Genomic DNA, 115,343 nt, shown 5'->3' with positions numbered 1-115,343 from the left:
GACGGATCCGGGTCCTGGTTGCGTTCGCCGCTTGCTGTACTCGCTTCGGCGTGTCGCGGGTTGTCGGTCGTCGAGCCGACACACGAATTGTGTATAGCAATATCTGATTTATCCACTACACAGCGGATCAGCACCGCCCGCTCTCGCCGCCGGCCCACTCGAGCCAATCGAACAATCGCTTCCGCAATCGGTCCTCGGCCGCCCGCGAGAAGCGATGGCCTTCGCCAGCGAACCGCTCGAGGAGGACGTCGGTCTCGAGTCGCCGAGCGGCCGCGAAGCTGTCGGCGGGATCGACGACGTCGTCGGCCCCGCCGTGGAAGATCGCGACCGGGACCGAGAGCGATTCGACGACGTCGTCGAAGGGGTAGCGATCCAGCGCCTCGAGAAACCGACGGTCGATCCGTTCGCCGGTCTCGAACTGCACCGCCCCATCGCGGTCGATGGTCGACCGATACTCGTCGAACGTATCGGTAGTCGTCACGGGCGCACGCGTCGCGACCGCCCGCACCCGGTCGTCCGTCGCAGCGGCGTGGACAGCCATTTTCCCGCCGAAACTCGAGCCAAAGAGGACGTACGAGTCCGGATCGAAGTACTCGATGACGGCACGGAGATCTGCCAGTCGAGCCTCGAGGGTGGCGTCGACGAACGCACCGTCGGACTCGCCACAGCCCCGGCAGTCGAACCGGACGGCGTTGTACCCCTCCCTGACGGCCCGCCGACACCGGCCCTCGTAGCTGCCGGACTTGTCGCTGCGGAGGCCGTGACAGAACACGATCCAGTCGTCCGAGTCGGCCTGGTGATGAACCGCGGCGACCTCGGGGGGCGACCCCGTCGCCGTCGCCGTTTCGATCGGGATCCTGTGTGATTCCGGCATCGTCCCGGACGACGGGCGGCAGCGTCTTGATCCCGACGCTCCCCGAGAGAAAGTGCGGGTGCCGACTCGAGCGCCCGAGCCCCGGCCGGCGAATCGTTTATCGCTCCCGACGGGGTTGGTCCGACTATGACCCGCACGACCTACCGGTGTCCGTGTGGTGCCCGCCTCGAGTTCAAACAGGACCTGCGGAAGGAACGCGGGACGCCGACGCCCAAGTGGAAATGCAAGGACTGTGGGACGCCGGTACCGGGGATGACGGCCGAGAAGATCCGGCACCAGCATCCGTCCTGAGTCGCGACTCGATCGATGCGTTCGTCTCGTGCCCCGGAGTATAAACCACATTCAGATATACGGATTCGGACGGTCCCGGTCGAGCGCGACTCGAGGATGACCCGGCGAGTCACGGATCGGATGCGTCGGTGGTGGCGAAGTGACACTTCGCGCGGCCCGGCCCGAGTCGGCGCTGGTCGGGGTCGGTTTCTGCACATTCCGGCTCGGCCATCGGACAGCGGTCCCGGAAGACACACCCGCTCGGCGGCTCGACCGGGCTCGGACGGGTGCCCTCGAGCGACGTGCCGGTCGAACTGTCTGGTTCGAGCGACGGAATCGCCTCGAGCAGTGCCGTCGTGTACGGATGTGTCGGCCGATCGAACACCCTGTCGGCGGGGCCGACCTCCATCAGTTCCCCGAGATACATCACTGCCACGCGGTCCGCGACGTGTTCGACGACGGTCAGGTCGTGAGAGATGAACAGATAGGCGAGATCGAGATCGGCCTGAAGGTCCGCGAGGACGTTGAGGAGGCGGGCTTGAACGGAGGCGTCGAGCGCGGAGACCGGCTCGTCGAGGACGACGAGCGAGGGGTCGAGTGCGATCGCACGCGCGATCGCGACGCGCTGGATCTGTCCGCCCGAGAGTTCGTGGGGGTAGCTCGTCGCCTGCTGTTCCGAGAGCCCGACGCGATCGAGCAACTCGCGGACGCGGTCCTTGCGACGAGGCCGGTTCCAGCCGACACTCCGGAGCGGTTCACCGATCGTTCGCTCGACCGTCAGTCGGGGGTTGAGACTCGAGTGCGGGTCCTGAAAGACGACGCCGACGTCGGTGAGGGTAGCGGCATCGCGGTCGGCGACGCTGCCGACCGGCGTCCCGTCGATTCGGACCGTCCCGGTCGTTGGCCTCTCGAGGCCGGTAATCAGCGATGCAAGCGTGGACTTGCCACAGCCGCTCTCGCCGACCAGCGCGAGCGTCTCTCCGGCCCGGATCTCGAGGTCGACCCCGTCGACGGCCCGGAGCGTGTCGTCGGCTCCGAAGAGGCGTTCGATCGGCCCGCTCGCGAGCGAGTAGTGTCTGGAAACACCCTCGAGTTCGACGATCGGGGACGGTCGGTCCGAGTCGCCGGGGGCCGATTCGGGAGCCGCGGTCGATTCGGATCTGGCACCGGGAACGCCCGTCCTCGAGGGCGGGGTATCCGACTCGGACCAGTTCGACTCGACGCAGGTGACGCTTCCGCGGTCGTCGGCGAGAGCAACGGTCGGGACCTCCTCGTCCCGACAGGCGGCAGTCGCGTACTCACACCGGGGGGCAAACGGACAGCCCGCCCGATCGGCGGTCGGTTCGGGAACCGATCCGTCGATCGTCGGGAGTCGGCTCTCCCGGTCGACGCGCTGGGGGAGACACTCGAGCAGCGCCTTCGTGTACGGGTGGCGAGGGTCCTCGAGGATGCGTTCGGTCGGGCCGGTTTCCATCACCTCGCCGGCGTACATCACGACGACGCGGTCGCAGATTTCGGCGACAACGCCCAGATCGTGCGTGATCAGCAGGATCGCCGTCCCGCGCTCGGCGTTGTACTGACGGAACCGCTCGAGGAGCTGTGCCTGCGTGGTCGCGTCGAGCGCGGTCGTCGGTTCGTCGGCGATCAACAGGTCCGGGTCGGATGCGAGCGCGATCGCGACGCCGGCCCGCTGGCGTTGTCCGCCGGAGAGTTCGTGGGGGTATGCGTCAACCCGGTCGGCCGGGCTGGCGATTCCGACCTGTTCCATGAGGTCGATCGCCCGTTCGCGGTACTCGCGCCACTCCGACCGGCTGCTAAACGGCGGGAGATGGAGGTACTCGAGCAGGCGCTGGGGACCGGGTTCCTCGTGGACCTTGATCGATTCGGCGATCTGCTCGCCGACGTCGAAAACGGGGTTCAGCGTCTCAGTCGGGTCCTGAAACACCATCGAGACGGTGTCTCCCCGGAGCCGGCGGAGTTGTCGGTCGGTCGCATCGGTCACAGCCACGTCGTCGAGGTGAATCGATCCCCGGACGATCTCGCCCGGGTCCTGTAGGCCGACGATCGAGCGTGCGGTCACGGATTTGCCGCTCCCGCTCTCGCCGACGAGGCCGACGATTTCGCCCTGGTCGACGGTCATCGAGACGCCCTCAACTGCGCGGACGGGGCCATTGCGAGTCTGAAACTGCGTGTGGAGGTTGTCGATCGAAAGCAACGTGGAATCCATCGATTGTCCAGTCATGTCGTGATCACGTCGGTTTCTCGAGGGGTGTATCGTGGTTCGGATCGAGGACGTCACGGAGCCCGTCACCGAGCAGGTTGAATCCAAGGACGGTGAGCATGATCGCTGCGCCCGGAGCGTTCGCGAGCCACCACGCCCCCCGGAGGTGGTGGCGGCCGGTCGAAAGCATCGTTCCCCATTCGGGCGTCGGTGGCTGTGCGCCGAGGCCGATAAACGAGAGACCGGCCGTTCCCAGTATCACCGTTCCGAGGTTCATCGTCGCGAGAACGATGATCGGGCCGATGGTGTTCGGGAGGAGATGACGGATGGCGATGCGATGCCGGGAGACGCCCATCAGCCGGGCCGCCTGGACGAACTCGCGTTCTTTCGTCGAAAGAACACTGCTGCGGACGAGACGGGCGTAGGACGCCCAGCCGACGACCGCGAGTGCGAGCATCACGTTTCGGAGGCTGGGGCCGAGAATGCCGGCGACCACGAGTGCGAGTACCAGCCCCGGGAACGCGAGTTGGACGTCGACGAGTCGCATCAGGAGTTCGTCGATCAGGCCGCCGGCATAGCCCGCGAGCAGGCCGATCGCCGTCCCGAGGACGAGCCTGATCACGGTGACGGCGACGGCGATACCGAGCGAGAGCCGGGCACCGTACAGAAGTCGCGAGAAGACGTCCCGTCCGAGCTGATCGGTTCCCATCGGATGGGCCAGCGTCGGTGGCTGTAACCGGTTCACGAGGTCCTGACTCGTCGGGTCGTAGGGTGCGATGACGGGACCGAACACGGCGGCGATCGTCAGGGTGGCGACGATCACCAGCCCGACAGCGTTGAGCGGGTTCGCAAAAAACGCCGCGGTCGCCCGGGACGTCCGAACCGCACGGTACCGTCGTCGAAGGCCCGCCACGAGGGCCTCGAAACGGCCGATCACGCCGTCTCACCCCCGAGCCGGACGCGGGGATCGAGATACCGGTACGTGAGATCGACGACCAGGTTCGTTACGACGAAGACGACCGCGGTAACGAGGGTGACCCCCTGTACGACCGGGTAGTTGCGTTCGAACACCGCATCGACGAGCAACGTACCAAGCCCCGGCCGCTGGAAGATTATCTCGACGACGACTGCGCCGTTCAGCAATGTCCCCAACTGGAGGCCGAGAACCGTTACGACCGGGACGAGCGCGTTTCGGAGCGCGTGTTTGTAGACGACGATCCGCTCACGGAGTCCCGTCGAGCGGGCGGTATCGACGTACGCTTCGTCGAGGACCTCGAGCATGGAACTCCGGACGAGTCGCGTGACGACGGCGGCCATGCCAGTACCCAGTGTGATCGCTGGCAACACGAGGTGGCCGACGCTGCCGGCACCGGCGACCGGGAAGACGCCGAGCGTCAGCGGGAACAGCAGGATCAGCAGGTACGCGAGCCAGAAGTTCGGCATCGAAACGCCGAGTAGTGCGCCCAGTTGGCTTGCATAGTCGATCGAGGAGCCTTGGTGGACGGCGCTGGCGACGCCAGCGGGGATCGAGATCACGAGCGCGACGACCATTGCGGCAAGGGCCAACTCGAGTGTCACCGGTAGCGCCTCCACGATCAGCGTCGAGACCGGCGTGTCGCTGTAGTACGACGTGCCGAGATCGCCCCGGCAGACGTCCAGCAGCCAGTTCAGGTACTGGACCGGGATCGGCTCGTTCAGGCCGTTTTCCGCCCGGAATGCCTCGATTTCGGCCGCAGAGGGCTGGCGGCCGAGCTGCTGGGAGAGAATGATCTCGGCCGGCTCGCCGGGCGTGAGAAATACCAGCCCGTACGTGACAAGCGAGACGCCGACCGTAACGGCAAGCGACGTCGTGAGTCGGGACGCGAGGTAATCGTAGGCAGTCATCGTCAGGCCGTTCGTGTCAGCTCGCTCCACTCGGCGAACTTCTCGATCGGAGGGAGTTCGAGTCCCTCGAGCGCGGCGTCGGCGGCGACGACGTACTCCTGGTAGAACAGCGGGACGACGACGGCCGCCGCCATGATTTTCCGCTGTGCCTCGATGTAGGCGTCGCGTTTCGCGGCCGGGTCACGCGCCTGATAGCCGGTCTCGATGAGGTCATCGACCTCGCCGCCGAGGTTGTACAGCCCGGTCCCCTCGGCCTCGTAGCGGTCCTTGTTGTCGACGCCCATCGTGTGGAAACTCTCCCACATGAGGTAGTCCGCGCCGGGGCTGTTCGATCCCGTACTCCCGATCTGGAGGTGGAATTCGCCGCGGTCCGTCAGGTCGTTTATCGCTGCGCGCTCGCGGACTTCGAGACTGACGTCGACGCCGATTTCTTCGAACGCCGACTGGAGGACTTGCCCGATCGTCCTGCCGTCGTCCATGTCGGTGTCGACGAGGCAGGTCAACTCCGTGCCGTCGTAGGCCGACTGATCGACGAGGTCACGCGCGGCGTCCCGATCGCGTTCGTAGGCCGGCAGTTCGTCCTCGTCGACCCAGTCGATGACCGTCGATATTGGGCCGCGGGCGGGCTCGCCGACTCCCTCGAGTACCGTCTCGACGAGTTCCGTCTGGGAGACCGCGTAGTTGAGCGCGCGCCGCAGGGCCAGGTCGTCGGTCGGCTCGCGATAGATGTTGAGCCAGACCGAAACCGCCCCCGCGGACTGCTGGGAGTCGACGCGAACGTCGTCGCGATCGCGAAACGACGAGAGACGACTTTTGGCTGGCATATAGATCAGATCGACCTCGCCGCTCTCGAGGAGATCGGTCCGAGTCGTCTCGTCTTCGGCCGCCCGGAACGTGAGTTCCGTCGGGGCCGGTTCGCCGCCCCAGTAGTCCGCGAACCGTTCGACGCGGACGTACTGCCCGCGCCGGATTTCCTCGAGGGTAAACGGCCCGGTACCGATGATCTCGCCCGCCTGCCGATCGGCTGCGGGCGGCTGGATGTCGATCATGTTGTGGGCGATCGTTCCGGGGAAGCCGGGGAACGGGTCCGTCGTCTCGAACGCGACGGTGTATTCGTCGCGTTTCGTGACGCTGCCCGGTTCGAGGTGGAGCCACCCGTAGACGAAGTCGCCGCGCTCGGAGAGGATGTTCTCCTCGAAGGTGTGGACGACGTCGTCGGCAGTCAGTTCCGCACCGTTGTGAAAGCGGACGCCCTTGCGGAGTTCGAACTCCCAGGTGGTGTCATCGGTAGCGGTCCAGTCGGTCGCGAGCCACGGTTTCGGTTGCATATCATCAGTGCCCCAGACCAGCGGCTCGATGACGCGTGTCCAATAGGGAGCCATGCCGCCCCAGTTGTCGTATCGACTGGTGTCGGTCGGATCCGCCGCCAGCCCGATCGTAAATGCGGTCTCGTCGGCCGTGTCGCCGGTTGCACACCCGGCAAGAGAGGCGAGTCCCCCACCGGCGATGCCGGCGAGTACCCGTCGACGTGACTCGTCCATCAGTGTCCCCTCACCGAACCTCGGGTTCGGGAGTTGTCGTTCGAGCGACGCCGTCGACACCGCCTCCCGCCGCGGAACGACCGGGCCGTCGCCGGTGTCGATACGTCACGGCCACCGTGGCCATCACTCCGCATCGATGTTTCGTTTCCAACCATTGTGAAACCTGAATTTCAGTACTGAAACTATACTTGTAAATATTCTGCTTCGATTTCGGTCCGACCGCCGAGCGAACCGAGAACTCGAGTACGTCGCTACACCGCGGCGAGCGCCTCTCGAGAGACGCGTTGCTGACCATACTGACCTGCACCTGTGTCGGGCAGTAGCAACGCTCGCGAGACCGGAACGGTGCTAGAGGGCCTCGTCGGGGAGTGAAACGGGTTCTGCGGCCTGTTTGACGGACTCGTAGCGCTGTTCGGCCCAGGTAAGGGCGGCGGGCGTGTCGGTAACGATGAGTCCAGCGATCCCTCGTTCGGTGAATCCCCATCGAGGGCGATGCCGAGCATTTCGCGTACAACGACGAAGCGGACGTCGCCGAAATCAAGACGGGCGAAAACACCCTCGTCAGAGCGCGACGTGACGATGGCGAAATCCGCGTCGAAAACCTCGTTCTCGGCGACGCGGTCACGACCGAGGCGCTGGAGACGCTGCAAGCCAGTGACGACTGGACCGAAGCCCTCGAGAACGGCGAGGTGGCGACGGTCGATACGGCCGACGCGGCCGCCCATCGCGACCTCGAGTCGGGAGTCTCGAGGGTGTTCGTTTCCGCGACGCTGGAAAGCGGTGCCGATACCCTTCTCATCGCCGAAATCGACGGGGCCGAACTGGAATCCGTGTACAGTCTGGCCGGACAGTCCGACGGGATCACCACGCAGGAATCGGCGATCGACTGCTGGGTGAACTGTATCACGTGGGGTACCTTCTGTGCGACCCCGTGTCAGGTGTGTGTCGCCGACCCGACTCGAGTCAGCTGTGCCCCCTGTGCGGTCTGTATCGGTGGTACCGCGGCCGGCTGTGCCGCCAAGTGTGGTATCGAACAGTTCTGGTAACTACCGAAGCGAGACGACGAATTCGCCCGAATCGATACTCAAAGCCCATTTTTCGAGCGACGGCGTAACGACCGATCGTTGGTACCGTTCCGATCGAGAGGCCCGAGACTGAGATTCATGGAATCGTATACTCCTCGAACGTCCTCACCGCTCGTCGGTAAGAGACCGCCGAGACCGCGATCGCGAGTGCGACCGTTCCGACGAGCGACAGCAGGCGAACGGTCGGTATCGAGACCCCGAGTCCCGTCGACAGCGGCACGTTCACAGGCGAGAGATACCCCGTGAGCGCCGGCAGGTAGACGAGCCCGACGAGTGTCATCACGACAGCAAGCTTGAGAAACGACCGTCGTCCGGTCTCCGAGTAGACGGTCGTGGCGACGAACGGGATCGGGACCGGGCGAAAGTCGCGATATGACACGTCCATGCCGATCGCTGCAGCGACGGTGACGCCACAGAGACAGAGGGGGACGGTCGCGAGGGCGGTCAAGATCACTTCGAGGCTGCCGAGGGGGCTTCCCACCCCGGCAACGGCGGTTATCGCTACCGTCACCGGCGCGCCGACCGCGGTTCCGGCAAGGACGGTCCCGCGGACGAACTGGCGGCTCGAGGCGGCGGAAAGCGTTAGGGGGAGCGCGGGATACTCGACGCTGAGTAACTCGAGTCCGAACGCAAGGCCCGTCCCGACGGCGAGGACGAACGCGAGGAGAATCGGTGTGGCCGCCAGTATCTCGCCGGCAGCGAGAAGCGGTAGATAGACGATCGGCAGGATGAGCAGCATGTATCCCGCCGTCAACAGGCCCCGGGGGACACGCCGTTCCTGAAGCCATCGCTTTCGGGCGACGGCAAGAACGGGCCGGGAAACCCAGCGACCGAACAGCCACCTCGCGCGTCCGGGTCCGAGAAGCGACCGCGAGCGGTGGACCGTTCCGGACCCGACCGGATCGGTATGCCAGATTCGGTCAGCGAGCCTGATCGCCACGGCTGTACAGAGCGGGAGTCCAACGCCGAACAGACAGAGCGCGCCGATAGGACGGCGGCCGACCGGCTCGGACCCCGTCAGTCCGAGTAGACCGAGATCAGCGATCCAGGTGATCGGAACGACCGGAAGCCACGAGACGAGACGGTCCAAACCGACGGCACCACTGGCCAGTACGAACCACACGGTCACGAGGGCCGCGAATCCCGCCGCGTACAGAAGCGTTCTGTATCGGCGGATTCGGGGCGATCGGAGGGCAGCGAGTTCCCGACCGAGGCTCAGCGTTACACCGACCAGCGCTGCGAGCGCGACGCCGCCGAAACCGGCGAGCAAGACGGTAATCAATCCTAACAGGGATTGGTGTCCGACAGCGAGCCCGGCCGCGAAACAGACGGCGGGCAGCGACAGCGGAACGGCGATCCCGGCGACGACCGTGCCGACGGTGCCGAGCGCGACCGTTCGAGTCGGAACGCTTGTAAGAAGCAACGCGGGTTCGATGCGCTCCATTACCGTCGACGTGCGTCGATCGAATACCCAAACCAGCGTGAGAAACCCCGAGACCGTGGCGACGTGTATCGTCTCGAGGGGGAGAGCGGCGGTTCCCTGCCGTAACGATCGGCCGACCTCGTACGCACCAACCCCGAAGAGTACGGCGGCCGAACCGAGTGCCACGACGAGGATCGTGCGCCACGCCGATGATCGACCGAGCCGCCGTCGGGCGCGCCGCCGCTCAATTCGTACGATTTGGAGAGCCTGACGCATTCGTACGGTGATCGATCGTGTCATTCACTACCCACTATCGAAAAATTATCAGCCAGTGTACTTAATTCTGGATATCGAGCCGGCCACCAAGGACGAGTGGGTAGGTCCCCGACGGTTGCGGACGGGCCGGATTCCGTCGCCGGCCCGCGCTCGCGTGTGATCGCAGTTTTTTCGACCGGTGTGGATTCGAAACACAGATTTAGGACCGTGGAACAGGAAGACACGAACCGATGACCACTGGCGTCACCCTCGAGAGTCGTGCCGACCGGCGGGATCGGTCTGGGCGACGGCGATCCGGGGCGAGAGACGCGGGCGTCGGGCGGGTGATCGCGCCGTGACCGGCGTCGCGATCACCGATGCGGTCGACACCTACATCCAGCGCAAGGCGGTGGGCGATCCCGACGGCTCCGGCGCGGGTGCTTACGCCTCCAACGCCGAGTCGATCCTGCGGCGGTGGGCCGAGTGGCTCGAGACCGACCACGGGATCCGATCGATCGACGCCCTTGCAGTCGATCACATGCGCGCCTACGCTGCGGAGCTTCGCCGCCGGACGGAGCGTGGACAGTACACCGCCTCGACCGCCGGCACCTACTACGCCGTGGTCCGGGCGTTCCTCTCGTGGTGCGTTCGCGGCGGCATCCTCGAGACCAACCCCGCCGCGACCGACCGGGCCGAGGCGGCGCTGCCGGCCGCCGACGCCCGGCCCACAAGCGACTCGTGGACGGCCGACCAGCGCCGCGAACTCGAGCGCCACGTCCGCGAGCGAGCGCTCGAATCGGGGACCCGGTCGACGAGCGAGCGCCGCACCCGCCTGCGCGAGTACGCGATGGTGGCGGTCCTCGCCCACTCGACGGTCCGGGGATCGGAGCTGTTCCGGGTCCCCGACGACGACCGCCGCACCGGCGCGACGTGGGATGACGTCGACTTCTACACGGGGACGATCCGCGTGCTTGGCAAGTCCCAGCGCCTCGAGGACGTCCCTCTCCCGGCCCGAGCGCGGACGCCGCTGCGTCGGTATCGGATCGTACTGGACCCGCCCGCGAACGACTGGCCGCTGTTCCCGACCGGCCACGCCCCGTCGATCGCCCGCCGCGTGCGGACGGTCCTCGCTGAGCGTGGCCACGACGAAGCAGAGATCGAGTCGCTGCTCGAGTCCGCGACGGCCCGGGAACTCGCCCGCGAGCGTGCGATCGCGCCGCCGGCGATCACCACCGAGGGGGCGCGGTCGGTCCTGCGCCGGCTCTGTGAGGCGGCCGGGCTCGAGGTCGACGGCGACTACTTGACGCCACGCGGGGTCCGCGGGGACCGGATCGACGACGACTACCGACAGGAGGCGACGGCCTCGAAGCCGACGCTGCGGGCCTCGGTGTTAGAGCAGTCGATCGCCGTCCCGCCGGAGGAGCCGCTGGTCGTCGATGCCGAGCCGGTCGAGGGCGAGGAGTCAAGCGATTCCGGCTGAGAAAGCGGTCGTCGAACGATCAGACGACGAGCAGCCAGAGGACCACCGTCAGGACGAGCGTCAGTAGGAGGACGGTCGTTCCGATGCTCGTTCGGAGGTGGATCGTCGACGGCCGGCCGCCGTCCGTCGGCTGCCGTTCCTCGACGTCGACCAGCGGGAGTCGCCGTGCGGCCGCGTCGACCGCGAGGACGGGATTGTTTCCGATCCAGTAGCAGCGCTTGACGCCGCCGACGACGGCTCGGTCGACGGCAGCGTAGATCTCGGTCACCGCGAGCATCGTCCATCGACTGACGTAGTAGGTTACGGGGTAGACGATCATCGCCGGATCCCCGAGATCGAGTTTCGAGAGGGGCTTGCGAACGACGACGAACGTGACCGCGGCGACGGCAGTCAGAATGCCCGCCGTCTGGAGGTGGCTCGTGCTGTAGGGATGCATGTGGCCTTCGTCGTTCGGGTAGGCGAACGTGAACTCACCGCCGCCGTGGGCGTGCAGCGTCGGCGCGAGGTCGGCCAGCCCTTCCCACCAGACCCCGAAGAGGACGCAGGCTGCGCCGAGGCCGAGCATCGCGACGGTCTGGCCGGGCTTGGCGTCGGGAACCGAGACGTCGCTCTCGCCGTGGAAAAAGACGTAGTACCCGAGCTTGATAAAGGAGAGTAGCGTGCCGATCGCGCCGAGCCAGAGCAGCCAGTACAGCGGCTCGGAGGCCTCGATTCCGTAGTAGTGGGGATCGGCTGCGTCGAAGAGCATCCCCTTGCTAACGTACCCGTTGAAGCCGGGAATCGCGGTGATCGAGAGCGCGCCGAGGCCGAACCCGATCGCGGTCAGGGGCATCTCGCGCCAGAGGCCGCCCAGCTCGTACAGATCCTCCTCGCCGGTCCGATAGATGACGACGCCGACGGCCATGAACAGCAAGCTCTTGAACAGGATATTGTTGAAGAGGTGACTCATCGCGCCAGCGACGGCAATTTCGCTCTCGATCATCCAGGCACCCATGCCGATCCCGGCGACGATGTAGCCGAGTTGGGCTTGGATGTGATAGGAGAGCAGCGCCCGCATATCGTGTTGGAGGAGCGCGAAGGTCGCGCCGTAGACGGACATCAGGCCGCCCATGTACGCGATGTAGATACCGAGGTCGCTCTCGGCACCGATCGGGAACGCCCGGTAGAGGACGAACGCGCTGGTCTTGGTCGTGTAGACCGAGAGGAACACCGAGGCGGCGATATGGGGCCGCGGGTAGGTGTCGGGCAGCCACGTGTGAACGCCGATGAAGGCGACGTTGACGCCCATTCCGAGTACCGCGAGCAGGGCCGGGATTCCGTCCGCGATCCCGGTCCCGTCGTAGATGAAGGTGCCCGTCTGGACGTAGTGGGCGGCGACTGCCAACATCACGAGGACGCCGCCGGTGCCGTGGAAGAGGGCGTACCGGAAGCCGGCCCGGACCGCGTCGCCGCCGTAGTGCCAGACCACGAGCGTGCTGGTCACGGCCATCAGCTCCCACATGAACAACAAGACGAGCCAGTCGCCGGCGAAGGCCGCGCCGACCGACGAGGCCACGTAGACGAGCGCGAACGCGACCAGCGTTGTACTGGCCTCGCTCGAGTAGGCATAGATGACGCTACAGACCCCGAGGAAGCCCAGCCCGAGCCCGACCATTCGGGAGAAGTCGTCGATGTAGTAGGGGACGACCTCGAACCCGAGGAAGGTCCCGGCCAGGTGCTGGCCTTCCGGCGCGACCAGCGAGATCGCGAGGACGGCCGCCAGACTGAGCGCGCCGACGGTGAAGCCGGCGATCCGGGGCAGGACGAGGACGAGCAGTGCCGCCGCGAAGATCAAAAGCGGCGGGTACGCAAGCGACAGGACTTCGAGTTCCATCAGTTGTTCACCTCCGTCATGAGTTCGTCAAAGGGGACGGTTCCGAGTTCCTCGAAGGGCATTCCGAAGACCTCCTCGGCGATCCGCGTCGCCAGCTCGAGGAAGACCGCGTAGTCGGGGCCGACTCCGAGGACGACCGCGCCCGTCGCGATGACGGCGATGGGCGCGAGCATGAGCCACGTGCTTTCGGTAAACGGCGAGCGGCGCTGCCAGACGTCGGCCGGCGGGCCGCCGGTGAGGTGGTCGTCGTGGTTGCCGTGGTGGTCGACGGCACTGACTTGCTCGCCCACGGGGACGTCGGCGTCGCTCGGGTACTCGTCGACGGCGTACTCGTAGTCGCCGTCGTCGGCTGCGGCGGCGCGTTCCGGCTCGGTCGTGTCCGCGTCGCCGGCAGGCGCATCGGCCTCGCCGTCGGTCGGCCGACCGCCGTCGGCGGCGACGTCGTCCGCCTCGGTGCGGTAGGACTGAACCAGCCCACCGGCCGGGAACTCGAGCAGCGGTTTGGCGTCGTGGCCGTCCTCGCTCTCGAAGAAGGCGGTGTAGACGACCGGCCAGAAGTAGCCGACGTTAAGCACCGCCGAGAGCAACAGTGCGCCGGCAAAGAGCCAGTAGCTGCCGCCGACGTCCGCGCTGCCGATCAACATGTAGAACTTGCTGACGAAGCCGGCGACCGGCGGGAGCCCGGCCATGCCGGCCGCACCGATCGTGAACGCTGCCATCGTCAGCGGCATCCGTTTGCCGATCCCGGCCATCTCGCTGATGTAGTCCGTGTGGGTCTCGACGTGGATCGCCCCGGCACAGAAGAACAGCGTCAACTTCGCGAACGCGTGGGCGGGGATGTGGAACAGGGCCCCGACCACGGTATAGGGGTGCAGCAAGGAGAGTCCGAGGACGATGTAGGAGAGCTGGGCCGTCGTCGAGTAGGCCAGCCGGCGCTTGAGGTGGTCTTTCCGCATCGCGATGATGCTGGCCGCAGTCAGCGTGAACGCGGCGACGATGGCGACGGGGATGTTGAGCCCGATTTCGCCGATTCCCGGCACATCGAGCGGGAGATCGTAAATCAGTCCCGGTCCGTAGACCTCGAGGATCACTCGAGCGATGCCGAACGCGCCGGATTTGACGACCGCGACGGCGTGGAGCAGCCCGGAGACGGGCGTCGGCGCGACCATCGCATCCGCGAGCCAGGAGTGAAGGGGCATCAGCGCGGCCTTGACGCCGAAGCCGGCGATCAGCAGGAAGAAGGCGGCCTGTGCGTAGACCGGCTCAGCCTGTGCCGCCGCGGCCAGCGCCTCCATTCCGCCGGCCTCGAAGGCCAGCGTCGGCTCGCCGACGAGGCTCGTCAGCCAGTAGATCATGACGGTGCCGGCGAGCAGGAAGACCCCGCCGCCGAAGAACGTGTAGGTGAGGTACTTCCGGCCGGCGATGCGGGCCTCACTGTCCTCGTTGTGGGCGACCAGCGGGTAGGTCACCAGCGACAGGAGTTCGTAGAAGACGAAGATCGTCACCAGGTTCGCGGCGAAGGCGATCCCGACCGCCGCCGAGAGGCTGGCGGCGAACGAGGCGAAAAAGCGAGTCTGGGAGTGTTCGTCGAGCCCGCGCATGTAGCCCGCCGCGTAGAACGACGTGAAGATCCACAGGAAGCTCGCGAGCAGGGCGAAGAAGATCCCCAGCGGGTCGGCCCGCAGGGCGAAGTCCAGTCCCGCGAGGAACTCGACGCCAGTCGAGTCGGCGAGGCTCCATCTGAAGACGGTCCCGTCCATGACGGCCGGCAGCATGCTCGCGACGATGGCGAACTTCGCGAGGGCGGCCAGGACGGACCACCCTTCACGGAGGTTCGGCCGGCGATGCGACGCAACGATCAGGACGATCGCGACCGCCGAGACGAGGACGGCCGCGAGCGGGCGAATGTCTGCGACCATCAGTTGAACACCTCCGTGAGGAACGGCTCGAGCAGGTCGGCGATCGTGCCGCCGGCGAAGCCGAGCGCGACGGCGACGACGGCGGCGACCACGACGACGGCGATCATGCCGATCGAGACGGGATCAGCCGCCCCCGCGCCGCGGATCGCGGCCGCGGCGTCGGTGTCGGCCGTTCCGCCGTCGGTCGCGGCCGGCCCCGGACGACTCGCGTCGGCGGGTGCCGACGGCGTGAAGTACATCTTCTCGAGCAGGCGAGCGGCGTAGGCGAGGGTGAGCATGGTGCTGAGGAAGATCACGGCTGCGACGGGCCAGAGCTGCGATTCGACGGCACCGACGGCGATGTACCACTTGCCGACGAAGCCGACGCCCGGCGGGACGCCGACCAGCGCCAGCAGGAGGACGGCCATGGAGCCGGCGACGAACGGCCGCCGTTTGGCGAGGCCGGCGTATTCGTCGACAGTGCGTGCGCCGTAGCTCGTCGCGACGAGCGCGGCCGCAAGGAAGAGGCCGGCTTTCAACACGCCGTGTCCGACGAGGTGGATGGCGGCACCGATCAGCGCGGTTTCGGACTCGCCGGCGATGACGACGCCGTAGGCGGCGATTACCAGTCCGAACTGCGAGACCGACGAGTAGGCGAGCATCCGCTTGACCTCGGTCTGGATCACCGCCAGAACGGTGCCGGCGAGGACGCTCACGCAACCGATCGTCAGGACGATCGGAGCCACGTTCGGCGTGCCCGCGAGGTACTCGACCCCGAGGACGGTGACGATGATGCGGCCGAACGCGTACGCGGAGGCCGTCGAGACGAGCGCCGCTATCAGCGGCGTCACTCCGTCGGGGGCCCGCTGGTAGGCGCTTGGCTGCCACGTGTGCAGCGGCCACTGGGCGACCTTGACGGCGAAGCCGACGATCATGAACGCGATCCCGGCCCGGATCAGGGTGGTGTTGGCCTCGGGGATGGCGCCGGCGAGTTCGACCATGTTGAGCGTCCCCGTCGCCATGAAAACGAACGCGACCCCGATCAGGTACATCGAGGCGGCGACGGTCCCCAGGATCAGGTACTTCAGGGCCGCGACCGCCGCCTCGGGGCCGTCGCCGCTGGCGACCAAGGCGTAGGTCGCGATGCTCGAGATCTCGAGGAAGACGAAGAGGTTGAACACGTCGCCGGTCAGCGAGATGCCCAGCAGACCGGCGACCAGCAGCAGGTAGGCGGTGTAGAACGTGTTCCCGCGCGGGCCGCCCCGGCGCGTGAACGCGAGGACGCCGGCGGCGACGGCGGTCACGAGCAGGACGATCAGCATCGAGAACTCGTCGGCGACGAGTTCGATCCCGTACTCGCGGGGGTAGCCCCCGAGCCGGTGGATCACGTTCCCGTCGGTGTAGACGGCGTTCGCGAGGGCGACGGCTCCGACGAACAGGCCGCTGGTCGTGGCCGCGGCGACGGACCAGCCGGCCCGGTCGAACCACAGCCCGAGCGCGATCGGCAGCGTCGCCGCCAGAATGGGGGCGGCGATCAACAGCGGCGGGAGCAGGTCGATGCTACTCATCGGCACGCACCTCCCGAAGGGTGTCCTCGCGGAGGGTGCCGTACTCCGAGTAGATCCGGATGATCAGCGCCAGCCCGACCGCGGTCAGTGCGATGCCGACGACGATGGCGGTCAGGACGATGACCTGCGGCAGCGGGCTCGCGACCATGACCTCGCCCGGCGTGCCCTCGTGAGGAACGATCGGTGCCGAGGCACCGTCGACGTCGATGTAGGCCATCGAGACGAAAAACAGGAAGATGGCCGTCTGAAACAGGTTCACCCCGATCAGCTTCTTCACGAGGTTCTCGCTGGCGATCACCATGTAGATCCCCAGTCCGAGCAGTACGAACGTCAGGACGTAGAGGTAGTGGCTCGTCAGCAGCTCAATCATCGTCGCTCACCTCCGGCTCGGCCGCGTCCGGCGCGTCGTCGTCGACGCCGCTGACGCCGCCGGTGCCGCTGGGCCGGTCGGACGTAAAGCCCGCTGCCATCGTGAAGAAGAGGCTGATGATGACCCCCGAGACGATCAGCGAGATGCCGCCGATCTCGACGGCCTCGAGCCCCCACTTGGGCTTGATATCGAAGACGGCCTTGAGCTTGTAAAACTCGAGGAACTCCCCGCCCAGCGCGATCATCCCCAGCCCGATCGCGCCGAAGATGACGACGCCGCCAGTGACGAGGCCGGTGATAACGGAGTTGCGGAGCCACTGGCGGGTCGGGTCGATCCCGAAGGCAAAGGCGAGCATGAGGACGGTGACGCCGACGATGGTCCCACCCTGGAACCCGCCGCCGGGGGCGTCGCCGCCGTGGAAGGTCATGAACAGCCCGTAGGTGAGGGTAAACGGTGCGATGATCTTGACGGCGGTCATGATCACCTGACTCTCGGTGTAGGTATCGTCGTAGTCGGTCATTCAGGCGAACACCTCTCGTTTCAGAACCAGCAGCGTCGAGACGCCGGCGGCGAAGACGACGACCGCCTCGCCGAAGGTGTCGAACCCACGGTAGGCGGCGAGGACGGCGGTGACGGCGTTCTCGACGCCGGTCTGGTGGTACGTCTCCGTGATGTAGTGTTGGGTTACGTCGGGGTTCGACCAGACGGGTGTCTCCGTGCTTCCGACCGCGTACATCTCCGGCAGGACCGCGGCACACAGCAGGAGGACGAACGCGCCGACGACGACGACCGCCGGGACGTGGATCCGCTCTCTGAGCCGGTCGGTCGTGGGTCGGGTCGTGCGCGCGATCGTCAGCAAGAGCAACAGCGTCGTGACGCCGGCACCGATCGCGGCCTCGGTCATCGCCACGTCCGGGGCAAGCAGGAACGTATAGATGATCGCCATCCCGAGGCTGTAGGCCCCGAAGACGATGATCGTGGATAACACGTCGCGAAACAGCGCCGTCGCCACCGCCGTCGCGAGGACGAACGCGACGAGCGAGTAGACGAAGAGGCTCATCGAGTCTCGCCCTCCGTTTCGGCGGTCGAATCGTCCGGTTCGCCCTCCTCGGCGAGGATCGGCTCGACGCCGGTCTCGGCCGCCGATCGCGCGATCGCGTGGGCGGCCGTCGGGTTCGTGATGAATACGAAAAACAGCAGCAAGACGGTATAGACCGCCGCGTGCTGCCAACCGAACGCCAGGGCGACGCCGGCCAGCGCAAAGCCCGCCCCGAGCGTGTCCGTCTGGGAGGCGGTGTGGGCCCGCGCGTAGATGTCCGGCAGTCGGAGGACGCCGATCGTCGAGACGAGCGTGAAGAACACGCCCAGTCCAAGCAGGGCGACGATCGCCCAGAACCGGACCGTCTCGAGGGTTACCTGCAGCGGGGTCGGTTCGATCACAGCACACCACCCCGCTCGACGGTGAACTTCGAGATGGCGACCGACATCAGGAAGTTCAGCAGGGCGTAGATCAACGCCACGTCGAGAAACCACCGCTGGTCGAGTCCCGCTGCCAGCAGGGCGAGGATGACGACCGTGTTCGTCCCGAGGACGTTGACCGCAAGCAGTCGGTCCTGCGTGGTCGGCCCGACGACCGCCCGGTAAAACATCGCGATCGCCAGCACGACGAACAGGCCGGCCGCGGCGAGGAAGACGTCCTCGAGCGGGACCGGCGTCACAGCTCGTCACCTCCGACGATCTCGGCGTCGTCGCGTTCGCGCGGCGAGGGGATCGCGGCCGACTCGCGGCCGTAGAAGACGAATCTGATCCCTCGCTCCAAGCCGCCGTCGAAGAGGTCCTCACGGGCGGCGGGAATCAGCGTATGGACCAGCAGCCGCTGGTCGGTGGCCCGGACGGTCAGCGTGCCCGGGGTGAGGGTGATGCTGTTTGCCAGTGCGGTCAGGGGTAGCCCGCTTCTGACTCGGGAGTCGACCTGCGTCAGCGTCGGCTCGATGGGCATCGACGGCCGGAGTATCACGGCCGAGACCGCGATGTTCGCCTTGACGATCTCCCAGAGTAGGTAAGGGATATAGAGGGCAAAGCGGACGACCCGGATCGGCGACTGGACACGGTCCAGCGGCACCGAAAACGTCACCCGCGCAAGCGAGATGGCGACGATGCCCGCGACCGCCGCGCCGGTAACCAGATCGAACCAGTAGGTGGGATCGCCCAGGACGAGATAGAAGCCGTAGGAGATCATGAACGTCGCGAACAGCCGGTCGAAGTCCTCGCTCCCCGTGAGTCGGCCGCGGCGGGTCGAGCGCTCGACCGGTGCCTCGTCGTAGGCCAGTCCGATCCGGTCGAGTTCCCGCTCGAGGGGCTGGAGGATGCGAGCGGTGACGCCGGGCTCGTATTCGGGATCGAGGACGACTCGGTCGAGGTCGTTCTCGGCGGCGTAGGCGTCGAAGATCTCCGCGTAGTCGCGGGGACCGAAGAGGTACTCGTCGGCGCCCAGCGTCGCCGTCTCGATCGTCACGTCGGCCTCGCCGGCGTCCTCCTCGACCCAGTTGCGTGCCCGCGACAGCAGGTCGTCGGCGTCCTCGTGCTGGCGCGCGCTCTCGGGGACGTCGTCGTCGTAGGGAAGGGCAACGACCAGGTGACACTCGAGCGAGTCGGCGCGCTCGAGGCCCGACTGGACGGCGTAACCGACCGTCTGTCGGACGGTCACCGTGTCCGACAGCGGGACGAGCAGGCGTTCAACCGCCACGGCCGTTCCCTCCGGGTGACCGTCGTTGGATATGCATGACTCTCGTTGGTCGAGTCAAGCGTCAGCCGTAGGAAAACGATTTCGTTATTCCCCAGCAGTCGCCCGATCCGTCGAATTCATTCGGATCGTTCGTGACGGTTCGAGTTCCGTTCGGTCGTACGGTCGACGATGGGGAAATACGGTGCCGGCGTCGGACGATCGGTAGTTTTACAATCGGAGTTTCAGTAGGGAAAACTGACTTGCATGACGACGACCGACACCGTCCACGATCGTATCGGGACCGCGCGTGACGACCTCACGACCGGACAACTGCTCGCCGTCTTCGCGTTCGTCGCGGCAGCGACGTTCGCCTTGCTGTTCCTGCAGGAGCCGTTGGCTCACGACGCGATGCATAACTTCCGGCACGCGGCCGGCGTCATCTGTCACTGATGCTCGCCGACTACCTCAAGCGGGGCGTCCTCGCCGGGGCGATCGCGGGGATCGCCTACGGAGCCTACGTGGCGCTGGTCGCGAACCCCCTCGTCGGCTACATGGAGACGCGCGCCGAGGGCGGCGACCACACCCACGCCGGTGAACACGCACACGAGGCGGGTGAACACGCTCAGGCCGCCGGCGAACACGCCCACACGGTCAGCGAGGCGACGACCGCCGCCGTCAGCATCGGCAGCGGCGTTCTCTGGGGGATCCTGCTCGGCGGCGCATTCGCGCTCGCCTTCTACTTCCTCGAGCCGGCGCTGCCCGGCCGCGGACGTGTCAAGGCCTACGTGTTGGCCGCGACCGGCTTCCTGACCGTCTCGGTCGCCCCGTGGCTGGTGCTGCCGCCGACGACGCCCGGGGCCGAACTGGCGTTCGACCCGACGCTGCGAAGCGCGATCTACGCCGGGATGATGGCCGTCGGGGCCGTCGTCGCCGCGGCGTCGGTCTATGGCTACGGTCGCCTGTCTCCCGAGAACCGGCCGCTTGGGGTCGGTGTGGCCGCGGTCCCGATCGTCGCGCTCGTCGCCGTCGCGACGGTGGCGGCACCGACGATCGTCGAGACCGGCGCGCTGTCGGCCGACCTGGTGACCGCGTTCCGCGGACTGACCGTCCTGAGTCAGGCCGCGCTCTGGGCGCTGGTGGCCGCCTGCTTCGGCTGGCTCCAGACGCGGGCCGGCGCGCAGCCGGCAGCCGAGCGCCACGACGACCTGCTGATGAGTCCATGAACGACCGGACCGAGCAACACACCGAACGGCTCGATGCCCACGTCTTCGTCTGTACGAACGACCGGGACGGCGAACACGCAAGCTGTGGTGCGGTCGGTGCCGACGAGACCGCCGCGGCGGTCAAGGAGTGGCTGCGCGAGCGAGATGCCTTCTGGACCGCCGTCTCGGTCAGCGAAACCTCGTGTCTCGGCCTCTGTAGCGAGGACGGGACCGCGATCACGATCCAGCCGCGAAACCGCTGGTACTCGGACGTCTCCCCCGAGGACGTCCCCACGTTGCTCGAGTCGGTCTTCGGGCCGGACGCCGAACGAGTCGGCGAGGCCTGAGCCGGTCCGCCATCCGGATTTCGCGGAACGACGCGACTGTCCTGCGGTAACACCGAAACTGCGACGGCCGCCCGAGTCGGGAACCGAAGATGGCCGGGCACGCAACCGTTTTATCCGTGGTTTGTGATAGCACGCCTAATGCTCACGTGGCCAGACGAAACCATCTACGAGGGGATCGCGACGGTCGCGGCCGAGCGGCCGGAACAGCGGGCCATCGTCTTCGAGGGCGAAACGTGGACGTACGACGACCTGCTCGCCGAGAGCCGCGCGCTCGCGGCCGGCCTCGCCGAACTGGGCGTCTCGGACGGCGATGTCGTCGCCGTCTGGCTCGGGAACCGCCCCGAGTGGATCGCCTGCCAACTGGCGACCTCGATGCTGGGCGCGGCGACCGTCGCGGTCAACACCCGCTACCGGAGCCACGAACTCGAGTACATGCTCGCCGACTCGAGTGCGTCGGTGCTGGTCACCGAGGACGCTCTGCTCGGGCGGGACTACCACGAGATGCTCGAAGCGGCGGTTCCCGAGATCACCGCGGGACCACCCGAGGCGTTCGATCCCGATTCGTTTCCGGCCCTCGAGGCGGTCGTCAGCCTCGAGTCGGCGGCCGAACGCCCGGCGCTGCGTGACTACGACGACGTGGTGGCGACGGGGCGAGCGCGGGGGAGCGACGACGTAGAGCCCGCGTCCGATCCCGCGGCCCCGGCGGCGATCTTCTACACGAGCGGGACCACGAGCGATCCGAAGGGTTGTCTCCAGTCGAGCCGGTCGCTGTTGAACCACTCCGCACACGTCGCGGATCACCTCGGCGTGGATGGGGGCGACGTCGGCGTCGCGACGCTGCCGTTCTGCGGGATCTGGGGCTACAACACGCTGTTCAGCGTTCTCGCGACCGGCGGCACGCTCGTCGCACAGACTCACTTCGACCCCGGTGAGACGATCCGGCTGGTCGACACGTACGACGCCACCTATCTCACCGGGCTGGGCGTGATGTTCGAACGGATGCTCGAGGCCGACGCCTTCGACGCCACGCGGGTCGAGACGATCGACAAAGGCGTGGTGGGGTTCATCAGCAAGGGGTTCGACGAGACGCTGTTCGAGCGCATCGAGTCGACGTTCGGCTTCCCGGTCGTCCAGCCCTACGGCCTCTCGGAGGCCAACAGCCAGCTCTTCGTCGGCGACCCGGTCGACCCCGCCGAGCGGCGCAAACGGGTCGGCGGCCCGCCGATCCATCCGGCGATCGACGCGAAAATCGTCGACCCCGAAACGCGCGCGGAACTGCCGGCCGGCGAGGAGGGCGAACTCGCGATCCGGGGCTACCCGCTGGCCGACGGCTACCTCGACAAGCCCGAGGCGACGGCCGCGGCCTTCGACGAAGCGGGATGGTTCTACACCGGCGACCTCGCTGAGATCGACGCCGACGGCTACGTCTACTACCGCTCGAGACTCGACGACGCCCTGCGGGTCCGGGGCTTTCTCGTCGCGCCCCGCGAGATCGGGGCCGCTGTCGAGGACCACCCCGCCGTCCGCGCCTGCGAGGTCGTCGGCGCGCCCCATCCGCGCCATGGCGAGGTCCCGGTCGCGTTCGTCGTCCCCGCCGATGGCGAGGTCCCGACCGACGACCTCGAGGCGTTCCTCGACGACCGCGTCGCCGACTACAAGGTGCCCGAGGCGGTCGAGGTCGTCGACGAGTTCCCGACGACCGAGGGGCCGAACGGGGAGAAGGTCCAGAAGACCGTCCTCCGGGACCGGGTCCGCGATCGGTTCGAGGCCTGACGTCGCGTTCTCACGGGCGAGGAGTGGGACGCCGCCTCGAGCGGTCGGATCGCCGTCCGAACCTCGCTGTCGGAAAGCGGATCGACGCGTCGGTGAGGAACAGATGCGGCCGTTACGGTCGGCGAGTGTGCCACCGAGCCACGGTATCACATAACGTTTTTCTTCCGACCGAGAGATCATCCCCCAATGGCCCGACTCCTCAGCGACGCGGTGGCACTGACGGAACGCCAGCAGTTGGTTCGGTCCAACATCCGGGAGATCTGCGCGGACTTCGACCGCGAGTACTGGCGTCGACGGGCCGACGAGGGGGCATACCCCAAGGAGTTCGTCGACGCGCTGGCGGATCACGGGTGGATGGGGATCCTGCTCCCCGAGGAGTACGGGGGTGCCGGGATGGGCACTCGAGAGACGGTCGTCATGATGGAGGAGATCGCCGCCAACGGGGGCGGGTTCAGTGCCGCACAGGCGGTCCACGGCGGCGTGTACAACTCCGTGCCGATCGTCGAATACGCCAGCGAGGAGATCAAAGACGACCTCCTCCCCGACGTCGCGGCCGGTGAGACGTCGATCCAGGCGTTCGGCCTCACGGAGCCCAACGCCGGCTCGGACTCGACGGCGATCGAGACGCGCGCGGAAAAAGACGGTGACCAATACGTCATCAACGGCCAGAAGATCTGGACCTCCCGCGTCGACGTCTCCGACTACATCGTCCTCGTCGCGCGGACGACGCCCCTCGCTGACGTCGACAAGCGCACCCGCGGCATCTCGATGTTTCTCGTCGACCTCGCGGACGCCCACGAGCAGGGCGCGCTCGAGATGGAGCCGATCCCCAAATCCGCGAGCGACTTCGTCCACTCGTTCGAACTCTGGTTCGACGACCTGCGAGTCCCGGAATCGAACCTGATCGGCGTCAAGGGCGACGGGTTCTATCAGGTGCTTGATGGCCTCAACGAGGAGCGGCTCGTCATCGCCGCCGAGTGTATCGGGCTGGGCCGGCTGGCGCTCGAGCGGGCCGTCGAGTACGCCACCGACCGCGAGGTGTTCGACCGCCCGATCGGCTCGAATCAGGCGATCCAGCACCCGCTGGCGGAGGCCTACGCGCGCCTGCAGGCGGCGAAGCAACTGACCTACAACGCGGCCGACCGGGCGGCCTCGGACGAGGAGGTGGATCTGGGCGCGTACGCGAACGCGGCGAAGTTCCTCGCGGCCGACGCGGCCTACGAGGCGGCCGACGCGGCGGTCCAGACCCACGGCGGGTTCGGCATCGCCACGGAGTACGACGTCGAGCGCTACTTCCGCGAGGCCCGACTGACCCGGCTGGTGCCGATCACCCAGCAGCTCGCACTGAACTACATCGGCGAGAACGTGCTGGGACTGCCCCGCTCGTACTGATCGACGATTGCGCTCTATCCAAGACAATGACCGACGACAGCGACACCGACGACGCGGACGAATCGACCGACAAACGCCTCGTCGAGGGCTGGCACGGCCGCTACTACGAGGACTTCGCGGTCGGCGACATCTACAAGCACCCCTTCGGCCGGACCGTCACCGAGACGGACAACGTCTGGCTGACCAACGTGACGATGAACGCCAACCCGATGCACTTCAACGAGGCCTACGCCCGAGAGACGGAGTTCGGCGAGCGCCTCGTCAACGGACTCGTCGTCATTGCGACGGCCGTCGGGATGAGCGTCGTCGACGTCTCGGTCAACGCGACGGCCAATCTCGGCTACGACGACGTCCGCCACCACAACCCCGTCTTCCACGGAGACACCCTCTTCGCCGAGAGCGAGGTCCGCTCGAAGCGCGAACTCGAGTCCCGCGACCACGTCGGCATCGTCGAGACCGAACTCCGGGCGTACAACCAGCACGACGACCTCGTCCTCTCGCTCGAGCGGACCCCGATGGTGCTGAAACGGGAACACGCCGAGCCCTCCGCGGCGGAGCCGCCGGGCTGGCCCGAAGGAATCGGCACGCAGCCGGAGGAGCTGTAGATGCTCGCGCTCGAGGATATCACGGTCGTCAGTCTGGAGAGCGGGATCAGCGCACCGCTGTGTACGCGGCTGCTGGGGGACTTCGGCGCGGAGGTGATCAAGGTCGAGCGCCCGGGCGTCGGCGACGTCAACCGCCACTGGGACACGGCCGTCTACGGCGACTCGTCGGCCCACGTCTGGGTCGACCGGAACAAGCTCAGTGTCGAGTTGAACCTGAAAGCCGACGAGGGCCGCGCGGTCTTTCACGAACTGGCCGCCGAGGCCGACGTGATCGTCCAGAACTACTCGCCGGGCGTGGTCGAACGGCTCGGCGTCGGCTACGAAGACGTGACCGAGTACAACGAGGACGCGATCTATCTCAACATCTCGGGCTACGGCCGCGACGGCCCCTACGAGGACCGCAAGGCCTACGACATGGTCATGCAGGGCGAAACCGGTCTCATTCCGATGAACGGCTCGCCCGACGCCCCGGCCAAGATCCCGCTGAGCATCTGTGACATCAACGCCGCGACCTACGGCACGATCTCGACGCTGCTCGCGCTCTTTCACCGCGAGCGCACCGGCGAGGGCCAGGAACTCGACGTCACGATGTTCGGCGGTATCCTCTCGTGGCTCGGCTACTTCCCCCACAAGTACTGGCACACCGACGAGATTCCCGAACGGATCGGGATGCGCCATCACCTGCTGACCCCCTACGGTCCCCACGAGACGGCCGACGACCGGGCCGTCAACTTCGCCATCCTCAGCGAGGCCCATTGGGAACTGCTCTGTACGGACGTCCTCGAGCGCCCCGACCTGCTCGAGGACGAGCGATTCGCGACCAACGAGCAACGCGTCGAAAACCGCGAGACCCTCGAGCCGCTGATCGAGGACCTGATCGCCGACCACCCCCGCGATTACTGGGCCGAACGGCTGGCCGAGGCGGGCATCCCGTGGGGCGACGTCAACCGACTCGACGAGGTCCTCGAGCATCCACAGACCGACCACCTCGATCTCGTCAAGGAGTTCGAGACCGCGGACGGCCCCGTCCCCTACGTCGATACCCCGATCGACTCGAGCGAACTCGAGTTCGCGGCCGAACCGATGCCCGACCTGGGCGAGGACACCGACGACGTCCTCGCGGCGCTGGGCTACTCGAGCGCGGAGATCGAGGAACTGCGCGACGCCGGCGCGATCTGAGCGGCGGCTGGCCGCGCCACGCCCGTGCTCGACGACCGGCCGCAAACCCGACGGATCGGGGCTACGGTTATAGTCCTCCTCGAGAGACGACACGACATGACGGACCCAGACGCGGACGGAGTCGCGGCCGACCTCGCGACGTTCGTGAGTTCGCTTGCCGCCGCCGACGTTCCCGAGGACGCGTTTCGACTCACCGAACGGGCGATCCTCGACACCGTCGGCGTGACCCTCGCGGGCGCGGACGCCGAGGCCGGCGGTATCGCTGCGGCCACGGCAAGCGACGGCCACGGCGAGACGACGGTTCTCGGTCGCGACGACCGACTGCCGCTTTCCGACGCCGTCTTCGTGAACGCGACCGCCGGCCACGCGCTCGACTTCGACGACGTCGCGCTGGCCGCGATGGACGGCCACCCCAGCGTACCGATGGTCGCCCCGCTGCTAGCGGTCGGCGAGCGCGAGGGCGCGAGCGGCCGGGACCTGCTGACGGCCTTCGTCGCCGGCTTCGAGACCCAACACTACCTCTCAGCTCCCATCAGCCCCGGACACTACGAGGGGGGCTGGCACGCCACCTCGACCATCGGCCTGTTCGGTGCCACGGCGGCGGTAGCGAACTTGCTCGATCTCTCGGCCGAACGGACCGCACACGCGCTCTCGATCGCCGCCTCGATGCCGGCCGGTCTGAAGCGCAACTTCGGCTCGACGACCAAGCCGGTCCACGCGGGCCAGGCCGCCCGCTCCGGGACGACCGCAGCCCTGCTCGCCGCCGAGGGCGCGACCGCTGATTCGACGGCGATCGACGGCGAGCGCGGCTTCTTCGACCTCTATCGCGGCGACGGCGAGCCCGACCTGGGGGCCCTGCCCGCCCTCGGCGACCGCTGGTCGATCCTCGAGGACGGCATCGACGTCAAGAAGTATCCGTGCTGTTACTACACCCACGCCGCCATCTACGCGGCGATCGGGCTCGCCGACGAGTACGACCTCGAACCCGACGCGATCGACGACGTGACCGTGACGGCCTCGCAGGGGGCGGCCGACGCCCTGGCCCACGACGACCCCGAGACGGGGCTCGAGGCGAAGTTCTCGATGCCGTACCTGATCGGGCGCGCGATCGCCCGCCGGGACGTCGGACTCGCCGCCTTCGACGCGGCCAATATCGACGAGCCGGCGGTCCAGACCGTCCGCAGGCGGGTCACGTTGACCGTCGACGACGAGCTGGCCTACGACTCCAACGCCGCCCGCGTCGCGGTGACGACCCGCGGCGGCGAGACGTACGAACGCACCCGAGAGCGGCCGCCGGGCACCCACGACGACCCGCTCTCGATGGACGAACTGCGCGAGAAGTTCCGGATGTGTGCCGACCGCGCGCCGGCTGCGGTCGCCACCGACGATACGCTGGCAGCGCTTTCGGACCTGCGATCGGTCGCGGACGTGAGCGATGTCCTCGAGTCGCTTTGATTGCGGACGGCCCCTCGAGCGACCGGGCGCGCCGCTTCGGGACGTTTACCTGTCGGCCGCCCCCACGTCCCGGCAATGACGCTGTACTCGCGGGTCCGCCCCCTCGCGTTCAAACTGCCGGCCGAGACGGCCCACGACCTGGGCAAACGGACGCTCCGGGCGGCCCAGTCGACGCGACCGACGCGGGCGGCGCTCTCGTATGCGTATCGGTACGACGATCCGGCCCTCGAGGTCGACCTGTTCGACGCCACGTTCCCGAACCCGGTCGGCGTCGCCGCCGGCTTCGACAAGAACGCCGAAGTGACCCACGCGCTCGCAGCGCTTGGCTTCGGTTTCGTCGAGATCGGTACCGTCACGCCGTATCCGCAGTCGGGCAACGACCGGCCCCGGCTCTTCCGCCTGCGCGAGGACGAGGGGATGATCAACCGGATGGGCTTCAACGGCCAGGGGATGGAACGGGTCAAATCGCGGCTCGAGGCAGACGGCACGCCCGGGATTCCGCTCGGCGTGAACGTCGGCAAAATGAACTCCTCGAGCGAGCGCGAGGCGATCGAGGACTACCGCCGGGTCTTCGACCGGCTCTCGCCCTTTGCCGACTACGTCGTGGTCAACGTCTCCTGTCCGAACACGCCCGACGAGTTCGACGAGGGATCGCCCGAGCATCTGCGGGCGATCTTCGAGACCCTCGAGGCCGAGAACGGCCGCGATGTCCCGATACTGGTGAAGATCGGCCCCGACGAGCCCGAGGAGTCGATCTTCGATCTCGTCGACATCGTTCAGGAGTTCGGCCTCGACGGCATCGTCGCGACCAACACCTCGACGAGCCGCGAGGGACTCGAGTCGCCCCGGCAGGAGGAGTGGGGCGGGCTCAGCGGCAAGCCGATCACGGACCGCTCGACGGCCGTCATTCGGTCGCTCGCCGAGTACACCGACGGCGATCTGCCGATCGTCGGCGTCGGCGGCGTCGATTCCGCCGAGAGCGCCTACGAAAAGATCCGGGCCGGTGCCTCCCTGGTTCAGTTGTATACCGGGTTCGTCTACCAGGGACCGTCGACCGCGACGCGGATCAACCGGGGCCTGGCCGCGTTGCTCGAGCGCGACGGCTTCTCGTCGGTCGAGGACGCGGTCGGTGCGGACCTCGAGTAAGGGAGAGTCAGTCGGCGGGTTCGGGGTCGTCGATCGCGTCGTCGAGCCCGTGGAGTTCGGCCGGTCCGACGGCTTCGTCGGCCCGCGCTTCGTCGATTTCTCGGCGGTCGGAGCCCTCCCGTTGTGTCTCGACGACCGGCTCGGCGTCGCCGTCGGTCACGGAGAGATACAGCGACCGAAGCTGTTCCGTCTTGTCCGTACCTTCCGTTTCGTCGCCTGCGTCCGTCTGAGAGTCTGAATCGGTCATAGCGGGGTCCCTGTCGGCATCGGAAGGCCGAAACGGGAATATAAACAGGTTGCTACTTTCAGGCACTGAGAATTGTCACGGGAAACGGCCAATTCGACTTCGACGATCGTCGAGGGACAGAGGACGCCGCCTCACTCAGGTATCGACGTCGACACGGGTGCCGTACCCCGACTCACCGACGACGTTGCCGTCCTCGGCGACGATCTCGCCGCGGACGACCGTCGCGACCGCTTTCCCGGTGAAGGACTCGCCGATAAACGGCGTGACGCAGTTTTTGGAGTGGAGTTCGTCGGCGTCCTCGAGCGTCCATTCCCGGTCGGGATCGACGATCGTGAAGTCGGCGTCGGTGCCGACCTGCAGCGACCCCTTCCGGGGGTACATCCCCCAGATCTGAGCGGGCCGGGTCGAGTGGCGGCGGACCCACTCCTCCATCGTGAGTCGGCCCTGATCGACGAACGTGAGCATGACCGGGATTTCGGTCTCGAGGCCGACGAAGCCCGAGATCGCCTCCCACGTATTGCCGAACGGATCGTCGACCTTCTTCTCCTCGGGGGTATGGGGCGCGTGGTCGGTCGCGATGGAGTCGATCGCGCCGTCGTCGATCCCAACCCGCCAGAGTTGCTCGCGTTCCGCGGCGTTTCGGATCGGCGGCTGGATGCGGGCCGGGTTGCCCTTCTCGCGCATCACTTCCTCGGTGAACCAGAGGTAGTGGGGCGTCGTCTCCGCGGTGACGTCGACGCCGCGCTCTTTGCCGCGGGCGACGGCTTCGGCGGCCGAGCCGGAGGAGACGTGGAACATGTGAATCTTCGCGCCGGTCTCCTCGGCGAAGGTAATCATCCGCTCGACGGCCTCGCGTTCGGCGATCACGGGCCGGGAGTGGGAGTGATCGATCGGCTCGTTTCGGCCCTCGGCCTGGAACTTCTCGGTGTAGTGGTCGATGATCTCGCCGTTCTCCTCGTGAAAGCCCAGGCGCTTGCCGGTCTCCTGGATCTTCTCCATCGCCTCTATGATCTCGCCGTCGTTCGGCGGCGGGACGTCCCCGACCGTCGAGCCGAGGAAGATCTTGAACCCGAGCGCGCCGGCCTCGTCGATGTCGGGGATGAGATCGAGGTTTTCCGACGTGACGACCGCGTAGCTCTGGAAGTCGACGTGAGCCGAGGCCTCGCCGCGTTCGAACTTCAACTCGAGGTGGTCGGGTCGGTCGATGACCGGGTCCGTATTGGGCATCCCGACGACGGTCGTCACGCCGCCGGCGGCCGCGGCCCGCGTCGCGGACTCCCAGTCTTCCTTGTACTCGAGGCCGGGCTCGCGGTTGTGGATGTGGCCGTCGACGATACCCGGCACGAGGACGTTGCCCTCGGCGTCGAGGACGCGGTCGGCGTCGGGGAGCCGGTCGCTTCGCCCGACGGCGACGATCTCTCCGTCCTCGACGGCGACGCCCGCGTCGGGCGTCCGCCCGGCGGGCGTGACGACGGTACAGTTGCGCACGACGAGATCGACGGTCATTGCCCGGGGGTTGCCGAGGGCGGCGCATATAGCTTCCCCAAACGGGTCGTCGAGTCGGAGCGACTGAGCGGTCGAGTTAGCGGTTTTCGTCCCGGGCGTCGTCGGGCAGTTCCTCGAGCGCCTGTTCGGCGTCCCGGCATCGCCTGTGCTGGGGCGAGACGATCGCCTCGCCCGACCCCTCGATGCGCTCTTCGGGGTCGTCGACGGCGATCCACTCGCGGAGCCGCGACAGGGCAGTTCGGAGCATACCCGAACCGAGGTACCTGTTGGCCAAAAGTGTATCCCATCCGTCACTTCTTCTGCCGGAAACCGCGCTGTGTCTCCGCTCGAGTGCCGGCAGATCGTCCACGGAAACTATCGATCGGGTCCCGTAAGCACTGCCTTCCGCTCGAGCGGTCGCCGAATCGGCAGGGGTACGAGCGCGATACTAAACAGCGAGGATCCGGTCGCTTCAGGGGATGGACTCCCCAGCGATCCGCGACAGCACGGTACTCGTGACCGGCGGTGCCGGCTTCATCGGCAGCCACCTCGTCGACGCTCTGGTGCCACACAACGAGGTACGAGTCCTCGACGACTTCTCGACCGGCGATCCGGCCCACCTGCCCGACGACGCGACGGTGATCGTGGGCGACGTGGGGGATCCGATCGCCCTACAGGAGGCCGCCCGCGGCGTCGACGTCATCTTCCACCACGCCGCCGTCGTTAGCGTCACCCAGAGCGTCGATAACCCCCGACAGAGCAACCGGACGAACCTCGAGGCCGGACTGCTGGTCTTAGAGCAGGCTCGCCAGGAGGACGCGCGGGTCGTCGTCGCCTCGAGCGCCGCGGTGTACGGCCACCCAGCGGAGTTGCCCGTCTCGGAGGCGGCACCGACCGATCCGACTTCTCCCTATGGCGTCCAGAAACTCGCGCTCGACGAGTACGCCCGCCTCTACGCGGAGTTGTACGACCTCCCGACCGTCGCCCTGCGGTACTTCAACGTCTACGGGCCGCGCCAGCGGGGTCCCTACAGCGGCGTCATTTCGACGTTCCTCGAGCAGGCCCGCGCCGACGAGCCGATTACGATCGAGGGCGACGGCCAGCAGAGCCGCGATTTCGTCCACGTCAGCGACATCGTTCGCGCGAACCTGCGAGCGGCTGTAACCGACGCCGTCGGCGAGGCCTACAATATCGGCACGGGCGAGCGGACGACGATCCGGGAACTCGCCGAAACCGTTCGGGACGCCACCGGCTCGTCCTCGTCGATCGTCCACCGCGAGCCCCGCCCCGGCGATATCAGACACAGCGGTGCCGACACCACGAAAACAGCCCGCGAACTCGGGTTCGAGGCACGAGTGGGCCTCGAGTCGGGGATCCGATCGCTGGTCGAACGCGATACGGGCGTCCCGACCCGCGGAGATCCCGAGAAGGCGGTCGAACTACCCGGCGAGTGACCCGGTGTTCGATAGCTCTCCCTGGCGATGCCATCGACGGGCCGCTCGCGGGAGAACGCGGCCGTCCGAACTGACCGATGTGGCGTCGTCTTGCCGGCGATCTCGAGTGACTACCGACCGTGTTCGTTCCACGGAGAGTCACGCCAGTATCGGATTACCGTCTGAATCCGGAGCGAATCCGGGCTAACCGATCGAAACGTCCGGGCCGGTTTATTCCTCCCGTCGAGCAACGAGTGGCCATATCATGACTAGGGAGTGTCAACCGGAACCCGGCACCGACAGGACTGACGCCCGCCAGCCACCGGGAGAAGCCGATCACCGATGAGACGTCCGACCGGAACCGGTCGAACGCACGGACCGTTCGGTCGACATGAGAGACACCGACGCGACTAACAGCATATGGGTTATAAAAAACGACTTGTGAGACGGTCACGAGGGTATCGGACATGAACCATCGAAATACAGCATCTCGGGGGGCATGACTATCCGACGACGGGCGTCCGCGGTCGTCGATGCGTTCGAATCGTCGACCAACGGGGCGGTTGCGACGACGGTCGGGTTCGGGTTCCGACCCGAGGTTTCGCGAGCCGCTGAACCGCTCCAACTAGAGGGAAACGCACACCTTGCGGCTCTCGTCGGGATGGTTGCACTCGCACTGCTCGGTGGCGTACTCGTCGCTCGGAACCGATACGACGGTCCAGAGACCGGTCACGAGACGGAGCCCGATCGGGAGGAGTTCGTCACCGACCGAGAGCGGGTCCGACAGTTGCTCCGGGCCAATGGGGGTCGAATGAAGCAATCGAACATCGTCGACTCCGTCGACTGGTCGAAAGCGAAGGTCAGTCGGCTGCTCGCCGATCTCGAGGAGGACGGCCAGATCACGAAACTGCGCCTCGGTCGGGAGAACCTCGTTTGTCTTCCCGGACACGAACCGACCGCGTCGAAATCGCCCGAACAGGCCGGCGATGACTAGCGCGGCCACCGTTCCTATCAGCAATCGTTGATTTCGGAATCAGAACGAGAGACTGAATTCGCCACTGTTGGGCCGTAGTTTCCGATTTCTCAGCGTAATGGTTCTGCCGGTTTATCCGCCGAAGCCACGACGTGACGGATGCCATTACGGCAACCATGAACGCACGCAAACAGGTACTGGTCGTACTCACCGCGCTGATGGTAGTTTGCTCCGGCGGGGCGATGGTCACAGCAGCTTCGGGCTCTGGGGCCGTCGATTCGGGTGACACTGCCAGCGACGGCGAATACGACTCGGCGAACGAGACAGATGGCGACGAATCAACGACAGACGAGACAGTTGCCGACGAAGACGAGACGGCAGTCGGTGACGACGATGGAGAGATGGCGGACAACGAAACCGGCCTCGAGGAAGACGCGGCCGGCCAACAGTCCGCGTACGTGACGTTTGAAGACCAGGAGACCGACGGGCAGACGGTCGTGGTCGAGAACGTCACGCTCGCGAGCGGCGGCTTCGTGACGATCCACGACAGCAGCCTGCTGGTCGGAGACGTCTTCGAGAGCGTCATCGGCACCTCCGCGTATCTCGAGGCGGGGACCCACGAACAGGTCGAAGTCACCCTCGACGAACCGCTCGAGGAGGACGAGACCCTGATCGCGATGCCGCATCGGGATACGAACGACAACGAGGGATACGATTTCGTCGAGAGTGAGGGCGCGGCCGACGGGCCGTACCTCACGGCCGACGACGAGCCGGTGACCGACGACGCAGTGGTCTCCGTCGGCGCGGCCGACGAGGAGCCCGTTGCCGAGGAACCGGCTGAAGAGGACAACGAAACCGTCGTCGACGACGAACCGGTCGAAGAGGACAACGAAACTGTCGTCGACGATGAACCGGTCGAAGAGGACAACGAAACCGTCGGCGATGGCGAACCGGTCGAAGAGGACAACGAAACTGTCGTCGACGATGAACCGGTCGAAGAGGATAACGAAACCGTCGTTGACGATGAACCGGTCGAAGAGGATAACGAAACCGTCGTTGACGACGAACCAGCCGAAGAAGATAACGAAACCGTCGTCGATGAACCGGCTGACGAAGACGAGGACGTCGTAGACGAACCGGCGATGGACGACGGGCTAACGATCAACGTCGTGATCGAACAGCTCACCGTCATCGTCAGCGAGAACGGTGACGGTCTCGAGATGAACGGCGAGACGGACGCCGGAGACGAGCAGGCCGACGACGGAGCGACCGTCGACGAAAACGAGACGGACACTGACGACGACGCTCTCGAGACCGATGACGGCGTCGACGACGAAACCGAGTCGGACGCGACGGACGACGGAACTGTTGCGGACGTCGCCGGACTGCTCGGTGACGGCGACATCTCCCTCGAGCAGGTGACGATCACCGTCGACGTCGAGAACATCGAGATCCAGAGCGCGTCCGAAGCCCCCTCGCAGGGCGACGGAGCCGACGATGATCTCGACACCGAGACTGACGACACCGAAGCCGGCACCGACGACGCTGCGGACGGTGTCGACGACGGTGACGATGGGGCCGTCGCGGACGATGGTGACCAGCAGGGCGACCAGATCCAGGTGACCATCGAAGAGGCCACCGTGTACGTCAACCTCGGCGGCATGGACGAACAGCCCGTCGAGGACGAACCGGCTGAGAACGAGGAGCCGATCGAAGAGGAACCGACTGAGGACAACGAAACCGACGACGACCTCGAGCCGATCGAGGACGAACCGGTCGATAACGAAACCGAGGACAACGAAACTGACGACGGCCTCGATCCGATCGAGGACGAGCCGACTGAGGACAACGAAACCGAGGACAACGAAACTGACGACGGCCTTGAGCCGATCGAAGACGAGCCGACTGAGGACAACGAAACCGAGGACAACGAAACTGACGACGGCCTCGAGCCGATCGAGGACGAGCCGACCGACAACGAAACCGAAGAGGAGCCGATAGACAACGAGACGGAACCGGCGGAGTCCTTCGAGGTCAGCAACCTCGATGCGCCCGCGAGCGCCGAAGTCGGTGAGACGATCACCGTGACGGCGACGATCGAGAACCCGAGCGACGAGGAACGCACCGAGACGGCACAGTTCCGTCTCGACGGTGACCTCGTCGACGAGCAGAACGTCACGCTTGAGGGCGACGAGAGCGACGACGTCGAGTTCGAGGTCGACACGAGCGACCTCGCGGCCGGCGATTACATCCACATGATTCTGACCGATGAGGCCGGTGAAGTCGCGACCCTCGAGCTGACCGAGGCGACCGACGACACCGAACTCGAGGATGGCGACGACGGCCTCGAGAACGACACCGCCGACAACGAAACTGCGGACAACGGGACCGACGACGGTCTCGAGAACGACACCGACGAAGAAACCGCACTCGTCGGCGCGTAAGGAGAGTTCCCCAACGGACAGCGCGCTTTCTCATTTTGAACCGACGGCTCGAGTGACCGGCCGGTCAGGGCGGTCGCCTGTGACAGTACTCGAACCGGAGAGCGGCGTCAATCGTCCTCAGGCGAGCAGTTGATAGAGACTGCTCGCGCCGACGACGAGCAACACCAGCACGCTCGAGAGGACCGGATCGAGGGCCGAGATCCCCGGGAGGCCGAGCCCGACCAGCGCGATGATCGCGAGCCCGAGGAGACAGCAGCCGAGGTGTAACTGCAGGACTCGAGAGTGATCGTCGGCGTGGCCGTCGACGTACTGCAGGACCTCGGCGAAGTGCCGGCCGGGCTGGATCGTCTTCGCGTCGGAGTCGTACTCGATCACGTCGTCTTCCTCGAGTTGGGGGAGATGGGTCTGTTGGAGGGAGACGTAGACGCTCTTGTAGAGGTTGTTCGGGACCGGGGTCGTGTCGGATTCGGTCGCGGCGATTTCGGTCGCGACATCGGAGACGTCGATCTGTCCGCCGTCCTCGGCGAGCAACTGGACGATCGCTCGTCGCCTGTCGTTGCCGAGGATGTGAAACACTTCGCTCTCCGCCAACGGGTCAGCTCGGTTCGTTTGAACTGACATCGATCAGGGAGAAGGGGAGCCGATTCTCGAGGGGCGATCCACCACCAGTGACCATATCCCGCTAGTTCCGACACCAGCGACTTTAACTTTTGCAGGTTACGGGGGTCGCCGGCCAGAGTCGCGAGCCGGCGAGGATCGGGTGCCGGGGTAGGGAGCGGGTACAACAGTGGATCGCGTCGGCCGACGCTGGCGGTCAGCGGTTCGTCTCGGAGAAGCTGAAACGGCTGTCAGTGTCGTCGGTCGACTCGGACCAGCCAGGGTCAGTCGCCGGGGAGGTGGCCGCCGGACTGCATCTCGCGATAGGTCGTACAGGACGGACAGCCGTGGACGACGTCGCCGTTATCGCCGAAGACGCGAGCGAACTGCTGTGTGACGTGTGTCCCGCAGTTTCGACAGCGAGCGCCGGCTGTCGACGATTCCATGGGCTTCCAGTCGTGTTTGTGGGCGTTCATGGGTGGTGGGGGGGGGGTGTACTCGGACGGGCGTGGGACCGTCGTGCGGAACCGAGTTCGGGCCGGACCGAAAGCAACGGTAACACCGCCGATGTCCCGCGATACCCGTCCGGGCATCATCGTATCGAGGGGGGCAAACGAGAATAAAGGACGCCGACCGTTCACCGATGACGCGACCCCCGAACGCGGGAAATAGCCGATTGCTGCCCGCCAAAACGGCTGCAGCGGCTCAAATTCGCCGTTCCGGAACTATCCGGTCGACCGACCTCAACCCGAATTCAGTCGTCTTGGCGCTGTGTCGGCTTTCAAACGAGAGATTGTGCCGGCCGGTCGCCGCTCGAAACAAGTCGTTTCCGGGTCGAAATACGATCTTACGTTGTCGAAGGACGTGCCAAACGCGCATAAGGTACATCGTTATAAAATACCACTATGGCTTACCGATCCTCGTGCCGGAATGTATCGGTGGACCCCCCGACAGTGGCTGCCCCCCTGTGACCTCTCTCGAATCGCCACCTCTCACGAAGAGCGAACGGACCAGATCCATCCCATTCGGTGACTCCCACTATGTCAACACAAGCAAGTGACACGCGAACTGAATCGACGACCAACCCTGCGACCCAGCTGGACGTCCTCGGGGACGACTGTGCCCGGACGATCCTCGTCGCGACCAGCGAGGGGCCGAAGACGGCCAAGGAACTGACCGAGCGGACCGACAGCTCGTCGGCGACCGTCTATCGCCGGATCAACAACCTCCTCGAGAGCGACCTCATCGCGGAGTGTGTGCGGTTCGAGGACGACGGCTCCCATACCACCGCCTACGAGGCGACCGTCGACAGCCTTCGGGTTCGGATCGACGCCGACGGGATCGAGGTCGCGGTTTCGGAACCGAACGAGCCGGACCTGTCGGACCGAGAGTGACGCCGCGGCCGCGATCGGGACCGACCGACTCGAGCGAGCGTGGGTGCGAGCGGTCGGTCGAACACACCATTAGGAGTGTTTGATAGTTAAGTGACACTATCGTTTCTGCCGGTAATACGGGGTGAAATCGGAGAACGGTGGCTGTATGATACGGATAACAAATATCCGTTCACTGGAACGGTCAGTGTGATTGAGCAATGCACGATCTGACCGGCTTCCAGCGCGACCTGCTGTACGTGATCGCAGGTGCCGACCGTCCGTCGGGCCAGACCGTCAAGGACGAAGTCGAGAAGTACTACAGTTCGGAGATCAATCACGGACGACTGTATCCGAACCTGGACACGCTCGTCAACAAGGAACTGGTCGAGAAGGGACAGCTCGACAGACGAACGAACTATTACGCGATCACCGATGCCGGTCGAGAGCAGATCCAAGAGCGTCGGGAGTGGGAATCGCAGTACGTCGATTTCTGAACGGCCGCCAATCCGATCGTCGGTCCGCGGCCGTCGCCCGTCGTTCGTGGTCGCCGACCGCCGTGTACCCGACACCGACTGCACATGGACAGGCCGATCGCTCGAGGACGGCCAGTAGCGGCCTCGAGCCGCGTTGTACGGCACACATTTTCTTCGATAATACGGTCATAACAAAGAACGACAGCGTATACCGATCGGAGGAGCATGGCATCCGGATCGTCCGAACGGAGACCGAACGCGCCGACGGCGGTGGACCGATGAGTCATCGAACGAGTAGCTGGACGCGGTTCGGGTTCGTTCGCCGCTACCCGTTCGATCTCGCCGCCGTCTCGATCGGCGCGGTCGTCGCGTACCTGCTCGTAACGGGCGAAAGCGGGAACGAGGGCCTTCGACTACTGGCGACGCTGCCGCTCGCCCTGTTCCTGCCGGGCTACGGGCTGGGGGCGGTTCTGTTCCCGGCCGACAAGCGCGAGGACCGCGAGACGGCGGCGACGGCCGCCGACGCTCGCCCCCGCGGGATCGATGCCATAGAACGGCTCGGGCTGGCGTTCGTCCTGTCGCTGACGATCGCGCCGCTTGTCGTGCTGGTGTTGGCGGTCACGTCGTGGGGGTTGACCACGACCTCCGTGGCGGTGGGGCTGGCCGGCATCGCCGTCTGCCTGGCCCAACTCGGCGTGGTTCGACGGCTTCGGACGCCGGCACCACAGCGGTTTACCGTGTCGCCGCTGGCCGGCCTCGAGCGGCTCCGTCGGAACGGCCGGGCAGCGGCGACGGTGTCGACGGTGGTGTTGGTCGTGGCGATCGGAACGGCCGTCGGCGCGTTGCTCGTCGGTTTCCTGTTTCCCGTCTCGGGCGGCGGCTTCACCGAACTCGCGCTGTACAACGAAACCGCGGACGGGGAGATCGTGGCGGATCTCCCGAGCGAGGTCGAGGCGGGCGAGTCGGTCCCGGTCGTCGTCGAGATCGAGAACCGGGAGGGCGAGGACCGGACGTACACGGCGGTCGTCCAACAACAGGTCCTCGAGGACGGTGAGGTCGTCGAGCGGACGGAGCTACGGCGGATCGAGACGACCGTCCCGGCGGGGGAGACGGAAAGCGGCGAGCGAGCGATCGCGCCGACGGCAGACGCCGGTGAGACGGTTCGGATCAGCGTGTTGCTCTACGAGGACGACCCACCGTCGACGCCGACGAACGAAAACGCGGCCGAGAGTACGCACTTCTGGGTGACGGTCACCGGCGGATAACTCGGCCCTCGCTCGAGCCCGTCTCAACCCACTGTTGCTACCGTGAGATCGGAGCTGGGAAGCCGTGCCCAGGGATGCGATCGCTCACGACGGGCGGAACTGTTCGCGTTGGACGGCTCGTCGACCGATCCCGTCGCCACTGAATCACTGTCCACCAGATTACACGACGACCTCGTGATCGGTGTGTGAATCGTATCAGTGGCGCGGGAGCCGAGAGGAGTTACTCCGGTGAGGAGCGATCGCGTTCGGGCTGCGACTGGAGACACGGCGGCCGAATTACCGGCCCGCCAACCCGATCGAACGGCGGAGATCGGACCGGTGTGACACGTGCTGTGCCGCTGCGAGCGCGAGAACGACGAGACAGAGCCCCGCCGCGACGACCGGCGCGACGGCCGTCGTCAACGGGCCGACGGCGAGTGCCGACAGGACGATGCCGATCGCGCCGACGGCCGTCACGGCCCCGTAGCAATACTGCCACGCCCGCTCGTCCTCGAGGTGGCGATCCAGATACGGGTCGAACCGTTCTTCGCTTGGCAGCAGTTCGATCCGGTGGCCGTCGGGATCCCAGTCGACGATACCGTGGTCCTCGAGCATGGGGAGGTGGGTCTGATACAGCGAGATGTAGACCCGGCGGCGCTGGGTCCGGGTGACGTCGTCGGGGTCGGTATCGTTCTCCCAGGCGGCGACCTGTTCGACGAGCGGTGCGAGGTCGCAGGCGCCGCCGGTGCGTTTGAGATACTGGACTGCGTGTCGTCTGCGTGCGTTGCTGAAGACGTCGAACAGTTCGGCCTGCGTGAGGTTGCTCTCAGCCATGTGTGCCCTCGTCGTGTCCCAGTGGGTCCCGTTCCGATCCGACGGGTGTATTCGGATAGCTCACAGCCTCGAGTGACAGCGATTGACACTTTACTATCGCCGGGCTACCCGTCCGAAAGCGAATTATACCAGTTAGCGTCCGTGACAGACGCTAATACCGACGTTTCGTCGATTCAGCGGAGGCCGTACCCTCGGATCACGGTCACGACGGCAGCCCCAGCGAGCGACGGAAGCGACCGACAGCGACGCTGTAGTTCCCGGCTACGGGCCGCTCAAGGCGGGGATAACAAAGCCTCGTTACCGGGTGTGTCAGCACGACTGCCCACGCGGGTATCGATTCACTATGGAACGACTACACGACCGACGACGAACGGCGGCTCGAACGCGGACCGCGCGTGACCGCGCTCGCACAAGCGAGCGTCGGCCCGCGCCCGACCGCACTCGAGGTGGACGATGAGCGAGACGGTACGCGAGGTCGTCCGCGGCGACGGCTGTACGATCGACGACGACGCGACGGTCGGCTACGGCGAGTTCGACGAGCCGACCCGGCTCGGCGACGACGCGACGATCAGGGCCGGCTCGATCGTCTACGGCGACGTTCGGATCGGCGACGGGTTCGCGACGGGCCACGACGTGCTGGTCCGCGAGGGGACGACGATCGGCGACGACGTCCTCGTCGGGACCAAGACCGTCATCGACGGCGAGACGACGATCGGCTCCCACGTCAGCCTCCAGACGAACGTCTACGTCCCGACCGAGACGACGATCGGCTCCAACGTCTTCGTCGGGCCGGGCGCCGTCCTCACCAACGACGAGTACCCCGTCCGGACCGACGACGGGCTCGAGGGGCCGACGATCGAGGACGGCGCGTCGGTCGGCGCGAACGCGACCGTCCTGCCCGGCGTGACGATCGGCGAGAACGCCTTCGTCGCGGCCGGGGCCGTCGTCACGGAGGACGTACCGGCCGGGCGACTGGCCGTCGGATCGCCGGCGACGGTGCGACCGCTACCGGACCCGCTCGAGGGGGAGAACCGGCTCGCATGACCGACACCGAAACGAACGCCGAGCCCGACGGCGGCCTCGAGGGAACGGCCGGGTCGGACGAGACCGCGGCAACCGAGGTCGACCCCGGTGCCGGCCCCGTCCCGATCGCCGATCCGGAACTGAGTGAGGCGGCCCTCGAGCGGGTCGAGTCGCTCCTCGCGGACGGCCGCCTCGCCGACGGACCGGAGGTCAGGGCCTTCGAGGACGAGTTCGCCGCCTACTGTGGGACCGATGCCGGAGTCGCGACCTCGAACGGCACGACCGCGCTGCACGCCGCCCTCGAGGCGATCGGTCTCGCGGATGGCGAGGCGGTGATCACCTCGCCGTTTTCCTTCGTCGCGAGTGCAAACGCCGTCCGGCTGGCCGGCGGCAAACCGGTCTTCGCCGACATCGATCCCGAGACGTACACGCTGGACCCGGCCGACGTGCGGCGCGTCCTCCGGGAGCGCGACGACGTCGTCGGCCTCCTACCGGTCCACCTCTACGGGCTGCCCGCCGACATGGCGGCTCTCTGTGAGATCGCCAACGACCACGACCTGTTCGTCCTCGAGGACGCCTGTCAGGCCCACGGCGCGGCCGTCGATGGCACCCGAGTCGGCGGCTTCGGCGACGCCGCCTGCTTCTCGTTTTATCCCACCAAGAACATGACCACTGCCGAAGGCGGGATGATCGTCACCGACCGCGACGACGTCGCCGAGCGCGCCGCGAGCTACGTCAACCACGGGCGCGACGTCGGTGGGACCGGTGGCTACGATCACGTCGAACTGGGACACAACTACCGGATGACCAGCCTCGAGGCGGCGATCGGCCGCGCGCAACTCGATCGGCTCGCCGAACGCAATCGAGCGCGCCGCGAGAACGCCGCCGTCTACGACGAGGCACTGGCCGAGCTGCCGGTCGAAACGCCGACGGAGCCGGCCGGCTACCGCCACGTCTACCACCAGTACACCGTCCGGACCCACGACCGGGACGCCCTCGCGGCGACCCTCGAGGACCGCGACGTGGGAACGGGGATCTACTACGAGACGCCGATCCACCGCCAGCCGGCCTACGAGACGGTGAGTTCGGCCGCGGCCGAGTTCCCGGTGGCCGAACGGGCGGCCGACGAGGTGCTGTCCCTGCCCGTCCACCCGACCCTCTCGGAACGCGACAGGCGGACCGTCGTCGAAGCAGTCCGCGACCATTTCACGACCCAATGAGTACAGACGATCGAGCGAACGCGACGACCGAGGAACAGCTCCGCGCCGGCGTCGTCGGCGTCGGCTCCATGGGCGAGAACCACGCGCGGGTCTACGACGAACTCTCGGGCGTCGAACTGGCCGGCGTCACCGATCACGACGACGAGGTCGCCCGCCGCGTCGCCGCCGAGTACGGAACGGAGGCGGTCGACCTCGAGACGCTGTGCGAGCGTTGCGACGCCGTGACGGTGGCGGTACCGACCCGCGCGCATTACGAGACGGTCTCGACGTGTCTCGAGGCGGGCGTCCACGTCCTCGTCGAGAAGCCGATCGCCGAGACCGTCGAGCAGGGCCAGCGGCTCGCCGAGCAGGCCCGCGAGGCCGGACTGGTCCTGCAGGTGGGTCACATCGAGCGGTTCAACCCGGCCGTTCAGACGATGGCGGACCTGATCGACGATCTCGACGTGATCGGCGTCGAGGCCGAGCGGCTCGGCCCGCCGATCGACCGGACGGCGACGGACAACGTCGTCTTCGACCTGATGGTCCACGACGTCGACATCGTCGGCGCGCTGCTGGGCGAGCGGCCCCGGTCGGTCGCCGCGATGGGGACCGAGAACGGCCGGTACGCCACCGCGACGATCGAGTACGGCGACGCCGTCGCCACCGTGACCGCGAGCCGCGTCACTCAGAAGAAAGTGCGGAAACTGACCGTCACTGCCCGCGAGTGTCTCGTCGAGGTCGACTACCTCGAGCAGTCGGTGTTGATCCATCGCGACTCCTACCCCGAGTACCTCGCCGACGACGGCCAGCCCCGCTACCGCCACGAGAGCGTCGTCGAACGGCCCCACGTCGACAACGGCGAGCCGCTCCGGTACGAACTCGAGTCGTTCCTCGCGGCCGTCCGGACCGGCTCGGTGCCGGAAGTCACCGCTGACGACGGGATCGCGGCCCTCGAGACGGTCCAGTTGATCGATCGCCTCGCCGGGGGGCCGAGCGACGAGCCCGACGAGGAACTGCCCCAGGACCGGGAGGTGGAAGCCTGATGGACGCGGACGCGACCGACGAGGGCGGGGCGTCCGCCACCGACGGACTCTACGGCTCGCACCTGTCCCCGGACCGCCAGCGCGAGCGCCTGACGGCCGGCGAGATTCCCGTCGCCGTCTACGGGCTGGGCAAGATGGGGCTGCCGCTGGCGGCGGTCTACGCCGAGACGACGGGGAACGTCACCGGCGTCGACGTCGATCCCGACGTGGTCGAGACGGTCGCCGACGGCGAGAGCCACGTCGTCGGCGAACCCGGGCTCGACGAGCTGGTGGCCGAGCAGGTCGCGGCCGGGCGGCTCGCGGCGACGACCGACGGCGAGGCGGCGGCCGCGGCGGCGCGGATCCACGTGATCATCGTGCCGACGCTGCTGGACGCGGAGAACGAGCCCGACCTGACGACCGTCGAGTCGGTCGCCGACGACATCGCGGCCGGACTGGCCCCCGGCGATCTCGTGATCGCCGAGTCGACGCTGCCGCCGGGGACCTGCCGCGACGTCCTCCGGCCCCATCTCGCGAACGAAAGCGGCCTCGAGCCCGACGAGTTCGGACTGGCGTTCTGTCCGGAGCGGACGTCATCGGGGACCGCCCTGCGGGACATCCGCGGCCAGTACCCGAAGGTCGTCGGCGGCGTCGACCCGGAGAGTACCCGGGCCGCGGCCGTCGTCTACGACGAACTCTCCGACAACGCGGTCCACCCCGTCTCGGATGCGACGACCGCCGAGGCGGTCAAGGTCTTCGAGGGGATCTACCGCGACGTCAACATCGGGCTGGCCAACGAACTCGGCCGGCTCGCGGACGAACTCGAGATCTCGGTGCGCGAGGCGATCGACACCGCCAACGACCTGCCGATGTGCCAGCTCCACGACCCCGGGCCGGGCGTCGGCGGCCACTGCATCCCCTACTACCCGCACTTCCTGCTCGGTCGGACCGACGAGTCCATGGCCGTGACGGAGACGGCCCGCCGGGTCAACGACGGGATGCCCGCGACCGTCGTCGAGCGCCTCGAGCGGGAACTCGCCCGCGACGGCATCGATCTCGCGGACGCGTCGGTCGTCGTCCTCGGGATCACGTATCGGCCCGGCGTCGAGGAGACCCGCGCCTCGCCCGCGCTGGGAGTCATCGACGCGCTGGACGAGTTCGGGGCCGACGTCGCGGGCGTCGACCCGCTCGTCGATCCGGTCGACTACGGCGCGCGGCCCGTCGAGATCGACGAACTACGTGGCGAGGGGTTCGACGCCGCGGTGGTCGTCACGCTCCACGCCGCGTTCGACCGAATCGCGTGGGAGGCCCTCGAGCCGATGGTCGTCGTCGACGGCCGGGACGCGGTCGACCTCTCGGGGACGCACCATCGGGAGTACGACCTCGCGGGCTCGAGCGACGGGCGACCGCCTCGAGGTCGGCATCGTGCGGGCGATGAAACGGACGGCGGCGACGCCGAGACGACGCCGGCGACGACCGACGGAGGCGCCGATGTATAAGGGAAAGCGGATCGGCGTCGTCGTCACGGCCTACGACGAGGCGGCGTTCGTCGGGCGAGTCATCGAGACCGTCCCCGACTTCGTCGATCGGATCTACGCCGTCGACGACGCCTCGCCGGACGAGAGTTGGAGCGTGATTCAGCGGGTCGCCGAGCGGCTCAACGAGCGGGCGGCGAGTGAGGGTGCCGATCCGGCCGTCGCCGTGGCCGACGGGGGCGACGATCGCCGGGTCGTCCCGATCCGCCACGAGGCAAACCGCGGCTACGGGGCGGCCGTCAAGACCGGCTACCGGCGGGCCGCCGCGGACGGGATGGACGTCGTCGCCGTGATGAACGGCGACGGCCAGATGGACCCCGCGATCCTCGATCGGATCGTCGACCCGGTCGCCACTGGCGAGGCCGACTACGCGAAGGGCAACCGGCTGCGCAGCCCCGCGGACCGCGCGGAGATGTCGAGGTTCCGCCTGTTCGGCAACGCCGTCCTCACCGGCCTCTCGAAGTTCGCGTCGGGCTACTGGTCGATCGGGGACCCCCAGAACGGCTACACCGCCATCTCGCGGGAGACGATCGAGGACCTCGACCTCGAGGCGATCACCGACCGGTACGGCTTCCTCAACCACATCCTGACCCACCTCAACGTCGCCGATCGCCGGGTCGCGGACGTCCCCATGTCGGCCGTCTACGGCGACGAGGAGAGCAGCATCCGCTACGTGCCGTTCGTCCGGTTCGTCTCCCTGCTGTTGCTGCGTAGTTTCTGCTGGCGGCTGAAGACCAAGTACGTCGCCCGGTCGTTCAACCCGGCCGTCGTCCACTACGCCGTCGGCTCACTGGGCCTGGCCGGCGGGCTGATCGGACTAGCCGGATCGGCCGCCCGAGCGACTCGCGAGGGGGACGGGTTCACCGCCGGACTCGCGTCGTTCGTCGCCACCATGCTCGGCCTCGTCTCGCTCGGCTCCGCGATCAGACTCGACGCCGCGGCGAGCGAGGACCTCGAGCGCCCGTGTGCCGACCGCGAGGGCGATGCGGAGCCTGTCAGCCGCGAGAATCGAGCGCCGGCACGGCAGGACCCGTAGCGACGCGGCGCCGAGGGAGAAAGGGGAGTGAGAGGGAGTCGAGAGCAACAGCAGCGGCTCGAGCGGCGTCGTCGACGCCGGGAGAGCCAGGGCTACTCGATGGAGTAGGTGACGATCTCCTGGCTCTCACAGGCGGGACAACGGCTCGTCTCGGCCGAGACGTTGGTTCCACAGTTTCGACACTCGTGGAGGACGGTGACCGACCCGTCTTCCCCGCTCTCCGTAGCGGGTTCGGGGGCGTCCGTCCCCGACTCCGCGTCGGAGAACAGGTCACCGAGGAGGGTGGAGAGGCTCATAGAACGGGGTGGTGATCGCTCCTATTCCAGAGCGAGTCATAAGTGTTTCGCGACTGTCGGTACGACATTATTATTACTGAACGAGTGTCCGGAACCTCACAGGGAGTGCGATCGAGGGCGGAGCGCCCGCTTTGCCTCGCCCTCAAGCCGGGCGATCGAGCCCCGGGATTCCGCGACCGCAACCAGCAGGTCGGTCAGGTTCACCAGGCTGCCGACGTACTCCCGCCGCCGGCGCTCCCAGCGGTCGCTCGCCCCGTCATCGGCGAGGATCTCGAGCGAGCGGTCCCGGACCGCGTCGTAGGCGTCGAACTGTTCGGCTAGCCCGGCCCGCTCGAGTGCCCGGAACTCGCCGTACTCGTGGTCGTCGGTGCCCCGATATCGGAACGCCGGGGTCCCAAGCAGCGCGGCCTCGGTCGCCATCGTCCCGGTGTCGGCCACCAGCAGCTCGGCCTCGGCCATCGCGTCGTGGATCAGGGCGGGATGGAGGTCGTACGGTCGCGCTGGAAGGTCCCGCAGGTCCAACTCGCCGCCCTCGTCGGAGACGAAGACCGTCGCCGACTCGCTCAGCCGCTCGATCAGGTCCCGGCGCTGCTCGGGCCGGAACCCCTCGAGGTCGGTATCGTGGAGCGCGTCGAGCGCGTTGAACCGGACGATGACGTAGGGTTCGTCGGGGTCGACATCGAGGTACTCCCGGACGTCGCCGGTCGGTTCGAACACCTCCGGGTGGAGATAGGCACATTCCTTGAAGCCGTCGAACGTGTAGTGAGCGTCGCCGAGGTCGCGGCGGGTCACGGCGGGCGAGATGATGCAGTCGGCGAAGGGCCGTGAGACGGTATGGTTGAAGTCGCCGGGTTCGTCGTCGAGGACGAGGACGACCGGCGCTCGCGAGAGCGTGCCGGCGTAGGCCGCGTAGGGCCCCCGGCCGAAGATCACGTCCGGATCGAACCGCAGCGCCTCGAGCCCGATCGTCAGGAACTGCCCGCCCAGTTCGCGGGCGAACCCGAGCCGCGAGTAGCCGTCCGTCTCGTGGCCGCCGTAGACCCGATAGGGCATCCCGAAGAACTCGAGTAGGTCGGTCGTACAGGCGTACTCCCGGGTGAGGACGAGGACGTCGTGGCCCGCCCGCTCGAGGCGGTCGACCGCGTGTCGATACAAGTGAACGTGTGCCGGCGTGTTCGCCAGGACGAGGATCCGCATCGTCGGGGGGTAGCCGCCCTCGAGGCTTTGTAATCGCATTACTACAGGTAGTCGCTGGACGAAATTTCGAGATGCGATCGGCACGTCCCGTTGTACGTGAAGGAAAACGCGCTCGAGCGCCCCGGATAACAAAGCGACACCGGACCGTCGTCCCCCGCAGTCGAGATGGAGGTCCTCACGCTCACGACGTACGCCGACGCCCCGTTCATGACCCAGCAACAGGCCGCACTCGAGGAGCGCGGCGTCTCCTTTACGACGCTGTCGGTGGCCGGGGAGGTCGCCGCCGACACCGATCGGCGGCCCGTCGACTACGTCCGGACCGTCCCGCGGGTCGTCCGGGAGGCGGCGACCGGCTACGACCTGATCCACGCCCACTACGGGCTGACGGCACCGCTGGCGCTCGCGGGGCTTCGCACGCCCATCGTCCTCTCGCTGTGGGGATCGGACGTCCATGGCCCCGTCGCCCCCATCAGCAAGGCGGCCGCGCCGTTCTGTGACGCGGTCGTCGTCATGTCCGAGCGCATGCGCGAGGCGCTCGGGCGGGAGTGTACGGTGATCCCCGACGGGGTCGACCTCGAGCGGTTCCGGCCCGAGCCACGGGAGCAGGCCAAACAACGGGTGGGGTGGGACGACGAGGGACAGGACGTTCTCTTTCCGTACCCGCCCGCTCGCGGGGTCAAGAACCACCCGCGGGCCGAGCGGATCGTGTCGGTGGTCGACAACCTCCGCGAGGAACCGGTGCGGCTCCGGACCGTCCACGGCGTCGATCACGATGCCGTCGCCGACTACATGAACGCCGCCGACGCGCTCTTGCTGACATCCGACAGCGAGGGGTCGCCCAACTCGGTCAAAGAGGCGCTGGCCTGTAACCTCCCCGTCGTCGCCACGGACGTCGGCGACGTCCCCGAACGGCTGGCCGGCGTTGACCCCTCCGTCGTCGCGACGAGCGACGAGGAACTCGTCGAGGGGCTGCTCGCGGTCCTCGAGCGCGACGAGCGATCGAACGGTCGCGTGGCCGCCCGCGAGGTCAGCATCGATCGAACCGCAGACCGGCTGCTCGAGGTCTACGAGCGGGTCGCGGACACGGTGATCGATACCGAGACCGAAGGCGAACAGTGGCGCGTCGTGGGAACGGGATGGCTGGAGTAGGCGTCGGTCTCGCCTTCGACGTCCGTCCCAAGTATATTTTTCTGGGGAAAACATATCTTTTACCGGCACGTACGGTGGCGTATGAGCGAGGACGGTCCACGAGTCGCCGACCTCGATCCGTTTCCGGAGACGGATACCGGCGACGAGGTCAACGACGCCGCGGAGACGGAATGGCGGGCCGCGACGACGGCGTTCGAACGCGTCGACGCGGTGTTAGGTCGGACGACCGACTGGCAGCGCGCGAGCGAGATCGCCGATCGCGCCCGCGTCTCCGAACCGACCGCACGCAAACACCTCACGGCGCTCGCCGAGACGGGACGGGCGACGACGAAAGAGACCGGCACGGGGAAACGGTTCCGTCGCGATCCCGATCGGCGACGGCTCGAGCGGGTCCAGCGGCTGGCCGACGACCACTCGCGAGCTGAACTCGAGCGCTCGATCCGCGAGATGAAGGCGCGGATCCAGGAGTTCCAGGAACGCTACGACGCGACGGGCCCCGACGAACTCGTGGATCGGCTGGAACCCGACGACGAGGACGGCTGGGACGACCTCTCCCGATGGAAGACGACGCGTCGGAATCTCGCGTTCGCGAAAACGGCCCGGTCGTTCGTGGAGACGCGACTCGTCGACGCGATGAGTACCGGTGCGGAACACACGGAGAATGCCTGACGAGCGGGGACCGATCGACTGGGACGCGCTCCGCGCCGTCGAAGGGGTCTTACGGGACCGACTGAACGGACTGATCTCGGCGGTCGAGTACGTTCCCGACGCGATCGACCCGGTCGAACTTCAGGTGACCCTCGCCGCCGGCTTCGACACCGATCGCTGTCGGTTCGACGTTCAGTGGTGGACGAACCACGGATACAAGTACCACTACAGCGAGGCCGACCTCGAGTTCCGGTTCGGCTGGGAGATCCGGCCGGGAGTGCCGGACAAGCACTTCCATCCGCCCGCGAACCCGGCCGAACAGCGCGAGTCGTGTATCGCCCACGAGGAGCCGGAACTTGTCACGCTCGCGGTTATCAAGTGCTGGTGGGACGCGCTCGAGGCCGGCGATCCCGCGGTCCTCAATTCGAACGAAAACCCGCCGTAACCCCGACGAGGAACGATCGTCAGCGATCGCTCCGTCTCGCAGTTATTGGACTTCCGCCCGATACCACTCCATCGCCTCGGGGACGTGGGCCTCGAGCGGGCGGTACTCGTAGCCCAGTTCCTCGCTGGCCTTGCGCGACGTGTAGAACAGCCGCTGGGTCGCCATCTCGGCCATGTCGCGATCGAAGGGGAACACCCGGCGATCGGCGACGGCGTCGACGACCTCGGCGACGGGGCCGGCGGCGCGGATCGCGGTCGCGGGGACGCGGATCCGCGCGGGGGAGCCGTCGACGGCGTCGGCGATCCGGGAAACGGCGCGGTCGTAGGTGAGGTTCTCGCCGCCGAGGATGTAGTGGTCGCCGCTCGCGCCGCGCTCCGCGGCCGCCAGCAGCCCGTCGACGACGTCGGCGACGCCGACGATGCTGAGCCCGCCGGGGAGGTGAGCCGGCATGGTCGGCTCGACGCCCATCGCGAGCAGTTGTGCGGTGAACTCCCCGTCGCCGGGGCCGAAGATCGAGGTGGGGTGGACGGTGACGGCGTCGCCGCCGTCGGCGGCGTAGTCGTCGACCAGTTCCTCCGCGGCGGCCTTCGAGGCCTGGTAGGCCCCGACCGGCTCGGCCACGTCGGTCTCGTCGGCGAACTCGTCGTCGCCCTGCGGGCGGCGAGTGCCGGCCGTGCTGGTGAACACGACGCGACCCACGTCACCGTCGCGACAGGCCGCGAGGAGCCGCTCGGTGCCGTCGCGGTTGACCGCCCAGATCGTCGCCGGGCCGGCGCTCCAGAGTCCGATCCCCGCGAGGTGAAAGACCACGTCCGCGCCGTCGACGAGTTCGCGCAGCGTCTCCCCGTTGGCGAGATCGCCGACGTGCCAGTCGATGCCCTCGAGGTCGCCCCGCTCCGACGTCGGCCGGCAGAGGCCACGAACGGTCCAGTCATCCGCCAGCAGCCGCTCGCAGAGGTGCGAGCCGAGAAATCCCGTCGCGCCGGTGACTGCCGCAGTGGGGGCGTCGGCGGACACGGTTATCGACCCCCCTCGAGCTGTGGCGGGACGGCGTCGCCGGCTACTGCCGCGTAGAGTCGGTACGCGGTCGTGACGGCCGGGTGGGGGTCGTCGGACGGCGGGAGGGCACCGTCGCTGATCCGACCTCGTAGGCGATCGACGTCGACGCCCGCCCCGTCGACGGTGACCGGGTCGTCGGTGCGACGGGTGGCCGAAAGCACCGGATCGGCCTCGAGCGAGCGGCCGAGCAAGGAGGTAGCGACGGCATCGACGGCGGGAGCCGAGCCGGCGAACAGCGCGTCCGCGGCGATCGGATCGCCGCCGTAGGCGACCGTCGCGTCGAGGACGGCGAGAGTCGGTTCGACCGACCGGGTGACCGCAACCGGTGCCCGGTCCGCACCCGCGTCGCAGTCGACCAGCGCGGCGAGGGTCCGCATCGCGCCCGCGACCGGCCCATCGGCGGTCGGCCGCAGCGACGGGACGACGACGACCGCGTCCTCGGCGAGCCGGGCCGGGATCGAGAGCGCGACCGGTTCGTCCTCGACCCCGCTGAGGCCGCCGGTTCGGGACTCATCGGCCAGGTCGACGAGGGTCGCGTCGAACCGCTCGAGCAGGCCCGGATAGCCCAGGTACTCGGCGGTCCGATCGAAGTCGATCCGGTCGTCGGTCGCGCCCGCGACGGCGATCTCGGCGTCGGTCCGGTCCTCGAGACGGGCGACGATCGCGCCCACGACCGCCGGGTCGGTCACCATCCCCGAGGAGGGGTGAAACGGGTAGTGGGCGTCGGGAACGATCGTGATCCGCTCGGCGTCGCTCAGTTCCTCGAGCGCGGGCCCGAGGACATCCCGGACCGGCGACTCGAGGGCGGCCAGCCGGGCGTCGACGTCGGGATCCCAGCCGCCGCGGCGATCGGCGTCGTCGATTCGGGCGGCGCGGACCGTCTCGGTTCTCATCGAGTCACCTCCGGGGTCCCGCGGTCGTCCGCGGGACCGCCCGTCTCGCCCGCTTCGGCGGCGGCGAGTTCGTAGGCGCGTTCGGCCAGCGCGAGTGTTCGGCGGCCGGCCTCGCCGTCGACGGGCGGTCGCTCCCCCTCGCGGATCGCCTCGCAGAAGTCCGCCAGCGCGTCGTAGTGGGCCTGCAGGTAGAAGGTCGGCCCGAAGACGTCCGGCTCGTCGCCCGTGAACCGGCTCGCGACGTTCGAGAGCGCCGACCTGGCCGCGTCGGCGTAGAAGTTCGCCGGCAGGTAGTCGTCGTTGCTGATCGTCCCCGTCACGCCCTCGAGGCGCAGCCGGGTGTTGACCTCGGGGAGTTGCTCCCACTGGTAGGAGCCACAGTGCAGCGTGATCGTCGTCTCCGTCTCGGGAGCGGCCATGAGGACCGTCGCCGCGTCCTCGACGTCGGTCTCGAGGCTCCGGCCCACCGACGCGTCCCGCACCTCGAGGTCGCCGAACAGCCACTCGAGGACGTCGAAACAGTGGACGCCGAGTTCGAACAGCGAGCCGCCGCCGGCCGCGTCGGCGTCGAGCGGCCAGGACGCGGGGGCGTCCTCGGCGGGCGGCCGGCCGAGCGGGCCGTCGTTGAGCCGGGTGATCGAGGCGTAGGGGACGTGACCGACGCTGCCCTCGTCGTAGGCCGCTTTGACCCCCTGCATGTCCGGCTGGTAGCGCAGCGTGTGGTCGACGCCGACGGCGACGTCGGCCTCGCGTGCCGTCTCGAGGAGCCGGTCCGCTTCGTCGGTCGAGCGGGCCAGCGGCTTCTCGACGAAGACGTCGACGCCGGCCTCGGCGGCCCGCTCGACGGCGTCGGCGTGGAGAAAAGGCGGGAGGGCGACGACCGCCGCGTCGACGTCCTCGGCCGAGAGCAGCGTCGTATAATCGTCGTAGGTCCGCGGGACGCCGGCCCGTTCCGCCCGCTCGCGGTTCCCCGGGACGGCGTCGGCGGCCGCGACGACCTCGACCGACGGCATCGCCGCCGCCGATTTCAGGTGTACCATGCCGATGTTGCCGACGCCGAGGATACCGAGCGAGAGCGTACTCGAGTCCGTCCAGCGATTCAGAAGCGGTGGAGTCATCTGCCCGAAACGGGGCCGCCAGCGGGCTTTGTTATCGCCGTCGTACGTTTCGTCGAGCTTTCGTGTAGCGCTCCCTTTCAGCCGCTCACTGCCAGCTCGCCGTTGCCCGTTCGCTAAACCCCGACTCGGGCGCGACCCGATCGGCGACGTCGGCCATCGTCTCGACCCGGAGGTCCGTCGCGGCCCGTTGGCGGTCGAGATACGACAGGATCGCCCGCATGCGTCGGTCGTCGCGCTCGTCGGTCAGGTTGTTCGGGTGCAGCCACATGTGAAAGAGCCCGTCGGTGCGGGCGGCCTCGTCGATACCGCGGCGAGCCAGTTCGACCATCGGGTCCGCCCAGATCGATTCGGCGACGGTACGGGCAGCCCCTTCGAACCCGAACAGGAACAGCGAGGCCGGAACGTTGACCAGCCCGTACTCGTCGACGACCGGTTCCACGAGCATCGATCGATCCCGGACCGTCGAGTCGAACAGGCCGCGAACGCCGTCCCGGGTCGGGGACCGCCCGCGATAGGCCGTAATCCCCTGCTCGGCCAGGACGTCGCGGTGGCCGACGTCGTTGCGGGGATAGACCAGGGTGTCGATCGATCGGTTCCAGTCGTCCGCGATCTCGCGACTGCGCTCGAGTTCGGCCACCGCGAGTTCCCGGTCGGTTTCGGGGCGACCGAACAACACGTGCGAAAAGGTGTGGCTGGCGAACTCGTGATCGGCGTCGGCCGCAAGGACGTCGGCAACGAGGTCAGGGCCGTATCGCAGGTCCTCGCGGTCGGCCCACTCGCCCCGTTCGCGGGCGAACCAGCCCTCCGGGGCCGGATGGTCGTCGTGGATCCCGTCACAGCTATCCAGCATGAGATGGCCGACGACGGCCCAGGTCGCCGGCACTTCGAACTCCTCGAGTAGCTCGAGCATGACCGACCAGCCGCGACGGCCGGCCGCGACCCGTTCGGCCGGCGGCGTCACGAGATCGTGAAACCCCCAGCCGAGTTCCGCATCGAGCGAGATTACGACGCTGCCCACGGATCCCACCACGGTTGGACGCGTTTCATATCTGGACGGTTCCGACGGGATGACTTTGTTATGGATCTCTTGCCGGCGACGGAATCGGGACCGGCGTCGTTGCCCGTCGACGAGCCCGCAACGGCGAGACGAGCCGCGGTCGCCACCGGGTTAACCGAACCGAACAGGGACCGGGTCGATGCGACGCTGCCTGAACACGCTCTATAACAAAACGCTCATCGAGCGATTCCCGGGATAGCAGGCGTCGCAGACACTTCAAAACCCAATCATGAGCGGATCTATACCCCCCTCCGAGCGAGCGTTCGTACTCGGACTCGACGGCGTCCCGTGGCGACTCATCGAGCAATGGAGCGACGCGGGCGAACTCCCGAACTTCGCCCGGATGCGCGAGGAGGGGGCCGCCGGCCCGCTCGAGAGTACGCGCCCGCCGACGACGCCGCTGGCGTGGCCGTCGATCGCGACCGGCGTCTGGCCGGACAAACACGGGATCTACGGCTTCCAGAACCTCTCGTCGGAGTACAGCCACGAGATGTACACGAGCCGGGACCTGGCGCAGCCGGCCCTGTGGGACCAGCTCGGGCCGGCCCACGTCGGCAACGTCCCGATGACGTATCCGGCCCGCGAGATCGACGGCTCGATGGTGACCGGGATGATGACGCCCGCGACGGACCGAGAGTTCACACACCCGCCCGAACTGAGCGCGGAGATCGAGTCGCGGATCCCCGATTACGAGATCAGCCTCGATTACCCCGAGTACGCCAACCGCCCCGACGAGTTCGAGGTTGCCGTCGAGGAGATGCTCACAAATCGGCGCGAACTCCTCGAGTTACAACTCGAACGGGCCGGCGACGACTGGCAGCTGTTTTTCTTCGTCTTTACCGCACCGGACCGCTTCCAGCATCTCGTCTGGGAGATGGATCGGCTGCTGGCACACTACAAGCAGTTAGACGAAATTCTCGGGGAAATGATGGCCTACACCGACGATCACGACGCCGATCTCTATGTCGTCTCCGACCACGGCTTCGGCCCGATCGAGGAACTCGTCTACGCCAACCGGATCCTCGAGCAGGAGGGGTATCTGGCCAGGCGCGAGGACGACGGGACCCGCGGTGCGCTCGCCAGTCTCGGGATCTCCCGGGACACCATCACGGGGGCGCTCAGCCGCGTCGGGATCACCGAGGAGACGCTGGTCCAGTCGCTGCCTCGGCGGCTGGTCGACTCCGTCGCCGAGCAGATCCCCGGCGATCACGCCCTCTACGACGTCGACTTCGATCGGACCGTCGCCTTCGTCCACGACACCGGCAACTGCTATATCAACGACACCGATCGCTTCGACGGCGGCGCCGTCTCGCCGGCGGAGGTCCCGGAGGTGAAAGCCGACGTCAGGGCCGCCCTCGAGTCGGTGACCGACGAGGCGGGTGAGCCGCTGCTCGAGGTCCGCGACGGGGACGAACTGTTCCCGACCGACGACGACTCGCCGGACCTGGTGGTCGGCGGGCGGGGCGTCTACGAGTCCCGCAGCGGGATGGCCGACGAGGTGCGGGGCGACACCGGGACCTACGACGCGAGTCACCGCAGCGAGGGGATCGTCCTCTGTCGGGGGCCGTCGATCGACCCCGGCGCGACCCTGCGCGGGGCTCGAGTCGTCGACATCGCGCCGACCCTGCTACACGGGATCGGTGAGCCGGTCCCGAAGAACGCGGACGGGCGGGTCCTGTTCGACGCCTTCGCGGAGACGAGTACGCCGGCGACGAGCCGTGTCGAACGGACGGCGGTCACCGAGATCGATACTGGTGACGACGTCGACGAGGACTTCGACGACGTCGAAGACCGGCTGAAAGGATTGGGTTACATGGAGTAATTCCGGTCGCGAACCGCAGGCACGACTCGGGGTGACGGTCGGCCGTTATGAGTCTCGCGGCAGCGACACGGTGACCGTGTTTCCCCCCTCGGCGCGTTCGAAGGCGATGTGGCCGTCCGAGAGGTCGACGACCCAGTGAACGAGCCACAGCCCCAGCCCCGAGGTGTGATAGACGTCGTCCATCTTCCAGTCGCCGGTCAGGACGCGAAACTCCACCTCCGGAATCGGCGGGCAGTCGTCGCGGATCACGATATCGACCCCGTCCGACCGGGTACGGACGGTCACCGACAGCTCCGTCGACCCGTCGGAGCCGTGGTGAACGGCGTTCTCGAGCAGTTCCATCACTGCCAGTTCGACCTCGTGTAGAGCGCGGGCGGTCGCCGCGTCCGGCAGGTTCGTCTCGATCGTCGCGTCGGGATACGAGTCGTGGATCCGGTCGACCGCGTCGGTGACGACCGGGACGAGGTCGATGGGTTCCGGGACCGACCGCTCGGTCAGCAACTCGATGATCTCGCGCTGTTTGTCCGCGCTCTCTAAGAGTTCCTGTCCCTGCGTTCGGATGATCTCCGCGCGCCCGCGGGAAGGTTCCGATGCCTCGCTGGCGATGCACTCGGCGTTGCCGAGGATGACGGACATGTCGTTGCGGAGGTTGTGTCGCAGGAGGTTGTCCATGACCGCGAGTTGACGTTCGCGCCGTCGTCGGTCGGTGATGTCCCGGGAGAAGCCGACGATCCGCTCGACATCGCCGTCCTCGAGGATCGGTTCCGAGCGGACCCAGACCCAGCGGCCGTAGTCGGCCGCGGGGTTGACCCGGTACTCGATATCGACCGATTCGCCGCTCGCTGCCCGTTTCATCGCCTCCCTGACACAGGGAGTGTCGTCGGGGTGGACGACGTCGAGAAACGCCTGTGGGTCGGCCTCGAGGGTCGACACTGGCTGGCCGAAGACGGCCTCGTACGCGGGGTTGACGAACAGGACCTCTTCCCAGTCCCCGTCGAACATCCAGAGAACGTCGCCGACCGTACCGGCGATCGTCCGCAAGCGGCTCTCCGCGTCGCGGCGTTCCTGCTCCGCAGCCACCTGCTCGGAGATGTCGCGCGAACTCACGACACAGCCCTCGATGCCCTCGTCTGGGGGGTTCGTGAACCGACTCTCGAGCCACACCCACCCGCCGTCCGCGGCCGCGTGTCGGTAGCGAACCGTCGCCGACGACCCCGTCGCTTCGATCACGGCCTCGAACTGCTCGAGAACGGCCGTTCTGTCGTCGGGATGAACATACTCGATGGCACGGTCACCGACGAGTTGACTCGGCTCGTAGCCGACGATCTCGGTACTGGCTTCGTTGACGTAGACGTACGTGCCAGCCGCGTCGACGACTACGAGCTTTTCCCGAGCATGCTCGAGCAACACGGACGAGAGATCACCCATCTCCATACGACTGTTCTGGTATGCGTTAGTGTTAGAACCCGAAAAGGGTATGGGTGCTGTTGTCACGACGACACTATCGGGGCCGGACGACCGGGCAGACCGAACGAGTTCGTCGTCGATGGGGCAGTCGACATCGAGACGCGAGCGGTAGCAGGATCCTATCGTCGGTAGGTGAGTACTACGGGGCGACAAGGAGCCCCGTCCGCGGAGAAACACATATATAATTACTAGTGTCGGCACCGGTGACCGTTCGTAGGCACGCACCCGTAGTCGGCATCGTCGTCAGCGCAGTCGGCGGGTCGAACGCGTGTGTCTCGAGTGAGACGATGAGACGGCAGAAGCTACTGATCGCGATCGCAACCGCGGTGGTCGGCGCGCTAACGCTCATCGGATCCGATCGACTCGCATCGATCGCCCGCCGGGCCGACGGATCGGAGCCGGCCGATACCGAGACGACTGTCCCGCGAGACGCCTCGAGCGGGTCGGAACGTCGGTTCGGTCGGCGCGTGTCCGCCTCCCTCGAGCCCGTATTCCGACAGCCGTGACGGGCCGACATCGGGGTTTCAGCTCCTGATCGGCCGGTTTCGGTTCCGTCGGCCGCGACCCGTCGTCGATCGGGACTCTCCGGTATGCGACTATTTACTAACACCGTGTCTGTGCTGAGACGTAATCGGTCAAACAGACAATGAATAGAGGTCAGACTCGGAGCGGCCCGCTCCCCGTCGGGACCCGCCGACGGCCCGCTGACGGACTCGAGACGCGCCCGCGAGCCGACGATCGCCCGTCCGCCGGCCGCGAGCGGACCGCGGAGGTGAACGGCGAATGAAGGTGGTGTCGGTCGTCGGTGCCAGACCGCAGTTCGTCAAGGCTGCGGCCGTCTCGCGACGGCTTCGGGACGCCCACGACGAACGCCTCGTCCACACCGGCCAGCACTACGATCCCGAACTCTCCGCGGTGTTTTTCGACGAACTCGCCCTCCCCGAGCCGGCGTACCACCTCGGCGTCGGGTCGGCCCCCCACGCGACGCAGACCGCGGAGATGATGACGGCACTCGAGGGAGTCGTCGAAGACGAATCACCCGACGTCGTCCTCGTCTACGGCGACACGAACTCGACGCTGGCGGGCGCACTCGTGGCCGCCAAGTCGTCGGCGACGCTCGCACACGTCGAGGCCGGACTGCGCTCACATGACCGGTCGATGCCCGAGGAGGTCAACCGCCGACTGACCGACCACGCCGCCGACCTCCTGTTCGCGCCCGGCCCGGACGCAAAGCGAACCCTCGAGCGGGAGGGAATCACCGAGGGCGTCTCCGTACCGGGGGACGTGATGTACGACACGCTGCTGGCGATCCGCGATCGCCTCGAGACGCTGGGCGGCGACGAGCCGTCGGTTCCCGACGAGTACGTCCTCGCGACGGTCCACCGGGCGAAAAACACCGATGACCCCGATCGTCTCGAGGCGATCGTCGACGGGTTGACGCGACTCGAGCGACCGGTCGTGTTCCCGGCCCACCCCCGGACCGTCGACGCGCTCCACGACTACGGCCTCTGGGAGCGACTGACCGCGGCCGTTCGCGTCGTCGATCCCGTCGGCTACGCCCGGTTCATCGGGCTGGTCGAAGGCGCGACCTGCGTCGCGACCGACTCGGGCGGCGTCCAGAAGGAGGCGTTCTACCTGGACACGCCGTGTGTCACCCTCCGGGATCGGACGGAGTGGACGGCGACGGTCGACGCCGGCTGGAACGACCTCGTCGGGGCGAACGCCGACCGGATCGTCGACGCCGTCCGGGCCGCCGAGAACCCGCCCGCCAAGCCCGACCTCTACGGGAACGGCAACGCAGCGGCGCGAATCGTCACGACGCTCGAGCGACACGTCGACGATGGCTGAGACACCCACTCGAGGGCGAGCCGAGACGGAGGTAGCGACCGACGACGACCGCTCGTCGGACGTGGTCTTCGACCGGGTAGCTGACCTCCCGCGGGCGCGGGTCGATCCTCCCGGCGACGCCTCGTTCGCCCTCTGTCTGACCCACGACGTCGACCGGCCGTTCAAGGGGATCCGGTCGCTGTACTATGCCCTCCAGGAGCGACCGACACATCACCTCCGGACCGCTGTCTCCGGGGACAACCCCTACTGGCAGTTCGAGGAGATCATGGCCCTCGAGGACGAGTTAGGGGTACGCTCGGCGTTTTACTTCCTGAACGAACAGCACCTGCTGGCCGACCGGCCGGCCCGGGAGTGGCTCTCGCCGGCCAACTGGGTCCAGCACCTCGGCCGCTACGACGTGACCGGCGACGGGATCGCCGGCGTCATCCGTGACCTCGATTCGGGCGGCTGGGAGGTCGGCCTCCATGGCTCCTATCACTCCGCGGACGAGCCCAAGCGGCTGCGCGAGGAGAAAGCGACCCTCGAGGACGTTCTCGATGGTCCCATCGCCGGCGGTCGCCAACACTACCTGCGGCTGTCGGTCCCCGAGACGTGGCGCTACCACCGGGCGATCGGCCTCGAGTACGACGCGAGCCTCGGCTCGAGTACCGAGTGTGGGTTTCACGCGGGCTACGACCCGATCCGGCCGTTCGGCGACGACTTTCTCGTCTTTCCGTTGACGATCATGGAGCAGGCGCTTCCGGATCCCGACAGCCAGCCCTGTGGGGCCCGTCAAACCTGCGAGCAGCTGTTGACGGAGGCGGCGGAAAACGGGGCTGTCATGACCGTTCTCTGGCATCCTCGCTATTTCAGCGACCGGGAGTTTCCCGGCTACCGGACGCTGTATCGCTGGCTGATCGAGCGAGCGCGGGAGTTGGGGGCCTGGATCGGCCCGCCGCGGGCGCTGCAGGCGGCGCTCGAGGGCGACTCCGACGGATCGCATCGCGCCGAAACCGACCCCGCCGAATTTCGATTCACACAGGTAAAATCATGAGTTTACGACTCCCCACGGGCGCGGCAGCGGTCGTCGTCACCGCGCTACTGCTCGTCGGCAGCGTCGGCGGCGTCGCCGGCCAGTCCGGCTCGCCGATCGCACAGGCGGACACGCAGCAGGCCGACGGCTACGTCGTCGAACAGGGCTCGTTCTGTCAGCCGATCGAGCCGCTGTCCTCGGGCGAATCGGTCGAATCGTTCTACGAGTATCGCAGCCACGAGACCCATCCGGAAGGAACTGACCGCTTCTACAGCTCCTACGGGACGACCCACCTCCAGCGGGACAACACGTCCGCCCTGTTCCTCCACGAGGGCCCCGAGGGGCTGAGTCTCGTGACCGTCCACGGCCGCCTCGATAGCGAGACGCCCGGTGGACTGGTCACCTACGAGATCGCCGGCCTGCCCGCCGAGAGCGAGTGGGTCGTCCAGGACGACAACTACACGGCCGAAACGCGGATGGACGAGTTCGACCGCGGCGACGGCTGGACGTCCGCATCCTGGATCTTTCAGGAGGGGCGGACCGACGGCGGCGCGATCCGGGGCGGGCTCGACGGCCAGTTCGCCGTGACTATCCGGCCGGGCTTCAACGAGGACTCGGCGTTCGCCGACCGGCGCAGCGAACTGTATGACCCCGACTTCGACGGCGACGGCGAGATCGAACAGTGGGACGTCCTCTCCGGCGCGGCCGGCGACGGCAACCGGCGGACGGAACTGCCCTCCCTCGAGGAGCCGGTGACGATCCGGACCGGCACCTGCGACGATCCGTCGGTCACGTACGAGCGAACCGACGGCGGAATCACCGCGAGGGTGACCGACGCCGCGCCCGAGGATCGCGTCTTCCTGCAGCCGACCCGCGGGACCGACGACGGCGTCCGGTTCGACGGCGTCGAGCTGACCGGCCTCGAGAGCGAGGCCTCGATCGGCTTCGAGAGCCGGTTCTCCGAACTCTCCGGGAGCGGCCCCGACGGCGTCGAGGCGCTGTCGTATCTAACCATCACGAACGAGTCGGGCGCCGCCGACGCCTCCGGGACGGTTGCCGTTACCGTCCAGAAGGACCGACTCGAGGAGTTGGGCCTCGAGCCGGAGGATATCGTCCTCTACGAGCAGACCGCTGACGGGTGGACTGAGGCCGACACCACGGTCCTCGCGGAGTCCGACGGTGCGTACCGGCTCGAGGCGGACGTAACCGCGCCTTCGGCCGTCGCGGTCGCGCCGGCACCCGGCAGTGGGTCGGATTCGCTCGGCCTGCTCGGACTCGGGGCGGGCCTCGCCGCGGGGGCAGTCATCGGCCTTGGCTGGCTGGCGACGACCAGACTGCGCGACCGATAGCGGCGGCATCCGCGGCCGCGGAAGACCGGTTTCCAAGACGGTGTACGCGCTGATCGCGATGGCGTCGCGAGATCAGGGGAGCATGACGTTCAGCGGCTACTCTCCTCTCGATGGAGTCCCGCGTACCACCCGTCCGTCGAGTCAGAAATCGAGCTGAAGGTTGTACTGCATACAGCGGACACCGCGGGAAGGGACACGTCATTCCAGAGTTAGCCGGGTCAGGGTGAATCAGAATAACAGTACCCTTTTGCCATCCCTTTTGCAAGTTCGACTAATGACGGAGCAGGGCTCGTCGGAGACTGAAGATAGAAAAGACGATCATATCCGGATCGTGCAGGAGCGAGACGTCGAAACCACGGGAACGGGCTTCGAAGACGTACACCTCGTCCACGACGCGCTGCCGGAACTCGATTACGACGCGATTGACCCCGCCATCGAATTTCTGGGACACGAGTTGTCGGCCCCGATCTTCATCGAGAGCATGACTGGCGGGCACCGCAACACCACGGCCATCAATCGGGCACTGGCCCGTGCTGCCAGCGAGACGGGCATCGCTATGGGGCTTGGAAGCCAGCGGGCTGGCCTCGAACTCGACGACGACGGCGTCCTCGAGTCGTATACCGTCGTCCGCGACGTCGCACCCGACGCGTTCATCTACGGGAATCTCGGTGCCGCACAGCTTCGAGAGTACGACATCGAAACCGTCGAGCGCGCAGTGGCGATGATCGAGGCGGACGCGCTCGCGGTCCACCTGAACTTCCTCCAAGAAGCCGTCCAACCCGAAGGCGACGTCGACGGGCGGGACTGTCTGGCTGCGATCGAACGCGTCGCCGCGGATCTCTCGGTTCCGATCATCGTCAAAGAGACCGGCAACGGGATTTCCGGGGAGACTGCCCGAAAGCTGTCAGCGGCAGGTGTACACGCGATCGATGTCGCCGGCAAAGGCGGTACGACGTGGTCCGGGATCGAAGCCTACCGTGCGGCTACCGCGAACGAACCACGCCAGCAACGGATCGGGACCCTGTTCCGTGACTGGGGCATCCCGACCGCTGCAAGTACGCTCGAGTGTGTCGCCGAACACGACTGCGTGATCGCGAGTGGCGGTGTACGGACGGGGTTAGACGTGGCCAAAGCGATCGCGGTAGGTGCCCGTGCCGGCGGGCTGGCGAAACCGTTCCTGAAACCGGCCACGAACGGCCCGGACGCCGTTATCGAGCGCGTCGAGGACCTGATCGCCGAGTTACGGACGGCGATGTTCGTGACCGGTTCGGGGTCGATCGACGCGCTTCAACGAACGGAATACGTGTTACAGGGCGAAACGCGAGAATACGTCGAACAACGAACCAGTAGCGAGAAGCAATTGTATTCGTGACCACGAGCAAACGATGCAACGACCATCGATGAAATCCCGGTATGCCGTATTGGCTCGGGAAGCACCATGAGTATCGGAACGCTCCTGCTCGCACTGGTAGTCGGTAGTCTGGTCGGATACTACACCGCTCTGCACCGGATTCAGGAGATCGGTGATGCCATTATCTTCAGCGGTCTCGCCGTCTTGCTCGTTTCGATCGGGACACAACTCGGCGGTGACGAGCAGATTCTACAGGATTTGAATACGATCGGCGGCTCCGCCCTCGTGTTGTGTCTGGGCAGTATCATCGGAAGTGTCGGCTGTGTCTACCTCCTCATCACGGCCACGTCGATCGGCGATCCGGAATCCGCCTCGGCCGATGGGACCGTCACTCGGCCAGACACACCGTCGGAACTAGACGCTGGTGGCTTCGATTGGAAGGTCACGGGCCTCATCGTCGTCTCGCTTACCGTCGGGCTCGGACTCTCGGCCGTCGGGCTTCCGGAACACGTCATCACACGTATCGTCTCGATCTCCGATTACGCGCTCCTGGCGCTGCTGTTCGGCGTCGGTATTACAGTTGGCGGCGATACCGAGGCCGTGAGTCATATCGTCCGGATTGGCTGGGGCGTCCTCCTGATTCCGGTGGCCGTGGCCGTCGGGAGTATTCTCGGTGGCGTGTTGCTCGGGGCGGTTATCGGCATGCCAGTCACCCACGCCGCAGCGGTCGCAGCAGGGTTCGGATGGTACAGTTACGCGGGTGTCGTCGTCTTCGATCTCGGCGGGGTTGAACTGGGGACGATCGCGTTTCTCGCGAATCTCTTTCGGGAGATCGTTACCTTCCTGGTGCTACCAGCCGTCGCCAAGTATCTCGGTGGGGTAACGAGTATCGCACCAGGTGGCGCAACGACGATGGACGTCACGCTCCCGTTGATTCAGCGTGTTTCGGGTGAGCGGTTCGTGATTCCAGCGCTCATCAACGGGCTCGTCCTGTCGGTCGCTGCGACCGTTCTCGTCCCGGCCATTCTGGGGATCTAGACGCCGTTACATCGAGGGTCAGTCGCTGCCGACGCCGACGGGTGCGTTCGGATCGTCGGTCGCCGGCTGGTCGAACTGCCGGACGGTATCGATGTCGTCGACGCGACCGCGGGCCGTCGCGACGTCGACGAGCAGGTCCGTGAGGTTGATCGTCTCGGCTAGGTAATCGTGGCGACGCCGTTGCCACGCCTCGTCGACGCCCTCGTCGCGAAGGACCGCCGTTGCCCGATCGCGGAGGGCGTCGAAACGGGCGACGTTGTGGATCAGCCCTCGGTTCTCGAGCGCGACGAAGTTGCCCATGTCGGCGTCGCCGACGAAGGAGTTCGACCGGATCGCCGGCGTGCCGAGCAGGGCGGCCTCGGTGACCATCGTCTGGGTGTCGGCGACCAGCAGCGTCGCCTCGGCGAGCGCGTCGTGCATCAGGGCGGGATGGAGGTCGAACGACCGTGCCGGCAGGCCCGTAAGGTCGACGTCGTTCCCCTCGTCGGAGACGAGGACCGTCGCGTCGTCGCTCAGTCGCTCGACGAGGCGGCGACACTGCTCGCTCGAGATGCCGTCCTTGCCGACGTCGTGCTGGGAGCCGAAGGCGTTGAGCCGGAGGAGGACGTACGGCTCCGCCTCGCCGACGCCGAGTCGGTCGCGGACCGAGGGGTTCGGTTCGTAGACCTCGGGATGGAGGTACGCACACTCCTTGAGCCCCGGGAACACGTAGTGATCCTCCCCGAGGTCCTTGCGGAAGGTGTTCGGCGTGAGGATCGCCCGTGCGAACGGCGTCGAGACAGTGTGGTCGAACGACGCCGGCTCGGAGTCGATGAGCAATACCGTCGGCGTCCGGAGCAGGGCCCCCGTGTGAGCCGCGTAGCCCCCCATCCCGAAGACGAGATCGGGATCGAACCGTCTGGCCCGCCGGATCGCCCGGAGGTAATGGGCCGGCAGCCGGCTCAGCAGCGACCCCTTCGACGTATCACAGTAGCCGTAGACGTCGTAGGGCAGGTCGTACCACTCGAGCAGGTCGAGTGTACAGGTGTAGTCCCGCGCGAGGACGAGGACGTCGTGGCCCCGCTCGCGCAACGTCGCGACGGCGTGTTTGTACAGGTGCACGTGTGCTGGCGTATTCGTAAAGAACAGGTATCTCATGTCACGGACCACCCGGATCCATATCCGTACGTGGGACCGTCACTGCAATTGTTATCTCGCTCATACCAGTTTCACCGGGAGCGTTCACCGAACCGATCGATCGCCGGCACGGCCGCTCGAAAGGGTAGCCGCCGTATAATAATGGCCTGCCGGCGGGAGGGCGGAGACAGATGCAGTCCGAGTACATTCCGCGGATCGGCGTCCGGCGACTCTCGAGTACCGTCTCCTCCCGGTCCGCCGACCCAGCGGGCGATTCGACGGGGGAAAACAGATCGGGGACGGCCGCTCGAGCGCTCGAGCGATACGGGCCCGTCCTCGAGTCGACGCTCGCGTACGCCCGGGAGCGGGACTACGTCGGGCCGGATTACGGCGACGGGATGAGCAGCGAACTCCTGCAGGCGCTGCCGGTCGAGAACAGGTGGCTCAACCTCGCCGTTCAGGAGACCGTCAAACGGACGCCGGTCGACGTCAGGCCGCTGTTTCGCGTCGAACTCCGGCGCAACTTCAAGGGCGGCGGCCTGTTCGCGATGGCGAACCTGAACTACCACGACCTCGGAGCCGAGTGGGACCCGGCGAGCGAGTCGGAGTTCGATCCGCTCGCGGAGACCGAACGGCTCGCCGACTGGCTCGTCGCCGAGCGATGCGAGGGGTACAGCGGGTTCTGCGGGGGGCACCGTCACGAGATCCAGCATCTCCACACGAAAGGCGAGCCGAGCGATCCCGACATCGTCTCGACCGCCTACGCGGTGAAGGCGCTGTTGGGCGCCGCCCGACTGGACGAGCGATACGCGGAGGTCGCCCGGACCGCGCGCGACTTCCTCGTCGAGGACCTGAACTACCGGGAGGTCCCCGAGGGCGCGAAGATCGACTACCACATGAACCACCCGGACGACTCCTACACCCTCAACTCCGCGGCGCTGGGCGCGGGCATGCTCGTCGACCTCTACGAGTACTTCGGCGACGAGGACGACCGCGAGCGAGCGACGAAGATCCTCGATCACGTCGTCGCCAACCAGACCGACCGCGGCGGGTGGCCCTACCGGCTGCCGGCCTCGGCCTCCCACCTCTCAATGGACAGCCACCACAACGGCTTCATCATCGAGTGTCTCCAGCGCTATCGAGACGTCGTCGACGAGGACCGGTACGCCGACGCGCTGGAGACGGCCCTCGAGTTCTACCGGACCGAGCTGTTCGACGTAGACGGCGCGCCGAACTTCGACGAGGAGAACGCCTATCCCCGGGACATTCACGCCAGCACGCAGGGGATCCTGGTGTTCACCCGCGAGGGCGAACTGGGCGTCGCCGAGCGGATCCTTCGGTGGGTCCTCGCGAACCTCCAGCCCGAACAGGGGCGGTTCTACTACCGGAAGTATCGCCACCACACGAAACGGGTGACGCTGATGCGCTGGTGTCAGGGGTGGATGTCCTACGCGCTCTCGGAGTTCCTGCTTGCGAGCGCGAACCGGGCCGACCCCGATCGGGTGCCAGAGCATCGGGGGGCGGCCGATCCATCGGTGGTCGGCGACCGATGAGTCGGTCCGACTCGTCGACCCGTCCGGAGCGCTCGAGGGAACCGCCCGTGACGAAATCCGGGTCGGCGACGGAATCCGAGACGTCCGGCGATGCGAACGCGGTCGACGACCGCCGGGTCCTCGTCGTGACGGGGCTGTCACACAAGAACGAGCGCCACTACGGACCGCTCGCCGATGTCGCCGGAGAGACGACGATGGTCTGTCTCGATCCGACCGGCGACCTCGAGTCCGCACGGACCGTTCGCGTCCCCGAGATCGGCCCGCGGATCGTCCGCGTTTTCCTCCTCTTTTTCCTCGCGCTGTACGAGGGGTATCGCAACGACTACGACGGGGTCGCATCGATCTCGCTCGTTCCCTACGGCTGCTATGCACTCGCGCTGAAAGCGATCTACGGCTACCCCGCCCACCTCGGGATCATCGGGATCGATCTCGATCATCACGCCGAGCAGTGGTACGGTGCCGTCCCGCAGTGGCTGTTCAGGCGATTCGACGCGGTGTCGGTCCCCGGCTCTTCACACGCCGAGCGGCTCGTCCGGTTCGGCGTCCCGCCCGACCGGATCGAACGCCTGACGAACGCGATCGACGTCGACACCTACCGGCCGCCGGAGCGGGCGGTCGAGAGCGACTACGAGTTCGTCTGGGTCGGCCGGTTCAGCGCCGAGAAGGATCCGCTGCGGTTCGTCGACGCCGTCGCCGAACTCGAGGCCGCCGACCGGGAGTTCCGGGCGGTCATGGTCGGCGACGGCCCCCTCCGGTCGGTCGTCGTCGAGGAACTCGACGCCCGCGGACTGTCGGACCGGGTCGACTGCCCCGGCTGGGTGGACGAGCCGCTCGAGTACTACCGCCGATCGGCGGCGTTCGTCCTGACCTCCGAGCGGGACGCCTTGCCGCTGGTCATGCTTGAGGCGATGGCGACCGGCCTGCCCGCGATCGTCCCGCCGGTGGGGTCGATCCCGGACGTCGTGACCGACGGCGAGAACGGGATCGTCGTCGCCGATCGCGAGCCCGCGACCGTCGCCGCGGCGATGGAGCGCTGTCTGGACGAGCCGGCGTTCCGGCGCTCGCTTGGAGCCGCCGCGACGGCGGTCCGGGACGATGTCTCGCTCGAGCGGGCGAGCGAGGACTGGCGGCGGATCCTGGCGACCCTCGAGCGGTGAGCCGGGTGCCGGTTGCGACTCGTCGCTTGAACGGCTGCCGGCGACCGGAAGGACCTCGATTACCGCCGGTAGCGACGCGATAACAAAGCGAATACTCACCGCAGGGAGACCTACATGGATATCGAACGGCTGACCCTCGAGGAGTGGGGCAACGCCTTGCCGGCGACGGGCTACGAGGTGTTTCACGAGCCGGACGCGCTGGGCGTCCTCGACGACCATACCGACGCGGAGCTACAGCTGTACGGCGCGTTCAAAGGCCAGCAGCCGGTCGGCCTGTTGCCGGTGTTCGTCGGCGACCGCTCGATCGGCCGGACGGTCCTCTCGCCGCCGGTCTCGTTCAGCGTGCCGCGGCTGGGCCCGATCCTGGATCCGGCCAGCCCGAAGCGACACAAGCGCGAACGGATCAACCGGGAGCTGACGGCCGGCGTGATCGACGCCGTCGGCGTCGGCGATCGGACGACGCTCTTCCGGATGCGGTGTCCGATCGAGTACGTCGATCCCCGTCCTTACGAGTGGAACGACTTCTCGCTCGAGCCGAAGTTCACCTACGTCCTCGACTGCGAGGGCGAGACGATCGAGAGCCTCATGAAAGGCTTCAGCAAGAGCCTGCGCCGGGAGATGCGCAAGAAAGACGAGCTGGATCTCTCGATCGAGCGGGAGGGAATCGAGTCGGCACTGCGGGTCTACGAGGACGTGGTCGAACAGTATCGGACCCACGACGATCCGCCGCCGATCTCCCGCCCGTTTCTTCGCGATCTCCTCACGTCCCTGGACGACGAGCTGTGGCGGGTCTACGTCGCCCGGTCGCCCGACGGCGAGTACCAAAGCGGCGTCGTGACCCTCTACTCGCCCGACCTCGCGTACTTCTGGCAGGGCGGGGTGACGGCCACCTACGAGGGTGTCAGCGTCAACAGCCTCCTCCATCGGGCCATTCTCGAGGACATTTGTTCCGATCCGACCCTTGAGTCAGTGACTGGCTACGACCTCGTCGGTGCGAACACCGAGCGGCTCTGTGAGTATAAGGCCAAGTTCAACGGCGACCTGCGCCAGTACTACGTCGTCGAGTCGTCGGGCCTCGAGATGTCGTTGGCCAAATCGGCGTACCAGACGTTTTCCAGCGCGTTGAAGTAACGGGAAAAGCCGGCGGACAGCGAGCCGAACGCGACCGGCCGTAACAGCGTGGGGCGGTCACCGCAGCGAGACGGAAGCGGCTTCGTTTCAGCGAGAAACGACAGCAGCGAGAAGAGCGCCAGCAGCGCGGTTCGACCGCCGGCCGTCTCACTCCATGTACCCGAGTCCACGGAGCCTGTCCTCCACGTCGTCGAAGTCCTCGTCGGCGTCTGCGGCCCCGCTCGAGCCGGCGGTCGCGTCCGGAACGGCCTCGCGGACGGTCGGCTCCGCGTCGGCCGAGAGGACGTCGGTCCTGACCCGGCCGTCGACGTCGTCGGGGATCGGTTCGCCGACGCTGTGGAGGACCGTCGGTGCGACGTCGACGACGGACAGTCCGTCGGCGGACGCGTGCGGGTCGATGTCGGGACCGTGTGCGAAGAACACGCCCTGCTTTCGGTGGTTGGCGGCTTTGTCGTCCGCGGGTTCGAACACGGTATCGGCGAGTCTCGTCTTCTCCTCGTAGCCGTCCCGCCCGACGACGACCAGATCGGGCCCGGCCTCGTCCGACGGGAACACCTCGTCCCCGTCGCGGACCCTCAGCGCCGGCTCGCCGGTGTCCGGATCGGTCACGTTCGAGAACCGCTCACGCAGTTCCGCCTTGATCGACGGCACGTCGGTCGGGGCGACGATCCCCTCCGCGAACCGCTCGGTGTCGTTGATGTAGACGTAGCTCGGGCCGTGTGCGAACGCGACGGTTTCGGTGAAGTCGACGTCGTACAGGCTGTGATCGCCCGGCACCTGCTCCGCGATCCCGTCGACGAGGCGCTTCGGCAGGTGCTTGACGAGCCGCTTGTCGTCGACCCCGAGGCGGTCCAAGGTTCCGTGGAGCGTGGACTTCGTGATCCCGAACCGGGCGAGCGAGTTCCGCGTGGTCCCATCGGTCTGCTCCGTGAGATAGCCGCCCTCCGCCAGCACGGTGTTCAGGTTGACGAACGTCGAGATCGGCCCGAACCCGTGATCGGAGACGACGAACAGGGTGGCGTCCCGCCGATCGGCGTACTCGAGGGCGTCGCCGACGATATCGTCGAGCCGCTTGTAGTGGTCGAGAATGACGTCCTCCTCCCAGATGAGATGCTGGAGCCGGTCCGGGGCCGTGTACACGAAGAAGAACAGCCGCCAGTCGTCGATCGCCATGAGTTCGTCCATCAGCTCCCGGCGCGCGCTCACGAGCGATTCGAGGTCGTCCGTGAACGCCGTCTCGTCGTCGGTGTAGTCGTTCCAGTCCAGCGCGATCCGGTACTCCGGGATCCGGTCATCGATCTCGTCGACGAACCCGGACGGATGCGTGAACCGGTCGCTCATCGACGGCGAGATCATGCCGGAGACCATCGTGCCGTCGATCTCGCTCGCGGGATAGGTCATCGGGACGTTGCCGACGACCGCCGGCGACAGCAGCTCCCACAGCGGCGGCCGCCCCAGACTCGCGCTCGTGTTCATCTCCTGCGTGTAGTCGCGCTCGAGCCGTTTGAAGCCGTAGATCCCGTGTTTGTCCGGCCAGACGCCGGTCGCGATCGAGGGCCACGCCGCCGGCGTCGTCGGCGGGTCCGTACTCTCGAGGGGCGCGCCCACGCCGTCCTCGACGAGCGTCGCGAAGTTCGGCAGTTCGCCGGCCGCGATCCAGTCCGAGATGAGGTCCCACGGCACGCCGTCGATACCCAGAACGAACGCGCGGTCGGTAGTGGTCGAGTCGGTAGTCATGAACCAGTGTCTCGTTCGCGTTGACCCCGGCCCCACCAATTGTTATGGATCGAATTACGAGCGCGACTCGGATTTCGGGGCCGATCGCCCGCCGCCGTCCCCGACAACGCGGTGCCGTCGGGGCGATCAGTTCGGCGATTTCGCGTCCAGGTCCTCGTCGCCCGACGACGGGATCCACCGGCGAAGCATCGGGACCGAGACGCCGGCGGCGTCCTCGAGCAGATCGAGGACGACGACGTCGTTCGACTCGAGGCCCCCGACGAGGCCGGCGACGACGAGCGAGGCGAGCCCGACGCCGACGAGGACCGGCCCGATCGTCACGACCGTGATCGAGAGCCACGGCGAGAGGGCGAACGCGAGCGGGAGCAGGACGGCCGGCAGGGCGACGTAACAGCGCAGCGCCTCCGGGGAGATCGGGGTGATATCGTAGCGGACCGCCAGGACGCTACAGATGACCGTGTGGACGGCGACCAGCGAGGTGACGGACGCGACGGCCGCCCCGACGGCCCCGTACCGTGGAATGAGGGCGACGTTGATCCCGATGTTGAGCAGGAGCCCGACGACGTTGCCGACGGCGATCCACGTCGTCGAACCCAGCGCCGAGAGGGTCTCTCGGTTCCGACCGGCGGCGGCGCTGAGGAAGAAGCCGGTCGCGAGGATCGGCAGGACGCGGGCCGCGTCCGTATACGCGGTCCCGAAGACGAGGTGGATCACGTCCAGCGGAAAGACCACAAGCAGGAGAAACGCCGGGAACGTGACCACGTAGACCCACTTCGTCGTCGTCGCGTAGATCTCGTCGACCGCGTCCCGATCGCCGTCGTCGTCCAACCGAGAGACCAGCGGGAGATAGAGGAACCCGAACGCGGAGAGGACGACGAGTAACCCGCCGGCGATCGGATAGGCGGCGTCGTACATGCCGACTTCGTAGGAGCTTCGAAAGTAGCCCAGCATCAGCGTGTCCGTTCGCGTCAGTAAGATACTGATCACGGTCGAGACCACGAGCGGGGCGGAGAACCTGAGGAGTTCGGGGACGTGCGTCCGGTACCGGCCGCGAAGCGGCATGAGACGGCTCAGAAAGGCGTGAGCGACGACGAGCGTCACGATCGCGCCGCCGAGGTACGCGACGCCCGCCGCGGCGATGCCGACGCCCGAGAGCAACAGGACGGTGAGCAACCCGATTCGCAAGAGCGGATCGAGGAGGTTGCGGGTCAGCGTCCGGTAAATCGTGTTCTCGTGGCCGCGAATCCCCGCCACGGCGATTCGAAAGCACGCGACGAACGGGATCGCGACGGCGAGCAGCCTGACCAACGGCACCGCCGCTTCGGTCTCGAACAGCCCCGAGACGATGGGGTCGGCGAACAGGAACAGGACCGCACTGAGACAGACCGAAGACACCGTTGTGACCAGGAGCCCACTGATCCAGACGCCGCGGCGGTCCTCGACGGCGTCGTACCGCGGAATGTACCGGGAGACGCCCTGCGTACAGCCCACGAGCGCGACGGTCACGCCAACGTTCAATAGTGCCAGTCCGACGCTGATCTCGCCGTACGCGTCGGGCGACAGCAGTCGGCCGATGACGACCCGCTCGGCAAGCGTCGCACCGGACCCGATGATCCCGCCGACCATCACGATCGCCGCACTCGAGAGGAGCGCGGACAGTTCGCGTTCGCGAGCGACCATCAGAGGTAGCCGAGATCCTCGAGCCGTTCGGTGACTCGCTCGTCGTCGATCGATCGGTCGGCCGCCGAATCGCCGTACGGCACGTCTCCGTACTCCGTTCGCGGGGGCTCGTCGACGAGGAGCCCCTCGGGGACGGAGCCGGTCATCACCGCCGGTATCGGTCGGTCGAGCAGCCCCATCACGATCGGGCCGACGTCGGGGAGCGAGAGCCGCTCCGGTGTCGCGTCGGCGAAGCCGGGACCGGCACCGACGAAGACCCCGTCGCGTTTGTGGTTGTGCGTCTCGACGGGCACGAACCGGCGGCCGTAGAGCCCGCTCGAGACGGTGTGGTTCATGTCGGTCGGCAGGAAGCAGACGTCCGGTGCGTTCTCGCGGTAGGGCCCGCCGAACAGCTCCTCCCGGCGGCGGACGAACTCGAACGCCGGCTCGCCGTCGGGCGTCTCGAGCCCTGACAGCAGCTCGATGATCTCGTCGCGAACGCGCTCGTACTCGGCGGGCGGGACGACGCCGTCGGGCTCACGCCCCTCGAGGTTGATCCGGACGCCCATCCGCATCCCGTCGGGGCAGTACGCCTTCGACGCTCGCCAGTCGATGCTCTCGCTCGCGGCGGACCGGGCCCCGTCCGGGACGACTCGGAGCAGCGCCTCCTCGAGTCCGACGCGTTCCGCGGCGGCGTAGACATCGGCCGGTTCGATCCCCACCCGCGAGGCCGCGCGCCGGCCGGCGTGCAGCGTCCGTTCGAGGACGGTCGCGGTCCCCCCGGTCCCGTCCGCGGCGTCGCCTGCGGGACCCTCTTCGGCCCCGATCAGCGACGCCTTCTCGGCTTTCATCGACATCGCCTCGCCCTCGTCGGTCGCCGCGACGAAGCCGTGTTCCCTGAGGATCTCGTTGACGTGGATGCCGTAGCCGGTGACCGGCCCCATCCCATGGTCGGAACAGAGGACGACGTTGACGTCGTCGCCGACGGTCTCGAGGACGTCGCCGGCGAGCCGGTCCGCGGCCACGTAGATCGCCCGATGCCGGTCCGGATCGTCGAAGTTGTGAAACACCGCGTCGGTCTTTTGGACCTGTATCACGGCCAGTTCCCACTCCTCGCGCTCGAGCAGGGCGACGGCGGCCCGACGCCGGTTCTCGACCAGATCCAGATACCCCTCGAACTTCTCGTCGGGATCGTCGCTGAGTTCGCCCCGCGAGTATATCGTGTACTCTTCGCCCATCGCGTCCGCCAGCTCGTCCCGGATCCCCTCGGGGTGGCCCGGCTCGTCCTCCGCGGCGAGATAGCCCGGGATCAACGCCCCGTCGATCGACTCCGCGGGATGGGTGATCGGGACGTTCAGCACGACCGAGCGGCCGCCGTCGCTTGTGACGTAGTTCCACAGCGCCGGCCGACGGACGTCGCTTCGCGACACGAGGGTTCCGTCGTCGGGATAGCCGTCGTAATCAAAGAACCCGTAGACGCCGTGGTGGCTCGGGTCCGTTCCGGTGTACATCGACGGCCACGCGCTGCCGGTCCACGGGGGATGGGTCGAGGCCAACGGTGCCTCGAGCCCTCGATCGCGGAGTCGCCGGAGGTTCGGCAGCGAGGACTCGAACCGATCGAGATAGCGGAAGTCGAGAGCGTCGAACCCGAGGACGACGGTCTTCATCGTGAGTTCCTCCGTCGGCGGGGACGGCGGTCGGTCTCTCGCGGCTCCAGAGGAACGCGAACCGTTCGATTCATCGTTTCGCTCGAGACTACAGTCTCCCTTTGTTATCCCTCGGTTTCTCACCCTAACTGCCGGTTGGACCGGACGCCGCGTTCACCGCGACGCGGCGGTCGGTTCCCGGCCGACGCATCGCCTGACGGGCGGACGGAGACTACCGCTGTCGGTCGATCGACGAGCAACGGCGATCGAACGCCCGTCGGAACCGCCGATTCGTCTAGTACGTCCATAACGAAGGCATTCACGAATCGTGATGTGAGCATGCCCGGAGTCAGCGTCCAGCACTCACGATCCCGAGGGCGTTCGGCGTCGATGCGACGAACGCTCGAGGAGTTGTGCTACGTCGAGAACTACACGAGTCGCGTCGTCCGAGAGGCGGAGCCGTGGACGATCGGCACCACCGCGTATCCGTCCTATCCGATCGACGAGTTCGAAACCGACGAGTTCTGGATCTGTCTCGAGGGCCGGATCTACGACGACGCGCCGTCGTCTCGGGCCGAGACGCTCGAGCGAATCGTGACGGCCCTCTTTTCGGACGACGAATCACACTCGTCGGTCCGGGACTGGCTCCGGACGACCGACGGGGAGTTCGTCCTGTACGCCCTCGAGAAAGCGACCGGGCGACTCGCCGTTCTCAACGACGTGTTCGGGCGGCTCCCGGTGTACTACGCGGACCGGGACGGCGGCCCCGTCTTCACGCGCGAGATCGGGTACTTCTTCGAGTCGCCCCTCGATACTCCGGCGTTCGATCGGCACGGGCTCGCACAGACACTCCTCTTCGGGTACACGCTCCGGGATCGGACCCTCTGGAGGGACGTCACGACGATCCCGCCGGGAACGCAGGTCATCGTCGACCCGGACGGAACCGCCTCGTTCAGGTCCGTCGCGGAGTTCGACTTCGACGAGAAACGCCACGCCGACAAGAGCGTCGAAGAAAACGCCAAAAACCTCGCGAAACGCTTCCGGGCGGCCTGCGAGGACCGAAGCGATCCGGATCGAACGAACCTCCTCTCGCTCAGCGGCGGTCACGACTCGAGATCGATCGCGGCCGCGTTCCACGCGTCGGACGTGCCCTGCTCCGCGGCGACGTTCGTCAAGTCGACCCAGGAGACGAGTTCGGACGTCGAGATCGCACGCGAAATCAGCCGGAGCCTGGACGTCGACTGGGAACTGTTCACCGTCGACCCCGTACAGGCGTCGAACGCGGACACGCTCTTGACGATCAAACGGGGACTCAACCATCTCGGTCTCGCGTTCCTGATCGACTTCTTCGAGCAGCTACGGGCCGCCCACGGGTCCGACCTCACGTACTTCACCGGCGACGGCGGAGACAAGACGCTGCCGGACCTCAGTCCCGCCAAGTCACTGTCCTCGTCCGAAGAACTCGTCTCCTACACCATCGCTCGAAACAGCGTGTTCCCGCTCGAGGACGTGGCGGCGATCACCGGCCTCGATCGGGATCAAATCGTCGGTGAAGTGGCGGCGACGTTATCGTCCTATCCGGAGTCGAAGCTGGCGAACAAGTACGTCCACTTCCTCACGCACGAGCGCGGGTTCAGTTGGCTGTTCGAGGGCGAAGACCGGAATCGGTACTACTTCTGGAGTACCTCCCCGTTCTATTCGGCACCGTTTTTCACGTACGCGATGAACGTCCCGGACGAGCAGAAGGCACACAACCGCCTCTATCGGGAGTTCCTCCGAGAACTGTGGCCCCGAGCGATCGAGTTCGACGACGCCGACTTCGGCACGCCGATGGCCTCGCCGCGATACAAACTCGTCCAGTACGGGCTCTCGCTGCTCGGTCGCCATCCCTCCCTCGAGGACATCGCTCGCGTCGTGTACCGCGGGGAAGTCAACTCCCAGTACCACCCGAACGTCGCGCGACTCCTCAGTGACTCGGTTGCCCGGTCGCAGTCGCTCGAGACCTATCTCGACACGGACGTCGTCCGCCGGTTCACGGACGATACCACATCCTGTGATAACCACCAAATATATCTGCTGCTAACGGTCACTGCCGCGATCCTGCTGGCGGAGCGACGGTCCCCGTTTGCCGGTCGCGAGTTACCGCTCGATGCCAGTGCGCTCTCCTGAGCCGCGAGCGTCGCTCTCGATCTCACCGACGACTGTCGAGTTTTCGGGATCGGGTTCTCCCAGGGTCACCGGTCGCGCGCGTTGTACTGGAGGTCGACGGCCGCGTCGCCGCGCAGTCGGAAATCGGCGATATCGCCGTCGAACCAGTAGGCATCGAGCCAGTTGCCGACGCCGCCCCGAACCGTCCCGTTCTCGACGACGTCTTCCTCGTCGATGGAGGCGTTCTGGTAGTCGGACTGGACGACCGCGCCGTCGATCTCGAAGGCGTAGGTCGTCGGCCCGTCGGCGTCGGTGCCGTCGATGACCAGCGCGTGGGGGAACATCTCGTACGCGCCGTACTCGCGGGGATCGATCCGTTCGCCGTCGACGGTGATCATCGCGGTGCCGTCCGTGAACGTCACGTCGGTCAGCGCGCCCGAGAAGCGGTAGGTCTGAGTGCCGTCCGTGATCGAACTCTGGGCGGTCGAGCCCGAGACGGTCGTCGCCTCCGCGGCCGGCTCGTCGTCGGCGACGAGTTCGATCGATCCGTCGACGGTGATCTCGTAGCTCATCGTCGTCCCCTCGCCGCTGACTTCGAGGACGTGGGGGAGCTGTTCGCCGTAGTCGGCGGGATCGACTTCCTCGCCGTTGACCAGTACGGTGCCGGGGCCGTCGACGGTCAGTTCGGCGAGGTCGCCGCTAAAGCGGAAGGCGTCCTTCCAGTCGGCGACGGTTCCGTTCACCGTCGAGCCGTCGATTCGGTCCTCGTCGTCGATCGACGCGCCCGCGGCGGTCGAGCGCTCGACGTCGCCGCCGACCGTGAACTCGTAGCGGGTCACATCCGAGGAACTGCCGTCGACCAGCAGGAGGTTCGAGAGTTGGGACTCGGCGGTATCCTCGTTCGAACCGCTGCTCGAGCTATCGCTCGAACCGCCGGACGCGGCCTCCTCGGGCGTGGTCGGGACGCCGTCGACCTCCTCGGGCCGGGTCCGCCGGGCGGAGCCGGCGAACGAGCCGTCCACGTTGCCGCCCGGGTTGGAGCCGTAGACCTCTTCGATGGTGGCGACGCCGTCGAGCGACCACGCGCCGTTGCCGCCGTAGATATCGCCGATGTTGGCCCCGGAGAAGTCGCAGTTGCGGTACGTCGGGTTGTTGAAATACGCCCAACCGCCGCGGTTCCCGCCGACGGCCACGCAGTTCTCGACGCGGGAGTCGTCGGTCCCGACGCGGAAGCCCGAGGACGAGTGGTTCGACGAGTAGGAGTCCTCGATGACCACCGTACCGCCCGCACCGGGGCTGGGATGCTCCTGTGGGTTGCCCGGGGAGGAGCCGTAGACGGCGTTGCTCGGGTTGTCCTGGTAGTTGAGGTTCCGGACCGTGACCGTCCCTGCGTGCGAGGGCGGGACGAACACGCCGGGGTTCCCGGCGGGGTAGTTCTCAGCGGTCGAGCCGTCGCCGAGATAGACGTTTTCGACGAGAACCTCGCCGTTCGGATCGGTAGCGTAGGCGACGAGCGGGGAGCCGTCGTGACCGTCCCAGACGCCCCGAATCCCGACGTTGCGGATCGTACAGGAGTTGCCCTGCGTGTGAATGAGGTACTCCGCCCCGCTGGCGGTGATGTCGATCAGCTTGTTCCCCCAGGTCTCGCCCTCCTCGAGGCGTTTGGTGAACCGCTCGCCGGCGCTGACTTCGATCACGTCGTAGTCCCCGCTGACGCTCTGTCCCGTCGCGGTCGCCGCGCCGAGAGTCGCCGCCGTGGTGGCGCCGGCCATCGTCAGGTACGATCGTCGGCCAAGTAATGACTCGTTACCGCCGTTCCGTCGGTCGTCGCCGTTCGTCTCGGACGAAGCGTCATCGTCCGGTACCGAAGTGTCGCGTGCCATGCGACCGAAATCGAGTATTATACCCTCATAAGCCTTTCCTAATTTCTGCACATTCTCATACCAAAACACTATTTCGACGAATATAAATTCAAAATATTTTGAATTATTTGCATGTTTGTTATGTATGTCTCGGCTCGAGGAAGGTCTAATCTGAAGAGCAGTAAATAGGTATTACCGGCCGAAACGCGCTTCTCCGGCCGGCTCAGGGAGCCGGTAACACCATATTACCGTAGCGGTGTCGACTGTCGGACGCGGTCCAGTCAGGACACCGACGGAGACCGACCGATCACACGGCGGGTCGCTCGAGGCGACCGCGATCGAAACGCGGCGCTCGAATCGCCACCGATCAACTCAACGCGGACGGCTGGACCTTCGGTCGAAGGATACAGTGTGATCGCTTCAACCCCGCCGACGGCGATCGGGCGGCACCGGAACCGAGAAACCGACCGGTCGCTGGAGCAGATCGCCGAACGGACCGCCAACGAGCGAGACGGTCGCGTCCTAACTCGACTCGAGACGGCAGCAAGAAACCGAGGCGGGGCCGCCGCTGGAGGCGGCTACCGAGACGGCGAAGGGATGCCGGCGACGGGTTCGATTGCGATCACGCCGGCGGAGTCGGTTTCCGACCGTGTCCGGTTCGGGACCGAAACGACGGGATCGCGTTCCCGGTGTCGAAAACAGTGACGAGAGCAGCGCCGGTCCGAGGCGATTGACCGTTCCGCGGAATTGACCGCGGGTCCGAATGCAGTCCGTTACGCCGCCTCGGACTCCCCGCTACTGGTAACGTAGTACAGCGTGAACTCCCCGTTGGACTGAACCCGGTTCACGTTGGGGGAGGCCGTTATTCGATCGAGTTCGCGCTCGGAATATCGCAGCCCCTGGTACGCTATCACCTCGCGTTCGTAATCCGATCGCGTGAGCGCGAGGTACCGATCGCCCTCGTACTCGTTAGAAACCCCGTCCTCGATCACGGACGGAGGGAGACCGTCGTGGGCGTGCATCCGCTGTTCGTTGCCGTTGATCGCGTCGTCGTACCGGTTCGGTCCGTTTCGCAGCCCGATGAACGCGAGATCGGACTGCTGAGTGGCGAAGGCGGACTCGTAGCCGTGCAACTCCTGTTCGCTCACGTGAGGGGACGCTTTGTAGATGTACGGCGAGGGAAAGACGGCCAGCAGCGACAGGACGAGTAAGACGGCGACGGCGACGGCCATCAGCGGTCGCCCGACGGGCGGTCCGCGACCCCCCGATCGTCGCGCCGAGAGCAGCGTCAACAGCCCGTGGATCGCGATCGCCCCGAGGACGGTCACGAACACCATCATCAGTCCGAAGACGCGAAAGTACATCTTCGACCCGCTGGCGAGGAAGTACGCCACGAAGACGGGGCCGAGCGCGACCAGGCCGGCGGCGAGATACGTCGTCTCGAGGCGGAAGCGATCGAGCCACTGCGAACTCAGCCGTCCCGCGACGGCGAAGACGAGGCCGCCGGCGAGCAGCGAGAAGACGAGCGAGGGGAAGAACAGTTTGAAGAAGATCCCCGAGAGGCTCCCCCCGATCGACGCCAACGAGGTGCCCTGGGTCGCGACCGTGTCGCCCGCGCCGCCGCCCGTGCCGAGGACGAACTCGATCACCGAACCGAGGAAGTACTCGGCCGTGCCGGCGAAGAACCCGTAGTTCGAACTCCACACCAGAAAGACGACGGCGAGGAACAGCACCTGTCCGTAGAGGGCGGGGTGTTCGGGGGCGCGGTCGTGATCGGCCCGCCTGGCGAGGAACTGAACGAGCCCGATCGCGACGAAGGCGACGAGCAGATGCGCCGCGAGTTGCGGGTGATAGAGGACGACCGCGGCCGACCCGAGCGCGAACGTGACGCCGACGGCGGAGAACGAGCGTCCGTCCCGATCGGTGCGGAGATACTTCGCGAACAGGTACAGGAGGACCGACGAGAACAACACCGCCTGCGACATCGCGTGTGCCGACAGGTTCATCGAGATCGTCGTGATCGGCAACAGCAGAAACGCCGAGAAGGCGGCGATCGCCACTGCGTTCCAGTCGCGGACGATCACGCCGACACACAGGGGGACGAACAGACAGAACAGCAGGACGGCGAAGAACACGACGAACAGCATCGACCGCGAGAGCGCGATCCCGACCGTCGCGTTGATCAGGACCGTCACCGTGTGGATACCGGGATAGAACAGCTCGAAGGGGAGGAACGTCCCCTCGCTGATACCGCGGGCCCACCCCAGATGGGTCAACGCGTCGTAGTGGCCGTAGAACCGGTAGCCGCGAACGATCGGAAGCCCGACGAAGACAGCCATCACGAGCCCGCCGAGGACGAGCGCTATCGAACGGCTCCACTGGTGCCGGTGTGCCCGCGAGAACGGGACGAACGCGACGGCAAGCGAGACGCTCAGCGCGACCAGCAGCCCCGCCCAGACCGCCCACGGCGTCATCGTGTAGATCGATAGCTCGTAGCCGGTCGCAGGGTTCGTGTGCGCGACGAACGCGCTGGCGCTGACCGCGAGAAAGCCGATCGCGAGTACCAGCTTCCGGATCGGATCGTCGTCGACGGCTGACTGGGAAGACATTCGAACTGCCGAGACGTTGCCCGATCGCGGGCCTTGTTATTCACCGGTTGCCGACTGTAAGTTCGCTCGTACCGTCACCGCGGACCGAACGACGCTCGAGGGCGAGCCCGCCCGGAAGCGGTCACAAGGGGCGCTCACTCGCCGTCGGTGACGTCGACCCAGAAGTAACCGTGGCGGTACGCGTTTTCGGTCGTCGGCGTCTCCGGGACATCCCCGTCGTACAGGAGAACGGTGATCCGGATCGATTCCGCCTCGGCCTCGGGGGACAGCGTGCGATCGGCGTAGGCCGTGCCGCCGGCGTTGACGCTGTAGTCGATGCGCTGTAACTCGTTGCGTTCGACGATCTCGCCGTCCTCGAGGCGTTGTTCCTGGACGACAGCCGTGTAGTCCTCGTCCTCGCCCTCCTGGTTCTCGACGGCGATGACCAGCGGGACGGCCTCGCCGGCTTCGATCTCCGAGGGATAGCCCGACGCGACGAGTTCGCCCGTGTCGTCTTCGGTGAGCAGCCGGAGGCTCGTGTACTGCTCGCCGTCTTGGGGTGCGACGAGCGCGTAGCCGACCGTCGTCACCGCCAGCAGCATACTGATGACGAGAACGACGTTGACGGCGACGTGACGCGTCGACCGGGCGTCGAAGATCGCTGCACGAGCCGCCTCGAGTCGGCGAGCGGGGCGATAGCGGTCGGCGGGCGGGACCGCCAGTCGGCGGGCGATCGCGACGCCGGCCCCGAGCAGGGTGGCTCCCGCAACGGTGTTGACGACGGTCGAGGTGGTGAACCCGAACGGCGTGACGGCGATTACCAGCCCCAACGGCGGGAGGAGGGCGAAGCTCAGTCCGAACGACAGCGCCGCTCGTTCGGTGTCTGACAGGGAAACCGTCTGTCGGAGCAGGGGCCGACCGTCGGCGATCGCGGGCGTCTCCCGCGGGAAGAGCGCGGACAGGACCACGTACCCGGGCGCGAGGAACAACAGCGGGAACCCGACCGCCGCCCGTAGGACCGTCGACGGGGCGTCGACGATCGTCAAGAGGACGGCAGCGACGAGGACGAAACCGGCGATGCCGATCAGATCGATGGGAGCGCCAGCGAGGACGGACTTGCTGCGCCGCCGCAGGGCCGTGACCGGCTGAAATGGCAGGCCTTTCATTGTGATTTATCGACCGCACCATCCTGTCAGCCATTGTTACTGGTCGGTTACCGTGGTGGTCGACGCCGACCGCCGGCACGCGACCCGGCGGCGTCCATCACTGATCGCGGAGCGTCGGCGGACCGTGGGATGCGACTGCTCCCTCGAGTAACGAACCGTCGGAGCGTGTCCGCTCGCTGTCGCTTCCGACGACGGAAACAGGCTGCTTACAAAGTAGCTGTGCGGGGAGCCATCGCTTATGGAACGCCGAGCGACGACCGCCTCGATCGCATGTGAGGGACCGCGGCCATGAGCATCGACGTCCGCGTCGCGACGGAGGACGATCTGGACCGGTGGAACGGGTACGTCGAGCGATCGCCGCAGGGACGGCTCTGTCACGAACTCGAGGCGCTGCGGGTACAGGCCGACCACGCGGACGCGACGCTGCATCCGCTGGTGGGGTTCAAGGGACAGGAGCCGGTGGGGATCTTCCCCGTCTTCGAGATCACCAAGCGGCTCGTGACGACGGCGTTTTCGCCGCCGCCGCGGCTCCGCATCCCCTACCTCGGGCCGGCCTTCCTGAACATGGGGAAGCTGAAACAGCGAAAGCGAGAGCGACGACGACAGCGGTTCATGGACGGCTGCTTCGAGTGGATCGACGCCGAACTGAACCCCAAATACGGCCACGTCCGCACCGCGACGACCTTCGCGGACGCGCGACCGTTCCAGTGGAACGAGTACGACGTGACGCCGTCGTATACCTACGCGGTCGACCTTGATAGGGACGCGGACGACCTCCTCATGTCGTTCAGCAGCGACGCGCGGAGCAACGTTCGCAACGCCGACGACGACGCCTACGAGATCGACGTCGGCGGCCGCGAGGAGATCCGGCTGATCCACGAGCAGGTCCGGAACCGGTACGAGTCCCAGGGGATCGACTTCGACGTACCGCTCGCGTTTGTCCTCGATCTCGCCGAGCGGTCGCCCAACGGTCAGGTCCGCCCGTACACTCTCCGGGTCGACGGCGAGTTCGTCGGCGGCATTCTCGCGCTGGAGTACGGCGACACCGTCGGCCGCTGGCTCGGCGGCGTCCGTACCGACGCCGACGTCGATCTGCCGACCAACGACCTCCTCGACTGGGCGATCATGCGCGACGGGCTCGAGCGCGGCCTCGAGACCTACGACCTCGTCGGTGCCGACACCCGCCGGATCAACCGCTACAAGGCGAAGTTCAACCCCGAATTGCGGAGCTACTACAGCCTCGAGTACGGCTCCTGGGGGGTCAGGCAGGTCGCGTCGCTGTACGATTCGGTCAAGTAACGCCTCGCGGCCGCGGGGGCAGCCGGTATGAAGTCGTTTCGACGGTTATTCGGGGTCGTTACCGGTGACCGGTCGACGATAGAGGAGCCGCTCAGAGCCGGAAAACGAGTCGGTCCATGATAATTTCGTCTATAACGAAGGGTAGAGAGGGGGGACGTCCCCTCGATGGACGACGGATCCTCCCTTCGAACGCTACTCGTCGGTATCGACGCGGCCTGCGATCGGGTCCTCGAGCCGCTGTTCGACGACGACGAGGTACCGACCCTCCAGTCGCTCTACCGGGATGGGGCGAGCGGGCCGCTCGAGTCCCAAATCCCGCCGTGGACCGCGAGCGCCTGGCCGTCGCTGTACACCGGGATGAACCCGGGCAAACACGGCGTCTACGGCTTTCTCTCCTTCGACGGCTACGACTGGGACGTGGTCAACGCGACCGACGTCCGCGAGCGGACGCTGTGGGAACTGCTCGACCGACACGGGATCACGAGCGTCGTCGTCAACGTCCCGGTGACCCACCCGCCCCGCGAGTTCGACGGCGCGCTCATTCCGGGGTACACCGCACCGGAAGACCCAGACTGTCATCCCGCCGGCCTGCTCGCGGACGTGCGGGAATCGATCGGCGAGTACCGGGTCTACCCCGACGAGGACGCCGCCGACCTCGGGAGCGCCTACGCCGACTGCGTGCGGAGCCGCGGCGAGGCGTTCCGGTATCTCGCCGACCGGTTCGACCCCGACTTCGGCTTCCTCGAGTTCCAGGCGACCGACTCGATCTTTCACGAGCGACCCGACGACGACGCAGCGATTCGGGCGATCTACCGCGAGGTCGACCGCCAGCTCAGCGAGACCCTGGCGACGCACGATCCGGACACCGTGATCGTCGCCAGCGACCACGGGATGGGACCGTATGACGGCTACGAGTTCCGGGTCAACGACTATCTCCGTGACCGCGGCGTCGTCGAGACCGAACGCGGCGGCGAGGGAATGCCCACGTGGGCGACGGTTCGGGACGGCAACCTCAAGCAGGGCGACGAGGCCGCGGACTACGAGCCCGGCCTCGCCGAGCGCGCGATGGCGCGGGCCGCGGGGATGGGGCTGACGAGCCAGCGGATCGGTGCCGTCCTCGCACGGCTCGGGATCGACGACTTCGTGGCCGAGTACGCCCCCGCGGGGCTGGTCAACGCGGGCGCGACCCAGGTCGATTTCGCGGCGTCGACTGCCTCCGTCCGCTCGCGGATCGAACTCGGCGTCCGCATCAACCTCGAGGGTCGCGAGCCCGACGGCGTCGTCCCGCAGTCGGAGTACGAGACGGTCCGGTCGCGGCTCATCGGGGAACTGCGGTCGGTCACGACGCCGGACGGAGAGCCGGTCTTCGAGACCGTCGCTCCCCGCGAGGAGTTCTTCCACGGCCCGGAGAGCGATCGTGCCGTCGACGTCGTGACCGTGCCGGCCGACTTCGATCACTTCCTCTCGGCGACGCTACGCGACGAGCAGTTCGGCCCACCGAGCGAGCCGTGGAACCACAAGCTCGAGGGGACCGTCGCGGCCAGCGGCGACGCGATCGATCCCGATGCGGGGGTCGGCCGGCCGCACCTCTTCGACATCGCGCCGACGGTCCTCTCGACGCTGGGCGTTCCGACCGACGAGCGAATGGATGGCGAGGCGCTCCCCTGCGTCGAGCCGCCCGAGACCCGCTCGTATCCCCGGTTCGACGCGGACCCGTCGGTCGAGACCGCCGACGAGGGGGTCGAAAAGCGACTCGCAGATCTGGGGTATCTCGAGTGACTCGGACGGGTCCCGACGCTTACCGGTCGGAGCGAACGAGCCGAAGTCCGGCCTTCGCCGTCGTCCAGACCGGATAGGCCGCGTTGTAGACCGGCGCGGGGGCGTTCCGCGCGCCGGCCCGGAGGAGTCGATCGGACAACGGCGGCTCCGCGGTCGTGATCAGGTCGTCCAGATCGACGCCCTCGAGCCACTCGAAGAAGGCCCGCTCGGCCGGTGAGGTCGGGTCGGTCTCGCGCGCGCGCTCGCGTATGTCGGCCCACATGTGGCGCTCGTCCTGCCCGAGGACCCAGTCGCCGCGCTCGAGCGAGCGCCGGAGGCGGCGATAGTCGGCGTCGGTGAAGGGGTAGCCGTGATCGGTCGGCTCGAGGCCGGCCAGCCGGAGCCCGACTGCGGTCCGATAACATTTCTCGCACCCGCCGCAGTTGCCGTCCATGCGGTCGTTACAGGTCTGAAGCTGTAGCCCCGGGTTCTCGGTGCGGACGTAGTCGGCGATAACGTCGAGTCGCTCCTGGCGGGTGAGTTCGTAGGCGTCGTGGTGACACCGGGTGCCGGCCCACCGGACTCGCTCGTCGATATCGGGACGGGACCCCCACTCGAGGTCGATCCCGTCCCAGTGGGTCGCGGCGACGGAGAGATCCGTCATGCCGCGGGCGTACGCGAGGGGGGCACAGAGCCCGAGCAGTCCCAGCCCGTGGCCGACGGAGCTGTACCAGCCGCCGTCGACGTGGCGCTTGTAGTGGGCCAACAGCATGGGGTGATCGAGGAAAGAGAGCATGTTCGACTCGACGAACGCGGCGTCACAGCCGCGGTCGTCGGCGAACCCCGACACGCGCTCGCGGAGCGCCGCCCACTTGTCGTCGTCGGCCGCGTCGGGGGTGATCGTCCAACCGCGGATCCCGATCAGCGTCGGCGACTCGTCGCGATGGCGGACGTACGAACACGTCGAGTCGACCCCGCCGGTAAAGAGCAGTCCGTGTTCCCCGCCCGGGTCGGGCTCCGGCTCGACGGTTCGACGGGCGTAGAGGTCCCCGCCCTCGAGGAAGTCGTACATCGAACACAGCGACGCCTCGATGTCCTCGAGGGCGCGAGCGAACGTCGCGTCGACCTCGTCGACGTAGACGTCGGCCCCGTTGGCCCACGCGACCGGGCAGACGTGGGCCAGAACTGGGATCGCGAGGATTCCGTCGGGAACGTCCGCGATCGGGACGTCGTAGCTGGCTCGGAAGGGTTCGTCGGTGAAAAACCGCTCGAGGTCGCTCGAGGGGCGGACGGACCACTCGAGCGTGCGTTCGTCGACGGATAGGTCGTCGATGAGAATGGATGACATTCGGAATCGCCTCTCGTCCCGGTCGGACCACGACCGTCTACAAAAGGGGCCGGAACCGTTGATCAGTTCGGGATCGAGAAATCGTTCCGTAGCCGACCGTTCGGAACGGCAGGGTTGCCATACAGGACGGGTGTCGCCACGCGGTCACGACTCGAGCCGGCTCCGAGCGGTCTCGGACGGCGATATCGACGATCTCAGCATCGGCAACGGTCGAACGTTCGTGGATGGGGTCGATTCACACACCTGTTTTCGGCCGTAAGAGACGGATAACAAACGTGGCCAGTGCCGACGACTGACCAATACATGCGTGTCGAGAGCCCGCCGAACGGGCGCGGTGAGAACGCGTGAACCGCTCGCGACTCGACGTGACGCTCGCGGTCGGCTACCTCGCGGTCGCCGCGGGGATCCTCGTCGCGAGAGCCAACCCCGCGACGGCATACGAGTCCTCGGTGTACACCGGCTCGCCGACGGGAGTCTGGGTCGGGTTCGCGCTCGCGCTCGCGATCGCAGTCGGGACGGCGCTTACCTGTCGCGGCCGGCGGCAGGGGCTCGGCATCGCGCTCGGCGCGATGACGGTCACCGCCGTCGCGAGCCTCCCTGTCATCCGGAACTACCACTTCCTCGGAATGGGCGACTCGATGAGCCATCTGGGGTGGACGCGGGACATCGTCGCCGGCGGGACGGCGCCCCACGAACTGTTCTATCCGGGCCTCCACGCGCTCGCATCGGTCTTTCACTTCCTCGGTGGCGTCTCGATCGAGCGCGCGCTCCTGTTCGGCATGGTCGTCCTGTTCGTCCCGTTCCTGCTTTTCGTCCCCCTGACTGTCCGGGAGATGGCCGACAGCGGGCTCGCGGTCGGGCTCGCCGCGATCGTCTCCTGGATGGTCCTGCCGGTCAACAACATCGCGACCCACATGGCCGTCCACACCAACTCGAACGCGCTGTTTCTCGTCCCACCGGTCGTCTTTGCGGTCGTCGCCTATCTCCGCCGCCGGGCGACCGTCGAGCGGCTCCCGCTCGGACTCTCGCCGTTCAGCGTCCTCCTCGCTCTCACCGCGATCGCGCTCTTGCTGGTCCACCCCCAGCAGATGTTCAACGTCGTCATCCTCATCGGTGCGATCACCGCCGTCCAGTACCTCGCCCGCTGGCGGTTCGACGACCATCCGATGCTCGAGCATCCGACCCTGGCGGCACAGACGCTGCTTCTCGGCGGCCTGTTCGGGCTCTGGGCGCTCGGCAACGAGCGGTTCCGGTCGTCGGCGATCGCGCTCGTCTCCGGGCTGCTCACGGACGACACCGGAGCCGGCAACACGGTGAACCAGCGCGGGACGTCACTGACGGAGATCGGCGGCAGCCTGCCCGAACTGTTCGTGAAGCTGTTCCTCGACGCGGCGATCGTCGGCCTCGTCGTGGGCCTGTTCGTGCTGGTCGTCTGGGTCCGCCGTTCGAGTCTCGCGGACGAGCCCCGCGCGTTCGTCAACTACGTCTCGCTCGCGCTCGTCCCGCTCGGCGGCCTCTTCGCGGCCTACTTCCTTGGCACGCCGACGATGGCGTTCCGACAGGTCGGCTTCATCTACGTGTTGCTGACGATCCTCGCCGGGATCGCGCTGGCACAACTCGTCGGCGGGCTTTCGAAGTGGATCACGAGGCCGGGTGCGAACGCCGTCGCGGCGCTCGTCCTCGGCGCCTGTCTCGTCCTCGGGCTGCTCACGATGTTCGCCTCGCCGCTGATCTACAATCCCGGCCAGCACGTAACCCCCGAGATGATGAGCGGCTACGAGGACGGGCTCGAACACGGTGCCAACGGGACGCCGCACGTGGGGATGGGGTACGATCCCTACCGGTACGACCACGGGATCAACGGCCTCGCGGGGAACGACACGCTCAGCAGCGCCTCGGCCGCCACCGGCACGGCCAACGCGACCGTCTTCTCGAGGGGGAACTACAGCGGGGCCTATCCGACCGACGAGTACTACTTCGTCTACACCGAGTGGGACCGGACGAAGGAGATCGAGGTCTACGACCAACTCAACTACCGGCGCGCGGCCCTCGAGGGGATGGATCGGTATCGCGGCGCGAACAAGGTCATCTCGAACGACGAGTTCGAGATGTACGCCGTCCGAGACGCGTAACCGACCGTCGTCGGTCTCGGATCGTCGCTCCGGTGGGTCGCCGAAGCAAGCTAATAAGTTGTTTTCCGCCCGCGCGATCGAGAGACATCGAGGACCGCGAGTCGTGATCGATTCGTCATCGCCCGTCGCGCCTACCGGCGTCGCCTCGAGGCCGTCCCGTCCGCTTTCCCGGCGGGTAATCCGACCGTCGACAACCGTTGAAGCGCCGGTAATACGCTATTACGGCCGAAAACGCGACCGTGTGTCGTCGAAACGGTGGCGTCCGTCCCAGACGGAGACACACGGTTTGATCGGAGAGATCGGGCTCGAGCCGGCCAGTGGCCGCTGTATTCCCGTCTTTCCTGCCGAAAAGAGTTGCTTACCGACCGCCGATTCCTCACGATTACGTTCGTAATTTCGTGAGCGTACAGCGGTATATTGTTCGCGATTCTACAGTGTTAGAAATATAGTCTGTAAATTTAAGCCATACCTCCAAGGAAAAGTTTATGGGTGTAAGTCGGAGTTACGCAAGTGTATGGCGCAGAACCCCCGTACGTCCGACACGGAATCTATGCCGACGACAGGCCGTAACAGCGGATTAACCCGCCGAAACTACGTGCGCTCGCTCGCTGCGGTGGCGACCGCGACGACCGCACTCGGTGGTGTCGGCGCGGCCGCGGCCGAGGACGACTACGAGGTCATCGAAGCCCAGGGACAGACGATCTCCCTCGAGGAGGGCGAGACCTGGGAGAACAAACTCATCGACATGACGACCGGCCAGGACATCGTCGTCACGGCCCACAGCAGCGACTGGACGATCCGGAACGTCGGCTTCAAAGGCGAGAACACCTCCGGCACCGGCTCCGCCACGTTCGGGATTTCAGATACGGGCAACGGCACCAGCACCGTCGAGAACGTCTACCTCGGTGATGGCGCGAGTACGGGCAACACCAACCCGAACGGCCACGGCCAGACGGCCTTCTGGGTCGCCCCGGACCACAACGGTCACATCGACTTCGAGAACGTCAACATCCAGAACTTCTCGGACAACGCGATCTACGGCTCCGCGCCCGGCAACAAGGGCGGCGGCACGATCCACATCGACAGCAGTTTCGCCGCCAACTGTTACGTCTCGCATTTCCGGCTCGGGACGGAGGGCAGCAAGGTCACCAACTCGAGCGTCTACGTCGACACCAACGAGGGCTACGTCGGCCGCGGGATCTGGGCGTGGGCACCCGGCACGGTCGAGGTCGAGGACTGCCAGATCGAGATGAACGGACAGAACACCGCCATCGACGCGGGTGCAAACGGCAATCCGACCGAGGTCGTCGTTACGGACTCCGAGTACGACGACGGGGCCGGCATCGCCGAACACGCCGGCTCGACGGTCAAACTCGGTGACAGCGTAGGGACTGATCCCGAGCCAGTCATTCCCAGCGGCGTTCCGACCTCGCCCGAGGAAGCCGCGTCGGGCGGTTCGGACTGAGCCGCCGACGCCTCTCGTCTCCACATCTCGGCCCCGCTGACGTTTCCGACCCTCCCTATTACCGCCCCGCTGACGCTTTCTCCCCCACCTCCACCGCCGTCCCCGCTGTTTCTACCACACCGCATTCGGTCCTCCCATCCACGTTCCGCCGCTGGAACTCGAGTAATCCGCTATTACTGACCGAGACTGTTCTCGAGCGGGCCCGGAATCGGCTGCCCGTCTCGGTAATAGCTACTTACCGAACCCGTACGTCGAATTTCGAATTTCGTAAAATACGACACGGAACATCACCGAATCTTCTACGAATCGTGCTGTATGTAGTTACAGTCTGTTAATTTTACGCTAGTAGATGGAGAAAGTTTATACAGGTAGTCTCGTATTACCCGATTGCATGGCACGCGACCCTTCGGTATCGGACGGCGAGTCGTCCCCTTCCCCGGACGGGGAGGCGAGCGACGACGGCGGTAAGAACGGATTACTACACCGGCGATCGTACATGAAGTTGGCCGGTGCGACGACGGCGGCGGCGACGCTGACGGGAGCGGCGGCCGCCGCCGGCGACGAGTACGAGACCATCGAGGCCCGCGGACAGACGATCAGGATCGGACGCGGTGAAACCTTCGAGAACAAACTGATCGACCTGACCACCGGCGAAGGCTTCCTGCTCTACGTCGAGGGCGCGAACGCGACGATCCGAAACGTCGGGTTCGAGGGACTGTACCGGGGCGATTCCTTTATGATCTCGATCAAGGCCGGTGTCGGCGACATTCTCGTCGAGAACGTCTACCTCGGCGACGGCGCGACCAAGGAGGGCTCGAGTTTCGTTCACGGCCCCGGTGGCGTCTTCATGCATCCGGAAAACGACGCCGACGTGACGTTCCGGCACTGCAACGTTCAGGGGTTCCCGAACAACGGCTTTTACTGTTCGAATACGCCCTACGGCGGCAGCGTCCGCTTCGAGCGCTGTTTCGGCAAGAACAATGGCGTCACCACGTTCCGGTGTGGCAGCGCCGACGACGAGATCGTCGACTGCGTCGCGTACAACGACGACACCGACTACGGCCCCGGTTACGGCGGCTACGGCGAAACCAGCGGCCGCCCCGTCTGGGTCTGGAACGGCGGGACCGTGACGATCCGCGATTCCCACTTCGCGGCCGGCCCCTACCCCTACGCGCTCGTAGCCGGTGCGAACGGGTCGCCCGGCAGCGTCGACTTCCAAAGCGGCGGCGTCCGCGGCGAGATTCAACGCGCCAGCGGCTCGACGGTCGACGTCGCCAGCGCCGTCTCGAGCGACCCCGACCTCTCGGTCCCCGACGGCGTCCCGACGACGCCCGAGGAAGCCGCGACGGGCGATAGCGATGGCTCGAGTGATCCGACCGCCGGTTCGGCCGGCGAGACGGACAGCGACGGGCTACCGAACCTCCTGCTGGTCGACGGCAGTCCGGCGGACGCGACGCGCTACGAGTTCACGGTCGACGGCGACGTCGAGCGCTCGACCGCCGAGGGCGCGTCGATCGACGACGAGGACCGAATCGACGGCTCGGCGGTCCAGGGCAGCGTCGCCGACTGGAAAGACGCCTTCCGTTTTGCCGGCGATCTCACCGAACTGACCGTCGACGGTCCCGGCTCCGTGCTGGTCAACGGCGAGCAGGTCGACCCCGACGACTACGGTTCGGATCTTCCCCACGTTCTCGAGGTCAGCGGCGACGGGACGGCGACGAGCTACGAGATCACCGTCGACGGGACGATCGAACTCGTCGCCGACGACGAGCCGGCCGCGGAGGCCACGACCGTCTCGGGTTCGACCGTCCAGAGTTCGATCACGGACGGCACCCAGACGTTCCGGTTCTCGGGTGCGGTAACCGACGTGACGTTCTCGGACGGGGCTGCGACGATCACGGTCGACGGCGAACCGATCGACCCCAGCGAGTACGGCGATCACGAGATGCTTCCCCACGCGCTGGTCATCGACGGCACCGACGCCGACGGGCCGACGACCTACGCGTTCGAGGTCGACGGCGCGGTCGTCAGATCGGACTATCGCGACGCCTCGATCGACGACGAGGACGTCGTCGAGAACGGAACCGTCCGCGGCGCGGTCGGCAACTGGCTCGACGCCTACTGGTTCGACGGCGATATCGACGATTTCCGACTGCGCGGCGACGCAGCGGTCGACCTGCAGTACAACGCACGCGACCAATAATTTCGAGTGTTTTCTTACTGGTCGCGAGCGCGCGATCCGCCACAGAACGCGGCGACGGCGGACGCGAGCGGTGGCCGGACCCGTCTCTCGAGACGGCGTGAGAACTGTACGGATCGTCGTCGTATCGAGAAGGCTCCCGCGCCTGGAACAGCTGCTGGCACGCGACTGCTCCGGTACTGGATGACGGTCGTCGGGAGCCAGCCGTGGCTACGGGACCCGGTACCAAAAAGCTTCTCAGCGGTCGGCGACGATCGGTCGACGGCGCGGCGATCGGACCGCGACGGAGCGCTCGCGGATCGGGACCGGCCGCTGGAGCGAGGACCCACCGCTCGGTGGGCGAAAGCGGTCGGAAAACGTCCGCAGTGACGGGCGGCGAAACTGACGAACCGAGACCGGCGGATCGAGGATCACTCGATCCGGGAGAGTTTGCCGTCGACGTTGCGCTCCTGATGGCGATTCCGGACGAGGTGGGCACCGGAGAGACAACAGAACGCGGCGACGACGACGGCGGCGAGCGCGGTCATCGGGACGGCAGCAAGCACGGGAAGGCCGAGAGACGCCGCAGCGAGGACGGCAACACCGACCACACTGAGGGCGGCGTACCACCGGTCCCAGCGGTCCTGTCGATGAGTCTCGGTATCGAGATACATCATCAGCAGGTCGGCATTGTCCGACAGCGAGATCAACCCGCGGTCCTGATCGTACTCGACGATGCCAGCGTCGTCCATCTTCGGCAGGTGGGTCTGATAGAGGGCGACGTAGACCCGTTTTCGCTGATCGGAGCTGAGCGCGTTGATATCGGTGTCGTTCTCCCAGGCCGCGATCTGCTCGGCGAGTTCGCCGAGGGTGACCGTTTCGTCGGCTTCCAGCAAGTACGTGAGGACTTCCCGCCGTCTGCGGTTCTTTAATAGTTCGAAAATGACGTCCTTCGAGAGGCGTTCGCCCTCGTCGTCGGCGACCGATGCGATCTCGTCGGGCAACGACGTATCGATCGAGGACATCACCGACTCCCCCCAGCCGTATCGGCCCCATTCGAGCTTGTAGCCCCCTGACTCCGGAACGCCGGATCACCGGCGTATCGACTCGACGACGACCGCTGTACGTTCGAACGGCGGGTCGAAATCACGTTTGACACACCAGGTTGAACACCAACAGAGATACTCTTAAACACGACTACGTTTCGCACCGTCTGCAAAGGAGGTACGGATCGACTTCTCGACCGACCGATAGCGGCGGTTCCTCGAGGGTGAGACGAGCAACGACGACGGCTGTCGAGTCCGGACCGTATCCGGCGATTGCGTGCATATATCGACGACGTACGGGCGAGTAAGGGGTGGAAGGAACGACGACCGTGCGGTGATGGGGTAGAGCGGGACACGGCACTGGTACCGAACGTCCGCTGGGACCGATATAAAATCGAGCGACAGTTCACACACGAAAGAGCAGTTTACGGAATGAAGGGGTGATTTACGTCGGCGACTCGCCGAAACGATCGGGGCGTTTCTTGTTGCATGTGATCATTGATCATTGTGGGTCGAAACGACCGACAGTCGGTCGTTTCGCCCGGACACGACCGATGGGACACGGTTTCGACTCGACCATCGGGGCTGTTCGCTCGCGGACAGTCGATGGTCGGGTCCTTTCTCTTTGCTTTTCGCTTCGAATCTCCGGGTGGGAACAGTAAGTCGGTGTTTCCGTCGAAACCATGTGAACCCCTTACAGTGCCGGCACGGTTTCGATCGACTACTGATGACGCGGTCTATCATCGATCACGCCAGCGACGAATCACAATCCGAGCAGGTCGAGGCTGGTCTGTGTCCCGACTGTGAGACCGACACGATCGTACACGATCCCGATCGGGGAGAGCGTGTCTGTGAGGAATGTGGGCTCGTCCTGAACGCAGATCCCATCGATTACGGGCCCGAATGGCGGGCGTTCAACGCACAGGAACACGACGAACTCTCCCGGGTCGGCGCGCCCTTGACCCAGTCGATGCATGATCGGGGGCTGACGACGACCATCGACTGGCGAAACAAGGACGCCAACGGGCACTCGATGTCCGCGGACAAACACGGCCAGCTCCATCGACTGCGGGTCTGGCAGGAACGGATCCGAACGAAAAACGCCGGGGAACGCAACCTCAAGTACGCCCTCTCGGAGATCGATCGAATGGTCAGCGCGCTGGGCGTCCCCAAGCCGGTCAAGGAGACGGCGAGTGTCATCTACCGGCAGGCGCTCGAGCAGGACCTCATCCGTGGGCGATCGATCGAGGGCGTCGCGACCGCCTCGCTGTACACCGCCTGTCGGAAGGAGGACATCCCCCGGAGCCTCGAGGAGGTAACCGCCGTGTCACGCGTCGAGCAACGGGAGATCGGTCGGACCTACCGGTACATCGCGGACGAACTGGGCATCAACTTGGAGCCGACGAACCCCCGCCAGTTCGTCCCGCGGTTCTGTTCGGAACTCGACGTCGGCACGGACGTCGAGACCAAGGCCGTCGAGATCATCGACCGGACGACCGAGCAGGGCCTGCACTCGGGGAAGTCGCCGACCGGGTTCGCGGCCGCGGCCATCTACGCCGCTGGCCTGCTCTGTGACGAGACCATCCCGCAGCGGGCCGTCGCCGACACCGCCCAGACGACCGTCGTCACGGTCCGGAACCGGTACCGGGAGCAACTCGAGGCGATCGATCAGCAGCCGGCTACATAACCGAGCGGTCGTTCTCGCCGTAGAACGCCTCGTCGACCAGCGCGTGCAGGTTGTCGTAGGGAACGAACGCGATGAACTGCTCGTCGTCGTTGTAGAGTTCGACGCCCGTGTCCGTGTGGTCGTACCGGTCGCACTCGATCTGTCCCTCGGGGAGGATCGCGCGGTACATGCTCCATTCGACAGTGCCCAGTCAGATATAGCTATCCGGGCTCGCGGCCGGAGTGTCCCGGAGAGCCGCCGGCCTCGAGCGACCGGTACCCGCGAACGAAATCGGTTTATCCGCACCGCCGTTAAATCGGGCAGTGACCGACGAACGTTCTGCGACGCCCTCCGACGAGCAGCGAAGCGACCCTGACGAGCAGGCCGACGCCGCGTCGACTGCCGGCGACGGCGCGGCGACCGACGCCGACGAAGGGGCGGTCGGTGACGACGCGTTCACCATCGCCGACTTCCACGACGCTAGCCAGCGTGAGGGGCGGCCCGTCCTGACCGCCGCGGCGGTCGCCCGCGCGCTCGAGATTCCCCACGAGGACGCCAGCGACCGGCTCGCGGCGCTGGCCGAGGGAGGCGACATAGAGCGGCTCTCGGTGTCGACCGACCCCGTGGTCTGGTATCCGACGGAACTCGAGGACCTCACGGACCGCGAACGCGTGGTCGTCTTTCCGAAGCGCCGGGAAATCGTCGTCGACCGGCCGGACCAGTTCACGCGCGCACAATTGGCCCAGTTCGCCCACCTGGCCGACGCCAACGGCGACCAGGGATACCGCTACGTCGTCCGGCCCGAGGACGTCTGGAGTACGCCCCACGACAGCTTCGACGACCTCGCCCGGACGATGCGACAGGCGCTCGGCCAGCGCTCCGAGGACTTAGAGGACTGGGTCCACAGCCAGTGGGATCGGGCCCACCAGTTCCGGCTGACCACCCACGAGGACGGCTACACCGTCCTCGAGGCCCAGACCCCCGAGATCATGGGCAACGTCGCCCGCCAGAAACTCGACGAGGAACACGTCCACGCGCCGATCTCCGAGACGGAAGACTGGGTCCGGGAGGGCGCGGAAGCGGCGATCAAGCGAATCCTCTATGAAGCCGGCTACCCGGTCCAGGACCACCGCGACCTCGAGTCCGGCGAGGAGCTAGCGATCGACCTGCAGGTGTCGCTGCGGGACTACCAGCGGACGTGGGTCGACCGCTTCGCCGAGGCCGGCGAAGGCGTCTTCGTCGGCCCGCCCGGCAGCGGGAAGACCGTCGCGGCGATGGGCGCGATGGCCCACGTCGAGGGCGAGACCCTCGTCCTCGTCCCGAGCCGCGACCTCGCCCAGCAGTGGGCCGACACGATCGTCGAGTACACCTCGCTCGAGCCCCATCAGATCGGCCAGTACCACGGCGGGCAGAAGAACGTCCGTCCGGTGACGATCGCGACCTACCAGATCGCGGGAATGGACCGCCACCGCTCGCTGTTCGACGACCGCGAGTGGGGGCTGGTGATCTTCGACGAGTGCCAGCACGTCCCCTCGGACGTCTACCGGCGGAGTACGCACCTGCAGTCCAAACACCGGCTGGGCCTGTCGGCGTCGCCGATTCGGGAGGACGACCGCCAGACCGAGATCTTCACGCTGGTCGGCCCGCCGATCGGCACCGACTGGGAGGCGCTGTTCGACGCCGGCTTCGTGGCCGAACCCGAACTCGAGATCCGCTACGTGCCGTGGGGCGACGACGAACAGCAAAACGCCTACGCGTCGGCCGAGGGTCAGGAGAAGTACCGCATCGCCGCCCGCAATCGGGGCAAGATCGACGAGGTGCGGTACCTGCTGTCGGCCCATCCCGAGGCGAAGGCGATCGTCTTCGTCGATTACCTCGAGCAGGGCCGGGAACTCTCCGCGGCGCTTGACGTCCCCTTCCTCAGCGGGGAGACGCCCCATCACGAGCGCCGGCGGCTGCTCGAGGAGTTCCGACGCGACGAGCGCGATCTGTTGCTGATCTCGCGGGTCGGCGACGAGGGGATCGACCTGCCGACGGCCGATCTGGCCATCGTCGCCTCCGGACTGGGCGGCTCGCGCCGGCAGGGGACCCAGCGGGCCGGCCGGACGATGCGGCCCGCCGGCGGCGCGCTCGTCTACGTCCTCGCGACGCGGGGCAGCCGCGAGGAGGACTTCGCCCGGAAACAGCTCCAGCACCTGGGCCGCAAGGGGATCACGGTCCGCGAGCAGCGGGTCGAAGACGGTTCGAGTGCGGACGAGGACGGTTCGGGTGCGGGCGCGGACGAGGACTGACCGCAGTAGCCTCGCCGCCGCGGCCTCGCGGCTCGAGCCGAGGCCAATCTTCAAGGTGCCGTGTTCGAACCGTACTGATATGACTGACTCGCGCGTGGCCGGGGTGGGTCGTCGGTGAGCGACGACACCCAGCAGCGCCAGATCCGCGTCGGCGAGACGGCCGATGGAGCGCCGCTCAAACTGCCCGTGATCGAGGTCCTCACCGGCCGCGGGTTCGCGACCGGGAAGAGCGGCTCCGGGAAGTCAAACACCGCGTCGGTCATCGCCGAGGAACTGCTCGAGGCCGGCTACCCGCTGCTCATCGTCGACACCGACGGCGAGTACTACGGCCTGAAAGAGGAGTACGAGATGCTGCACGCGGGGGCCGACGAGGAGTGTGACATCCAGATCGGACCGGAACACGCCGAGCAGATGGCGACGATCGCGCTCGAGGAGAACGTCCCCGTCATCCTCGACGTCTCGGGGTATCTCGATTCGGACGTGGCCGACGAGTTGCTCCGGGAGGTCGCCCGACAGCTGTTCGTCAAGGAGAAGAAGCTCAAAAAGCCCTTCCTGCTCGTCGTCGAGGAGGTCCACGAGTACATCCCCGAGGGCGGCGGCGTCGGCGAGACGGGCAACCTGCTGATCAAGATCAGCAAGCGCGGCCGGAAACACGGACTCGGAATCTTGGGCATCAGCCAGCGGCCCGCCGACGTCAAGAAGGACTTCATCACGCAGGCCAACTGGCTGGTCTGGCACCGGCTGACCTGGGACAACGACACCAAGGTCGTCGGCCGGATCATCGACACCGAGTACTCGGACCTCGTCTCCGACCTCGACGACGGCCAGGCGTTCGTCCAGACCGACTGGACCGAGACCGACGTCCGGAAGGTCCAGTTCCGGCGCAAGCGGACCTTCGACGCCGGCGCGACCCCCGGCCTCGAGGACGTCGAACGGCCCGAACTCAAGTCCGTCTCCGACGCGCTGGTCGGGGACCTCCAGCAGATCTCCGAGCGCAAGGACCGCGAACAGGACCGGATTCAGGAACTCGAGACCGAACTCGAAAAGAAGGAAACACGGATCGAGACCTTAGAGGACGAACTCTCCTCGGCACGGGACGTCTCGAGCGCGGCCAGACAGATGGCCGACGCCTTGCAAAACACCGAGACGGTCCAATCTCAGCTGCCGGAGGGCGGCGGGGACCTGCGCCGACTCCACGAGGAGATCGCCGATCTCGAGGACGAACGCGACGAGTTACGCGCGCGGCTCGCGGACCGCGACGAGCGCATCGAGGCGCTCGAGGGCGAACTCGAGGATCGGACCGCCGAACTCGAGCGACTCCGCGGGGAGAACGAGCAGTTGCGGGAGGTCGTCCGCGAGCGCGCGGCGAGACGCGAGGGGGACTCGGGTGGCGACGGGCGCGGAGCCGAAAACGCCGGGGCGGAGTCGGCCGGCGGGGACGAGTCCGAAATCGTCCAAGCCGGCGGCGACGCCGTCGAGTTCGGGTACATGTCCGACGACGATAGAGAGAGAGACTCGAGCGGCGGAACCGATACCGATTCGTCCGGGTCGGACGAGGGAGTCGTCATCGCGGACGAGGACCGTCGCATCGGAGAGATACTCGAGACGGACCTCGAGGACCGACTCGCCCGCGCCTGCGAGGGGTCGCAGTGTTCGGTCGAGACGGCCGAAGCGATCGTCGAACTGTTCGCGCGAACGGGTCCGCTTCGGACCGAGACCGTCGCCGCCCGGGTCGATCGGTCGCGGGTCGCGGTCCAGAGTCTCGTCTCGGAGCTGCGAACCGAGGGCGTCCTCGAGCGGGCGGGCGAGCGGACCTACGCGCTACACGAGGACGTCCGGGCTGAGTTGCGGAGTGCGACCCCCAGCGAGTGATCGGCTCCGACCCGCTATCTCATCGCCGTCGGAACGTCACCGTCGGCCCCGGAGTCGATCGCGGACGGTTTCGATCGCGCTCGGCTCGATTCCCTGGTGGACCGGCAGGGCGACGACCGACTCGGCGTAGCGGTTCGCCGTCTCGTAGGCGTCGTCGCCCCGCACCGACTCCCGGAGGATCGGCCAGCCGTGGGCACCGGCGACGCCAGCGTCCTCGAGTTCGGCGAGAAACGACGACGAGTCGTCCGCTAACACGGGATATTCGTAGGGGCTGATGCCGGTCGGTAGCTCCTCGTACAGCGGGGCGAGGTCGTCGCGGTCGGCCAGCACGCGGTCCCACGCCCGGAAGTTCTCGCGGCGGGCGGTCCGGATCGCGTCCGGATCGGCGGCATCGGTGACGGCCGCCGAGAGCTTCGACATCGGTGCCTTCGCGGCCTCGTATCTGGCGATCGGATCGACGCTCGAGACATCGTCGTCGTCGAGGAACGACTCGATCGATCGGTAGAGTGGGTCGAGTGCGGTTTCGGCGACCGACGTGGCGAGGTATCGATAGTCATCGGCACCGAACCGGTCCGCCCTGCCGGCCAGCGACGACGGCTCGAACGCCGCTTCCACCTCGTCGCTGGCCCGGTAGAGGACGGCCCCGTCTGGGACCGGCAGCAGCTTCCGCAGCGTCGTGAACCCGAGGTCGCCGTGGGTACCAAGCAGCCGGCCGTCCGCGACGCTGAGCGGCCCGTGGGCGTTGTCGTCGACGTGGTAGCAGCCGTATTCGTCGGTCAGGTCCGCGAGCCGCTCGAGGCCGGGCTGGGGGAACCCGAAGTAGTTGACCGAGGTGACGGCGACGGTGTCCTCGTCCAGTCGGGATTCGAGGTCGGCGAAATCGGGTGCGAGCGACGGCTCGAGGGCGTAGAACCGGGGCTCGAGCCCGAGTTCGCGGAACGGTTCGACGACGGCCGGCGAGAGGTAGGCGGGAACGAGGACGTTGCCACCGGGTTCGACGAGGCCGTCGAGGCCGTCCCGAAGCGCGACCTTGCCGGCACCGTAGTAGGAGTAGCCGACGCCGGGAGCGTGGCGCTCGACGTAGGCGTCGATCCCCTCGCCGGCCGACCGGGAGAGCGAGGCGTCGAACACCGACGGGGTCGCACTGATCATGCCTGCGGTCGCGGGCGGTCAGTAGGAGAGAGGGTCATCAGCGAGAGACGGTTCGTCCGCGCCCTTAGTGATGCGGACGGTACAGGGTTAGCGCCAGTGAGAAACCGGCACTTACAGCCGCGCTGCCGGTCGCACAGTTCACTCGCGTTCCGAGACGGTTACTGCCAGTATCGGCTTACAGCGTCCCAGTACTTGCATAACAAAGCCCGGCCGCCGGCACAACGCCACCATGGCAGGTTCGACGGATGGAGACGACCTTCGGCTGCTCGTCGTCGGGCTCGACGCCGGCTGTCTGCCGATACTCGAGCCGCTGTTCGAGTCGGGCGAGCTGCCGACGCTACGGGGGTTGTTCGCGGAGGGGACGGCGGGACCGCTCGAGTCGCAGATCCCGCCGTGGACCGCGAGCGCCTGGCCGTCGCTGTACACCGGCAAGAACCCGGGCAAACACGGCGTCTACGACTTCCTTACCTTCGACGGCTACGACTGGGACGTGGTCAACGCGACCCACGTCCGGGCGCGACCGATCTGGGAACTGCTGAGCGATCACGGCCGCTCGAGCGTCGTCGTCAACGTCCCCGTGACCCATCCGGCACGGGAGTTCGACGGCGCACTGATACCGGGGCTGACCGCCCCCGAGGAACCGGCCTGTCACCCCGAGGGGATCCTCGAGGACGTCAAGCTCGCATGCGGGGGCGAGTACTGGATCTACCCCCAGAGCGGGCCGGTGCCGGACCGATCGATCGAGGGCTACGAGCGGACGATCGAACTCCGGGGGAAGGCGTTTCGCTACCTCGCCCGGCGGTTCGACCCCGACTTCGGCTTTCTGCAGTTCCAGCAGACGGACTCGGTGTTTCACGAACGACCGGGCGACAAGCGGGCGATCGAGGCCGTCTACCGGGAGGTAGATCGACAGGTGGCCGAAACCATCGAGCGGACCGAGCCGGCGAACGTGCTGGTCGTCAGCGACCACGGGATGGGGAAAGTGACCGGCGACGAGTTCCGAGTCAACGAGTACCTCCGTGACGAGGGCTACGTCAGCGCCCGCAGCGGCGGCGAGGGGATGCCCGATTGGTCGAAGACCTGGGAGAACGACCTCCTCTACGGTTCCGAAGCCGGCGACCGGGAACCGAGCGCCATCGAACGGGCGCTCAACGCCGCCGCGACGGTCGGACTCACGACCCAGCGGATCGCGAGCGCGCTCGATCGGGTCGGCCTGAAGGAACCGATCGGCAAGCGGGTTCCCAACGACGCCATCCGGGCGGCGAGCGAGCAGGTCGATTTCCCCGACTCGAGGGCGTACGTCCGCTCGAAGAGCGAACTCGGCGTCCGCATCAACCTCGAGGGACGGGAGCCCGACGGCACGGTCCCGCCCGAGGCGTACGAGACCGTTCGGGAAGAGCTCATCGCGTCGCTGTCGGCCGTCCGAACCCCCGATGGCGAGCCGATGTTCGAGGCGGTCGAACCCCGCGAGACCTACTTCGAAGGACCACACGTCGAGCGGGCCCCGGACGTGATGACGATCCCCGCGGGGTTCGACAACGCCATCGCCGCCGATCTCGGCAGGGAGCGGTTCGGCGAGCCGATGGAGCCGTGGAACCACAAGCGGACCGGCGTCGTCGCGGCCGCCGGCCCGGCCTTCGACGCGGCCGCCGACCTCGAGGGGGCGACGATCTTCGATATCGCGCCGACGATCTGTTCGCTGTTCGACGTCCCGGTCGACGACGACATGGACGGCGGGCCGCTGTCGGCCGTCGACGGCGGTCGTCGGCGAGCGTATCCGGCCTACGATCCGGACCCGATCACCGCGACCGACGACGGAACCGTCGAAGACCGACTCTCGGACCTCGGATATCTATGAGCATCGAGATACGGCAGTTCGATCCGCGAACCGACGCCGACGAGTGGAACCGCTACGTCGAGCGATCCGACGGGACGAACCCGTTCTTCCGGGCGGAAGCACTGGCGTTGCAAGGCGAGGAAACCGACACAACACCCCATCTCCTCGCCGGGTTCAAGGGACAGGAACCCGTCGGGGTCTTTCCCGTCTTCGAGTACGCGAAGGGGCCGATCACCGGCGCGTTCTCGCCGGCCCCGCACTCGTGGACGTCCTACCTCGGGCCCGCCCTGTTGAACGTCGAGAAACTCAAACGCCGCAAGGCCGACCGCCGGATCAAGCGCTTCCTCGAGGGCTGTCTCGAGTGGATCGAGGAGACCATCTCGCCGCTGTACAGCAAGTTCGTCACCGGTGCCGCGTTCGACGACATCCGGCCGTTTCGCTGGAACGAGTACGACGTCGTCCCCGGTCACACCTACGTCGTCGACCTCGAGGGCAGCGAGGAGGAGCTGTTGAAGCGGTTCAGCAGTGACGCTCGCAGCAACGTCCGCAACGCCGACGACGACGCGTACGTCATCGAGGAGGGCGACGGCGACGACGTCGAACGCATCGTCGAGAAGGTCCGGCAGCGCTACGAGAGCCAGGATCAGCCGTTCCGGCTGCGGCCCGGCTTCGCGCGGTCGCTGTACGAGACGCTGCCCGAGGGCGCGATCCGGCCCTACGCCTGTCGGGTCGACGGCGAGTTCCTCGGCGGCATCCTCGTCGTCGAGTCCGACCGCACCCGCTACCGGTGGCAAGGCGGCGTCAAGCCCGACGTCGACGTCGATATCGCGATCAACGACCTCCTGGACTGGCACGTCATGCGCGACGGGCTCCGCGAGGGGATCGACGAATACGACCTCGTCGGGGCCGGCGTCCCCAGTATCAACCGCTACAAGGCCAAGTTCAACCCCCGCCTCGAGACCCACTACGAGATCACGCGGGGCGCGTTCGGGATCGATCTCCTCGTCGATCAGTATCAGAAACACCGGTAACGCCGAGGGCGTGACGCCGCCGCGATCACAGCGCAACCGTTCGGTTCGCACTGAGCGACGCGTCGCAGTCAGTCCGCGCGCTCGCTCGGTTGCGGTCGGTTTTCGGAGACGGACCAGCGGGCCACGAAGACGAGCGCCAGCAGCGTCAGCACCGCCGCGATCGACAACGGTCCCGTTCCCGCCGAGAGTCCGAGGAGGGCCGTGACGTCGGCGTAGAACGTAAAGAGGAGAAACGCCGGAAAGATTGTCCCGATCGCGTATCGCCACGGGACCACCAGCGGGCGTGAGAACCGTCCCGCACCCGCGAGATACTCCTCGATCGCGGCCGGGCCGAGAACCCAGGCGGTGTAGGTCATGAACCCGGTCAGGCCGAGTATCAGGAGGAGGTTGACGAGCTGGTCCGCAAACAGCGTAAACACCGCGGGGCTGAACGCGTTGACGCCGCCGGTGACGACGACCAGCGCGAACAGTCCCCGGGTCGCCGTCGACCGCTCGAGGTCGAACTCGTCGACCAGAAACGAGACCGGAATCTCGAGCATGCTGATCAGACTCGTCAGGGCCGCGAGGAGAACGACGAGGAAGAAGACTGCGCCGAGGAGCCGCCCGCCGGGCAGGCTCGCGAACGCGCCGGCGATCCCGATGAACAGGGCACCGGGGCCGCCAGCAGTCGGCCCTGGCGCGAACGAGAACAACAACGGGAACACCACGAGTCCGGCCAGGATGCCGATACCGAGATTGAACACGGCGATAGCCGAGGCGTCGAGTGGAAGCGAGCGGTCGTCGTCGATGTAGGAGGCGTAGGTGATCATCGTCCCGCTGCCGATCGAGAGGGTAAACAGCGCCTGGCCGGCGGCTGCGCCCAGTACCGAGAGGAAGTTCGCCGCGAGGTACGCCCCGTCGAACGCGAGGTAGAACTCGTATCCCTGCGCAGCGCCGGGTTGGCGGGCCGCCCAGATCGCGAGTCCGACGAGCAACACGACGACGCCGGGGATCATCACCCTCGTCGACGCCTCGATGCCGCGTCTGATCCCTGCGGCGACGATCAGCGACGTGGCCGCGAGGACGGCGAGTTGGTAGCCGAACGCTTCGGCACCGTAGCTGATCGCCGCGAAGTGGGTTTCGGGGGCCGCGAAATAGGCACCCGTCGCGCTCTCGAGGAAGTACCGGAGGATCCACCCGCCGACGACGCTGTAGAACGACATCAGCATGATCGAGGTGACGACACAGAGGACGCCCAACACCGTCCAGAAGCGAGATCCGGAGAGCGATTTGAACGCCCCCACTGGGTTCCGGTTCGACCGGCGGCCGATCACGAACGCGGCCAGTAATCCCGGTACCCCGACGAGGAGAACGATGAGCAGATACAACAGCAGAAAGGCACTCCCGCCGTTCTCCGCGGTCATCCAGGGAAATCGCCAGATGTTCCCCAGTCCGATCGCGCTTCCGACCGCGGCCAAAATGAATCCGGCCCGGCTCGTCCAACTCTCACGTACCATTCTGTCTCAGGAAATCGACTCGGCGAGCATAAGAATTGTTTATCAGTGCCATACCCCCATTCGCAGTGACATGGGAGCGGGGACTCCGATACGACGCGTACCCGGGTCAGTTCTCGCCCGTCAGTACCGACTTGCAGTGGCTACGATGGGAACGCGGCAACGCCGGCGAAACGGGGGCACCGAGACTACTCGCGGATCCGGTAGGTCGACTGGCGCGCGTCCTCGAGACAGACGCGACTGGCGACCAGTTCCCGATCCTCGAGTTTCCCGAGGGCGTAGCGAACGGTCCGGGGACAGAGTCGCGACTCGGCTGCGATGCCCTCCTGTGTGAGCGGTTCCTCGTACTCGAGGACCTTGTAGACGAGTTTCGCACTGGGCGGGAGGTCGTCGAGCGAGACGTCGGTCCCGGGATCGTCACCGTGGGTGTCGGACTCGGTCGCGCTCATACGGTTCGACTCGATCGGACGGCCGCTGGCTGTGTCGGTCCCATGCTGTTCGAGCCTACCCGCGTCGGTCATATATACGGCCCAGACAGTTCAGCCAGACAGGCGGATGCTAACCGGTCGTATCGACGTGACAGACGACCGGACACGGACGGCCGACGCCACCCCACGACCCCCGTCGAAAACGGCGATCCTAGCCGGTGCTACCCCATTCGTCGGCTGGTTAATCCACACATAGTAAGGCACTCGCCCCACGCAGAGAATCGTATGTTTGGAACGAGCGGTATTCGTGGCCGGGTCGGTGACGAGGTGACGGCGGCGACCGCCCTCGAGGTCGGTCGCGCGGTCGCGTCCGAGGGGTACGACCGCGTCGTCGTCGGACGGGACGTTCGCGAGAGCGGGGCAATGCTCGTCGACGCCGTCGCGGCGGGGCTGTGTGAGTGTGGCGCCAATGTCGTGACGGTGGGCGTCGAGGCGACGCCGACGGTCGCCCGCGCGATCGATCATCTCGAGGCCGACGCTGGCGTCGTGATCACGGCGTCGCACAACCCGGCGACGGACAACGGGATCAAGCTCTGGACGCCGTCGGGGAAGGCCTTCGGTCCCGACCAGCGCGAGGCGATCGAGCGGCGGGTCCGCGAGGACGACTACGACCTGGCCGATTGGGAGGGAATCGGCGACCGGGTTCGTCGCGAGGGCGCTCGCGAATACCACGCCGACGCGCTCAGCGAGGCGGTCGACCTCGAGCGGACGCCAAGCGTTGTCGTTGATATCGGCAACGGTACCGGCGGGGTGACGGCATCGGTCCTCGACGAACTGGGCTGTCAGGTGCGGACGCTCAACGGGCAGCGGGACGGCTCGTTTCCCGGCCGACCGAGCGAGCCGACCGCCGAGACCCTCGAGACGCTGTCGACGCTGGTCGCGGAAACGGACGCGGAGATCGGACTGGCCCACGACGGCGACGCGGATCGGATGCTGGCGGTCGACGAAACCGGGGCGTTCGTTCCGAAAGACGTCCTCCTTGCACTGTTCGCCCGGGACGCGGCCGGCGAGGGCGACCGCGTCGCCGCACCGGTCGATACCAGCCTCGCGGTCGACGACGCGCTCGCGGCGGTCGGTGCATCGGTGACCCGGACGCGGGTCGGGGACGTCTACGTCGCCGAGCGGACGACCGAGCCGGACGTAGTCTTCGGCGGCGAACCGAGCGGCGCGTGGATCTGGCCGACAGAAACCCGGTGTCCGGACGGGCCGCTCGCGGCCTGTACATTGGTCGAACTGGTCGCGGATCGGGGATTGCTGTCGGACCTCGTCGGAGAAATCGAGCGGTATCCGATCCGGCGAACGTCGGTCGAAGTCGCGGACAAGGCGGCCGCGATGGCCGCCGTTCGACGGCGGGTCGACGAGCGATACGACGAGGTCGATACGCTCGACGGCGTCAGAGTCGAGACCGAGGCGGGCTGGTTCCTGCTTCGTGCGAGCGGGACCCAGCCACTGATCCGGGTCACCGCGGAGGCACGATCGCCGGCCGACGCCGACGATCTGTTCGACACTGCCCAGTCGCTGCTCGCCGAGGCCATCCCTTCGTCGGCGTAGGCGGCGACAGTACGACGGGAGAACGGTGCGACTCGAGGTGTGAGCGGAACAACGGTGCGACGACGACTACGATCCGGTCGAAAACGTCGGTTATCTGGCTTCTTTCGGGATGAAATCGGAAGTCTTCATCTCGCGGTAGGTCGCACAGTCCGGACAGGCGTGGACGACGTCGCGGTTGTCGCCGAACACGCGAGCGAACTGGCGGGTCACCTGATTCCCACAGTTGACACATCGGGGGGCTGTCGTTTGCTGGCCGGCCGTCATGGGCGTCCAGTTGGCGGATGGGTCCGTCGACATCAACAGTCCGTAGCGACAGAACGGTATTTACTATAGACCGCATAATGCCGGTCGCAGCAGGGGATTGCAACGTGATCCCGGAACGGCTCGAGTCGGAAGACTGTTCGAGGATCGGGAGTGTGAGCCACGGAGCCGCGGGAAATACGATATTAAACGCGAGTAACAACGTCTTTATCGCCGCCCAAGTCCGTCTAAACTCGCACGAACCAAACCGAGAGACGGGCCTCGATAGGAAGGCGTGAACCGTCGTCACGAGACCGACACCCAACTCGTCGCGACCCGGCGGATCGCGACCGACGAAGCGACGGCCGTAGCTATCAGGTGTGCCATTTATACGAGCGGCAAACACCTAGGCTAACCGGAGGGTATCGATCGATACCCAGGTTCCGGTGGGCGCCACCGGCGACCTCGATCGCCAGCGTGACCCTCCACGTTCGATTCCGATGTCGTTCGAGTACGGGTCGCGATCGACGACGCCGTGCGGACCGGGCTACGGGGGTGGCCTCGGGTCCTGCGGCCTCGGTGACCCCTGCTCGAAACCGACCGATCGGGCTTTTCGCGGGGTGACAGAAAAGCGTCCAGAGCGGCAGCGGGCGGGTCGAAAACGAGAGTACGACAGCAGTGGGAACGCGGACCCGAGGAATCGGGTCGCCGGGGACCGCTTACTCGACGGTGACGCTTTTCGCCAGGTTCCGCGGTTTGTCGATGGGACGGCCGAGGAGATCGGCGGCGTGATACGACACGAGCTGGAGCTGAACGTTCGCGAGCAGGCCTGCCAGATCGGGCTCGGTGTCGGGGATCGGGAGGTGGTCGTCGGCGACCTCAACGGCCGGGTGGTCGTCGGGACAGACCGCGATCACCGGCGCGCCGCGGGTCTGTGCCTCCTCGGCGTTTTTCAACGTCTTCTCGTCTTCCTGTCCGGTGAAGATCGCGAACACCGGCGTCTCCGGCGTCACCAGCGCCAGCGGCCCGTGTTTGAGTTCGCCCGAGGCGAAGCCCTCGGCGTGTTCGTAGGTGATCTCCTTGAACTTCAGCGCCCCCTCGAGCGCGACGGGGTAGCCGAGCCCGCGACCGATGAAGAAGTACGCCTCGCTGTCGCTGTAGCGTCTGGCGACGGTCTTTGCGGCCGACCCTGCGAGAACGTCGTCGATGGCCGCCGGCATCGATTCCAGTTCCGGTAGGAGCGCCTCGAGGTCGGCCGGCGGCTCGCCCCGCAGGTCGGCGGCGATCCGCTGGGCCAGCAGCGTGAGCATGACCGCCTGCGAGGAGAAGGTCTTCGTCGCGGCGACGCCGATCTCCGGGCCGGCCCGGATAAACAGCGCGTCGTCGGCCTCGCGGGCGGCCGTCGATCCGACGACGTTCGTCAGGGTGAGCGTAGCGGCACCCTCGCGGGCGGCCCGCCGAAGCGCAGTGAGCGTATCGGCCGTCTCCCCGCTCTGGGTGACCGCGATCACCAGCGTGTCGTCGTCGATCGGCGGGGCCGAGACGCTGTACTCGTTGGCCAGTAGGGCGGTCGACTGGACGCCCGCCTGATTCAGCGCCAGCGAGCCGTAGAGCGCGGCGTGATACGAGGTCCCACAGGCGACGAACTGGACGCTGTCGACGTCGGCGAAGGTTCCGGGTTCGAAGTCGGCCAGCGCGATCCGGCCACCGGCCGGATCGATCCGGCCCTCGATCGCCTGTGACAGCGACGTGGGCTGTTCGTGGATCTCCTTGAGCATGAAGTGGTCGTACGTACCCTTGCCGGCCTGTTCGGGGTCCCACTCGACTGTTTCGGGTTCGCGCACGACCGGGTCCCCCTCGAGGTCGGTGAACTCGACGCCGTCCTCGTCGACGACGACGACGTCGCCGTCCTCGAGGTAGATGACGCTGTCCGTGTACTCGAGGAAGGCGGGGACGTCGCTGGCGAGGAAGTACTCGCCGTCCTCCATGCCGACGACCAGCGGCGACCCGCGGCGGGCCGCGTAGAGGACGTGTTCGCCCGAGACCATCGCGGTGACGGCGTAGCTGCCCTCGAGTTCGTCGATGGCCTGTCGGAAGGCCGGTTCGCTGTCGTAGCCGGCGTCGAGGTAGTACTGGACGAGATGCGGGATGACTTCGGTGTCGGTGTCGCTGGTGAACTCGTAGCCGTTGGCCGCGAGCCGCTCTCTGAGTTCGGTGTAGTTCTCGATGATACCGTTGTGGACGACGGCGACGTCCTCGCTCTCGTCGGTATGCGGGTGGGCGTTGGCGTCGGTCGGGGGCCCGTGCGTACTCCAGCGGGTGTGACCGATCCCGACCTCCCCCTGGAGCGGCTCGCCGATCGACGATTTCAGTTCCTCGACCTTCCCGGAGCGTTTCTCGACGTTGATGCCGGAGCCGTTCTGGACGGCGACGCCCGCGGAATCGTAGCCGCGATACTCGAGGTTTTCCAGGCCCGTCAGCAGCGGTTCGAGAGCGTTGCCGTCGCCGACGCGGCCGATGATGCCACACATCGGTGGCTCACCCCCCGTCGGGCCGGTAGTGACGGTCGTGTGGCCCGCTCACGGTAGTTGCGTGTGCAGCGACGGCCCGGCTCGCCCCCGACGACGAGGGCCGACGCGATCTGACAGCACAGTGATCCGAATCGAGTGTTCGAGATGACAACCGGTACGCGACCATGAGCCAAGGCAACCCTCCCGAACCCATTACTATAGACGGACTACTGAACGCCGTAGTCTCCGGGTACTCGAGGCCTGAGTCGCGGTTCGGCCGTTTCGAATGCGGGGGACGGGTCGCCGTATCGAGTCGCTATCACGACCGAACCGTCGGTCCCGGCCGCGCTCTCGAGCTGTTTTGCCGAAGGCGTCGGCCGGCGGTGAAAAGTACGGCAAACGAACAGGGGATTGCCGCTCTAGTACGGACGGCAAAACGATCGGTAGGGGGCGGACACGGGACCGGTCGACCCGGTTTCGAAGGGGTGCAGCCACGTTGACAGAAAAGGGCAAAAACCGGCACACCTTTTGCAGTGGCGGCGAACGTGTACGTATGGGTTTTGGTAGCTACGACGAATCCGAACAAAAAGAGCAGACTGCCGACGACGACGAGGACGTCGAAGCCGTCAACGTCCACGAAAACGACCATCATGGCGAGATGTCGTTCGAATCCGACGTATCGACGGACGAGCTGGTCGACCAGCTCGGCGCGATGAAAGACGACGAAGACGACGAGTAACGCGTCGGTAGGCGACCGGAGCGCCCGGAATCGCTTGCGACGGCCCGCAGGGTCGTCGAACTGCTTACATCTCGGTTTTCTCGCGCGGACGTACGACTGTCGTCGCTCGATCGGAGAGCGTCGGGACGAACTGCAACGGCGAGACACCGCTGGAGGAATGGGCGGCCCTGGGGCTCGGTCAGAGCGTCTGTGCGCAGAGTTCGCCGATCGCCCGTCGCAGTCGCTGGGAGACGGCCGACTTCGAGACGCCGAGTCGTTGTGCGAGTTCGTCCTGGGAGATGCCGCGAGGGACCTCGAAATAGCCTTCCTCGTAGGCGACGGCGAGCAACTCCTGTTGTTTGTCGGTCAGGGCGACGACGCCGTCGTCTTCCTCGTCGGACACCCGGAGGTGATCGACGGTGATCGACACGTCGCGCTCGCGGCAGTAGTCGTTGAACGCGACGAGTCGGTCCCGGTCGGGGAACCGCAACTGGAGCTGCCAGCCGGCCCGGCAGCTCGAGCAATCGAGGAGACGACCGCCGACGGCGGCAGTCGCGGCGGTGAACGTGACTGCACGGTCGGTAAGGGCCACCCGGTAGACTCGCCTGTCCGGATAGCGGTCGACGAGGACGGGATCGGCGACGGTAGGATCGGTCTCGAGCCCGGCCTCGAACGCCTCGAGGTCGGTTCCGTGGGCCGTGACGAACACGACGGTCCGGCCGGGTTCGGGCTCGGTCCAGTAGTCGGGCTCGAGGGTGACGTCCGGGGCCCGCCGGAGCGAGGGGGCCAGAAACAGCCGCGAGTGATCGAGCCGGAGCTGGGCGACGATACCGCCGTCGGCCGTCGATCGAACGCCGCTCGCGTCGGCAGCGGTTCCGTCGGCGTCGGCTCCCGGCTCCGGTCGGTCCTCGCCGTCGGCGATCTCGATGCTCACAGGACCATCCCCCGCCCGCCCGGGCGGCCGCTGTAATCAGTTCTTACCTCGAACGCACTCATTGAATGGCTCATTAGGAGCCGAGTACATGGTCGTGGACGCTATACACGGAAGCGGACGGGGAGACGACATCAATACGTATTCATCCGTCAGCTCGCTGTCCGGTTCGTCTCGAGCCGGAAAGAGTTTGTTACCCGACGGATCGGACCGGTAAGACCGTCATACGTCCGGACAGTCACCGACGCTGTCCGAGTCGGACCGGTGACCGATGCCGGTTGGGTCGGACCGGTCACCGCTGCTCGGAGGGGTGCGAGCGAGTCCGCCGGTTCGGTCGCCGGCGAGCGATCACGCCTCGCCGGCGTCGTCGAACAGCAACGCGAACAGTTTCCGCTGGGCCAACCGGAGGTGGCGACTGAACGTCGGCTGGGAGATTCCGAGGGTGGCCGCGATCTCCTCGCCGGTGTGGTCGCGGGGCCATTCGAAGAATCCCCCGTGGTAGGCCGCCTCGAGCGTCCGCCGCTGTCGCTCCGAGAGGCGCCCGGCGAGTTCGTCGATCGCACCCGCTGCCCGGGGCGGTCGCTCCCGCGTTCGGCGAGCGATCAGCTCCGTCCCCGGATGCCGCCGCTCGAGAGCGCGGACGAACGCGCGGACATCGACGGGCTCGCCGAGTTCGATCGTGAGCCGGGTCCGGTCGTCGACCGGCTCGAGCGCCCGGAGGACGCCGCCGTGGGCCGCGATCGTCCCGGCGACGGTGGGCGCGGCAAAGACAATCTCGAGGGCTGTCCGGTCGTCGCCGTCGCCGACGACCGTGACCGATTCGACGGCCGTCACGGCCGCGGCTCGGTCCCGGATCGCGTCCGAATCGCCGTCCGAGATCGAACAGTACACCGTCGAACCGTCCGTCGACCGCGGGATCACGGCCCGGATGTCGATCGCCCGCCCGAGCCGGGCGGCGAGCGACGACAACGGCTCGGTCTCGTCCCGGCAGACGACCTCGAGTTCGGTTACCCGGTCGGCGAGCAGCGCCGCTTTCGTCTCGAGCGCGCCGATCGCGGCGCCCGCGATCGTTCCGAGATGGGCACAGGCTCGGCGGGTCCGCTCGTCGAACGCGCCCGGCTCCGTCGCATACGCGGTCAGCGTCCCGAAGCGGAACTCGTCGGCGGTGAGGGGGACGCTCAGCGCCGATCGGAATCCGCGATCGCGCAGCCGTCGCCGCCACGAGTCCTCGCCGGCGCGGTCGGTCGTCTCGGCACCCATCGCGTCGTCGGTCGCGAGATCGTCGACCACGACCGCCTCGCGGGTCGTCGCCGCGGTGTGAGCCGGCATCTCCTCGCTCCCGTCCAGCGCCACGGTCGCCGACTCAAGGAACGCGGCGTCACGGCCGGCCCACGCCGTCGGGACGAGCCGTTCGCGGCCGTCGTCCGCGCGACCGACCCAGGCGAGTGCGACGCCGTCGGCCGCGGCCGGCAGCGGGAGCGAGACCAGTCCTTCACAGAGCCGTTCCTCGACCCCCTCGCGGGTCTCCGCCCCCAGTAGCGACCGTCCGAGGTCCCACAGTCGCTCGTCCCGGTCGACGACCGTCTCGAGCCGGGCGCGCTCGTGGCGGCAGGTCCGGAGGGCAGCGGCGCGATCGCGGTCCTCGAGTGCGAGCGCCGTGGCCGTCGACAGCGCCTCGAGCCCGTCGCCGTCGATGCCATCGAACGCCGTCGGCTTCGTGCTGGTCGCGAGGACGATCCCGTCGCTCCCGACCGGTACTGCGAGTACCCGCTCGGCTCGGAGCCCGGTACGTGCGAGGACGTCCGTGAACGCCTCGCGGTCGTCGACCGTCGGCTCGCCCGACTCGAGGATCGGTTCGAGCCGCGTCCCACGGGGGTCGATCGCCGGCGGTTCGATCGACGCGTCGTCGCTGTCAGTATAGTCGGCCGTCACGGTGGCCGCCGGCCGAAGGTCGTCGGTCCCGCGGTACCAGACGGCGACATCGGCCCCCATCCACTCGCCGACGGCGTCGACGACCGCACGCCGAACGGCCGAGGGGGTTTCCGCACTGGCGAGTGCGGCGGTCGTTCGACGAAGCATCGACGCCGCGCCGTCGCTGGACTCGGCCCCATCGCGCACGACACAGAGCGTTCGATCCGCCGTCGATGGGGCGCGGTCGGCGTCGAAGTCGGGAGACAACGGTGCGATGGAAACGTCGACCGGCCGCGGCGGCTCGGTCGCGAGCGTCCCCGAAACGGGGTCGAGCCACCTGACGACCGGCGAGTCGGCCCGCTCCAGCACCGCCGCCGCGAGGTCGTCGTCGAACACCGATTCGAGGTCCCGGCCGACCAGCGACGCTGCGTCGACCAGTTCCAGCAACGCCGGGTTCGCAAGCCGGATCGTCGGCCCCTCGAGGACGGCGATCCCGATGTCGACGGCGTCGACGACCGACTCGAGGAGCGCGAGCCGATCCCGATCCGTCTCCACGGCCTCGGCGGGCCGGTTCCGGACGTGGATCGTCGCGCCGTCGTCGCCGGGATGAACGGCGACAGCGATCGGGTCCTCGAGCGAGGGGGCAGTCGTCTGGAACACGGTGACCGAGCCGGTCCGCTCGGCCTCCCGGACCCGTTCGGAGAGGGACCGACCGAGGGCGTCCGGAAGCCGGTCCCAGAGGACGACGCCCGGCGGGAGCGGGTCGTCGGCCACCGTCGAATCGAACCGCCGGACGAATCGGCTGGCTGCCGCGTTCGCGTACTGTACGTCGTCGTCCGAACCGAGGACGAAAAGCGGGTCCGCCAGCCGATCGAGCCCCGTTCGGACGGCGTCGGGACCGCCGGCGTCGGCGGTCGATTTCGCGTCCGTCCGCGTCACGATGACCCCCTCGAGGGCCGGATCCGCGAGCCGGTTGGTACAGGTAAGCGTCGCGACCCGCCAGGTGCCGTCGGCGTGGCCGAGTCGGACTCGGACCCGTTCGGTCGTTCCAGTCGGTCCCGCGACGGCGGTGGCAACGGCGTCGCGAACCGCCTCACGATCGTCGGGGTGGACGAGCCGCGTCAGCGCCGTTCGCTCGAGTTCGGTGGGCGTATACCCCAGCCGCGACTCGACGGCCGGCGTCGCGTACTCGACGGTCCCCTCGGCGTCGACGACCCAGACGACCGCGTCGGCTGACTCGAGAATCGCGCGGTGCCGCTGGGCGGCCGCGGACGCGGCGCGGCGATACCGCTCGCGATCGGCGGCGTTCCGAACGCGGGTCCGCAGGACGGTCGCCGACGCGTCGCTCGCGACGTCGCTGGCTCCCGCCTCGAGCGCCCGGTCGGCGTCGACCTCGTCGGCGAGCGCGACGATCGGTACGTCGTCGGCTCGGTCCGCCAGTCGCTCGAGGAGCGAGGGCGAGTCCGAGCGCTCGTCGGGGTCGAAGGGACAGACCAGACAGTGGACCTCGCGCTCGGCCAGTCGTTCGCGGGCAGCCGCGGCCGTTCGCGCCCGTAGCAGCGACTGCTCCGCGAACGCCCCAGCGAGGGCGTCCATCGCGTCGTCGGCCGAACTGGACTCACCGACGATCAGGACGCACGGGAAGTCGCCGACGACCGTGGCAGCAGCGTCGCTCACCCGGCGACCACCCCCATCAGGATCGCGGCCGTGTAGGGAGCGGATCGGCATCGGGACGGGTCGACGGCTGCCGGCCGCTGTAGTGCCGGTTCGGTCGCCGACTGCCACCGAACGTGCCCGACTCGAGCGGTCACGATAGCGGTCACAACACCACCGGACGGGTTAAGTATCGATCTCGTACCGGCGGGTAGCACCGGATTAGGTTCGGCGACCGCTGTCGAGCGGCCAGGGGCCATCGTGGCGGCCGGTGTCAGCTGGCGAGTCGGAGACACCGCGCTGGCGCGGTTAGGGCTGCTCGCGGACCGTCAGTACCGGTACCGGCGCGTTCCGGACGATTTCCTCGGCGACGCTGCCCGAAATCAAGTGATCGAGCCCGGATCGACCGGCCGTCCCGACGATGACCATGTCGACCGGGTTCACCTCCGCGTAGTCGACGATCTGTTCCTGGGGAACGCCGTGGCGAACGTCCGTCGTCGCCTCGACGCCGTCGCGTTCGGCCGCCGCTCGAGCGCGTTCGGCGGCTCCTGCGGCCTCGTCTTCCGGATCGTGTCGGAGTCGGTCCTCTTTCTCCGTCGCCTGTGGGCCGTCCTCCGAGACCGAGAGGACGTGCAGCGTCGCGTCGAGTCGGTCCGCGAGTTCGATCGCGTGGTCGGTCGCCCGCTGTGCGGCGTCGCTCCCGTCGGTCGCGACCAGCAGATCCTGATACATGTCCCCCGATTCGGGTGACGGCGGGATAGGTTCCGGACCTGCCGTTGCCTGCCGAGATGGGGGCGGCTCGAGCGAGGTGCGAAAAAGCGGTTCGAAACGGCCAGTCGGAACGCAGCCGGGGCGAGGCGCCGACGGTCAGGGCACCAGCGCGGCGAGATCGATCGCGTCGAGGACGACGATCGCGAGGTAGAGTTGGCCGATCCCGGCGACGATCATGACGACGCCCGCGATGCGCTTGAGCAGCCCGGTGTAGGCCGCGAGCCGGCCCGCGCCCGCGACCAGCCCCATCCCGGTCGCGACGGTCAGCGACACCATCAACACGACGAAGCTCCCGACGTAGGTCCCCAGCAGGACCGCCGCCGAGGTCGTCGGCAGCGACAGCGCGCGGGTGACCACGCCGAAAAACACCGGTGCGACACAGCCGGCCGCCGCCAGCGCGTAGCCGACCCCGAAGATCCCGAACCCGAGGACGCTCGAGCGCCGTTTGGGAAGCGCGATCGACGGCGACGGGGCGCGATCGAAGACGATCAGGAGGCCGAACGCGATCAGGACGACGCCGGCGAACACCTCGAACCACGTGACGGCCGACAGCGTCGAGTAGCCGACCCAGAACGTCGCGCCGAGCAGGACGCCGAAGGTGACCAACACGCCGAGGCCGGCGATCAGCCCCCGGCTGAGTGCGCCGCCGAGCGACGCACGGTCGCCGTCGGTCTGGCTGACGTAGAAGCCGACGTAGCCGGGCAGGAGCGGATAGGAACACGGCGAGAAGAACGTCGCGATCCCCGAGGTCAGTCCGAACGCGATCGACGTCGCGAGTGTGGTATCGACCATGTTAGTTTTCGATCGCTCGTTCGATACCGTCGACGAACTCGTCGGCGGATTTCCGCCCCTTGTCCGTCCACTGAACGCGTCCGTCGGCGTCGATCGCGACGGCGTAGGGGAGCCCCTCGATAGAGTACTGGGCGCTCAGGTCCCGGATCGGGTCGATTCCGAGCGTCCAGTTGCCGTCGTGTTCTTCCCACCAGTCGACGACCTCTTCTTTCG

96 protein-coding genes (1 of these 96 running past the window's edge) are annotated in these 115,343 nt (G+C 67.0%); 48 read left to right on the top strand and 48 right to left on the bottom strand.

Features of this window, described 5'->3' with window-relative positions; all coding sequences use genetic code 11:
* Positions 1–127 precede the first annotated feature (127 nt).
* Positions 128–874, bottom strand: coding sequence for an alpha/beta hydrolase family protein (locus NP511_RS16875; RefSeq protein ID WP_049966389.1), 747 nt, complete (start codon positions 872–874; stop codon positions 128–130).
* Positions 875–1,000: 126 nt separating this feature from the next.
* On the opposite strand from NP511_RS16875, the gene NP511_RS16870 reads away from it, so the two are divergent.
* On the top strand, positions 1,001–1,165 hold the full coding sequence (locus NP511_RS16870; RefSeq protein ID WP_162834900.1) for a hypothetical protein: 165 nt from the start codon (positions 1,001–1,003) through the stop codon (positions 1,163–1,165).
* A gap of 109 nt (positions 1,166–1,274) precedes the next feature.
* On the opposite strand, the gene NP511_RS16865 is transcribed toward NP511_RS16870, so the two are convergent.
* Genes NP511_RS16865 through NP511_RS16850 form a run of 4 tightly spaced genes read right to left on the bottom strand, consistent with a single transcriptional unit; the run spans position 1,275 to position 6,790 of the window.
* The gene (locus NP511_RS16865) at positions 1,275–3,386 is read right to left on the bottom strand and encodes a dipeptide ABC transporter ATP-binding protein (RefSeq protein ID WP_049966388.1); all 2,112 of its coding nucleotides are present in this window, start codon (positions 3,384–3,386) and stop codon (positions 1,275–1,277) included.
* Between the two features lie 7 nt (positions 3,387–3,393).
* A complete protein-coding gene (gene nikC, locus NP511_RS16860; RefSeq protein ID WP_049966387.1) occupies positions 3,394–4,302 on the bottom strand; it encodes a nickel transporter permease in 909 nt (302 codons plus the stop codon).
* On the bottom strand, positions 4,299–5,249 hold the full coding sequence (gene nikB, locus NP511_RS16855) for a nickel ABC transporter permease (protein ID WP_049966386.1): 951 nt from the start codon (positions 5,247–5,249) through the stop codon (positions 4,299–4,301). The genes nikC and nikB overlap by 4 nt, the downstream gene beginning before the upstream one ends.
* Before the next feature lie 2 nt (positions 5,250–5,251).
* A complete protein-coding gene (locus NP511_RS16850) occupies positions 5,252–6,790 on the bottom strand; it encodes an ABC transporter substrate-binding protein (RefSeq protein ID WP_049966910.1) in 1,539 nt (512 codons plus the stop codon).
* Positions 6,791–7,479: 689 nt separating this feature from the next.
* Here NP511_RS16850 and NP511_RS16845 point away from each other — a divergent pair.
* Positions 7,480–7,836: a hypothetical protein gene (locus tag NP511_RS16845; RefSeq protein WP_233274357.1), complete on the top strand. Its 357-nt coding sequence runs from the start codon at positions 7,480–7,482 to the stop codon at positions 7,834–7,836.
* A gap of 115 nt (positions 7,837–7,951) precedes the next feature.
* Here the strand turns inward: NP511_RS16845 and NP511_RS16840 are convergent, their stop codons facing one another.
* Positions 7,952–9,319 (bottom strand): hypothetical protein, encoded by a 1,368-nt coding sequence (locus NP511_RS16840; RefSeq protein ID WP_233274356.1) that lies wholly within the window; start codon positions 9,317–9,319, stop codon positions 7,952–7,954.
* A gap of 589 nt (positions 9,320–9,908) precedes the next feature.
* Here NP511_RS16840 and NP511_RS16835 point away from each other — a divergent pair.
* Positions 9,909–11,033, top strand: a complete 1,125-nt coding sequence (locus tag NP511_RS16835) for a tyrosine-type recombinase/integrase (RefSeq protein ID WP_049966383.1) — start codon at positions 9,909–9,911, stop codon at positions 11,031–11,033.
* A 19-nt stretch (positions 11,034–11,052) separates the two neighbouring features.
* On the opposite strand, the gene NP511_RS16830 is transcribed toward NP511_RS16835, so the two are convergent.
* Genes NP511_RS16830 through NP511_RS16790 form a run of 9 tightly spaced genes read right to left on the bottom strand, consistent with a single transcriptional unit; the run spans position 11,053 to position 19,488 of the window.
* Positions 11,053–12,906, bottom strand: a complete 1,854-nt coding sequence (locus NP511_RS16830) for a Na(+)/H(+) antiporter subunit D (RefSeq protein ID WP_049966382.1) — start codon at positions 12,904–12,906, stop codon at positions 11,053–11,055.
* A complete protein-coding gene (locus NP511_RS16825) occupies positions 12,906–14,825 on the bottom strand; it encodes a proton-conducting transporter transmembrane domain-containing protein (protein WP_049966381.1) in 1,920 nt (639 codons plus the stop codon). Before NP511_RS16825 ends, NP511_RS16830 begins: the two co-directional genes overlap by 1 nt.
* The gene (locus NP511_RS16820; RefSeq protein WP_049966380.1) at positions 14,825–16,372 is read right to left on the bottom strand and encodes a monovalent cation/H+ antiporter subunit D family protein; all 1,548 of its coding nucleotides are present in this window, start codon (positions 16,370–16,372) and stop codon (positions 14,825–14,827) included. The genes NP511_RS16825 and NP511_RS16820 overlap by 1 nt, the downstream gene beginning before the upstream one ends.
* Positions 16,365–16,742, bottom strand: a complete 378-nt coding sequence (locus NP511_RS16815) for a cation:proton antiporter subunit C (protein ID WP_006650402.1) — start codon at positions 16,740–16,742, stop codon at positions 16,365–16,367. The genes NP511_RS16820 and NP511_RS16815 overlap by 8 nt, the downstream gene beginning before the upstream one ends.
* Positions 16,735–17,262 carry an MnhB domain-containing protein gene (locus NP511_RS16810; RefSeq protein WP_006650401.1) on the bottom strand — a complete coding sequence of 176 codons (528 nt, stop codon included), beginning with the start codon at positions 17,260–17,262 and terminating at the stop codon, positions 16,735–16,737. Before NP511_RS16810 ends, NP511_RS16815 begins: the two co-directional genes overlap by 8 nt.
* Positions 17,263–17,802 (bottom strand): DUF4040 domain-containing protein, encoded by a 540-nt coding sequence (locus tag NP511_RS16805; RefSeq protein WP_006650400.1) that lies wholly within the window; start codon positions 17,800–17,802, stop codon positions 17,263–17,265.
* Entirely contained in the window at positions 17,799–18,182 is a 384-nt protein-coding gene (gene mnhG / locus NP511_RS16800; RefSeq protein WP_006650399.1) for a monovalent cation/H(+) antiporter subunit G, read from the bottom strand. Before mnhG ends, NP511_RS16805 begins: the two co-directional genes overlap by 4 nt.
* Positions 18,179–18,460, bottom strand: a complete 282-nt coding sequence (locus tag NP511_RS16795; protein ID WP_006179556.1) for a cation:proton antiporter — start codon at positions 18,458–18,460, stop codon at positions 18,179–18,181. Before NP511_RS16795 ends, mnhG begins: the two co-directional genes overlap by 4 nt.
* Positions 18,457–19,488 (bottom strand): monovalent cation/H+ antiporter subunit E, encoded by a 1,032-nt coding sequence (locus NP511_RS16790; protein ID WP_049966379.1) that lies wholly within the window; start codon positions 19,486–19,488, stop codon positions 18,457–18,459. The genes NP511_RS16795 and NP511_RS16790 overlap by 4 nt, the downstream gene beginning before the upstream one ends.
* A 243-nt stretch (positions 19,489–19,731) precedes the next feature.
* On the opposite strand from NP511_RS16790, the gene NP511_RS16785 reads away from it, so the two are divergent.
* From NP511_RS16785 to NP511_RS16745, 9 genes are all read left to right on the top strand, one after another.
* On the top strand, positions 19,732–19,917 hold the full coding sequence (locus tag NP511_RS16785) for a CbtB domain-containing protein (protein WP_006179558.1): 186 nt from the start codon (positions 19,732–19,734) through the stop codon (positions 19,915–19,917).
* Positions 19,917–20,690: a CbtA family protein gene (locus NP511_RS16780; protein WP_049966378.1), complete on the top strand. Its 774-nt coding sequence runs from the start codon at positions 19,917–19,919 to the stop codon at positions 20,688–20,690. Before NP511_RS16785 ends, NP511_RS16780 begins: the two co-directional genes overlap by 1 nt.
* A complete protein-coding gene (locus NP511_RS16775; protein WP_006650396.1) occupies positions 20,687–21,016 on the top strand; it encodes a (2Fe-2S) ferredoxin domain-containing protein in 330 nt (109 codons plus the stop codon). Before NP511_RS16780 ends, NP511_RS16775 begins: the two co-directional genes overlap by 4 nt.
* A 138-nt stretch (positions 21,017–21,154) precedes the next feature.
* A complete protein-coding gene (locus tag NP511_RS16770; RefSeq protein ID WP_049966377.1) occupies positions 21,155–22,789 on the top strand; it encodes a class I adenylate-forming enzyme family protein in 1,635 nt (544 codons plus the stop codon).
* A gap of 186 nt (positions 22,790–22,975) precedes the next feature.
* The gene (locus NP511_RS16765; RefSeq protein WP_049966376.1) at positions 22,976–24,181 is read left to right on the top strand and encodes an acyl-CoA dehydrogenase family protein; all 1,206 of its coding nucleotides are present in this window, start codon (positions 22,976–22,978) and stop codon (positions 24,179–24,181) included.
* A 26-nt stretch (positions 24,182–24,207) separates the two neighbouring features.
* Complete coding sequence (locus tag NP511_RS16760) at positions 24,208–24,786, top strand: MaoC family dehydratase (RefSeq protein WP_049966375.1); 579 nt, start codon at positions 24,208–24,210, stop codon at positions 24,784–24,786.
* Positions 24,787–25,965: a CaiB/BaiF CoA transferase family protein gene (locus tag NP511_RS16755; RefSeq protein ID WP_049966374.1), complete on the top strand. Its 1,179-nt coding sequence runs from the start codon at positions 24,787–24,789 to the stop codon at positions 25,963–25,965.
* Between the two features lie 96 nt (positions 25,966–26,061).
* The gene (locus tag NP511_RS16750) at positions 26,062–27,420 is read left to right on the top strand and encodes an MmgE/PrpD family protein (RefSeq protein ID WP_049966373.1); all 1,359 of its coding nucleotides are present in this window, start codon (positions 26,062–26,064) and stop codon (positions 27,418–27,420) included.
* Between the two features lie 75 nt (positions 27,421–27,495).
* Positions 27,496–28,566, top strand: coding sequence for a quinone-dependent dihydroorotate dehydrogenase (locus tag NP511_RS16745; RefSeq protein ID WP_049966372.1), 1,071 nt, complete (start codon positions 27,496–27,498; stop codon positions 28,564–28,566).
* A gap of 7 nt (positions 28,567–28,573) precedes the next feature.
* Here NP511_RS16745 and NP511_RS16740 read toward each other — a convergent pair whose 3' ends face one another.
* From NP511_RS16740 to NP511_RS16730, 3 genes are all read right to left on the bottom strand, one after another.
* Positions 28,574–28,813 carry a hypothetical protein gene (locus NP511_RS16740; protein ID WP_049966371.1) on the bottom strand — a complete coding sequence of 80 codons (240 nt, stop codon included), beginning with the start codon at positions 28,811–28,813 and terminating at the stop codon, positions 28,574–28,576.
* Between the two features lie 135 nt (positions 28,814–28,948).
* On the bottom strand, positions 28,949–30,319 hold the full coding sequence (allB, locus tag NP511_RS16735; protein WP_049966370.1) for an allantoinase AllB: 1,371 nt from the start codon (positions 30,317–30,319) through the stop codon (positions 28,949–28,951).
* A 76-nt stretch (positions 30,320–30,395) separates the two neighbouring features.
* Complete coding sequence (locus NP511_RS16730) at positions 30,396–30,566, bottom strand: hypothetical protein (RefSeq protein WP_006650386.1); 171 nt, start codon at positions 30,564–30,566, stop codon at positions 30,396–30,398.
* Positions 30,567–30,777: 211 nt separating this feature from the next.
* Between NP511_RS16730 and NP511_RS16725 the strand changes: the two genes are divergently transcribed.
* From NP511_RS16725 to NP511_RS16715, 3 genes are all read left to right on the top strand, one after another.
* A complete protein-coding gene (locus NP511_RS16725) occupies positions 30,778–31,752 on the top strand; it encodes an NAD-dependent epimerase/dehydratase family protein (RefSeq protein ID WP_049966369.1) in 975 nt (324 codons plus the stop codon).
* Between the two features lie 478 nt (positions 31,753–32,230).
* Complete coding sequence (locus NP511_RS16720) at positions 32,231–32,725, top strand: helix-turn-helix transcriptional regulator (protein WP_049966368.1); 495 nt, start codon at positions 32,231–32,233, stop codon at positions 32,723–32,725.
* Between the two features lie 155 nt (positions 32,726–32,880).
* A complete protein-coding gene (locus tag NP511_RS16715; RefSeq protein WP_049966367.1) occupies positions 32,881–35,148 on the top strand; it encodes a DUF7282 domain-containing protein in 2,268 nt (755 codons plus the stop codon).
* Between the two features lie 117 nt (positions 35,149–35,265).
* Here the strand turns inward: NP511_RS16715 and NP511_RS16710 are convergent, their stop codons facing one another.
* Positions 35,266–35,769 (bottom strand): DUF7344 domain-containing protein, encoded by a 504-nt coding sequence (locus NP511_RS16710; protein WP_049966366.1) that lies wholly within the window; start codon positions 35,767–35,769, stop codon positions 35,266–35,268.
* A gap of 260 nt (positions 35,770–36,029) precedes the next feature.
* Positions 36,030–36,191: a DUF7563 family protein gene (locus tag NP511_RS16705; protein WP_162834899.1), complete on the bottom strand. Its 162-nt coding sequence runs from the start codon at positions 36,189–36,191 to the stop codon at positions 36,030–36,032.
* A gap of 594 nt (positions 36,192–36,785) precedes the next feature.
* On the opposite strand from NP511_RS16705, the gene NP511_RS16700 reads away from it, so the two are divergent.
* From NP511_RS16700 to NP511_RS16690, 3 genes are all read left to right on the top strand, one after another.
* Complete coding sequence (locus NP511_RS16700; RefSeq protein ID WP_006179576.1) at positions 36,786–37,139, top strand: winged helix-turn-helix domain-containing protein; 354 nt, start codon at positions 36,786–36,788, stop codon at positions 37,137–37,139.
* Positions 37,140–37,336: 197 nt separating this feature from the next.
* The gene (locus NP511_RS16695; RefSeq protein ID WP_006179577.1) at positions 37,337–37,612 is read left to right on the top strand and encodes a PadR family transcriptional regulator; all 276 of its coding nucleotides are present in this window, start codon (positions 37,337–37,339) and stop codon (positions 37,610–37,612) included.
* A gap of 257 nt (positions 37,613–37,869) precedes the next feature.
* Complete coding sequence (locus NP511_RS16690) at positions 37,870–38,856, top strand: DUF1616 domain-containing protein (RefSeq protein WP_049966365.1); 987 nt, start codon at positions 37,870–37,872, stop codon at positions 38,854–38,856.
* A 276-nt stretch (positions 38,857–39,132) separates the two neighbouring features.
* On the opposite strand, the gene NP511_RS16685 is transcribed toward NP511_RS16690, so the two are convergent.
* Positions 39,133–39,669 carry a DUF7344 domain-containing protein gene (locus NP511_RS16685; protein WP_049966364.1) on the bottom strand — a complete coding sequence of 179 codons (537 nt, stop codon included), beginning with the start codon at positions 39,667–39,669 and terminating at the stop codon, positions 39,133–39,135.
* A 453-nt stretch (positions 39,670–40,122) separates the two neighbouring features.
* Between NP511_RS16685 and NP511_RS16680 the strand changes: the two genes are divergently transcribed.
* The 5 genes from NP511_RS16680 to NP511_RS16660 are packed head-to-tail and all read left to right on the top strand — an operon-like array spanning position 40,123 to position 45,484.
* Positions 40,123–40,713: an acyltransferase gene (locus NP511_RS16680; protein ID WP_049966363.1), complete on the top strand. Its 591-nt coding sequence runs from the start codon at positions 40,123–40,125 to the stop codon at positions 40,711–40,713.
* A complete protein-coding gene (locus NP511_RS16675; RefSeq protein WP_049966362.1) occupies positions 40,710–41,912 on the top strand; it encodes a DegT/DnrJ/EryC1/StrS family aminotransferase in 1,203 nt (400 codons plus the stop codon). The genes NP511_RS16680 and NP511_RS16675 overlap by 4 nt, the downstream gene beginning before the upstream one ends.
* Positions 41,909–42,934: a Gfo/Idh/MocA family protein gene (locus NP511_RS16670; protein ID WP_049966361.1), complete on the top strand. Its 1,026-nt coding sequence runs from the start codon at positions 41,909–41,911 to the stop codon at positions 42,932–42,934. The genes NP511_RS16675 and NP511_RS16670 overlap by 4 nt, the downstream gene beginning before the upstream one ends.
* A complete protein-coding gene (locus NP511_RS16665) occupies positions 42,934–44,412 on the top strand; it encodes a nucleotide sugar dehydrogenase (RefSeq protein ID WP_049966360.1) in 1,479 nt (492 codons plus the stop codon). Before NP511_RS16670 ends, NP511_RS16665 begins: the two co-directional genes overlap by 1 nt.
* Positions 44,405–45,484, top strand: a complete 1,080-nt coding sequence (locus NP511_RS16660; RefSeq protein ID WP_049905902.1) for a glycosyltransferase family 2 protein — start codon at positions 44,405–44,407, stop codon at positions 45,482–45,484. Before NP511_RS16665 ends, NP511_RS16660 begins: the two co-directional genes overlap by 8 nt.
* A 92-nt stretch (positions 45,485–45,576) precedes the next feature.
* Here the strand turns inward: NP511_RS16660 and NP511_RS16655 are convergent, their stop codons facing one another.
* Together NP511_RS16655 and NP511_RS16650 are read right to left on the bottom strand one after the other, a co-directional pair.
* Positions 45,577–45,780, bottom strand: a complete 204-nt coding sequence (locus NP511_RS16655; protein WP_006650375.1) for a hypothetical protein — start codon at positions 45,778–45,780, stop codon at positions 45,577–45,579.
* Positions 45,781–45,876: 96 nt separating this feature from the next.
* On the bottom strand, positions 45,877–46,977 hold the full coding sequence (locus tag NP511_RS16650) for a DUF354 domain-containing protein (protein WP_049966908.1): 1,101 nt from the start codon (positions 46,975–46,977) through the stop codon (positions 45,877–45,879).
* A gap of 165 nt (positions 46,978–47,142) precedes the next feature.
* Between NP511_RS16650 and NP511_RS16645 the strand changes: the two genes are divergently transcribed.
* The 3 genes from NP511_RS16645 (at position 47,143) to NP511_RS16635 (ending at position 49,219) form a co-directional block, all read left to right on the top strand.
* Complete coding sequence (locus NP511_RS16645) at positions 47,143–48,126, top strand: glycosyltransferase (RefSeq protein WP_049966359.1); 984 nt, start codon at positions 47,143–47,145, stop codon at positions 48,124–48,126.
* Between the two features lie 81 nt (positions 48,127–48,207).
* Positions 48,208–48,795, top strand: a complete 588-nt coding sequence (locus NP511_RS16640) for a DUF7342 family protein (RefSeq protein ID WP_049966358.1) — start codon at positions 48,208–48,210, stop codon at positions 48,793–48,795.
* Positions 48,788–49,219 (top strand): toxin-antitoxin system TumE family protein, encoded by a 432-nt coding sequence (locus NP511_RS16635; RefSeq protein ID WP_049966357.1) that lies wholly within the window; start codon positions 48,788–48,790, stop codon positions 49,217–49,219. The genes NP511_RS16640 and NP511_RS16635 overlap by 8 nt, the downstream gene beginning before the upstream one ends.
* Positions 49,220–49,261: 42 nt before the next feature.
* Here NP511_RS16635 and NP511_RS16630 read toward each other — a convergent pair whose 3' ends face one another.
* The 4 genes from NP511_RS16630 to NP511_RS16615 form a co-directional block, all read right to left on the bottom strand.
* Positions 49,262–50,236, bottom strand: a complete 975-nt coding sequence (locus NP511_RS16630) for an NAD-dependent epimerase/dehydratase family protein (protein ID WP_049966356.1) — start codon at positions 50,234–50,236, stop codon at positions 49,262–49,264.
* Between the two features lie 2 nt (positions 50,237–50,238).
* A complete protein-coding gene (locus NP511_RS16625; RefSeq protein WP_049966355.1) occupies positions 50,239–51,171 on the bottom strand; it encodes a DUF362 domain-containing protein in 933 nt (310 codons plus the stop codon).
* The gene (locus NP511_RS16620; protein WP_049966354.1) at positions 51,168–52,289 is read right to left on the bottom strand and encodes a Gfo/Idh/MocA family protein; all 1,122 of its coding nucleotides are present in this window, start codon (positions 52,287–52,289) and stop codon (positions 51,168–51,170) included. Before NP511_RS16620 ends, NP511_RS16625 begins: the two co-directional genes overlap by 4 nt.
* An 85-nt stretch (positions 52,290–52,374) precedes the next feature.
* On the bottom strand, positions 52,375–53,307 hold the full coding sequence (locus NP511_RS16615) for a polysaccharide deacetylase family protein (protein WP_049966353.1): 933 nt from the start codon (positions 53,305–53,307) through the stop codon (positions 52,375–52,377).
* A 268-nt stretch (positions 53,308–53,575) separates the two neighbouring features.
* Here NP511_RS16615 and NP511_RS16610 point away from each other — a divergent pair, with 268 nt between their 5' ends.
* The gene (locus tag NP511_RS16610; protein ID WP_049966352.1) at positions 53,576–55,168 is read left to right on the top strand and encodes an alkaline phosphatase family protein; all 1,593 of its coding nucleotides are present in this window, start codon (positions 53,576–53,578) and stop codon (positions 55,166–55,168) included.
* 45 nt (positions 55,169–55,213) lie between these two features.
* Here NP511_RS16610 and NP511_RS16605 read toward each other — a convergent pair whose 3' ends face one another.
* Positions 55,214–56,602, bottom strand: coding sequence for a PAS domain-containing sensor histidine kinase (locus NP511_RS16605; RefSeq protein WP_049966351.1), 1,389 nt, complete (start codon positions 56,600–56,602; stop codon positions 55,214–55,216).
* An 816-nt stretch (positions 56,603–57,418) separates the two neighbouring features.
* Here NP511_RS16605 and wecB point away from each other — a divergent pair.
* The 5 genes from wecB to NP511_RS16580 all read left to right on the top strand — a co-directional run bounded on the left by wecB (position 57,419) and on the right by NP511_RS16580 (position 63,233).
* Positions 57,419–58,483, top strand: coding sequence for a non-hydrolyzing UDP-N-acetylglucosamine 2-epimerase (gene wecB, locus NP511_RS16600; RefSeq protein ID WP_049966349.1), 1,065 nt, complete (start codon positions 57,419–57,421; stop codon positions 58,481–58,483).
* Positions 58,476–59,516 (top strand): polysaccharide deacetylase family protein, encoded by a 1,041-nt coding sequence (locus NP511_RS16595; protein WP_049966348.1) that lies wholly within the window; start codon positions 58,476–58,478, stop codon positions 59,514–59,516. The genes wecB and NP511_RS16595 overlap by 8 nt, the downstream gene beginning before the upstream one ends.
* On the top strand, positions 59,513–60,844 hold the full coding sequence (locus tag NP511_RS16590; protein ID WP_049966347.1) for a hypothetical protein: 1,332 nt from the start codon (positions 59,513–59,515) through the stop codon (positions 60,842–60,844). The genes NP511_RS16595 and NP511_RS16590 overlap by 4 nt, the downstream gene beginning before the upstream one ends.
* A 274-nt stretch (positions 60,845–61,118) precedes the next feature.
* A complete protein-coding gene (fni, locus tag NP511_RS16585; protein ID WP_006650360.1) occupies positions 61,119–62,216 on the top strand; it encodes a type 2 isopentenyl-diphosphate Delta-isomerase in 1,098 nt (365 codons plus the stop codon).
* Between the two features lie 66 nt (positions 62,217–62,282).
* Positions 62,283–63,233 (top strand): LysO family transporter, encoded by a 951-nt coding sequence (locus NP511_RS16580; RefSeq protein WP_006650359.1) that lies wholly within the window; start codon positions 62,283–62,285, stop codon positions 63,231–63,233.
* Between the two features lie 18 nt (positions 63,234–63,251).
* On the opposite strand, the gene NP511_RS16575 is transcribed toward NP511_RS16580, so the two are convergent.
* Positions 63,252–64,370 (bottom strand): DUF354 domain-containing protein, encoded by a 1,119-nt coding sequence (locus NP511_RS16575; protein WP_049966346.1) that lies wholly within the window; start codon positions 64,368–64,370, stop codon positions 63,252–63,254.
* Positions 64,371–64,540: 170 nt separating this feature from the next.
* Between NP511_RS16575 and NP511_RS16570 the strand changes: the two genes are divergently transcribed.
* The 3 genes from NP511_RS16570 to NP511_RS16560 all read left to right on the top strand — a co-directional run bounded on the left by NP511_RS16570 (position 64,541) and on the right by NP511_RS16560 (position 68,190).
* Positions 64,541–65,902 (top strand): prenyltransferase/squalene oxidase repeat-containing protein, encoded by a 1,362-nt coding sequence (locus NP511_RS16570; protein WP_049966344.1) that lies wholly within the window; start codon positions 64,541–64,543, stop codon positions 65,900–65,902.
* 47 nt (positions 65,903–65,949) lie between these two features.
* Positions 65,950–67,059 carry a glycosyltransferase family 4 protein gene (locus NP511_RS16565; RefSeq protein WP_371827951.1) on the top strand — a complete coding sequence of 370 codons (1,110 nt, stop codon included), beginning with the start codon at positions 65,950–65,952 and terminating at the stop codon, positions 67,057–67,059.
* Between the two features lie 114 nt (positions 67,060–67,173).
* The gene (locus tag NP511_RS16560) at positions 67,174–68,190 is read left to right on the top strand and encodes a GNAT family N-acetyltransferase (RefSeq protein WP_049966341.1); all 1,017 of its coding nucleotides are present in this window, start codon (positions 67,174–67,176) and stop codon (positions 68,188–68,190) included.
* Between the two features lie 147 nt (positions 68,191–68,337).
* Here NP511_RS16560 and NP511_RS16555 read toward each other — a convergent pair whose 3' ends face one another.
* The 3 genes from NP511_RS16555 to NP511_RS16545 form a co-directional block, all read right to left on the bottom strand.
* The gene (locus tag NP511_RS16555) at positions 68,338–69,927 is read right to left on the bottom strand and encodes an alkaline phosphatase family protein (RefSeq protein WP_049966340.1); all 1,590 of its coding nucleotides are present in this window, start codon (positions 69,925–69,927) and stop codon (positions 68,338–68,340) included.
* A 126-nt stretch (positions 69,928–70,053) separates the two neighbouring features.
* A complete protein-coding gene (locus NP511_RS16550) occupies positions 70,054–71,607 on the bottom strand; it encodes a flippase (RefSeq protein WP_049966339.1) in 1,554 nt (517 codons plus the stop codon).
* Positions 71,607–73,253 (bottom strand): alkaline phosphatase family protein, encoded by a 1,647-nt coding sequence (locus NP511_RS16545; protein WP_049966338.1) that lies wholly within the window; start codon positions 73,251–73,253, stop codon positions 71,607–71,609. The genes NP511_RS16550 and NP511_RS16545 overlap by 1 nt, the downstream gene beginning before the upstream one ends.
* A gap of 369 nt (positions 73,254–73,622) precedes the next feature.
* On the opposite strand from NP511_RS16545, the gene NP511_RS16540 reads away from it, so the two are divergent.
* Positions 73,623–75,401, top strand: coding sequence for an asparagine synthase-related protein (locus NP511_RS16540; RefSeq protein WP_049966337.1), 1,779 nt, complete (start codon positions 73,623–73,625; stop codon positions 75,399–75,401).
* A 65-nt stretch (positions 75,402–75,466) separates the two neighbouring features.
* Here the strand turns inward: NP511_RS16540 and NP511_RS16535 are convergent, their stop codons facing one another.
* From NP511_RS16535 to NP511_RS16525, 3 genes are all read right to left on the bottom strand, one after another.
* Positions 75,467–77,263 (bottom strand): hypothetical protein, encoded by a 1,797-nt coding sequence (locus NP511_RS16535; RefSeq protein WP_211249115.1) that lies wholly within the window; start codon positions 77,261–77,263, stop codon positions 75,467–75,469.
* 752 nt (positions 77,264–78,015) lie between these two features.
* On the bottom strand, positions 78,016–79,851 hold the full coding sequence (locus tag NP511_RS16530; protein ID WP_049966336.1) for a hypothetical protein: 1,836 nt from the start codon (positions 79,849–79,851) through the stop codon (positions 78,016–78,018).
* A 134-nt stretch (positions 79,852–79,985) separates the two neighbouring features.
* Positions 79,986–80,996: a DUF1616 domain-containing protein gene (locus NP511_RS16525; protein ID WP_049966335.1), complete on the bottom strand. Its 1,011-nt coding sequence runs from the start codon at positions 80,994–80,996 to the stop codon at positions 79,986–79,988.
* 288 nt (positions 80,997–81,284) lie between these two features.
* Between NP511_RS16525 and NP511_RS16520 the strand changes: the two genes are divergently transcribed.
* Entirely contained in the window at positions 81,285–82,295 is a 1,011-nt protein-coding gene (locus NP511_RS16520; RefSeq protein ID WP_049966334.1) for a GNAT family N-acetyltransferase, read from the top strand.
* Between the two features lie 165 nt (positions 82,296–82,460).
* Complete coding sequence (locus NP511_RS16515; RefSeq protein ID WP_049966332.1) at positions 82,461–84,074, top strand: alkaline phosphatase family protein; 1,614 nt, start codon at positions 82,461–82,463, stop codon at positions 84,072–84,074.
* A 19-nt stretch (positions 84,075–84,093) separates the two neighbouring features.
* On the opposite strand, the gene NP511_RS16510 is transcribed toward NP511_RS16515, so the two are convergent.
* On the bottom strand, positions 84,094–85,401 hold the full coding sequence (locus NP511_RS16510) for a hypothetical protein (protein ID WP_049966331.1): 1,308 nt from the start codon (positions 85,399–85,401) through the stop codon (positions 84,094–84,096).
* 344 nt (positions 85,402–85,745) lie between these two features.
* On the opposite strand from NP511_RS16510, the gene NP511_RS16505 reads away from it, so the two are divergent.
* The 3 genes from NP511_RS16505 to NP511_RS16495 all read left to right on the top strand — a co-directional run bounded on the left by NP511_RS16505 (position 85,746) and on the right by NP511_RS16495 (position 91,201).
* Complete coding sequence (locus NP511_RS16505) at positions 85,746–87,533, top strand: hypothetical protein (RefSeq protein ID WP_049966330.1); 1,788 nt, start codon at positions 85,746–85,748, stop codon at positions 87,531–87,533.
* Positions 87,534–88,047: 514 nt separating this feature from the next.
* Positions 88,048–88,998 (top strand): hypothetical protein, encoded by a 951-nt coding sequence (locus NP511_RS16500; protein WP_084158308.1) that lies wholly within the window; start codon positions 88,048–88,050, stop codon positions 88,996–88,998.
* Between the two features lie 391 nt (positions 88,999–89,389).
* Positions 89,390–91,201 (top strand): hypothetical protein, encoded by a 1,812-nt coding sequence (locus tag NP511_RS16495; protein WP_211249114.1) that lies wholly within the window; start codon positions 89,390–89,392, stop codon positions 91,199–91,201.
* A gap of 407 nt (positions 91,202–91,608) precedes the next feature.
* On the opposite strand, the gene NP511_RS16490 is transcribed toward NP511_RS16495, so the two are convergent.
* Positions 91,609–92,202 (bottom strand): DUF7344 domain-containing protein, encoded by a 594-nt coding sequence (locus NP511_RS16490; RefSeq protein ID WP_006179618.1) that lies wholly within the window; start codon positions 92,200–92,202, stop codon positions 91,609–91,611.
* Between the two features lie 748 nt (positions 92,203–92,950).
* On the opposite strand from NP511_RS16490, the gene NP511_RS16485 reads away from it, so the two are divergent.
* Positions 92,951–93,910: a transcription initiation factor IIB gene (locus NP511_RS16485; RefSeq protein WP_006179619.1), complete on the top strand. Its 960-nt coding sequence runs from the start codon at positions 92,951–92,953 to the stop codon at positions 93,908–93,910.
* On the opposite strand, the gene NP511_RS16480 is transcribed toward NP511_RS16485, so the two are convergent.
* Entirely contained in the window at positions 93,903–94,079 is a 177-nt protein-coding gene (locus NP511_RS16480; protein ID WP_006650340.1) for a hypothetical protein, read from the bottom strand. The genes NP511_RS16485 and NP511_RS16480 overlap by 8 nt on opposite strands.
* Positions 94,080–94,212: 133 nt before the next feature.
* Between NP511_RS16480 and NP511_RS16475 the strand changes: the two genes are divergently transcribed.
* Positions 94,213–96,180 carry a DEAD/DEAH box helicase gene (locus NP511_RS16475; RefSeq protein ID WP_049966326.1) on the top strand — a complete coding sequence of 656 codons (1,968 nt, stop codon included), beginning with the start codon at positions 94,213–94,215 and terminating at the stop codon, positions 96,178–96,180.
* Positions 96,181–96,294: 114 nt separating this feature from the next.
* Positions 96,295–98,052 carry an ATP-binding protein gene (locus tag NP511_RS16470; protein WP_049966325.1) on the top strand — a complete coding sequence of 586 codons (1,758 nt, stop codon included), beginning with the start codon at positions 96,295–96,297 and terminating at the stop codon, positions 98,050–98,052.
* A 36-nt stretch (positions 98,053–98,088) separates the two neighbouring features.
* On the opposite strand, the gene NP511_RS16465 is transcribed toward NP511_RS16470, so the two are convergent.
* The gene (locus NP511_RS16465; protein WP_049966324.1) at positions 98,089–99,204 is read right to left on the bottom strand and encodes a DegT/DnrJ/EryC1/StrS family aminotransferase; all 1,116 of its coding nucleotides are present in this window, start codon (positions 99,202–99,204) and stop codon (positions 98,089–98,091) included.
* A 229-nt stretch (positions 99,205–99,433) separates the two neighbouring features.
* Here NP511_RS16465 and NP511_RS16460 point away from each other — a divergent pair, with 229 nt between their 5' ends.
* Complete coding sequence (locus NP511_RS16460; RefSeq protein ID WP_049966323.1) at positions 99,434–101,062, top strand: alkaline phosphatase family protein; 1,629 nt, start codon at positions 99,434–99,436, stop codon at positions 101,060–101,062.
* The gene (locus NP511_RS16455; RefSeq protein WP_049966322.1) at positions 101,059–102,072 is read left to right on the top strand and encodes a lipid II:glycine glycyltransferase FemX; all 1,014 of its coding nucleotides are present in this window, start codon (positions 101,059–101,061) and stop codon (positions 102,070–102,072) included. Before NP511_RS16460 ends, NP511_RS16455 begins: the two co-directional genes overlap by 4 nt.
* 68 nt (positions 102,073–102,140) lie before the next feature.
* Here NP511_RS16455 and NP511_RS16450 read toward each other — a convergent pair whose 3' ends face one another.
* A complete protein-coding gene (locus NP511_RS16450) occupies positions 102,141–103,568 on the bottom strand; it encodes a sodium-dependent transporter (RefSeq protein WP_049966321.1) in 1,428 nt (475 codons plus the stop codon).
* Positions 103,569–103,753: 185 nt separating this feature from the next.
* A complete protein-coding gene (locus NP511_RS16445) occupies positions 103,754–104,014 on the bottom strand; it encodes a MarR family transcriptional regulator (RefSeq protein ID WP_049966320.1) in 261 nt (86 codons plus the stop codon).
* Between the two features lie 264 nt (positions 104,015–104,278).
* On the opposite strand from NP511_RS16445, the gene glmM reads away from it, so the two are divergent.
* The gene (glmM, locus tag NP511_RS16440; RefSeq protein WP_049966319.1) at positions 104,279–105,604 is read left to right on the top strand and encodes a phosphoglucosamine mutase; all 1,326 of its coding nucleotides are present in this window, start codon (positions 104,279–104,281) and stop codon (positions 105,602–105,604) included.
* 90 nt (positions 105,605–105,694) lie between these two features.
* On the opposite strand, the gene NP511_RS16435 is transcribed toward glmM, so the two are convergent.
* Positions 105,695–105,901: a DUF7563 family protein gene (locus NP511_RS16435; RefSeq protein WP_006179629.1), complete on the bottom strand. Its 207-nt coding sequence runs from the start codon at positions 105,899–105,901 to the stop codon at positions 105,695–105,697.
* 662 nt (positions 105,902–106,563) lie between these two features.
* The gene (gene glmS, locus NP511_RS16430; RefSeq protein ID WP_006650331.1) at positions 106,564–108,375 is read right to left on the bottom strand and encodes a glutamine--fructose-6-phosphate transaminase (isomerizing); all 1,812 of its coding nucleotides are present in this window, start codon (positions 108,373–108,375) and stop codon (positions 106,564–106,566) included.
* Between the two features lie 532 nt (positions 108,376–108,907).
* On the opposite strand from glmS, the gene NP511_RS16425 reads away from it, so the two are divergent.
* Positions 108,908–109,093: a DUF5786 family protein gene (locus NP511_RS16425; protein WP_006179631.1), complete on the top strand. Its 186-nt coding sequence runs from the start codon at positions 108,908–108,910 to the stop codon at positions 109,091–109,093.
* A 178-nt stretch (positions 109,094–109,271) separates the two neighbouring features.
* Here NP511_RS16425 and NP511_RS16420 read toward each other — a convergent pair whose 3' ends face one another.
* The 5 genes from NP511_RS16420 to NP511_RS16400 all read right to left on the bottom strand — a co-directional run.
* Positions 109,272–110,006, bottom strand: coding sequence for a helix-turn-helix domain-containing protein (locus NP511_RS16420; RefSeq protein WP_049966318.1), 735 nt, complete (start codon positions 110,004–110,006; stop codon positions 109,272–109,274).
* A 345-nt stretch (positions 110,007–110,351) separates the two neighbouring features.
* Positions 110,352–113,591 carry a bacterio-opsin activator domain-containing protein gene (locus NP511_RS16415; protein ID WP_049966317.1) on the bottom strand — a complete coding sequence of 1,080 codons (3,240 nt, stop codon included), beginning with the start codon at positions 113,589–113,591 and terminating at the stop codon, positions 110,352–110,354.
* Between the two features lie 285 nt (positions 113,592–113,876).
* Positions 113,877–114,299, bottom strand: a complete 423-nt coding sequence (locus NP511_RS16410) for a universal stress protein (protein ID WP_049966316.1) — start codon at positions 114,297–114,299, stop codon at positions 113,877–113,879.
* 135 nt (positions 114,300–114,434) lie between these two features.
* A complete protein-coding gene (locus NP511_RS16405; protein WP_049966315.1) occupies positions 114,435–115,130 on the bottom strand; it encodes a cytochrome c biogenesis CcdA family protein in 696 nt (231 codons plus the stop codon).
* Position 115,131: 1 nt separating this feature from the next.
* On the bottom strand, positions 115,132–115,343 hold the final stretch of the coding sequence (locus tag NP511_RS16400; RefSeq protein WP_006650326.1) for a TlpA family protein disulfide reductase. The gene runs 331 nt beyond the window's last position; only the last 212 of its 543 coding nucleotides appear in the window; the start codon falls outside the window, past its right edge; it ends in the stop codon at positions 115,132–115,134.

The organism is Natrinema thermotolerans (genome assembly GCF_031165565.1).
Taxonomy (GTDB): Archaea; Halobacteriota; Halobacteria; order Halobacteriales; family Natrialbaceae; genus Natrinema; species Natrinema thermotolerans.
The sequence above is the reverse complement of the archived record's forward strand: the minus strand, read 5'-3'. Positions and strand labels throughout refer to the sequence as shown.

Bases quoted from the DNA above. Each gene is read 5' to 3' on its own strand.
- NP511_RS16720 (WP_049966368.1), top strand. From the start codon at position 32,231: ATGACTATCCGACGACGGGCGTCCGCGGTCGTCGATGCGTTCGAATCG.
- NP511_RS16875 (WP_049966389.1), bottom strand. From the start codon at position 874: ATGCCGGAATCACACAGGATCCCGATCGAAACGGCGACGGCGACGGGG.
- NP511_RS16660 (WP_049905902.1), top strand. From the start codon at position 44,405: ATGTATAAGGGAAAGCGGATCGGCGTCGTCGTCACGGCCTACGACGAG.
- NP511_RS16625 (WP_049966355.1), bottom strand. From the start codon at position 51,171: ATGAGAACCGAGACGGTCCGCGCCGCCCGAATCGACGACGCCGATCGC.
- NP511_RS16580 (WP_006650359.1), top strand. From the start codon at position 62,283: ATGAGTATCGGAACGCTCCTGCTCGCACTGGTAGTCGGTAGTCTGGTC.
- NP511_RS16740 (WP_049966371.1), bottom strand. From the start codon at position 28,813: ATGACCGATTCAGACTCTCAGACGGACGCAGGCGACGAAACGGAAGGT.
- NP511_RS16700 (WP_006179576.1), top strand. From the start codon at position 36,786: ATGTCAACACAAGCAAGTGACACGCGAACTGAATCGACGACCAACCCT.
- NP511_RS16455 (WP_049966322.1), top strand. From the start codon at position 101,059: ATGAGCATCGAGATACGGCAGTTCGATCCGCGAACCGACGCCGACGAG.
- NP511_RS16435 (WP_006179629.1), bottom strand. From the start codon at position 105,901: ATGTCGACGGACCCATCCGCCAACTGGACGCCCATGACGGCCGGCCAG.
- NP511_RS16590 (WP_049966347.1), top strand. From the start codon at position 59,513: ATGAGTTTACGACTCCCCACGGGCGCGGCAGCGGTCGTCGTCACCGCG.
- NP511_RS16775 (WP_006650396.1), top strand. From the start codon at position 20,687: ATGAACGACCGGACCGAGCAACACACCGAACGGCTCGATGCCCACGTC.
- NP511_RS16805 (WP_006650400.1), bottom strand. From the start codon at position 17,802: ATGAGCCTCTTCGTCTACTCGCTCGTCGCGTTCGTCCTCGCGACGGCG.
- NP511_RS16410 (WP_049966316.1), bottom strand. From the start codon at position 114,299: ATGTATCAGGATCTGCTGGTCGCGACCGACGGGAGCGACGCCGCACAG.
- NP511_RS16820 (WP_049966380.1), bottom strand. From the start codon at position 16,372: ATGAGTAGCATCGACCTGCTCCCGCCGCTGTTGATCGCCGCCCCCATT.
- NP511_RS16745 (WP_049966372.1), top strand. From the start codon at position 27,496: ATGACGCTGTACTCGCGGGTCCGCCCCCTCGCGTTCAAACTGCCGGCC.
- allB (WP_049966370.1), bottom strand. From the start codon at position 30,319: ATGACCGTCGATCTCGTCGTGCGCAACTGTACCGTCGTCACGCCCGCC.
- NP511_RS16530 (WP_049966336.1), bottom strand. From the start codon at position 79,851: ATGTCTTCCCAGTCAGCCGTCGACGACGATCCGATCCGGAAGCTGGTA.
- NP511_RS16670 (WP_049966361.1), top strand. From the start codon at position 41,909: ATGAGTACAGACGATCGAGCGAACGCGACGACCGAGGAACAGCTCCGC.
- NP511_RS16555 (WP_049966340.1), bottom strand. From the start codon at position 69,927: ATGACTACCGACTCGACCACTACCGACCGCGCGTTCGTTCTGGGTATC.
- NP511_RS16550 (WP_049966339.1), bottom strand. From the start codon at position 71,607: ATGGTCGCTCGCGAACGCGAACTGTCCGCGCTCCTCTCGAGTGCGGCG.
- NP511_RS16640 (WP_049966358.1), top strand. From the start codon at position 48,208: ATGAGCGAGGACGGTCCACGAGTCGCCGACCTCGATCCGTTTCCGGAG.
- NP511_RS16685 (WP_049966364.1), bottom strand. From the start codon at position 39,669: ATGGCTGAGAGCAACCTCACGCAGGCCGAACTGTTCGACGTCTTCAGC.
- wecB (WP_049966349.1), top strand. From the start codon at position 57,419: ATGAAGGTGGTGTCGGTCGTCGGTGCCAGACCGCAGTTCGTCAAGGCT.
- NP511_RS16690 (WP_049966365.1), top strand. From the start codon at position 37,870: ATGAGTCATCGAACGAGTAGCTGGACGCGGTTCGGGTTCGTTCGCCGC.
- NP511_RS16765 (WP_049966376.1), top strand. From the start codon at position 22,976: ATGGCCCGACTCCTCAGCGACGCGGTGGCACTGACGGAACGCCAGCAG.
- NP511_RS16595 (WP_049966348.1), top strand. From the start codon at position 58,476: ATGGCTGAGACACCCACTCGAGGGCGAGCCGAGACGGAGGTAGCGACC.
- NP511_RS16695 (WP_006179577.1), top strand. From the start codon at position 37,337: ATGCACGATCTGACCGGCTTCCAGCGCGACCTGCTGTACGTGATCGCA.
- NP511_RS16575 (WP_049966346.1), bottom strand. From the start codon at position 64,370: ATGAGATACCTGTTCTTTACGAATACGCCAGCACACGTGCACCTGTAC.
- NP511_RS16645 (WP_049966359.1), top strand. From the start codon at position 47,143: ATGGAGGTCCTCACGCTCACGACGTACGCCGACGCCCCGTTCATGACC.
- NP511_RS16605 (WP_049966351.1), bottom strand. From the start codon at position 56,602: ATGGAGATGGGTGATCTCTCGTCCGTGTTGCTCGAGCATGCTCGGGAA.
- NP511_RS16495 (WP_211249114.1), top strand. From the start codon at position 89,390: ATGGCACGCGACCCTTCGGTATCGGACGGCGAGTCGTCCCCTTCCCCG.
- NP511_RS16620 (WP_049966354.1), bottom strand. From the start codon at position 52,289: ATGACTCCACCGCTTCTGAATCGCTGGACGGACTCGAGTACGCTCTCG.
- NP511_RS16465 (WP_049966324.1), bottom strand. From the start codon at position 99,204: ATGATCAGTGCGACCCCGTCGGTGTTCGACGCCTCGCTCTCCCGGTCG.
- NP511_RS16560 (WP_049966341.1), top strand. From the start codon at position 67,174: ATGGATATCGAACGGCTGACCCTCGAGGAGTGGGGCAACGCCTTGCCG.
- NP511_RS16510 (WP_049966331.1), bottom strand. From the start codon at position 85,401: ATGTCATCCATTCTCATCGACGACCTATCCGTCGACGAACGCACGCTC.
- NP511_RS16730 (WP_006650386.1), bottom strand. From the start codon at position 30,566: ATGCTCCGAACTGCCCTGTCGCGGCTCCGCGAGTGGATCGCCGTCGAC.
- NP511_RS16535 (WP_211249115.1), bottom strand. From the start codon at position 77,263: ATGGCACGCGACACTTCGGTACCGGACGATGACGCTTCGTCCGAGACG.
- NP511_RS16705 (WP_162834899.1), bottom strand. From the start codon at position 36,191: ATGGAATCGTCGACAGCCGGCGCTCGCTGTCGAAACTGCGGGACACAC.
- NP511_RS16870 (WP_162834900.1), top strand. From the start codon at position 1,001: ATGACCCGCACGACCTACCGGTGTCCGTGTGGTGCCCGCCTCGAGTTC.
- NP511_RS16840 (WP_233274356.1), bottom strand. From the start codon at position 9,319: ATGGAGCGCATCGAACCCGCGTTGCTTCTTACAAGCGTTCCGACTCGA.
- NP511_RS16485 (WP_006179619.1), top strand. From the start codon at position 92,951: ATGACGCGGTCTATCATCGATCACGCCAGCGACGAATCACAATCCGAG.
- NP511_RS16525 (WP_049966335.1), bottom strand. From the start codon at position 80,996: ATGAAAGGCCTGCCATTTCAGCCGGTCACGGCCCTGCGGCGGCGCAGC.
- NP511_RS16780 (WP_049966378.1), top strand. From the start codon at position 19,917: ATGCTCGCCGACTACCTCAAGCGGGGCGTCCTCGCCGGGGCGATCGCG.
- NP511_RS16675 (WP_049966362.1), top strand. From the start codon at position 40,710: ATGACCGACACCGAAACGAACGCCGAGCCCGACGGCGGCCTCGAGGGA.
- NP511_RS16665 (WP_049966360.1), top strand. From the start codon at position 42,934: ATGGACGCGGACGCGACCGACGAGGGCGGGGCGTCCGCCACCGACGGA.
- NP511_RS16815 (WP_006650402.1), bottom strand. From the start codon at position 16,742: ATGATTGAGCTGCTGACGAGCCACTACCTCTACGTCCTGACGTTCGTA.
- NP511_RS16715 (WP_049966367.1), top strand. From the start codon at position 32,881: ATGAACGCACGCAAACAGGTACTGGTCGTACTCACCGCGCTGATGGTA.
- NP511_RS16405 (WP_049966315.1), bottom strand. From the start codon at position 115,130: ATGGTCGATACCACACTCGCGACGTCGATCGCGTTCGGACTGACCTCG.
- NP511_RS16480 (WP_006650340.1), bottom strand. From the start codon at position 94,079: ATGTACCGCGCGATCCTCCCCGAGGGACAGATCGAGTGCGACCGGTAC.
- glmM (WP_049966319.1), top strand. From the start codon at position 104,279: ATGTTTGGAACGAGCGGTATTCGTGGCCGGGTCGGTGACGAGGTGACG.
- NP511_RS16545 (WP_049966338.1), bottom strand. From the start codon at position 73,253: ATGAAGACCGTCGTCCTCGGGTTCGACGCTCTCGACTTCCGCTATCTC.
- fni (WP_006650360.1), top strand. From the start codon at position 61,119: ATGACGGAGCAGGGCTCGTCGGAGACTGAAGATAGAAAAGACGATCAT.
- NP511_RS16650 (WP_049966908.1), bottom strand. From the start codon at position 46,977: ATGCGGATCCTCGTCCTGGCGAACACGCCGGCACACGTTCACTTGTAT.
- NP511_RS16610 (WP_049966352.1), top strand. From the start codon at position 53,576: ATGAGCGGATCTATACCCCCCTCCGAGCGAGCGTTCGTACTCGGACTC.
- NP511_RS16445 (WP_049966320.1), bottom strand. From the start codon at position 104,014: ATGAGCGCGACCGAGTCCGACACCCACGGTGACGATCCCGGGACCGAC.
- NP511_RS16570 (WP_049966344.1), top strand. From the start codon at position 64,541: ATGCAGTCCGAGTACATTCCGCGGATCGGCGTCCGGCGACTCTCGAGT.
- NP511_RS16635 (WP_049966357.1), top strand. From the start codon at position 48,788: ATGCCTGACGAGCGGGGACCGATCGACTGGGACGCGCTCCGCGCCGTC.
- NP511_RS16785 (WP_006179558.1), top strand. From the start codon at position 19,732: ATGACGACGACCGACACCGTCCACGATCGTATCGGGACCGCGCGTGAC.
- NP511_RS16515 (WP_049966332.1), top strand. From the start codon at position 82,461: ATGGACGACGGATCCTCCCTTCGAACGCTACTCGTCGGTATCGACGCG.
- NP511_RS16710 (WP_049966366.1), bottom strand. From the start codon at position 35,769: ATGTCAGTTCAAACGAACCGAGCTGACCCGTTGGCGGAGAGCGAAGTG.
- NP511_RS16655 (WP_006650375.1), bottom strand. From the start codon at position 45,780: ATGAGCCTCTCCACCCTCCTCGGTGACCTGTTCTCCGACGCGGAGTCG.
- NP511_RS16810 (WP_006650401.1), bottom strand. From the start codon at position 17,262: ATGACCGACTACGACGATACCTACACCGAGAGTCAGGTGATCATGACC.
- NP511_RS16850 (WP_049966910.1), bottom strand. From the start codon at position 6,790: ATGGACGAGTCACGTCGACGGGTACTCGCCGGCATCGCCGGTGGGGGA.
- glmS (WP_006650331.1), bottom strand. From the start codon at position 108,375: ATGTGTGGCATCATCGGCCGCGTCGGCGACGGCAACGCTCTCGAACCG.
- NP511_RS16755 (WP_049966374.1), top strand. From the start codon at position 24,787: ATGCTCGCGCTCGAGGATATCACGGTCGTCAGTCTGGAGAGCGGGATC.
- NP511_RS16825 (WP_049966381.1), bottom strand. From the start codon at position 14,825: ATGGTCGCAGACATTCGCCCGCTCGCGGCCGTCCTCGTCTCGGCGGTC.
- NP511_RS16770 (WP_049966377.1), top strand. From the start codon at position 21,155: ATGCTCACGTGGCCAGACGAAACCATCTACGAGGGGATCGCGACGGTC.
- NP511_RS16490 (WP_006179618.1), bottom strand. From the start codon at position 92,202: ATGTCCTCGATCGATACGTCGTTGCCCGACGAGATCGCATCGGTCGCC.
- NP511_RS16425 (WP_006179631.1), top strand. From the start codon at position 108,908: ATGGGTTTTGGTAGCTACGACGAATCCGAACAAAAAGAGCAGACTGCC.
- NP511_RS16865 (WP_049966388.1), bottom strand. From the start codon at position 3,386: ATGACTGGACAATCGATGGATTCCACGTTGCTTTCGATCGACAACCTC.
- nikB (WP_049966386.1), bottom strand. From the start codon at position 5,249: ATGACTGCCTACGATTACCTCGCGTCCCGACTCACGACGTCGCTTGCC.
- NP511_RS16680 (WP_049966363.1), top strand. From the start codon at position 40,123: ATGAGCGAGACGGTACGCGAGGTCGTCCGCGGCGACGGCTGTACGATC.
- NP511_RS16760 (WP_049966375.1), top strand. From the start codon at position 24,208: ATGACCGACGACAGCGACACCGACGACGCGGACGAATCGACCGACAAA.
- NP511_RS16750 (WP_049966373.1), top strand. From the start codon at position 26,062: ATGACGGACCCAGACGCGGACGGAGTCGCGGCCGACCTCGCGACGTTC.
- NP511_RS16725 (WP_049966369.1), top strand. From the start codon at position 30,778: ATGGACTCCCCAGCGATCCGCGACAGCACGGTACTCGTGACCGGCGGT.
- NP511_RS16830 (WP_049966382.1), bottom strand. From the start codon at position 12,906: ATGGAACTCGAAGTCCTGTCGCTTGCGTACCCGCCGCTTTTGATCTTC.
- NP511_RS16450 (WP_049966321.1), bottom strand. From the start codon at position 103,568: ATGGTACGTGAGAGTTGGACGAGCCGGGCCGGATTCATTTTGGCCGCG.
- NP511_RS16500 (WP_084158308.1), top strand. From the start codon at position 88,048: ATGGCGCAGAACCCCCGTACGTCCGACACGGAATCTATGCCGACGACA.
- NP511_RS16540 (WP_049966337.1), top strand. From the start codon at position 73,623: ATGCGACGAACGCTCGAGGAGTTGTGCTACGTCGAGAACTACACGAGT.
- NP511_RS16520 (WP_049966334.1), top strand. From the start codon at position 81,285: ATGAGCATCGACGTCCGCGTCGCGACGGAGGACGATCTGGACCGGTGG.
- NP511_RS16460 (WP_049966323.1), top strand. From the start codon at position 99,434: ATGGCAGGTTCGACGGATGGAGACGACCTTCGGCTGCTCGTCGTCGGG.